Annotated in this window: 114 protein-coding genes (2 of these 114 only partly in view); 46 read left to right on the top strand and 68 right to left on the bottom strand. The window is 71.7% G+C overall.

Annotated features, from left to right (window positions below; all coding sequences use genetic code 11):
* The 3 genes from AB4091_RS08320 to AB4091_RS08310 all read right to left on the bottom strand — a co-directional run.
* On the bottom strand, nt 1-717 hold the 5' portion of the coding sequence (locus tag AB4091_RS08320; RefSeq protein WP_442291261.1) for a penicillin acylase family protein. The gene continues 1,443 nt to the left of window position 1, outside the view; 717 of the gene's 2,160 nt are visible here — the first part of the coding sequence; its start codon is at nt 715-717; its stop codon lies off the left edge, out of view.
* Complete coding sequence (locus AB4091_RS08315) at nt 714-917, bottom strand: hypothetical protein (protein ID WP_442291260.1); 204 nt, start codon at nt 915-917, stop codon at nt 714-716. The genes AB4091_RS08320 and AB4091_RS08315 overlap by 4 nt, the downstream gene beginning before the upstream one ends.
* A 62-nt stretch (nt 918-979) precedes the next feature.
* Nucleotides 980-1,426, bottom strand: coding sequence for a hypothetical protein (locus AB4091_RS08310; protein ID WP_442291259.1), 447 nt, complete (start codon nt 1,424-1,426; stop codon nt 980-982).
* A 51-nt stretch (nt 1,427-1,477) separates the two neighbouring features.
* On the opposite strand from AB4091_RS08310, the gene AB4091_RS08305 reads away from it, so the two are divergent.
* From AB4091_RS08305 to AB4091_RS08295, 3 genes are all read left to right on the top strand, one after another.
* Nucleotides 1,478-1,873, top strand: coding sequence for a DUF2237 family protein (locus tag AB4091_RS08305; RefSeq protein ID WP_442291258.1), 396 nt, complete (start codon nt 1,478-1,480; stop codon nt 1,871-1,873).
* Nucleotide 1,874: 1 nt separating this feature from the next.
* Entirely contained in the window at nt 1,875-2,666 is a 792-nt protein-coding gene (locus tag AB4091_RS08300; RefSeq protein ID WP_442291257.1) for a pentapeptide repeat-containing protein, read from the top strand.
* Between the two features lie 94 nt (nt 2,667-2,760).
* Nucleotides 2,761-3,441 (top strand): hypothetical protein, encoded by a 681-nt coding sequence (locus AB4091_RS08295; RefSeq protein ID WP_442291256.1) that lies wholly within the window; start codon nt 2,761-2,763, stop codon nt 3,439-3,441.
* 3 nt (nt 3,442-3,444) lie between these two features.
* Here the strand turns inward: AB4091_RS08295 and AB4091_RS08290 are convergent, their stop codons facing one another.
* Entirely contained in the window at nt 3,445-4,428 is a 984-nt protein-coding gene (locus AB4091_RS08290; RefSeq protein ID WP_442291255.1) for a DUF389 domain-containing protein, read from the bottom strand.
* Nucleotides 4,429-4,523: 95 nt separating this feature from the next.
* On the opposite strand from AB4091_RS08290, the gene AB4091_RS08285 reads away from it, so the two are divergent.
* From AB4091_RS08285 to AB4091_RS08270, 4 genes are read left to right on the top strand one after another with little or no spacing between them, the layout of a single operon-like run.
* Nucleotides 4,524-4,907, top strand: a complete 384-nt coding sequence (locus AB4091_RS08285) for an ArsR/SmtB family transcription factor (RefSeq protein ID WP_442291254.1) — start codon at nt 4,524-4,526, stop codon at nt 4,905-4,907.
* Entirely contained in the window at nt 4,904-5,827 is a 924-nt protein-coding gene (locus AB4091_RS08280; RefSeq protein ID WP_442291253.1) for a cation diffusion facilitator family transporter, read from the top strand. The genes AB4091_RS08285 and AB4091_RS08280 overlap by 4 nt, the downstream gene beginning before the upstream one ends.
* On the top strand, nt 5,824-6,456 hold the full coding sequence (locus AB4091_RS08275; protein WP_442291252.1) for a cation transporter: 633 nt from the start codon (nt 5,824-5,826) through the stop codon (nt 6,454-6,456). Before AB4091_RS08280 ends, AB4091_RS08275 begins: the two co-directional genes overlap by 4 nt.
* 52 nt (nt 6,457-6,508) lie before the next feature.
* On the top strand, nt 6,509-7,699 hold the full coding sequence (locus tag AB4091_RS08270; protein ID WP_442291251.1) for an MFS transporter: 1,191 nt from the start codon (nt 6,509-6,511) through the stop codon (nt 7,697-7,699).
* Here AB4091_RS08270 and pdxR read toward each other — a convergent pair.
* Entirely contained in the window at nt 7,662-9,119 is a 1,458-nt protein-coding gene (pdxR, locus tag AB4091_RS08265; RefSeq protein ID WP_442291250.1) for a MocR-like pyridoxine biosynthesis transcription factor PdxR, read from the bottom strand. The two genes, AB4091_RS08270 and pdxR, sit on opposite strands and share 38 nt — an antisense overlap.
* A gap of 80 nt (nt 9,120-9,199) precedes the next feature.
* Between pdxR and AB4091_RS08260 the strand changes: the two genes are divergently transcribed.
* Both AB4091_RS08260 and AB4091_RS08255 read left to right on the top strand, forming a co-directional pair.
* Nucleotides 9,200-10,513 (top strand): amino acid permease, encoded by a 1,314-nt coding sequence (locus AB4091_RS08260; RefSeq protein WP_442291249.1) that lies wholly within the window; start codon nt 9,200-9,202, stop codon nt 10,511-10,513.
* A gap of 44 nt (nt 10,514-10,557) precedes the next feature.
* On the top strand, nt 10,558-12,477 hold the full coding sequence (locus AB4091_RS08255; protein ID WP_442291401.1) for an amino acid transporter: 1,920 nt from the start codon (nt 10,558-10,560) through the stop codon (nt 12,475-12,477).
* Between the two features lie 21 nt (nt 12,478-12,498).
* Here AB4091_RS08255 and AB4091_RS08250 read toward each other — a convergent pair whose 3' ends face one another.
* Nucleotides 12,499-13,032, bottom strand: coding sequence for a GNAT family N-acetyltransferase (locus AB4091_RS08250; RefSeq protein WP_442291248.1), 534 nt, complete (start codon nt 13,030-13,032; stop codon nt 12,499-12,501).
* A 126-nt stretch (nt 13,033-13,158) separates the two neighbouring features.
* On the opposite strand from AB4091_RS08250, the gene AB4091_RS08245 reads away from it, so the two are divergent.
* The 3 genes from AB4091_RS08245 (at nt 13,159) to AB4091_RS08235 (ending at nt 16,051) form a co-directional block, all read left to right on the top strand.
* Nucleotides 13,159-14,169, top strand: a complete 1,011-nt coding sequence (locus AB4091_RS08245) for a GTP pyrophosphokinase (RefSeq protein WP_442291247.1) — start codon at nt 13,159-13,161, stop codon at nt 14,167-14,169.
* A 121-nt stretch (nt 14,170-14,290) separates the two neighbouring features.
* A complete protein-coding gene (locus AB4091_RS08240) occupies nt 14,291-14,719 on the top strand; it encodes a YciI family protein (protein WP_442291246.1) in 429 nt (142 codons plus the stop codon).
* Nucleotides 14,720-16,051: a DUF6596 domain-containing protein gene (locus tag AB4091_RS08235; protein WP_442291245.1), complete on the top strand. Its 1,332-nt coding sequence runs from the start codon at nt 14,720-14,722 to the stop codon at nt 16,049-16,051. It begins immediately after the preceding gene.
* Here the strand turns inward: AB4091_RS08235 and AB4091_RS08230 are convergent.
* The gene (locus tag AB4091_RS08230; RefSeq protein ID WP_442291244.1) at nt 16,038-16,580 is read right to left on the bottom strand and encodes a DinB family protein; all 543 of its coding nucleotides are present in this window, start codon (nt 16,578-16,580) and stop codon (nt 16,038-16,040) included. The two genes, AB4091_RS08235 and AB4091_RS08230, sit on opposite strands and share 14 nt — an antisense overlap.
* A gap of 72 nt (nt 16,581-16,652) precedes the next feature.
* Between AB4091_RS08230 and AB4091_RS08225 the strand changes: the two genes are divergently transcribed.
* From AB4091_RS08225 to AB4091_RS08215, 3 genes are read left to right on the top strand one after another with little or no spacing between them, the layout of a single operon-like run.
* Entirely contained in the window at nt 16,653-17,279 is a 627-nt protein-coding gene (locus tag AB4091_RS08225; RefSeq protein ID WP_442291243.1) for a LysE family translocator, read from the top strand.
* Between the two features lie 39 nt (nt 17,280-17,318).
* Nucleotides 17,319-18,752 (top strand): FAD-binding oxidoreductase, encoded by a 1,434-nt coding sequence (locus AB4091_RS08220; RefSeq protein ID WP_442291242.1) that lies wholly within the window; start codon nt 17,319-17,321, stop codon nt 18,750-18,752.
* A complete protein-coding gene (locus AB4091_RS08215) occupies nt 18,749-20,080 on the top strand; it encodes a class I SAM-dependent methyltransferase (RefSeq protein ID WP_442291241.1) in 1,332 nt (443 codons plus the stop codon). Before AB4091_RS08220 ends, AB4091_RS08215 begins: the two co-directional genes overlap by 4 nt.
* Here the strand turns inward: AB4091_RS08215 and AB4091_RS08210 are convergent.
* From AB4091_RS08210 to AB4091_RS08190, 5 genes are all read right to left on the bottom strand, one after another.
* On the bottom strand, nt 20,077-20,628 hold the full coding sequence (locus tag AB4091_RS08210) for a hemerythrin domain-containing protein (protein ID WP_442291240.1): 552 nt from the start codon (nt 20,626-20,628) through the stop codon (nt 20,077-20,079). The genes AB4091_RS08215 and AB4091_RS08210 overlap by 4 nt on opposite strands.
* Before the next feature lie 80 nt (nt 20,629-20,708).
* Complete coding sequence (locus tag AB4091_RS08205; RefSeq protein WP_442291239.1) at nt 20,709-20,969, bottom strand: metal-sensitive transcriptional regulator; 261 nt, start codon at nt 20,967-20,969, stop codon at nt 20,709-20,711.
* A gap of 88 nt (nt 20,970-21,057) precedes the next feature.
* Complete coding sequence (locus AB4091_RS08200; RefSeq protein ID WP_442291238.1) at nt 21,058-21,393, bottom strand: YnfA family protein; 336 nt, start codon at nt 21,391-21,393, stop codon at nt 21,058-21,060.
* On the bottom strand, nt 21,390-21,791 hold the full coding sequence (locus tag AB4091_RS08195; protein WP_442291237.1) for a VOC family protein: 402 nt from the start codon (nt 21,789-21,791) through the stop codon (nt 21,390-21,392). Before AB4091_RS08195 ends, AB4091_RS08200 begins: the two co-directional genes overlap by 4 nt.
* 87 nt (nt 21,792-21,878) lie before the next feature.
* Nucleotides 21,879-22,499, bottom strand: coding sequence for a class I SAM-dependent methyltransferase (locus AB4091_RS08190; protein WP_442291236.1), 621 nt, complete (start codon nt 22,497-22,499; stop codon nt 21,879-21,881).
* 132 nt (nt 22,500-22,631) lie between these two features.
* Here AB4091_RS08190 and AB4091_RS08185 point away from each other — a divergent pair, with 132 nt between their 5' ends.
* Nucleotides 22,632-23,156: a flavodoxin family protein gene (locus AB4091_RS08185; protein ID WP_442291235.1), complete on the top strand. Its 525-nt coding sequence runs from the start codon at nt 22,632-22,634 to the stop codon at nt 23,154-23,156.
* Between the two features lie 19 nt (nt 23,157-23,175).
* On the opposite strand, the gene AB4091_RS08180 is transcribed toward AB4091_RS08185, so the two are convergent.
* The 10 genes from AB4091_RS08180 to AB4091_RS08135 form a co-directional block, all read right to left on the bottom strand.
* Complete coding sequence (locus AB4091_RS08180) at nt 23,176-24,108, bottom strand: alpha/beta fold hydrolase (protein WP_442291234.1); 933 nt, start codon at nt 24,106-24,108, stop codon at nt 23,176-23,178.
* A 41-nt stretch (nt 24,109-24,149) separates the two neighbouring features.
* Nucleotides 24,150-25,424: an RNA polymerase sigma factor gene (locus AB4091_RS08175; RefSeq protein WP_442291233.1), complete on the bottom strand. Its 1,275-nt coding sequence runs from the start codon at nt 25,422-25,424 to the stop codon at nt 24,150-24,152.
* 4 nt (nt 25,425-25,428) lie between these two features.
* The gene (locus tag AB4091_RS08170; RefSeq protein ID WP_442291232.1) at nt 25,429-25,809 is read right to left on the bottom strand and encodes a YciI family protein; all 381 of its coding nucleotides are present in this window, start codon (nt 25,807-25,809) and stop codon (nt 25,429-25,431) included.
* A gap of 132 nt (nt 25,810-25,941) precedes the next feature.
* Nucleotides 25,942-26,313: a VOC family protein gene (locus AB4091_RS08165; RefSeq protein ID WP_442291231.1), complete on the bottom strand. Its 372-nt coding sequence runs from the start codon at nt 26,311-26,313 to the stop codon at nt 25,942-25,944.
* 119 nt (nt 26,314-26,432) lie between these two features.
* Nucleotides 26,433-27,443 carry a sugar phosphate isomerase/epimerase family protein gene (locus tag AB4091_RS08160; protein ID WP_442291400.1) on the bottom strand — a complete coding sequence of 337 codons (1,011 nt, stop codon included), beginning with the start codon at nt 27,441-27,443 and terminating at the stop codon, nt 26,433-26,435.
* 643 nt (nt 27,444-28,086) lie between these two features.
* A complete protein-coding gene (locus AB4091_RS08155) occupies nt 28,087-29,202 on the bottom strand; it encodes a sugar phosphate isomerase/epimerase family protein (RefSeq protein WP_442291230.1) in 1,116 nt (371 codons plus the stop codon).
* A 96-nt stretch (nt 29,203-29,298) separates the two neighbouring features.
* The gene (locus AB4091_RS08150; protein ID WP_442291229.1) at nt 29,299-30,531 is read right to left on the bottom strand and encodes a Gfo/Idh/MocA family protein; all 1,233 of its coding nucleotides are present in this window, start codon (nt 30,529-30,531) and stop codon (nt 29,299-29,301) included.
* 124 nt (nt 30,532-30,655) lie between these two features.
* Nucleotides 30,656-31,717 (bottom strand): substrate-binding domain-containing protein, encoded by a 1,062-nt coding sequence (locus AB4091_RS08145; protein ID WP_442291228.1) that lies wholly within the window; start codon nt 31,715-31,717, stop codon nt 30,656-30,658.
* Nucleotides 31,718-31,832: 115 nt separating this feature from the next.
* A complete protein-coding gene (locus AB4091_RS08140) occupies nt 31,833-32,924 on the bottom strand; it encodes an ABC transporter permease (protein WP_442291227.1) in 1,092 nt (363 codons plus the stop codon).
* Nucleotides 32,921-34,405 carry a sugar ABC transporter ATP-binding protein gene (locus AB4091_RS08135; RefSeq protein WP_442291399.1) on the bottom strand — a complete coding sequence of 495 codons (1,485 nt, stop codon included), beginning with the start codon at nt 34,403-34,405 and terminating at the stop codon, nt 32,921-32,923. The genes AB4091_RS08140 and AB4091_RS08135 overlap by 4 nt, the downstream gene beginning before the upstream one ends.
* Nucleotides 34,406-34,559: 154 nt before the next feature.
* On the opposite strand from AB4091_RS08135, the gene AB4091_RS08130 reads away from it, so the two are divergent.
* Both AB4091_RS08130 and AB4091_RS08125 read left to right on the top strand, forming a co-directional pair.
* Complete coding sequence (locus AB4091_RS08130; protein WP_442291226.1) at nt 34,560-35,768, top strand: ROK family protein; 1,209 nt, start codon at nt 34,560-34,562, stop codon at nt 35,766-35,768.
* Between the two features lie 140 nt (nt 35,769-35,908).
* On the top strand, nt 35,909-36,727 hold the full coding sequence (locus AB4091_RS08125; RefSeq protein ID WP_442291225.1) for an HAD-IIA family hydrolase: 819 nt from the start codon (nt 35,909-35,911) through the stop codon (nt 36,725-36,727).
* Between the two features lie 54 nt (nt 36,728-36,781).
* On the opposite strand, the gene AB4091_RS08120 is transcribed toward AB4091_RS08125, so the two are convergent.
* Both AB4091_RS08120 and AB4091_RS08115 read right to left on the bottom strand, forming a co-directional pair.
* Entirely contained in the window at nt 36,782-38,419 is a 1,638-nt protein-coding gene (locus tag AB4091_RS08120; protein ID WP_442291224.1) for an HAD family acid phosphatase, read from the bottom strand.
* A 253-nt stretch (nt 38,420-38,672) separates the two neighbouring features.
* Nucleotides 38,673-39,176 (bottom strand): J-domain-containing protein, encoded by a 504-nt coding sequence (locus AB4091_RS08115; RefSeq protein WP_442291223.1) that lies wholly within the window; start codon nt 39,174-39,176, stop codon nt 38,673-38,675.
* A 79-nt stretch (nt 39,177-39,255) separates the two neighbouring features.
* On the opposite strand from AB4091_RS08115, the gene AB4091_RS08110 reads away from it, so the two are divergent.
* Complete coding sequence (locus AB4091_RS08110) at nt 39,256-39,651, top strand: hypothetical protein (protein WP_442291222.1); 396 nt, start codon at nt 39,256-39,258, stop codon at nt 39,649-39,651.
* Here the strand turns inward: AB4091_RS08110 and AB4091_RS08105 are convergent.
* The 5 genes from AB4091_RS08105 to AB4091_RS08085 form a co-directional block, all read right to left on the bottom strand.
* The gene (locus AB4091_RS08105) at nt 39,584-40,213 is read right to left on the bottom strand and encodes a DinB family protein (RefSeq protein WP_442291221.1); all 630 of its coding nucleotides are present in this window, start codon (nt 40,211-40,213) and stop codon (nt 39,584-39,586) included. The two genes, AB4091_RS08110 and AB4091_RS08105, sit on opposite strands and share 68 nt — an antisense overlap.
* 32 nt (nt 40,214-40,245) lie before the next feature.
* Nucleotides 40,246-40,512: a hypothetical protein gene (locus AB4091_RS08100; protein WP_442291220.1), complete on the bottom strand. Its 267-nt coding sequence runs from the start codon at nt 40,510-40,512 to the stop codon at nt 40,246-40,248.
* Between the two features lie 58 nt (nt 40,513-40,570).
* Nucleotides 40,571-40,912, bottom strand: a complete 342-nt coding sequence (locus tag AB4091_RS08095) for a GNAT family N-acetyltransferase (RefSeq protein ID WP_442291219.1) — start codon at nt 40,910-40,912, stop codon at nt 40,571-40,573.
* 33 nt (nt 40,913-40,945) lie between these two features.
* Nucleotides 40,946-41,857, bottom strand: a complete 912-nt coding sequence (locus AB4091_RS08090; RefSeq protein WP_442291218.1) for a uracil-DNA glycosylase — start codon at nt 41,855-41,857, stop codon at nt 40,946-40,948.
* 78 nt (nt 41,858-41,935) lie between these two features.
* Entirely contained in the window at nt 41,936-42,472 is a 537-nt protein-coding gene (locus tag AB4091_RS08085; protein WP_442291217.1) for a COG4315 family predicted lipoprotein, read from the bottom strand.
* A 167-nt stretch (nt 42,473-42,639) separates the two neighbouring features.
* Between AB4091_RS08085 and AB4091_RS08080 the strand changes: the two genes are divergently transcribed.
* Complete coding sequence (locus AB4091_RS08080) at nt 42,640-43,128, top strand: sigma-70 family RNA polymerase sigma factor (RefSeq protein ID WP_386053705.1); 489 nt, start codon at nt 42,640-42,642, stop codon at nt 43,126-43,128.
* Nucleotides 43,125-43,814, top strand: a complete 690-nt coding sequence (locus AB4091_RS08075) for a zf-HC2 domain-containing protein (protein ID WP_442291216.1) — start codon at nt 43,125-43,127, stop codon at nt 43,812-43,814. Before AB4091_RS08080 ends, AB4091_RS08075 begins: the two co-directional genes overlap by 4 nt.
* Before the next feature lie 209 nt (nt 43,815-44,023).
* On the opposite strand, the gene AB4091_RS08070 is transcribed toward AB4091_RS08075, so the two are convergent.
* From AB4091_RS08070 to arfA, 6 genes are all read right to left on the bottom strand, one after another.
* A complete protein-coding gene (locus AB4091_RS08070) occupies nt 44,024-45,070 on the bottom strand; it encodes a glycoside hydrolase family 43 protein (protein ID WP_442291215.1) in 1,047 nt (348 codons plus the stop codon).
* Nucleotides 45,067-47,298: a family 43 glycosylhydrolase gene (locus tag AB4091_RS08065; RefSeq protein ID WP_442291214.1), complete on the bottom strand. Its 2,232-nt coding sequence runs from the start codon at nt 47,296-47,298 to the stop codon at nt 45,067-45,069. Before AB4091_RS08065 ends, AB4091_RS08070 begins: the two co-directional genes overlap by 4 nt.
* A gap of 124 nt (nt 47,299-47,422) precedes the next feature.
* Nucleotides 47,423-48,250, bottom strand: a complete 828-nt coding sequence (locus AB4091_RS08060) for a carbohydrate ABC transporter permease (RefSeq protein WP_442291213.1) — start codon at nt 48,248-48,250, stop codon at nt 47,423-47,425.
* Entirely contained in the window at nt 48,247-49,218 is a 972-nt protein-coding gene (locus tag AB4091_RS08055) for a carbohydrate ABC transporter permease (RefSeq protein WP_442291212.1), read from the bottom strand. Before AB4091_RS08055 ends, AB4091_RS08060 begins: the two co-directional genes overlap by 4 nt.
* Before the next feature lie 4 nt (nt 49,219-49,222).
* Entirely contained in the window at nt 49,223-50,608 is a 1,386-nt protein-coding gene (locus AB4091_RS08050; RefSeq protein ID WP_442291211.1) for an ABC transporter substrate-binding protein, read from the bottom strand.
* Entirely contained in the window at nt 50,605-52,140 is a 1,536-nt protein-coding gene (arfA, locus tag AB4091_RS08045; RefSeq protein ID WP_442291210.1) for an arabinosylfuranosidase ArfA, read from the bottom strand. The genes AB4091_RS08050 and arfA overlap by 4 nt, the downstream gene beginning before the upstream one ends.
* 188 nt (nt 52,141-52,328) lie before the next feature.
* Here arfA and AB4091_RS08040 point away from each other — a divergent pair, with 188 nt between their 5' ends.
* Nucleotides 52,329-53,387, top strand: a complete 1,059-nt coding sequence (locus tag AB4091_RS08040) for a LacI family DNA-binding transcriptional regulator (RefSeq protein WP_442291209.1) — start codon at nt 52,329-52,331, stop codon at nt 53,385-53,387.
* A gap of 6 nt (nt 53,388-53,393) precedes the next feature.
* Here AB4091_RS08040 and AB4091_RS08035 read toward each other — a convergent pair whose 3' ends face one another.
* Together AB4091_RS08035 and AB4091_RS08030 are read right to left on the bottom strand one after the other, a co-directional pair.
* Complete coding sequence (locus AB4091_RS08035) at nt 53,394-54,104, bottom strand: class I SAM-dependent methyltransferase (protein WP_442291208.1); 711 nt, start codon at nt 54,102-54,104, stop codon at nt 53,394-53,396.
* Nucleotides 54,101-54,775 (bottom strand): alpha/beta fold hydrolase, encoded by a 675-nt coding sequence (locus AB4091_RS08030; protein WP_442291207.1) that lies wholly within the window; start codon nt 54,773-54,775, stop codon nt 54,101-54,103. Before AB4091_RS08030 ends, AB4091_RS08035 begins: the two co-directional genes overlap by 4 nt.
* 145 nt (nt 54,776-54,920) lie before the next feature.
* On the opposite strand from AB4091_RS08030, the gene AB4091_RS08025 reads away from it, so the two are divergent.
* On the top strand, nt 54,921-55,169 hold the full coding sequence (locus AB4091_RS08025) for a DUF2630 family protein (protein WP_442291206.1): 249 nt from the start codon (nt 54,921-54,923) through the stop codon (nt 55,167-55,169).
* 170 nt (nt 55,170-55,339) lie between these two features.
* On the opposite strand, the gene AB4091_RS08020 is transcribed toward AB4091_RS08025, so the two are convergent.
* The 7 genes from AB4091_RS08020 to AB4091_RS07990 all read right to left on the bottom strand — a co-directional run bounded on the left by AB4091_RS08020 (nt 55,340) and on the right by AB4091_RS07990 (nt 63,934).
* Nucleotides 55,340-57,166, bottom strand: coding sequence for a glycoside hydrolase family 3 protein (locus AB4091_RS08020; RefSeq protein ID WP_442291205.1), 1,827 nt, complete (start codon nt 57,164-57,166; stop codon nt 55,340-55,342).
* Nucleotides 57,167-57,212: 46 nt separating this feature from the next.
* Nucleotides 57,213-58,826 carry a glucoamylase family protein gene (locus AB4091_RS08015; protein WP_442291204.1) on the bottom strand — a complete coding sequence of 538 codons (1,614 nt, stop codon included), beginning with the start codon at nt 58,824-58,826 and terminating at the stop codon, nt 57,213-57,215.
* Between the two features lie 23 nt (nt 58,827-58,849).
* Entirely contained in the window at nt 58,850-59,779 is a 930-nt protein-coding gene (locus tag AB4091_RS08010) for a carbohydrate ABC transporter permease (protein ID WP_442291203.1), read from the bottom strand.
* Between the two features lie 2 nt (nt 59,780-59,781).
* Nucleotides 59,782-60,789: a carbohydrate ABC transporter permease gene (locus AB4091_RS08005; protein WP_442291202.1), complete on the bottom strand. Its 1,008-nt coding sequence runs from the start codon at nt 60,787-60,789 to the stop codon at nt 59,782-59,784.
* A 4-nt stretch (nt 60,790-60,793) separates the two neighbouring features.
* Nucleotides 60,794-62,080: a sugar ABC transporter substrate-binding protein gene (locus AB4091_RS08000; protein ID WP_442291201.1), complete on the bottom strand. Its 1,287-nt coding sequence runs from the start codon at nt 62,078-62,080 to the stop codon at nt 60,794-60,796.
* Between the two features lie 134 nt (nt 62,081-62,214).
* Nucleotides 62,215-63,339 carry a LacI family DNA-binding transcriptional regulator gene (locus AB4091_RS07995; RefSeq protein WP_442291200.1) on the bottom strand — a complete coding sequence of 375 codons (1,125 nt, stop codon included), beginning with the start codon at nt 63,337-63,339 and terminating at the stop codon, nt 62,215-62,217.
* A 256-nt stretch (nt 63,340-63,595) separates the two neighbouring features.
* Nucleotides 63,596-63,934, bottom strand: coding sequence for a VOC family protein (locus AB4091_RS07990; protein ID WP_442291199.1), 339 nt, complete (start codon nt 63,932-63,934; stop codon nt 63,596-63,598).
* A 108-nt stretch (nt 63,935-64,042) separates the two neighbouring features.
* Between AB4091_RS07990 and AB4091_RS07985 the strand changes: the two genes are divergently transcribed.
* Nucleotides 64,043-64,978, top strand: coding sequence for a sigma-70 family RNA polymerase sigma factor (locus tag AB4091_RS07985; protein WP_442291198.1), 936 nt, complete (start codon nt 64,043-64,045; stop codon nt 64,976-64,978).
* Nucleotides 64,979-65,067: 89 nt separating this feature from the next.
* A complete protein-coding gene (locus AB4091_RS07980) occupies nt 65,068-66,102 on the top strand; it encodes a patatin-like phospholipase family protein (RefSeq protein ID WP_442291197.1) in 1,035 nt (344 codons plus the stop codon).
* Between the two features lie 37 nt (nt 66,103-66,139).
* Here the strand turns inward: AB4091_RS07980 and AB4091_RS07975 are convergent, their stop codons facing one another.
* Entirely contained in the window at nt 66,140-66,901 is a 762-nt protein-coding gene (locus AB4091_RS07975; protein ID WP_442291196.1) for a glycoside hydrolase family 16 protein, read from the bottom strand.
* Nucleotides 66,902-67,003: 102 nt separating this feature from the next.
* Here AB4091_RS07975 and AB4091_RS07970 point away from each other — a divergent pair, with 102 nt between their 5' ends.
* Nucleotides 67,004-68,044, top strand: a complete 1,041-nt coding sequence (locus AB4091_RS07970) for a Y-family DNA polymerase (protein WP_442291195.1) — start codon at nt 67,004-67,006, stop codon at nt 68,042-68,044.
* Nucleotides 68,045-68,089: 45 nt separating this feature from the next.
* A complete protein-coding gene (locus AB4091_RS07965; protein WP_442291194.1) occupies nt 68,090-68,956 on the top strand; it encodes an arylamine N-acetyltransferase family protein in 867 nt (288 codons plus the stop codon).
* 9 nt (nt 68,957-68,965) lie between these two features.
* Here the strand turns inward: AB4091_RS07965 and AB4091_RS07960 are convergent, their stop codons facing one another.
* Together AB4091_RS07960 and AB4091_RS07955 are read right to left on the bottom strand one after the other, a co-directional pair.
* Nucleotides 68,966-69,376 carry a VOC family protein gene (locus tag AB4091_RS07960; protein ID WP_442291193.1) on the bottom strand — a complete coding sequence of 137 codons (411 nt, stop codon included), beginning with the start codon at nt 69,374-69,376 and terminating at the stop codon, nt 68,966-68,968.
* Between the two features lie 350 nt (nt 69,377-69,726).
* Entirely contained in the window at nt 69,727-71,235 is a 1,509-nt protein-coding gene (locus AB4091_RS07955) for a DUF222 domain-containing protein (RefSeq protein ID WP_442291192.1), read from the bottom strand.
* A gap of 50 nt (nt 71,236-71,285) precedes the next feature.
* Between AB4091_RS07955 and AB4091_RS07950 the strand changes: the two genes are divergently transcribed.
* Entirely contained in the window at nt 71,286-72,245 is a 960-nt protein-coding gene (locus AB4091_RS07950; protein ID WP_442291191.1) for an IS1595 family transposase, read from the top strand.
* 59 nt (nt 72,246-72,304) lie between these two features.
* Here the strand turns inward: AB4091_RS07950 and AB4091_RS07945 are convergent, their stop codons facing one another.
* Complete coding sequence (locus AB4091_RS07945) at nt 72,305-73,729, bottom strand: esterase/lipase family protein (protein WP_442291190.1); 1,425 nt, start codon at nt 73,727-73,729, stop codon at nt 72,305-72,307.
* Between the two features lie 175 nt (nt 73,730-73,904).
* Here AB4091_RS07945 and AB4091_RS07940 point away from each other — a divergent pair, with 175 nt between their 5' ends.
* A complete protein-coding gene (locus tag AB4091_RS07940) occupies nt 73,905-74,537 on the top strand; it encodes a hemerythrin domain-containing protein (protein ID WP_442291189.1) in 633 nt (210 codons plus the stop codon).
* A 182-nt stretch (nt 74,538-74,719) separates the two neighbouring features.
* Here the strand turns inward: AB4091_RS07940 and AB4091_RS07935 are convergent, their stop codons facing one another.
* The 3 genes from AB4091_RS07935 to AB4091_RS07925 form a co-directional block, all read right to left on the bottom strand.
* Nucleotides 74,720-75,904, bottom strand: coding sequence for a benzoate/H(+) symporter BenE family transporter (locus tag AB4091_RS07935; RefSeq protein WP_442291188.1), 1,185 nt, complete (start codon nt 75,902-75,904; stop codon nt 74,720-74,722).
* A 91-nt stretch (nt 75,905-75,995) separates the two neighbouring features.
* Nucleotides 75,996-76,796, bottom strand: coding sequence for an inositol monophosphatase family protein (locus tag AB4091_RS07930; RefSeq protein ID WP_442291187.1), 801 nt, complete (start codon nt 76,794-76,796; stop codon nt 75,996-75,998).
* A 9-nt stretch (nt 76,797-76,805) separates the two neighbouring features.
* On the bottom strand, nt 76,806-78,428 hold the full coding sequence (locus tag AB4091_RS07925) for a hypothetical protein (RefSeq protein ID WP_442291186.1): 1,623 nt from the start codon (nt 78,426-78,428) through the stop codon (nt 76,806-76,808).
* 555 nt (nt 78,429-78,983) lie between these two features.
* On the opposite strand from AB4091_RS07925, the gene AB4091_RS07920 reads away from it, so the two are divergent.
* From AB4091_RS07920 to AB4091_RS07910, 3 genes are read left to right on the top strand one after another with little or no spacing between them, the layout of a single operon-like run.
* Nucleotides 78,984-80,294, top strand: a complete 1,311-nt coding sequence (locus AB4091_RS07920) for a GNAT family N-acetyltransferase (RefSeq protein WP_442291185.1) — start codon at nt 78,984-78,986, stop codon at nt 80,292-80,294.
* Nucleotides 80,291-80,827 (top strand): SRPBCC domain-containing protein, encoded by a 537-nt coding sequence (locus AB4091_RS07915; protein ID WP_442291184.1) that lies wholly within the window; start codon nt 80,291-80,293, stop codon nt 80,825-80,827. Before AB4091_RS07920 ends, AB4091_RS07915 begins: the two co-directional genes overlap by 4 nt.
* Entirely contained in the window at nt 80,824-81,864 is a 1,041-nt protein-coding gene (locus AB4091_RS07910) for an NAD-dependent epimerase/dehydratase family protein (RefSeq protein ID WP_442291183.1), read from the top strand. Before AB4091_RS07915 ends, AB4091_RS07910 begins: the two co-directional genes overlap by 4 nt.
* A 146-nt stretch (nt 81,865-82,010) precedes the next feature.
* Here the strand turns inward: AB4091_RS07910 and AB4091_RS07905 are convergent, their stop codons facing one another.
* Nucleotides 82,011-82,763, bottom strand: coding sequence for an SDR family NAD(P)-dependent oxidoreductase (locus tag AB4091_RS07905; protein WP_442291182.1), 753 nt, complete (start codon nt 82,761-82,763; stop codon nt 82,011-82,013).
* 330 nt (nt 82,764-83,093) lie between these two features.
* Between AB4091_RS07905 and AB4091_RS07900 the strand changes: the two genes are divergently transcribed.
* Nucleotides 83,094-83,474 carry an antitoxin gene (locus tag AB4091_RS07900; protein WP_442291181.1) on the top strand — a complete coding sequence of 127 codons (381 nt, stop codon included), beginning with the start codon at nt 83,094-83,096 and terminating at the stop codon, nt 83,472-83,474.
* A 124-nt stretch (nt 83,475-83,598) separates the two neighbouring features.
* On the opposite strand, the gene AB4091_RS07895 is transcribed toward AB4091_RS07900, so the two are convergent.
* From AB4091_RS07895 to AB4091_RS07885, 3 genes are read right to left on the bottom strand one after another with little or no spacing between them, the layout of a single operon-like run.
* On the bottom strand, nt 83,599-84,531 hold the full coding sequence (locus AB4091_RS07895; RefSeq protein ID WP_442291180.1) for a DUF4097 family beta strand repeat-containing protein: 933 nt from the start codon (nt 84,529-84,531) through the stop codon (nt 83,599-83,601).
* A gap of 7 nt (nt 84,532-84,538) precedes the next feature.
* On the bottom strand, nt 84,539-85,180 hold the full coding sequence (locus tag AB4091_RS07890) for a response regulator transcription factor (RefSeq protein ID WP_442291179.1): 642 nt from the start codon (nt 85,178-85,180) through the stop codon (nt 84,539-84,541).
* Nucleotides 85,168-86,415: a sensor histidine kinase gene (locus AB4091_RS07885; protein WP_442291178.1), complete on the bottom strand. Its 1,248-nt coding sequence runs from the start codon at nt 86,413-86,415 to the stop codon at nt 85,168-85,170. The genes AB4091_RS07890 and AB4091_RS07885 overlap by 13 nt, the downstream gene beginning before the upstream one ends.
* 277 nt (nt 86,416-86,692) lie before the next feature.
* Here AB4091_RS07885 and AB4091_RS07880 point away from each other — a divergent pair, with 277 nt between their 5' ends.
* The 4 genes from AB4091_RS07880 (at nt 86,693) to AB4091_RS07865 (ending at nt 89,131) form a co-directional block, all read left to right on the top strand.
* Entirely contained in the window at nt 86,693-87,241 is a 549-nt protein-coding gene (locus AB4091_RS07880; protein ID WP_442291177.1) for a DoxX family membrane protein, read from the top strand.
* Nucleotides 87,242-87,373: 132 nt separating this feature from the next.
* Complete coding sequence (locus AB4091_RS07875; RefSeq protein ID WP_442291176.1) at nt 87,374-87,844, top strand: hypothetical protein; 471 nt, start codon at nt 87,374-87,376, stop codon at nt 87,842-87,844.
* Between the two features lie 32 nt (nt 87,845-87,876).
* Nucleotides 87,877-88,587, top strand: coding sequence for a dienelactone hydrolase family protein (locus AB4091_RS07870; protein WP_442291175.1), 711 nt, complete (start codon nt 87,877-87,879; stop codon nt 88,585-88,587).
* A 103-nt stretch (nt 88,588-88,690) separates the two neighbouring features.
* Nucleotides 88,691-89,131 carry a hypothetical protein gene (locus tag AB4091_RS07865; RefSeq protein WP_442291174.1) on the top strand — a complete coding sequence of 147 codons (441 nt, stop codon included), beginning with the start codon at nt 88,691-88,693 and terminating at the stop codon, nt 89,129-89,131.
* Between the two features lie 101 nt (nt 89,132-89,232).
* Here the strand turns inward: AB4091_RS07865 and idi are convergent, their stop codons facing one another.
* From idi to AB4091_RS07845, 4 genes are read right to left on the bottom strand one after another with little or no spacing between them, the layout of a single operon-like run.
* On the bottom strand, nt 89,233-89,847 hold the full coding sequence (idi, locus tag AB4091_RS07860) for an isopentenyl-diphosphate Delta-isomerase (protein WP_442291173.1): 615 nt from the start codon (nt 89,845-89,847) through the stop codon (nt 89,233-89,235).
* The gene (locus AB4091_RS07855; RefSeq protein WP_442291172.1) at nt 89,844-91,034 is read right to left on the bottom strand and encodes an NAD(P)/FAD-dependent oxidoreductase; all 1,191 of its coding nucleotides are present in this window, start codon (nt 91,032-91,034) and stop codon (nt 89,844-89,846) included. Before AB4091_RS07855 ends, idi begins: the two co-directional genes overlap by 4 nt.
* A complete protein-coding gene (locus tag AB4091_RS07850) occupies nt 91,031-91,570 on the bottom strand; it encodes an isoprenylcysteine carboxyl methyltransferase family protein (RefSeq protein ID WP_442291171.1) in 540 nt (179 codons plus the stop codon). Before AB4091_RS07850 ends, AB4091_RS07855 begins: the two co-directional genes overlap by 4 nt.
* Nucleotides 91,571-91,579: 9 nt before the next feature.
* Nucleotides 91,580-92,650 (bottom strand): type III polyketide synthase, encoded by a 1,071-nt coding sequence (locus tag AB4091_RS07845; RefSeq protein ID WP_442291170.1) that lies wholly within the window; start codon nt 92,648-92,650, stop codon nt 91,580-91,582.
* 115 nt (nt 92,651-92,765) lie between these two features.
* Here AB4091_RS07845 and AB4091_RS07840 point away from each other — a divergent pair, with 115 nt between their 5' ends.
* Nucleotides 92,766-93,572: a UbiA family prenyltransferase gene (locus AB4091_RS07840; protein WP_442291169.1), complete on the top strand. Its 807-nt coding sequence runs from the start codon at nt 92,766-92,768 to the stop codon at nt 93,570-93,572.
* A 54-nt stretch (nt 93,573-93,626) separates the two neighbouring features.
* Here AB4091_RS07840 and AB4091_RS07835 read toward each other — a convergent pair whose 3' ends face one another.
* The gene (locus AB4091_RS07835; protein ID WP_442291168.1) at nt 93,627-94,028 is read right to left on the bottom strand and encodes a PPOX class F420-dependent oxidoreductase; all 402 of its coding nucleotides are present in this window, start codon (nt 94,026-94,028) and stop codon (nt 93,627-93,629) included.
* Nucleotides 94,029-94,144: 116 nt separating this feature from the next.
* On the opposite strand from AB4091_RS07835, the gene AB4091_RS07830 reads away from it, so the two are divergent.
* The 6 genes from AB4091_RS07830 (at nt 94,145) to AB4091_RS07805 (ending at nt 100,230) form a co-directional block, all read left to right on the top strand.
* A complete protein-coding gene (locus AB4091_RS07830; protein WP_442291167.1) occupies nt 94,145-96,349 on the top strand; it encodes an ATP-dependent DNA ligase in 2,205 nt (734 codons plus the stop codon).
* Between the two features lie 72 nt (nt 96,350-96,421).
* On the top strand, nt 96,422-96,976 hold the full coding sequence (locus tag AB4091_RS07825) for an RNA polymerase sigma factor (RefSeq protein ID WP_442291166.1): 555 nt from the start codon (nt 96,422-96,424) through the stop codon (nt 96,974-96,976).
* Nucleotides 96,973-97,806 (top strand): hypothetical protein, encoded by an 834-nt coding sequence (locus AB4091_RS07820; protein ID WP_442291165.1) that lies wholly within the window; start codon nt 96,973-96,975, stop codon nt 97,804-97,806. The genes AB4091_RS07825 and AB4091_RS07820 overlap by 4 nt, the downstream gene beginning before the upstream one ends.
* Complete coding sequence (locus AB4091_RS07815) at nt 97,803-98,684, top strand: ATP-binding cassette domain-containing protein (RefSeq protein ID WP_442291164.1); 882 nt, start codon at nt 97,803-97,805, stop codon at nt 98,682-98,684. Before AB4091_RS07820 ends, AB4091_RS07815 begins: the two co-directional genes overlap by 4 nt.
* Entirely contained in the window at nt 98,681-99,619 is a 939-nt protein-coding gene (locus AB4091_RS07810) for a hypothetical protein (RefSeq protein WP_442291163.1), read from the top strand. Before AB4091_RS07815 ends, AB4091_RS07810 begins: the two co-directional genes overlap by 4 nt.
* Nucleotides 99,616-100,230, top strand: a complete 615-nt coding sequence (locus AB4091_RS07805; RefSeq protein WP_442291162.1) for a hypothetical protein — start codon at nt 99,616-99,618, stop codon at nt 100,228-100,230. The genes AB4091_RS07810 and AB4091_RS07805 overlap by 4 nt, the downstream gene beginning before the upstream one ends.
* A 381-nt stretch (nt 100,231-100,611) precedes the next feature.
* Here AB4091_RS07805 and AB4091_RS07800 read toward each other — a convergent pair whose 3' ends face one another.
* The 6 genes from AB4091_RS07800 to AB4091_RS07775 form a co-directional block, all read right to left on the bottom strand.
* A complete protein-coding gene (locus AB4091_RS07800; protein WP_442291161.1) occupies nt 100,612-100,953 on the bottom strand; it encodes a hypothetical protein in 342 nt (113 codons plus the stop codon).
* 125 nt (nt 100,954-101,078) lie between these two features.
* The gene (gene ptsP, locus AB4091_RS07795; RefSeq protein ID WP_442291160.1) at nt 101,079-102,773 is read right to left on the bottom strand and encodes a phosphoenolpyruvate--protein phosphotransferase; all 1,695 of its coding nucleotides are present in this window, start codon (nt 102,771-102,773) and stop codon (nt 101,079-101,081) included.
* A gap of 15 nt (nt 102,774-102,788) precedes the next feature.
* The gene (locus AB4091_RS07790) at nt 102,789-103,058 is read right to left on the bottom strand and encodes an HPr family phosphocarrier protein (protein ID WP_442291159.1); all 270 of its coding nucleotides are present in this window, start codon (nt 103,056-103,058) and stop codon (nt 102,789-102,791) included.
* A gap of 134 nt (nt 103,059-103,192) precedes the next feature.
* Nucleotides 103,193-105,298 carry a PTS fructose transporter subunit IIABC gene (locus AB4091_RS07785; protein ID WP_442291158.1) on the bottom strand — a complete coding sequence of 702 codons (2,106 nt, stop codon included), beginning with the start codon at nt 105,296-105,298 and terminating at the stop codon, nt 103,193-103,195.
* A 66-nt stretch (nt 105,299-105,364) separates the two neighbouring features.
* A complete protein-coding gene (gene pfkB / locus AB4091_RS07780; RefSeq protein WP_442291157.1) occupies nt 105,365-106,318 on the bottom strand; it encodes a 1-phosphofructokinase in 954 nt (317 codons plus the stop codon).
* Complete coding sequence (locus tag AB4091_RS07775; RefSeq protein ID WP_442291156.1) at nt 106,315-107,076, bottom strand: DeoR/GlpR family DNA-binding transcription regulator; 762 nt, start codon at nt 107,074-107,076, stop codon at nt 106,315-106,317. The genes pfkB and AB4091_RS07775 overlap by 4 nt, the downstream gene beginning before the upstream one ends.
* 243 nt (nt 107,077-107,319) lie before the next feature.
* On the opposite strand from AB4091_RS07775, the gene AB4091_RS07770 reads away from it, so the two are divergent.
* Both AB4091_RS07770 and AB4091_RS07765 read left to right on the top strand, forming a co-directional pair.
* Nucleotides 107,320-108,261, top strand: a complete 942-nt coding sequence (locus AB4091_RS07770; RefSeq protein ID WP_442291155.1) for an alpha/beta hydrolase — start codon at nt 107,320-107,322, stop codon at nt 108,259-108,261.
* On the top strand, nt 108,258-108,443 hold the full coding sequence (locus AB4091_RS07765) for a hypothetical protein (RefSeq protein WP_442291154.1): 186 nt from the start codon (nt 108,258-108,260) through the stop codon (nt 108,441-108,443). Before AB4091_RS07770 ends, AB4091_RS07765 begins: the two co-directional genes overlap by 4 nt.
* A 33-nt stretch (nt 108,444-108,476) precedes the next feature.
* Here the strand turns inward: AB4091_RS07765 and AB4091_RS07760 are convergent, their stop codons facing one another.
* Nucleotides 108,477-110,111 (bottom strand): DUF4389 domain-containing protein, encoded by a 1,635-nt coding sequence (locus AB4091_RS07760; RefSeq protein WP_442291153.1) that lies wholly within the window; start codon nt 110,109-110,111, stop codon nt 108,477-108,479.
* Nucleotides 110,112-110,288: 177 nt separating this feature from the next.
* Nucleotides 110,289-110,613, bottom strand: the 3' portion of a protein-coding gene (locus AB4091_RS07755; RefSeq protein ID WP_442291152.1) for a hypothetical protein. It continues 179 nt past the right edge of the window; the window shows 325 of its 504 coding nt (coding positions 180-504); its start codon lies beyond the right edge, outside the window; its stop codon occupies nt 110,289-110,291.

Here is a 110,613-nt window from a genome sequence, read left to right as displayed (position 1 = left end):
GGTGTGCGCGAAGTGCTGCACGCCGGGCACGCCCGGGAAGGTGAAGCCGACGACGTCGAACTCGGGGCAGGCGAGCCCCACCTGCTGGTAACACCCGGGCAGCTCGATGGTGCGGTGCGGGTCGCCGGCGACCAGCGGCAGCCCCGAGGCGGTCTGCGCACCACCGATGACCCACGCGTTGCTGCCCGAGCGGTCGATGCCCTCGGCGTGGAGCAGGGGCAGCACGTCCTCACCGAGCCGGTCGGCGACGTGGCCGTTGAAGAGCTTGGCGGGGAAGGTGCCGAAGAGCAGGTGGATGCCCCAGAAGATGCCGAGCGGCGTCCACGGGGCCCACGGGCGCGGCGCGGCGGCATACGCCTCGAGCCCGAGCGCCTCGACCTCGGGCGTGCCCGTGAGCCCTTCGGCGAGGGCGTCGTCCACCCCGCCGACGTATGCCGTCAGCCAGGCCTGCGTCTCGGCGTCGAGCCGGTCGAAGCAGCGCCGCACGGTGTCCTCGAGCCGGACCTGGCGGGCGAAGCGGTCCCAGGGGACGCCGTCGGCGCCGACGTACTCTGCCGTGCGACCCTCCATGCGCCACCGGTGGTGCTCGACCTGCCAGCCGCGGTCGAGCGCGGTGACCCGGCCCTGGAGGCGCGCCAGCTCCATGACGTCGCCGGCCCGCAGGTGCGGGACGCCGAGAGCGTCGCGCCGCAGTCCGGGGTCGGGCTGACCGGTCACGTGGCCCCCCGGATGCGTCCCCAGCCGTGCCACCGCTCGACGTCGACGAGGGCCGTGACGCGGGCCCGGTCACGGACCCGGTACTGCTGACCCGTGTAGTGCGTCGCGATGCGGTCGATGTCGACGAGGTCGCGGTCGTCGTAGAGCTCGACGATGCGCCCCTGGAGGCTGACGTGCGTGATCCAGTTCTCGGGGTCCATGGCGCTGAGGCTCACCCGGGGGTCGGTCCTCAGCCACTCGAGGCGCGTTCGGGCAGATCCCGTCACCGGTCACCCGACGGCTTGCCCTGGATCTCGCGGAAGAAGGCGTCGGAGACGCGGCGGAACTGGTGCAGCGTCAAGGTGATGGGGTCGCCCGCGCGCAGGCCGAGCACCGTGCGGTCGGGGTCGAGCGTCAGCTCGGGTTCGGCCATCACCGTCCCGCCGTTCTCGACCAGTGACCGGGCGAGCACCCGCACCTCGTGCAGGGCCTTGCCGGCCTGACCCTCGGACGAGCTGAGCCGGTGGATGAAGTAGCCCTCGAGGACGATGACCATGTTGTTGAAGTACTCGTACTCGAGCGACTCGAGGGCTCCCTCGAGCGCCGAGACGTCGGCGTCGCCGTGGTCGCGGGCCGCTTGCGCCACTTCGCGGAACATCGCCACCTGCGACTCGACCCGCGAGCGGCAGGCGTCGAGGTAGTCGGGCTCGTACTCCTTCGTCCCCAGCATGGGTTCAGCGTAGCGAGCGAGAGCCCCCGTCCCGGCGACTAGGTTTGGCCCATGGCAGCGCGTGAGCGGAACGTGCTCGGCGGTGAGCTCGAGCCGTGTGGCACCGACCCCGTGACCGGCTTCTACCGCACCGGCTACTGCACCACCGGCCCCGAGGACCGCGGCAGCCACACGATCTGCGTCGTCGTCACCCCCGAGTTCCTCGCGCACCAGCGCAGCGTCGGCAACGACCTCGTCACCCCGCGCCCCGAGTGGCGCTTCCCGGGCCTGACACCCGGCGACACGTGGTGCATCGTCGCGGTCCGGTGGTTGCAGGCGCACCAGGACGGCGCGGGAGCGCCGGTCGTCATGGCCGCCACGCACGAGCGCGCGCTCGAGGTCGTGCCGCTGCAGCTGCTCCAGTCGTATGCGGCCGACGTCCCGGACGACCCCAGCTCCCTTCTCTGACATGGCCGCTCCCGCCCTGCCGCGTCTCGAGGCGGAGTGCTCGCAGTGCTTCGGCCTCTGCTGCGTCGCCCTGCCGTTCGCCCGCTCGGCCGACTTCCCCGTCGACAAGGCGGGTGGCGACCCGTGCCGCAACCTGCTCGCCGACCACCGGTGCGGCATCCACGACCGGCTCCTCGAGGGTGGCTGGCGTGGCTGCGTGACCTTCGACTGCTTCGGCGCGGGTCAGCAGGTCTCGCAGGTGACCTTCGGTGGGATCTCGTGGCGCGAGGCGCCCGCCACCGCCCCGACGATGTATGCCGTCCTGCCCGTCATGCGACAGCTGCACGAGATGCTCGCCCACCTCCTCGAGGCTGCGGATCTGGAGCCCGATCCGGCCACGGCCGCCGGGCTGGCCGACCTCGTCGACGAGGTGGGAGCCGCCACGGCGGCAGACCCCGACACGCTCCTCGCGCTCGACCTCGTCGCGCTGCGCTCGCGGGTCGGCGACCTGCTCCGGCTCGTGAGCGCGACCGCGCGCGAACGACATCGGCGGCGTGCCGGCATACGCGGGCAGTCTCGGCAGGCGCGTCGGATCCGGGCCGGTGCCGACCTGGTGGGCGCCGACCTGCAGGGGCTCGACCTCCGCGCGGCGGACCTGCGCGGCGCCCTGCTCATCGCCGCCGACCTCCGGGGAGCCGACCTGCGATGGGCCGACCTGCTCGGCGCGGACCTGCGCGACGCCGACCTGCGCGGCGCGGTCGTCGACGGCGCGCTCTTCGTCACCCGTCCGCAGCTCGCGGCGGCGCGTACCTGACTGGGCGATTGGCGCATTCGCTCGCGCGGGGACGGCCGAGAGCCCACAATCGACCCACAGTCACCAACCGTCCCGTCGAGCACCGGAGTCCACCGTGCGCCGAGCCAAGGCCGCAGCTGCCGTCGCGCTGCCGGCTGCCGTCGCCCTGGGACTGACCGTCGTCCTGGCCGCCTGCACCGCGGGCACGCCGGCCGTCGAGCTCAGCCAGGTGGCCGGTTCTGGCGTGACGGGAACACCGGTGCCGACCGAGACCGTCACGGTCACCGAGATCGACACGCGCACAGTCACGGCGACCGCGACGCTCGTGCAGACGACGACGGCCACCGTCGTCGTCACGCCGACGGTCACCGTGACGGCGCTGCCCCGGCCGAGCCTGACGACGAGCACCGTCTTCAACCGCACCACGGCGCTCGCTGACTATGCCAACCTCGTCAACGACGTCCGCGTGCTCGACCGAATTCCGTTGTCGGGCAACGCCGCCGCGGTGGAGCTCGACGCCATGACGCAGCACCTGGCGAGGCTCGGCGCCAACGGCCCACCCCCGGGGCTCGACGCCCCCAGCTACTACGGACGGCTGCTGTCGCTGGGGCTCTTCGCTCAAGCGGGCGCGGACGAGGCTGCGGCAGGATCACCCGTGGCGACGAGCCGGTATGCCGTCGTCCGACAGGAGACCGGTGTGCTGCTCTCCCTCGTGAACGGGGCACTCTCGACGACGTTCACCCTGCCGCCACCCGTGCCGCGACCCACGACACCGACTCCGACACCGACTCCGTGATCGTCACAGCCGAGGCGGCGGCGGCTCGGCATGGACGTGTCGGCTCAGGCGCGAGTGAGACCGGGGCGCGGGCACCCGCGACCAGATCGCGCGCTGCAGGGCGAGGGTGAGCCAGCCCGCGAGCGCCATCCCGATGATGTTGACGACGAGCTGCAGCCCGCTGCCCCGCACCTCGCCCCAGGCGCCGAAGGCAAGGCCGAGGGCGACGTTGCCGGCGGCCGGGATGGTCGTCACCGAGATGAAGACCCCGCTGAGGCCGGTGACCCTCGCCGACGTCAGCGACAGCACGCCGGCAGCCGCGGCGAGCACGGCGACGACGAACGACCACTTGTCCGGCGAGTAGATGAACGCCGTCGCGGGCCGGTCGCCGGTGATGTCCTGGAGGGTGACCCAGCCCAGCGCCCTGCCGACGAGTGCCGCCAGGCAGGTGACCGCGATCGCGACGGCGAAGCCGACGGCCAGCGCCCTCGCAGCGACGGCCAGCAACAGGGGGCGCCGACGCACCAGCGCGACGCCGAGCGCCGCGATGGCCCCGAACTCCGGCCCGAGCACCATCGCGCCGATGACGAGGATCTGGGTGTCGAGCACGATGGCGATTCCGGCGATGAGGGTCGCGAGCGACATGAAGGAGAGGAAGGTCCAGTTCAGCTCGCTCTCCTCGTAGGAGCGCTGGGCGACCTCCGCCCACACGACGGCGTCGGCGCTGCTGCCGGGCGTCTCCTCGTCGGCCTCGAAGCCCGCCCTCGAGACCCAGGTGCTCACCGGCTCGAGCTGCAGGGTGCCCCCCTCGTGGACGCCGAGGTCTCGCAGGCTCTCGACGATGGCGTTGGCGCCCTCGCGGGAGACGTCAGCCTGCACGACGTCTCCGACGGGGCGCAGCGCCGCTCCTCTCAGGACCGACAGCGTGCTCACCGCCGAGGAGTCGGCGAGCAGCTGGGTCACCGGCTCGGTGAGCTCGCTCGGGATGGTCGCGGTCAGTCGGAGCATGCGCGTCAGTCTGCCGCCGGCGTGGCACGTTTGACAGGACGGCGGGAACGACACGACAGTGACATCTGAACATCCGATCAGATGAAGTGGGGACCATGAGCACCGTCACCGGCCTCGACGCCTGCGCCACCCCGTGCGTGCACCCCGAGAAGGTGGCTCTGGCCACCGACAACGCCCCCGGAGCCGACGAGCTGGCCCGAGTGACCAGCGTCTTCAAGCTGCTCGGCGACCCCACGCGGGCCCGGATGCTCTACGCCCTCCTCGAGGCGGGCGAGCTGTGCGTGTGCGACCTGGCAGCGGCCACCGGCACGGCGGAGACGACGGTCTCGCAGGCCCTGCGGCTGCTGCGCGCGTCGGGCGTCGTCACCGGGCGCCGAGAGGGCCGCAACATCTACTACCGCCTCAGCGACGCCCACGTCCGCCTGCTGCTCGACGTCACGCGTGAGCACGCCCTCCACGACGGGGACCCCCGGTCGTGAGCCACAACCACGGGGGTCACGGGGGTCACGGCGGTCACGGCGCGCATGCCGGTGGCCGGCACCGGTGGCGGCTCGCCGTCGCGTTCGGCCTCGTCGGCGCCTTCTTCGTCGTCGAGCTCGTGACCGGTCTCGTCTCCGGGTCGCTGGCCCTGCTCTCCGACGCCGGCCACATGGCGGCCGACGTCGTGACGCTGGGCGCTGCCCTCGTCGCCACCCGCATCGCGACGCGGGCCGACACGACCGGGCGGCGCACCTTCGGCTCCTACCGCGCCGAGGTCTTCGCGTCGGGCCTGGCCGTGCTGCTCATGCTCGGCGTCGCCGTCTACATCGTCGTCGAGGCCCTGGGCCGCATCGGGTCGCCCGCGTCCGTCGCGTCGGGCACGATGCTCGTCGTCGGCTCCCTCGGCCTGGTCGTCAACGTCATCTCCCTGCTGCTGCTGCGCGGCGGCGCCGCAGAGAGCCTCAACGTCAAGGGCGCCTACCTCGAGGTCGTCGCCGACACGGTCGGCTCGGTCGGCGTCATCGTCGCCGCGGTCCTGGTCGGGGCCACCGGGAGCGCCTGGTGGGACACCGCCGTCGCCCTCGCCATCGCCGTCTTCGTCGCCGTGCGCGCGGTCGGGCTCGCGCGCGAGGTCGTCGCCGTGCTGGGGCAGCACGCCCCGTCCGGCATGGAGCCCACGGAAGTGCTGCGGGCACTCGGCGAGGTGCCCGGAGTCACGGAGGTGCACGATCTCCACGTCTGGACCCTGACCTCCGGGATGGACGTCGCCACCGCACACCTCGTCACGTCGCGGCCGGAGGCCGGCCCGGATGTCCTCGAGGCCGCGAGCCGGATGCTGCGCGAGCGCTTCCACGTCGCGCACGCGACCCTGCAGATCGAGACCACCGACCGCACCCAGTGCCAGGGAGCCGACTGGTGAGCACCCCGTCGCTGCCGGTCTTCTCGCTGCTGCCGCCCTCGCGGCGAGCCGCTCTCGTGCGCCGCGCCCGTCTGCTCGCCGGGGCGTCGGTCGCCTACAACGTCGTCGAGGCCGTCGTCGCCATCGCGTCGGGCCGCGTGGCCGACTCGACCGCGCTCGTCGGGTTCGGGCTCGACTCGACGGGCGAGGTGATGAGCGGCCTCGTGATCCTCTGGCAGTTCGGCCGCCCCGTCCCCGAGGAGCGTGAGCACCTGGCTCGCCGCCTCATCGCCGTCTCGTTCTTCGCGCTCGCGGCCTACGTGGCCTTCGAGTCGGTGCGGGCCCTCGTGAACCGCGACCAGCCCGACACCTCCGTCGCCGGCATCGTCCTGGCCTGCCTCTCCCTCGCGGTCATGCCGCTCCTCTCGCACTGGCAACGTCGCACCGGGCGCGAGCTCGGGTCGGGCGCCGTCGTCGCCGACGGCACCCAGACGCTGCTCTGCACCTACCTCTCGGCCGTGCTCCTCGCCGGCCTGCTCGCCAACGCCCTGCTGGGCTGGTGGTGGCTCGACGCGATCGCCGCCCTCGTCATCGCCGGCGTCGCCGTGCGCGAGGGGCGCTCGAACTGGCGCGGCGACGCGTGCTGCTGAGCCGCGTACCACCTCTTGACGCCGTGTGCTCCGACCGACAAGGTGACCATCCGTGACCCTCCGGACCGAGTCCTCCCCCCTGCTCCGCGCGCGCCTCGCCGCCGGCACCGCCTTCTTCGTGCAGGGCCTGCTCTTCATCTCGCTGACGACGCGACTGCCGCAGATCCAGGAGAAGTGGGACCTCGACGAGCTCGCCGTGAGCGGCCTGCTGCTCATGGTCGTGCTGCTCGCCGGCGTCGGGTCCGTCGTGGCCGAGGTCGTGGCGGGGCGCTCGTCGAGCGCGGTCGTCGTGCGGGTGGGGCTCGTCGCCGCGGCCGCAGGCTTCGTGGTGCTGCTGCTCGCGCCGTCGTTCTGGGTGTTCGTCGGCGGCCTCGCGGTCTACGGGCTCGCACTCGGTCTCGTCGACGCCTCCTCGAACATGCAGGCAGTCACGGTCGAGCACCTCTACCGGCGCCCGATCCTGCCGTCGTTCCACGCGTTCTGGACCGCGGGCGGCATCCTCGGCACGGTCGTCACGCTCGTGACGGTGAAGGTCGACCTCGGTCCGGGTCTGCTGCCCCTGCTCGTCTTCCCGCTCGTCGCGCTCGCGGCACCGTTCGTCCGCCGCGACCAGCTCGCCCAGTCGGATGCGGCGGTCGACGTGCCGTGGCGACGCATCGCGCTGCTCGGCCTCGCGATGGTGCTCTTCTACATGGTCGACACGGCGGCGACGACGTGGGGCCCGGTCTACCTCAAGGGCGCTCTCGACGCCCCGAGCGGCCTCACCGTGCTCGCGACGCTGCCCTACCTCGTCGCGACCCTGCTGGCCCGCGCGGTCGGCGACGGGCTCGTCGACCGGCACGGCGCCGTGTGGCTGCTGCGCGGCAGCGGTGTCGTGGCCGCGGTCGCGCTGGCCGTCATCGTCTTCGCGCCGACCTGGCTCGTGGCCGTCGTCGGCTTCACGATCCTGGGTGGCGCCGTCGCGACGATCGCACCGCTCAGCTTCTCGGCAGCCGGCGCGATCGCCGGTGGCGAGGACGACACGGCCGGCGAGCGCATCGACCGCACCGACCAGGTCGTGGCGCGCTTCAACCAGTTCAACTACGTCGGCGCGCTGCTCGGCGCCGTGCTCACCGGCGCGGTGGGCTCCGACAACCTGCGCCTGGGCTTCGCCGTGCCGATGGTGCTCATCCTGGGCATCATCCCGCTGGCGTCGCAGTTCGCGATCATCCGCCGGCGCGCGGCCGCGGCCGAGACACCCTGAGCACGTCCCCCAGCAAGGCGAGCGCGGGAGCGACCTGCTCCTCGCGTATGCCGCCGACGCCGAACGCGAGCCCGTGGCGGGGCGGTTGCTCCAGGTGTCTCGGCGAGAGGGGCTCGACGAAGACGCCTGCAGCGAGAGCCTCGTCGGCGATCGCGACATCGTCGAGGCGGCCGTCGCGCAGGAAGGTGCAGACGTGCAGCCCTGCCGCGGACGGCACGACCTCGAGCCAGTCGTCGAGGCCGGCGAGGCCGTGCAGCAGCTCCTCGCGTCGCGCCCGGTAGACCTTCGTGGCCCGCTTCACGTGTGCGGCGTGGTGGCCCTCCGCGAGGAAGTCGGCGAGAGCCCGCTGCGTCACGGCGTCGCCGTCCCACATCGTCACCCGCTTCGCCTCGCGCAGCGCCGCGGTGAGAGACGCGGGTGCGACGGCGTAGCCCACGCGGAGTCCGGGCAGCAGTGACTTCGAGAACGACCCGACATAGACCACCCGTCCGTCGCGGTCGAGGCTCTGGAGGGGTTCCAGGGGGCGGTCGGCGAACCGGAACTCGCTGTCGTAGTCGTCCTCGACGACCACCGCGTCGCGCCGGACCGCCCACTCCAGCAGGGCGATCCGCCGCGCGCGCGACATGGCCACGCCGGTCGGGTGCTGGTGCGACGGGGTGACGTAGACGAGTCGCGCAGCCGTGGGCAGCGCGTCGACGACGATGCCCTCGCCGTCGACGGACACCCCACGAACGGTGGCGCGGTGGGTCGCGAAGAGGCGCGCGGCGGCCGTGTAGCCGGGGTCCTCCACCGCAACCACGTCTCCCGGCTCGAGGAGCACGCGGGCGACGAGGTCGAGGGCCTGCTGGGCCCCTGCGGTCGCCACCACGTCGTCGGCGGACGCGGCCACGGAACGCGACACTCCGGCATAGCGCGCGATCTCGGCCTCGAGGCGGCTGGCGCCGCGCTCGTCGTACGTGTCGGGCGCGAGCCGTCCGCGTCGCAGCGTGCCGCTGACGATGCGGCGCCAGGTCGCGAGGGGAAAGAGGGTGCCGTCGGGCACGCCCACGGAGAAGTCGTGGGTCGCCTCACCCGGCACGAGTGACGGGACGGACGGCGAGCGCCACAGGACAGTCGGGGTGACGGCACCCGGACGCGTACGCCGTCGGCCCGACCCGCCCGACGACCCAGCGGGTGGCACGCAGCCGGCCGCGACGAAGGTCCCGGCGCCGCGCCGGCTCTCCAGCAGCTCCTCGGCGAGGAGGCGGTCGTACGCGGAGGTGACCGTGCCCCGCGACACGCGAAGGCTGGCTGCGAGCTCACGGGTGGCCGGCACCCGGTCGCCGCCGGCGAGCCGGCCGTCGAGCACCGCCTCGCGCAGCTGCGCGTAGATCTGGGCGGTGAGGTCGCCGGCGCCGGTGAGGCTGACGTGGAAGTCCACGCGGCCAGCCTAGAGTGGCCCAAACCACTGGGCAAGAAGTGGACCTTCAGACTGGTCCACTCGCGCGGGAGTCTTGACGCATGACCGCATCCGTCCGATCCTCGAGCCGGACCTCGACCCGGACCCGGCGCCCCGCGAGCGCCGCCGGCCTGACCGTCGCCCAGGGCGCCGCCCTGTCGGTGGGCGCCGTCCTCGGCACGGGCGTCATCACGCTCCCCGCCCTCGCAGCCGAGGTCGCAGGCCCGGCGTCACTCGTCGCGTGGGCGGCCCTGGTGCTGCTGTCGATCCCGCTGGCCAGCACGTTCGCGGCCCTGGGCGCCCGCCACCCGGACGGTGGCGGCGTGTCCACCTACGTGCGACGGGCGTTCGGTGAGCGCGCGGCCGGGGCAGTGGGCTGGTGCTTCTACTTCGCCGTGCCGGTCGGTGCGCCTCCGGCCTCGATGATGGCCGGCGGCTACGTGGCCGACGTGGTCGGTGGAGGCCGCGTCACCACCGTCGCGGTCGGCTGCGCCCTCATCGTCGGCACGGCCCTGATGAACCTCGGCGGTCTCCGCTTCTCCGGCCGCGTGCAGCTGGGCCTCGCGACCGCGCTCGCCCTGCTCATGACCGCCACGATGGCCTTCGCCCTTCCCCACGGCAGCGCTGAGTCCCTGACCCCCTTCGCCCCGAACGGCTGGGGCGCGGTCGGCACCGCGGCCGCCGTCCTCGTCTGGGGCTTCGCCGGCTGGGAGGCGGTCGCGTCCCTCGCCGGCGACTACCGCGACCCCGCACGCGACGTGCCCAGGGCGACGACGATCGCCGTCGTCGTGGTCGGCGTGCTCTACCTCGGCCTCGCGACGACGAGCGTGCTCGTGCTCGGCCCCGCGACCGGCCGCAGCCAGGCGCCCCTGTCGGACCTCATGGCGATCGCGCTCGGCGAACAGGCACGCGTGGTCACCGCCGTCGTCGCAGTGCTGCTGACGGTCGGCGCCATGAACGCGTACTTCGCGGGTGGCTCGCGTCTCGGCGCAGCGCTCGCCCGTGACGGGGCCCTGCCGGGGTGGCTGGCGAAAGGCGACGGTGCCGGCGAGGTGCCCCGGCGCAGCATCATGGTGATCACGGTCCTGTCGATGCTGTCGGTGGCTGCGTCGGTCGCCCTCGACCTCGGGCTGACACCCCTCATGCTGCTGGCCACCGGCTGCTTCACGTTGGTCTACGTCCTCGGCACCGGTGCCGCACTGCGCCTGCTCCCGCGCGGCACCGCCGGCTGGTGGACGGCGCTCATCGCGTTCGCCTCCGTCGTCGCCCTCCTGCTCGTCAACGGGGCGCACGCGCTCTGGGCGCTCGGCCTCGTCGCCCTCTCGCTCGCCTACCAGCGCTTCGGCCGCCCGGGGGTTCCCAGCACTGCCCCCTAGACTTCGGCGCCGTGACGACGCAGCGCGCTGAGCGCACGCCCCTGATGCGGTGGTTCCTGGACGCCGAGGAGGCCGACCCCGGCGGCTACTACGAGCGGGAGTCCGAGGCTCAGCAGCAGCACCACGTCCAGCCCTGGTGGCGGGTCATGTGCCTGACCGGCGTCGACTACTTCTCGACGCTCGGCTACCAGCCGGGCATCGCCGCACTCGCCGCCGGCGCCCTGTCACCGGTCGCGACGCTCGTGCTCGTGCTGATCACGCTCTTCGGCGCCCTGCCGATGTATCGCCGCGTCGCCGCGGAGAGCCCGCACGGCGACGGCAGCCTCTCGATGCTCGAGCGCCTCCTCGCGTACTGGCCGAGCAAGATCCTCGTGCTGTGCCTGCTGGGCTTCGTGGCGACCGGCTTCATCATCACGATCACCCTGTCCGCTGCCGACGCGAGCGCGCACGTCATCCAGAACCCGTACCTCAAGCCTGCCCTCACCGGGCACCAGGTCGGCGTGACGCTGGCCCTGCTCGTGCTGCTCGCGGCCATCTTCCTCAAAGGCTTCAAGGAGGCAATCGGCCTCGCCGTCGTGCTCGTCGTCGCCTACCTCGGCCTCAGCGCGGTCGTGCTGGTCCGGGGCATCATCGAGATCGGCGCGCACCCGACGGCCTTCGGCGACTGGATCGACGCGATGACCGCAGCGCACTCCGCCCCGTTCGGCATCATCGGCGCCGCCCTGCTCGTGTTCCCGGCTCTCGCCCTCGGCCTCTCCGGCTTCGAGACCGGCGTCGTCGTCATGCCCCTCGTGAGAGGCGATGCCGGCGACACGGCCGAGCAGCCCGTGGGGCGCATCCGCAACGCCCGCAAGCTGCTGACGACGGCCGCCCTCATCATGAGCGTGCTCCTCATCGGGTCGTCGCTCGTCACGACGCTGCTCATCCCGCACGCGCAGTTCGAGCCCGGCGGGCAGGCGAACGGACGGGCCCTGGCCTACCTCGCGCACGAGCTGCTCGGTGAGGGCTTCGGCACCGTCTACGACGCGTCGACGATCGGCATCCTCTGGTTCGCGGGCGCCTCGGCCATGGCAGGGCTGCTCAACATCGTGCCGCGATACCTCCCTCGCTACGGCATGGCACCCGACTGGGCCCGGTCGACCCGGCCCCTCGTGCTCGTGCTGTCGTTCATCGCCGCAGTGGTGACGCTGGCCTTCCGAGCCAACGTCGACGAGCAGGCGGGGGCGTACGCGACCGGCGTGCTCGCGCTGATGACGTCGGCGGCGATCGCGGTCTTCCTCACCGAGCTGCGCCGGGGCCACCGCGGTGCCGCCGGGTTCTTCGCCGTCGTGAGCGCGATCTTCGTCTACACGATCACGATCACCATCGAGCAGCGCCCCGAGGGCCTCGTCATCGCCCTCGTCTTCATCGCGCTCATCGTGGTCATCAGCGTCTGGTCGCGCATCGTGCGCTCGACCGAGCTGCGGGTGCAGCGCGTCGTCTACGACGACGGGGCGAAGGCGATCCTCGACGACGCGGCGCTCGGCCCGCAGCCACTGCGGTTCATCGCCAACAAGATCAATGCCGGCGACCGCGAGGAGTACCGCGCGAAGTCGCTCGATGTCCGGATGCACAACCACCTCAACGCCCGCCAGGGTGCGATCTTCCTCGAGGTGGAGATCAGCGACGCGAGCGACTTCGCCACGACCGTGCACGTCAGCTCGGCCGTCGTCGGTGGCCACTACATCCTCCGGGCCACGGGGCCGTCGGTGCCGAACGTGCTCGCTGCCGTGCTGCTCGACGTGCGCGACCGCGTGAGCAAGCCGCCGCACGTCTACTTCGAGTGGAGCGAGAAGGCGCCCGGCCAGAACGTGCTGCGCTTCCTGCTGGCCGGCGAGGGCGACATCCCGCCGCTCACGCACGAGATCATCCGCCGCGCCGAACCGGACGCGGCCCGGCGCCCGCAGGTGCACGTCGGCGGCTGAGCAGGCTGCCCAAGCGGTGCCTCAGCCGCGCTGTGCCCACCGGTCGGGAGTGGTGCGGTAGACCCGTGACCCGCCCTCGTACCACTTCTCCATGACGCCCAGGTCGTCGAGCCCGAGGCGGCCGCACACGGCCTGGCTCGGCGCGTTGGTGGTGTGGGTGATCGCGTAGATCTCGGGAAGGCCGGCGTCGAAGCCGTGCGAGATCACGGCCGATGCGGCTTCGGTGGCGTAGCCGTGGCCCCACGAGTCGGGGTGCAGGTGCCAGCCGACCTCGACCTCGCCGTCGTCGGCGTTCGGCAGCGTCAACAGGATGACCGAGCCGGCGACGACCCCCGTCTCGCGAACCTCGACCGCCCAGAAGCCGAGCGGTGGGGCTTCGCTTCGCTGCTGGTACCGGTCGATGCGCTCGTGCGCCTCGTCGAGGTCCTTCATGAGCACCGGCTCGCCGTCGCCGAGCCACTTCACGACCTCGATGCGGCTCTGGATGTCGAGCAACCGGTCGGCCTCGTCATGGGTCCAGGGGCGGATGCGCAGGCGGGCCGTCTCGAGGTGCATGCCGCCACGCTCGCACCACGGCGGCCGCCGAGTCCACGCCTTTCCCCGCGGTCCCACGGCAGAGACCTGTGGTGGCACCGCGAGCACAGGTCACCGCCGGAGCTGCCGGCACGGCAGGATGGCCGCATGTCCGACAGCGAGGTGGCACCGAAGTCCGGCGACGACGTGGCGGGGGCGTACGCCGCGGTCCGTCCGGACGTCGAGGCCGCCACCGCCCTCTTCGTCGAGATGGTGCGGGCACTGCTCGACGAGGCTGGCATCAACTACCTGACCGTGAGCGGCCGCACCAAGAGCGTGGCCTCGTTCGCGTCGAAGGCCGAGCGCCGCCGCGACGGTCAGCTGCTCTACCCCGACCCCCTCACCGACATCACCGACCAGGTCGGCGTTCGGGTCATCACCTACGTGCACGACGACGTCGCCGCCGTGGCCGAGCTGCTCGCCGAGGAGCTGGCCGTCCTCGACGACCGCGACATGGGCCTCGAGACCGCGCGCTCGGGTCGCTTCGGCTATGCCAGCCGGCACCTGCTCGTCGCGGTCGACGCGAGCCGCACGATCCCCGCCGCCTACGAGGGCCTGCGCCGCCGCAGCGCGTCCGTGCAGATCCGCACGGTGCTCCAGCACGCCTGGGCCGAGTTCGAGCACGACATCCGCTACAAGGGCACGGTGCCCGAGGAGCACGCCCACGACCTCGACCGTCGCTTCACGCTGGCAGCCGGTCTCATCGAGCTCGCCGACCGCGAGTTCTCGGCCATCCGCGACCGCCTCCAGATGGCGCTGCCCGCCACCCCGCCCGACGCCGCCGTCCAGGACCCCCGCATCAGCTCGCAGGACCTCGCGAAGTTCCTCGCGACGAAGTACGCCGACGCCGGCTGGTCGCGCACCGACCACTACGCGTGGGTGTCGGGCCTGCTGCTCGAGCTCGACATCACCTCGGTCGACCACCTGGCCGACGTGATCTCGCACGTCGACGGCACCGACCTCATCAGCCGGATGGGCTACAAGTACCCACCCGGCGCGGTGCGTCGGCTCGACGACGCCCTGCTCGCGACCTTCGGCCGGCGCTACCTCGACCTCGAGGGCAACGCGCACCGACGCGCTTCCCTGGAGGGCCGCCTCGAGAAGCTCGCCGGCAGCTGAGAAACCGGATCCCACGCCGTGTCGATTCCCGCGGGCCGAGTTCGTCAGGATGATGTGGCGAGGGTCGCCGCAGCGCAGAGCACATCGCACTCCGCGCACCTGAGCAGAGAAGGAGCCGGCCATGGCCGAGACGTACGCATACCTGATCCACGAGGGCGACTGGGACTCCGACGCATGGCTGAACGGTGCCCCGCCCGCTGATGGTGGACCCGCGGGCAAGGACCCGAACGCGTCGATGACGGACGAGATGAACGCGAGCTTCCCCGAGCACGAGGCATTCCAGAAGGCCGTCGTCGAGCTCGGCGCCCGCCTCGTCGGCGGCAGCGCGCTCCAGAACACCCGCCACGGCGGCACCGTCACCCCGGGCGCCGGTGACCGCAAGGTCGAGGACGCCGTCTACACGGACGGGCCGTTCACCGACACCTCCGAGGTCATCACCGGCTTCTACCTCGTCGAGACCGATGACGAGGACACCGCTCGCCGCATCGCGGCCCTGGTGCCCACCGGTGGCCGCATCGAGTGGCGCAAGGTCTTCCCGACGGGGATGTGAGTGCCTCTCGGGACGGGTGAGTTCGAGGAGGCGTGGCCGCGCATCGTGCGCGCCCTCGCCTCCTTCACCGGGAGCCTCGACGATGCCGAGGAGTACGCCGCCGAGGCCGTCGCCCGCGCCGCCGCGCACGACCGCGCCGGCGGGGCCGGCATCGAGTCGTACGCCGCCTGGTGCACCTCGGTCGCGAAGCGCGCCTGGCTCGACGACGCCCGTCGCCGCGCGGTGGAGCGCCGGCTCGCGCCCGAGCTCGCCCGCCCTGAGGCCGATCCCGTCTCGAACCCCGGCACCGACCGCACCGCCATGGATGCCGATGACCTGTCCGTCCACGTTCGCGAGGGGCTCGACGACCGCCTCGCCCTCCTCTTCGTCGCCTGCGACGAAGCCATCTCGCCGGCCTCGCGGATGGTGCTCGCCCTCCGTGTGGTCTGCGGCCTCACCGTGCCGGAGATCGCCGGTCACCTCGGGATCCAGGAGACCGCCGCAGCCGCCCGCCTCACCCGGGCCAAGCGCGCCCTGTCGGAGGCCCGTGGCGCGTTCCACGTGCCCGAGGCCGCCGAACGCGAACGCCGCCTGCCCGTCGTGATCGCCTGCGTGTCAGCCATGTTCACGGTCGCACATCGCACGGTGCTCGACCCGGCGGACGCCCTCGCCGACACCGGACGCCAGGCGCTCTCGATCGCGGACGCCCTCGTCGCGGCCTACCCCGACGACACCGAGGTGCACGGCCTCCGTGCCGTCATCCGGCTCGGGCTGGCCCGACGCCCGGCGCGCGTTGCGGCCGACGGCACCGGTCTCGCGCTCGACGAGGTCGACCGACGCCGTTGGGACGTCGGGCTGCTGGCGGCGGGCCTGGACGACGCGACGTTCGCGGCCGCTGGCGAGGGGCGGTTCGCCATCGAGGCGGCCATCGCCGGGCTGCACTCGAGCGCGCGGACGTTCGAGCTCACCGACTGGACGCGCATCGTCCGGCTCTACGGCGCCCTGGAGCAGCGTTGGCCCTCGCCCTCGGTCCGGGTCGCGCGGCTCGTCGCCACGGCCCAGGCCCTGCTCGCCGCCACGACCTCCACGACCCCCACGACCCCCACGACCTCCACTGGGCAGCCCACCCAGATCCCGGATGCCCTGGCCGAGGTGGAGCGGGAGCTCACGTCCCTCGAGACGGGCGCTCCGGCATACGCGAGCCGGGACGCCTCCCTCGCCCTCGCGGACCTCGAGTGGCGCACCGGGCGGCGGGAGCACGCTGCCGCGCGCTACCGCGACCTCGCCGAGGTCGTCGCCGTCGAGCCGCTCCGGCGGTTCTGCCTCCGGCGGGCCGGCCTCACTCCCCCGTGACGCCGTCGACGTTCTCGCGCAGGAAGTCCGCGTGGCCGTTGTGGCGGGCGTACTCCTCGATCATGTGCAGCAGGATCCAGCGCAGGGTGAACTGCTGGTTCTCCTTGCGGTCCAGCTTCGCCGAGCGGAAGTCGAGCCCACCCTCGGCGAGCGCCGCGTCGATGTCGCGGCGGGCCTGCTCGACCGACTCGTCCATGATCCGGCGCAGCTCCTCGGGGCTGTCCGTCGCGGCCGACGTCATCTCCCAGTCGCGGTCGGCGTCCCAGTCGGCGCCCGCCCACGGCTCGGGCATCGGCCGTCCGAGCAGCACCTCGCCGAACCAGCTCGCCTCGTTGAGCGCGACGTGCTTGAGCAGGGCCCCGAGGGTGAGCGTCGAGGGCGCGAGGCGCTGGTCCAGCTGCTCCGCCGTCAGTCCCTCGGCCTTCATCCGGAGCGTGTCGCGGTGGTAGTCGAGGAACGCGACGAGGGTGGTCGCCTCGTCGGCGGCGAGCGGTGGGTCGGTGCGCTGGATGTTCGAGGGCGTCGTCATGACGACCGACGCTAGTGTCCGACGGCTGGAAAACGCCTGCCCTTTACGCCCGGGCGGGCGCACACTGGGCGGGTGCCGACGTCGAGTCAGTGGGTCGCGTTCCTCATCGCGTCGATCCTCTTCATCCAGGTTCCGGGCCCCAGCCTGCTCTTCACCATCGGTCGTGCCCTCACGGTCGGCCGGCGCGAGGCGCTGCTCTCGGTGGTCGGCAACGCCATCGGCGTCACGACCCAGGCGGTGCTCGTCGCGGTGGGGCTCGGCGCCGTCGTGGCCGCGAGCGTCACGGCCTACACCGTCGTCAAGGTGGCCGGTGCGGCATACGTCATCTGGCTCGGCGTGCAGGCGATCCGCAACCGCCACGAGGCTCGCGAGGCCCTCGAGAAGCAGGTCTCGGGCAAGCGGGGGCACGCCCTGCGCATCGGCATGGTCGTGGGGCTCACCAACCCCAAGACGATCCTCTTCTTCGTCGCCTTCCTGCCGCAGTTCACGAACGCCGCCGCCGGGCACGTCGCCGTGCAGATGGCCGTGCTCGGCGCGGTCTTCGGCGTCCTCGCCGTGTGCAGCGACAGCGTGTGGGCGCTGCTCGCGGCCCGCGCGCGGGAGTGGTTCGCCCGTGAGCCGGCCCGGCTCGACAAGCTCGGCGCCACCGGCGGCGTCATGATGGTCGGCCTCGGCGCGACCCTGCTTGCCACCGAGTAATCCCCACCATCGGCCAGCCGTGTCTGTTTGACTTGGACCGTGGCAGCCCCTCAGGTCACGACGATCGGTGAGGACCCGTCGACGCGGGCCCGCGACCACGAACGCGCGATCGCCGACGTCCAGCGGGCGTATGCCGCCCTCCCGCCCGACCGGCCGGTGCGCCTGGCGAAGCGCACCTCCAACCTCTTCCGGGTGCGCAGCGACACCGGAGCGCCGGGCCTCGACCTGTCCGCGCTCAGCGGGGTCGTGGACGTGCGTCCCGGCGTCGACGGCGGGCCGGCGACTGCCCGCGTCGGCGGCGTGACGACGTACGAGCAGCTGGTCGACGAGCTGCTGCCGCACGGCTACGTGCCGCTCGTCGTGCCCCAGCTGCGCACCATCACGATCGGCGGTGCCGTCACCGGGCTCGGCATCGAGGCGGCGTCGTTCCGCAACGGTCTCCCCCACGAGTCGGTGCTGGAGATGCGTGTGCTCACTGGTGCGGGCAAGGTCGTCACCGCGACCCCCGACGGGGAGCACGCCGACCTCTTCCGCACCTTCCCCAACTCCTACGGCTCGCTCGGCTACGCCCTCGACCTCGTGATCGAGCTCGAGCCGGCGAGGCCCTACGTCGCCCTGCGTCACGAGCGCTTCGGCTCGGTCGGCGAGCTCGTCGACGCGGTCGATGCCGTCATGGCGTCGCACACGTGGGACGGCGACCGCGTCGACTTCGTCGACGGCGTCGTCTTCGGACCGACCGAGGCCTATCTGACGTTCGGGCGCTGGACCGACCACGTCGAGGGCCAGGCGCGGCCGAGCGACTACACCGGGGAGCACGTCTTCTACCGCTCGATCCAGCAGCGGCGCACCGACGTGCTCACGGCTCACGACTACCTCTGGCGTTGGGACACCGACTGGTTCTGGTGCAGCCGCGCGTTCGGCGCCCAGAACCCGACGATCCGGCGGCTGTGGCCCCGTCACCTGCTCCGCAGCGACGTCTACTGGAAGATCGTCGCCTTCGAGAACCGGCACGGCGTCATGGCGCGCGTCGACCGGCTGCGCGGCCAGCCCGAGCGCGAGCGCGTCGTGCAGGACGTCGAGATCCCGCTCGACCGCACGGCCGAGTTCGTCGACTGGTTCCTGCGCGAGGTCCCCATCGATCCGGTGTGGCTGTGCCCGATCCAGCTGCGCCAGCGCGGCACCGGGACCCCCTGGCCGCTCTACCCGATGGCGCGCGACGAACGCTACGTCAACGTCGGCTTCTGGTCGTCGGTGGCGATCGAGCCCGACGCCGCCGAGGGCGACGTCAACCGGCACATCGAGGCCGAGGTGACCCGGCTCGGCGGCCACAAGTCCCTCTACTCCGACGCGTACTACGACGAGGCCACCTTCGGGCGGCTCTACGGCGGCAACGCGTACGCCCCCGTGAAGAAGAAGTACGACCCGCGTGGACGACTCCCCACGCTCTACGAGAAGGCGGTGCAGTCTCGATGACCCTGACCGTTGGACAGGCCTTCGATCTCGTGTTCGGCTCCGACGCCCCCGTGCGCCTCGTCGCCTGGGACGGCTCGAGCGGCGGCAGCCCCGGCGGGCTCGTCATGCGGATGACGAACCCCGACGGGCTCAACCACTTCCTCACGGGCGGCTCCGAGCTCGGCCTGGCTCGCGCGTACCTGCTCGGTGACCTCGAGATCGAGGGCATCGACGAGGCCGACCCCTACGACGTGCTGCGGCTCGTCAGCGACAACCTCACGCCGCGACGCCAGAGCGTGCGCGAGGCAGCCGAGCTGGCCCGGTTCGTCGCCCACCACCGGCCCCGCGCTCCGCGGCTGCCGCGCGAGGAGACGCCGAGCCAGCTGCACCGCATGGCGCAGGGTCTGCGGCACGCCAAGCGCCGCGACGCGGCCGCCATCAGCCACCACTACGACGTGTCGAACGCGTTCTACGAGCGGGTGCTCGGCCCGTCGATGACCTACACGTGCGCCTGCTTCCCGACCGAGAACGCCTCGCTCGAGGAGGCCCAGGAGTACAAGTACGACCTCGTCGCGCAGAAGCTCGGGCTGGAGCCCGGCATGCGCCTGCTCGACGTCGGCTGTGGGTGGGGAGGCATGGTGCGTCACGCCGTGAAGCACTACGGCGTCACCGCTCTCGGCGTCACCCTGTCCAAGCAGCAGGCCGGCTGGGCGCAGGCCGCGATCGAGGCCGACGGCATCGGTGACCGGGCGGAGGTACGGCACGGCGACTACCGCGACGTCACCGAACGCGGCTTCGACGCCATCAGTTCGATCGGCCTCACCGAGCACATCGGCGTCGGCAACTACCCCGCATACTTCCGGTTCCTGCGCGAGCGGCTGCGCGACGAGGGGCGGCTGCTCAACCACTGCATCACGCGGCCCGACAACAAGCACGACGGGCTCCCGTCGCGGGGCTTCATCAACCGCTACGTCTTCCCCGACGGCGAGCTCACCGGCAGCGGCCACATCGTGCGCGTCATGGAGGACGAGGGCTTCGAGGTGCGCCACCACGAGAACCTCCGCGAGCACTACGCCCGCACCTGCGCCGCGTGGAACGCGAACCTCGCCAAGCACTGGGACGACTGCGTCGAGCTGGCCGGTCTCGGCACGGCGCGCGTCTGGGGCCTCTACCTCGCCGGATCGCGACTCGGCTTCGAGCGCAACGGGATCCAGCTGCACCAGGTGCTCGCGTCACGCACGAGCGCGGAGGGCGTCTCGGGATTCCCGCTGCGACCCCGCGTCGAGCCGAGCGACGCAGGTCGGGCTGGTCAGGCTGGTCAGGCCAGCCGGGCTGGTCAGCGCACCTAGCCCTGGCCGCCGAGGTCGACGTCGTAGGCCTCGTAAACGAGGTCGCCGCCCTTCTGCCGGTGGCGCACGAGGCGGCCCATCAGCACGGTGAGCTCCTCGCGGAAGACCGGCAGGTCGGCCACCGTGCCGCCGTGCTCGAGCACGGCGAGGTAGCCGTGGATCGCGTCGCGGAGGTCTTGGTGCTCGGCGAGCAGCCGGTTGACGCGGCCGGCGAGCCGCGGGGCGTTGTGCCGGGCCCTGTCATAGATGCCGCCCGGGCTCTCGGTGAGGGCGACGTGGTCGTCGAAGTCGTGCGCCAGCTCGGCCAGCGCGGCTCGCACGCGCTCGCGGAACATCCCGCCGCGGGCGATCGGGGCCTCGAGGGCGAGGTCGACGGCAGCCACCGACTCGCGCAGCTCGGAACGGTGCTGGCGCACGCGCTCGAGGTGTCGTGCGAGGTCGGCCGACGCCATCAGGTGCGACAGCTCCTCGGCGGTCGCAGGGACATGGGCGTCCGGACCGGCCTCCTCGACGAGGGGCGGGCTCGGGGCGTTCCGCTGCAGGTTCATGTCGCCACCTCCGTGTCCACCATGGTGCCCCCGGGTGCCCGGTTCGTCCAGACCTGGAGGCGCTCCGCGGGCCGTCGAGGTCAGGCGAGGGAGAGGAAGAGCTTCTCCATCTTCGCGACGTCCATCTGCGCGCCTTCGGGGTCGGCCAGGCACTCGCGAAGGCCGGACGCGATGACCGCGAAACCTGCGCGGTCGAGAGCTCTGGAGACGGCCGCCAGCTGCGTGACGACGTCGGCGCAGTCGCGTCCCTCCTCGAGCATCCGGACGATGCCGCCGATCTGCCCGCGGGCGCGGTTGAGGCGGCGGATGACGGACTGCATCTCGTCGAGGTCGAGCTCCACGGCATACTCCTAATGGCCCTCGGCGACGCTCCCGATCATACCGGGGGCCGTATGCCGTCCGCCACGTTCTCGGGGGCGCATGACCCCGTCAGCCCGAGCGCGGCGCGTACATGATGACCGCGACGCCGACGAGGCACACCAGGGCCCCGGCGACGTCCCAGCGGTCGGGCCGGAAGCCGTCGGCGACCATGCCCCAGGCGAGCGAGCCGACGATGAACACCCCGCCGTACGCCGCGAGGATGCGCCCGAAGTTGGCGTCGGGCTGGAGCGTGGCGACGAAGCCGTAGACGCCGAGCGCCACGACGCCGGCGCCGGCCCACAGCCAGCCCCTGTGCTCGCGCACGCCCTGCCAGATGAGCCAGGCGCCGCCGATCTCGGCGAGCGCGGCCAGCACGAACAGGACGATGGAGCGCGTCACCGTCACGGGATGTCCCCGGCCGCCCGACGCTCGCCGTCGCTGCGCAGGATGCAGAACTCATTGCCCTCGGGGTCCGCCATGACGACCCAGCCACGACCGTCGTCGGTGCGGCAGTCCTGGTCGATGGTGGCGCCGAGCCCGAGCACGCGCTCGACCTCCTCGTCGCGCGGACGGTCGGTGGGGCGCAGGTCGAGGTGCACGCGGTTGCGCACCACCTTGGAGTCGTCGACCTCGATGAGGAGCAGTCGGTGCGAGCCGTCGGGCGAGAAGATCATGCACTCGTGATGGCCCGGCTCATTCGGGTCGTCGGGGTCCTCGTGGTAGCCGAGCAGGTCGGCCCACCAGACCGACTGGGCGTAGGCGTCGAGGGCGTTGATGGTCGTGTGCGAGAGGGCGAGGGCCATGTCGCCCATCCTGCCGGGACCCCGGTCCGCACGACCACCAGGACCGGGCCGGCGCACGCGTAACGCCGGTCGACGGATGAGCTCTGCCTACGCCTCCCGACGGAGCACGACGACGGTGTCGAGCGCGACCCGCTCGCCCTCCTCGGTCTCCACGGGGCGCTCGCGGATGCCCGACTGCTCCACGGTGACCGGCAACCCCTCCGCGGCGTCGAGCACCTCGTCGGGGTCGTAGAGCACAGCGCGGTCGCTCGGCCCGCCCCAGCCCTCGGCGAGGTTGCGCCCCGCATGACCCACGACGACCACCCGTCCGCCGGGACGCACGGCGGTGACCGCGCCACGCAGGGCCCCGCGCCACTCGTCGGCGGGCAGCTGGAGGTAGCTGAGCAGGCCGAGGTCGTAGGAGCCGGGGTCGCCCGGCGCCGGGAGCGTCGCGTCGCCCACCATCGGGGTCAGGCGGCCGACATCGGCGCCGAGCCGGTCGGCGGCCAGCGATCGCATCCGGTCGACGGCCACGGACGAGTAGTCGAGCGCCACCACGGACCACCCCTGCTCCACCATCCAGATCGCGTTGCGCCCCTCCCCCGCCGCCAGGTCGAGGCCATGACCGGGCGTCAGCGGCCCGACGATCTCGGCGACGAAACGGTTCGGCTCGACCGACCACACGAGGTCGTGCGCGGCGTACCGCTCGTCCCATGCCTTGGCGTCCACGACGTCTCCCTCCAGCTGATCGGCCACCTGGCGGCGACCGCGAATCCCATTGTCGCGCGGCGCGTCTCGTTCGTCACGATCCCCGGACACCACCTGCGCCCCGGCGTAGCGTGGATGGCGGAAGGGGTGTGCATGATGAACGTCCTCATCGTCCACGAGTCCATGTTCGGCAACACCCGGGAGATCGCGGCCGCCATCGCCGCTGGGTTGCGGCGGGGCAGACATCCAGGCGACGACGGCGTGAGGCTCGTGCACGTCGACGACGCGCCCGCCACCATCGACGACGACGTCGACCTGCTCCTCGTGGGAGGCCCCACCCACGCCTTCGGCATGACCCGACCGCAGACGAGGCAGGACGCCACGACCAAGGGCGGGACGCCGTCGCGCGCCGGTGTGCGCGAGTGGATCGAGTCCCTGACGCCGCGGACGAACCTTCCCGTCGTCACCTTCGACACCCGCGTGCACGTGCGGATGCTGCCCGGCTCGGCGGCGCGCGCCGCAGCGAAGGCCTTGCGGCACAAGGGCTTCGAGCGGGCGGAACAGGGTGAGACGTTCTGGGTGGAGGGCACGCCCGGACCCGTCGTCTCGGGCGAGGTCGAGCGGGCCGAACGCTGGGGCGCCGAGCTCGCAGCGCGCGTCTCGCACGGCGTCTCGTGACGCGCCTCGCAACAGCCCGCTAGAGCGAGGCGAGCCACGGCTCGAGGTGACCGAGGACCTCCTCGGGCGCCTCGAGCTGTGGCGTGTGCCCGATCCCCTCGAGGTATGCCGTCTGCCACGCCGGGTTCAGCCGCGCGGTGCGCTGGGCGGCCCCGACCGGCACGAGCCGGTCGCGGGTGCCGTGCACGAGGAGCACGGGCTGCGGCACGCCGGCGATGAGGGCGTCGTAGCGCCGGGGACGGCGCAGCATCGCGAGGATCGAGCGCGCCGCCCCGAGGAACTCCGACTCGGAGATGCCGTGCTCGCGGCGCCAGGTGACCAGGCGCACCCCGGCGTCGACGACGTCGGGGTCGGCCCGGGTCGGGTCGGCGAAGCAGAGGTTGACGGTGCCGAGCACCCGCTCGCGGTCGGTGTAACGGGTGTTGATGCGCCTGACGAAGCGTTCGCCGACGTGCGGCACGGCGTACAGCCCGAAGGTGAGGGCCACCTGCGGGTCGGGGCGCAGGCCCGGCGTCGGCAGCGACGGGTCGACGAGGGCGAGGCCGGCCACCTGCGCGGGGCGTCGCTCGGCGAGCAGCAGCGAGACCATGCCGCCCATCGAGTTGCCGACGAGCACGACCGGGCGCCCGAGCACCTCGTGGGCGAACCGGCTGAGCACGGCCGCGTTGTGCTGGACCGTCGTGGCTCGGCCCTCGGCCGGGCTCAGCCCGAACCCGGGCAGGTCGAGCGCCACGACACGTCGGGCGCGTGCCAGCGTCGGCGCGATGCCCACCCAGTTGAGGTGGGAGCCGCCGAGACCGTGCACGAGGACGACGGGCGGCCCGCCCGCGGCCTCGCCGTCCGGACCACCGAAGTCGACCCAGTGGACGGGCCCGTCGAGGTCGAGCGTGTGGCTGCGGCCACCCCAGGGAGCGGCGAGACCGAGGGGTGCCGTGTCCGGCAACGTCGTCATGACCGCACGGTAACCCGTGCCGGCGACGGCGGGCGCCCCGATCACCTGACGCCGAGGGCGTGCTCCTTCGCCGCGGAGGCCCGCGAGCGCAGGTGCCTGGCCTCCGGCGCGTTGACGCTGAGCTCGGCGGCCCGCGTCCACTCGACCGCGGCGTCGTGCCAACGACCCAGCCGGCCGAGCAGCTCGGCCCGCACGACGTGGAAGGGCGTGTAGCCGTCCAGAGGAAGACGGTCGACGTCCGCGAGGGCCGTCTCCGGGCCGTCCACCTCGGCGACGGCGACGACACGGTTGAGGCGCACGACGTCGGTGGGTGCGAGGCGCAGCAGGTGGTCGTAGAGCCGGACGACCTGCGCCCAGTCCGTGTCGGTCGCGTTGGCGGCGTCGCTGTGCACGGCGTTGACGGCGGCCTGCAGCTGGTAGGGCCCGGGCGCGTTCCGCCGCAGGCACCGGCGCACGAGGTCGCGGCCCTCCTCGAGCATGGCCGCGTCCCATAGAGAGCGGTCCTGGTCGGCGAGCAGCACGAGGTCGCCGGCGGCGTCGGTGCGCGCCGGACGGCGGGCCTCGGTGAGCAGCATCAGGGCGAGCAGGCCCATCGCCTCCGGCTCGTCGGGCATCAGCTCGACGAGCACGCGGCCGAGCCGGATCGCCTCGGCCGACAGGTCGGGACGCCCGAGGTCGTCGCCGGACGTCGCCGTGTGCCCCTCGTTGAAGACGAGGTAGATGACCGCGAGCACGCCCACGAGTCGGCCAGGCAGGTCCGCGTCACGCGGCACCCGGTAGGGGATGCCGGTGTCGCGGATCTTCTTCTTGGCGCGCACGACCCGCTGCGCCATCGTCGCCTCGGGCACGAGGAAGGCGTGGGCGATCTCGGGAGTCGAGAGACCACCGAGGAGGCGGAGCGTCAGGGCCACGCGCGCCTCGGGCGACAGCGCCGGGTGGCAGCAGGTGAAGACGAGCCGCAGGCGTTCGTCCTTCACGGGCCCCTCCTCACGGGGTTCGGGCGCAGCATGCACGACGAGGGCCTCCTCGTGCCGCGCCTCGCGCGTCGACTCGCGCCGCAGGCGGTCGACCGCCCGGTTGCGCGCGGTCGTGATGATCCAGCCGGCGGGACTGGGCGGCATACCGTCTCGGGGCCATCGCTCGACCGCCACGGCGAACGCGTCCTGCACCGCGTCCTCGGCCAGGTCGATGTCGCCGAGCGTGCGGATGAGCACGGACACCGCGCGCCCGTGCTCCGCACGGAAGACGCGCGCGATGTCCGCACCCGTGACGGCGCCCTGGTCACGCTGGTCGCCCTGCTCGCCCCGATCGGCCATCACGTCAGCGGTCGGTCGGCTTCTGGCCGGCGTCGTCCTGGTCGACGAAGGGACGCACCTCGACGGGCAGCCCCGTGGCGCCTGCGATCCGCTCGGCCCACCGGAGCACCGCGTCGTAGTCGTCGGACCGCACGATCGTGAAGCCGCCGAGGTGCTCCTTGGCCTCGGCGAAGGGGCCGTCGGTGAGCACGGCGTCGGCGACCGGGTCGCTCTTGCGGATCGTCGTGGCGCTCGCCTGGTCGCCGAGGCCACCGGCGAACACCCAGCCGCCGGCCGCTCGGATGTCGTCGTTGACGACCTCGAGGTCGGCCATGACGCGGCTGAGGTCGAGGTCCTCGGGCGGCGGGCCGTCGGGCGAGAACAGGCTGATCAGGTAGGTCTTCATCGTCGTCTCCTCCTGCCGGTGTCGCGCCGGCCGGTCGTGGTGGCTCCTGGAGGCGGCACCCTTCGTGCACCTCCACCGTCTACACGAACGCCACCGGGGCAGATCGACCGGACGGCTGAAAAAAGCGTCCGCTCAGGTGCGCGGGCGCTGCTCGACGAGGCCGACGAGGTTGCCCTCGGAGTCGACGACGAAGGCCATCCACTCGTCGGTGCCGGCGGGGCCGAGCGTGTCGTCGTCGTGGGCGAAGATGACGTGCGGCTCGCTGCGCACCTCGACCCCGGCGCCGCGCAGCCGCTCGACCGTCGCGTCGATGTCGTCGACGCCGAGGTAGACGAGGGCGCTCGGCGCGCCGACGTCGAGCAGGAGGCGGACGCCGCCGACGTCGAAGAAGACGAGCCCCGGCGGGTCGTAGGTGGCCAGGGGCTCGGCGCCGAGCAGGACGGCGTAGAAGGCGGAGGCGCGGCCGAGGTCCTCGGCCCGCTGGGCGATCTGGACGAGTGCCATGCCCCGACGGTAGACGCCCCCTGTGTCGGTTGGGCACTTTGCCGAGGGAGCGGGGCCGTTCGGGCTCCACGAACGACGGCAAAGCGCCCACCCGACGGAGCGTTGAGGCTCGGCTGGGGTCAGTCCTTGCTGCTGCTGAAAGCCGCGTCGAAGGCAGCCTCTGGCTTGTCGAAGTTCAGCGCGCGGACGAAGTCGAGGGCGCCCGGGGCGCCGACGAGACGGTCCATGCCGGCGTCCTCCCACTCGATGGAGATCGGACCGTCGTAGCCGATCGCGTTGAGGGTGCGGAAGCAGTCCTCCCACGGCACGTCACCGTGGCCGGTCGACACGAAGTCCCAGCCGCGGCGCGGGTCGCCCCACGGCAGGTGCGAGCCGAGACGACCGTTGCGGCCGTTGCCGATCCGCTTGCGGGTGTCCTTGCAGTCGACGTGGTAGATCCGGTCCTTGAAGTCCCAGATGAACGCGGCCGGGTCGAGGTCCTGCCACACCATGTGGCTCGGGTCCCAGTTGAGCCCGAAGGCCTCGCGGTGGCCGATCGCCTCGAGAGTGGCGACGGTGCTCCAGTAGTCGTACGCGATCTCGCTGGGGTGCACCTCGTGCGCGAACTTCACGCCGACCTCGTCGAAGACGTCGAGGATCGGGTTCCAGCGGTCTGCGAAGTCGGCGTACCCGGCCTGGATGACGTCGTCGCCCACGGGCGGGAACATCGCGACGTACTTCCAGACGGCCGAGCCGGTGAACCCGATGACGGTGTCGACGCCGAGCTTCGCGGCGGCGCGGGCGGTGTCGGCCATCCGCTCGGCCGCGCGCTTGCGCACGCCCTCGGGGTCGCCGTCGCCCCACACCGACGCGGGCAGGATGTCCTGGTGGCGCTGGTCGATCGGGTCGTCGCACACGGCCTGGCCGACGAGGTGGTTGGAGATGGCCCACACCTCGAGGCCGTGCCGCTCGAGGATCTCGCGGCGGCCCTCGATGTAGCCGTCCTCCGTGAGGGCGCGGTCGACCTCGAAGTGGTCGCCCCAGCAGGCGATCTCGAGGCCGTCGTAGCCCCACTCGCCGGCGAGGCGGCACACCTCCTCGAAGGGCAGGTCGGCCCACTGTCCGGTGAAGAGCGTGATCGGTCGAGCCATCGTGGATCTCCTTGCTGCGGAAGTGAGTTGCTGCTGTGAGGTGCTTGCTGGGTGTGCTGCTGCGGTGCTGGTCCAGCGGGCCGTGGTGCTGGTGCCGACAACGGCTCCAGCGGCCTCGAGCACGAGGTCGTGGACGTCCGCTGCCGTCACCGTCTCACGGCGCAGGGCGCTGTCGGAGGCGATGACGACCGGCCCGTCAATGGGGTCGGCGGGCAGCCGTCGATGGCTTCCCCGGTCGAGCACCTGGTCGACGCCGGGTGTGGCGGTGAGGAGCGCGCGCACCTCGTCGAGCCGGTCGGCGTCTCGCACGTAGACGTGCGCGACCTGGTGGTCGGCGACGGCGAAGGCCTGCGATGCCCACGGGTCGAGGTATTCCATGCCGTCCGGTGCGTGCACCTCGAGCAACCCACGGCGCCGAGCGCCGTGCAGGCGAGGACGGTTGCCGCAGTTGTGGCAACCAGCCTCCTCACCCTGGATGGGGAAGTAGCATTCATCGGTACGTCCTTCTTGACAGAGACGGGCGAAGCCGGGACCCGGGGATCGCGCCGCTGCAACGGCATCTGCGCTCCCCGGGGCCCGGTGTTCTTCCGGGTATGCCGTCCGCCGGCGTGTGGCGGTCGACGTGCGTTCCGGGGGTGGCGGGTCAGCCGCGCAGCGCGGCCATCCCGTCGTAGCTGACCTTCGAGAGCTCCATCGACTGGTTCGGAGCGGTGGTCGCGTTGCCCGGTGCGGTGTCCATCTCCCACATCGGGTTGTGCGAGCCCTTGGCGCCGACGCGGCGCAGGAACGTCGAGTAGTCGATGTCGCCCTGGCCGAAGGGGGCCATGACGTAGCCGTTGGCCTGCGTCGTGTCGATCTTGCCGTCCTTGGCGTGGAAGAGCGGGAAGCGCTTCGTCCGGGCGGCGACGACCGCTGCGGGGTCGAAGATGGAGGTCACGACCGAGCCGTCCGGGGCGGTGTAGGTCGTGTGCTTGTACTGCGCGACGTGGGCCCAGTAGATGTCCATCTCGAGGTAGACGTGCTTCGGGTCGGTGTTGGCGAGGAAGTGCTCGAGACGGCGCACGCCGGACGACCGGGTCGGCCGCCCGGTCGCGTCGAGCGGCCCGCTGTCGAGCAGGAAGCTGTAGGCGATGTCGTGGTTGTGCGTGTAGAGCTTGAGCCCGTGGCGCGAGGCCCGCTCGCCGTAGAAGTCCCACCGTGCTGCGGCGGCCTCCCAGTCGGCGACGTAGGCGCTGCTCGTCGGGTCGCTGCCCGTGCCGATGTGGCCCATGCCGAGGATGTTGGCGATCTCGCAGGCCGTGTCGAACGCCGCGATGTTGGCGTCCGTGATGGTCGACGGGACGGAGCCGTGGTTGCCCTCGGCCTGCAGGCCGAGGTCGTCGAGCCACGAGCGGAGCAGGGTGGCGCCCGCGACGTTGTTGAGGTTCGCGCCGCCCTCCGCGTTGGCGTTCTGGGTGAGGCCGGCGAACTCGATCTGGCGGTAGCCGATCGAGGAGAGCTCGGTCAGGACCTCCTTGAATCCGGAGGCGTACGGCGAGGTCAGCGGGTTGCGGCTGACGGCGTCGCGCACGGTGTAGAGGATGATGCCGCGGCGTGGTGCCGGGATGAGGACGCCGTTGGCGCCGGGTGCGGCCTGGGCGGCGGCTGCGCCCGTCATGGCGACGGCGGCCGCCATGCCGGTCGTGGCCGCGAAGAACTGGCGACGGTTGAGACCGAGCTTGGTGACGAGCTTGAGCGGGTTGACGTCGTTGTCGTGCATGTGAGCGTGCTCCTTCAGGGGTGACAGAGACGGATCGAGCGGGTGAGACTGAATCTCCTTGTCTGACAGCCGGAGTGGGTGGATTCCTCTACCCGCTCAGGACGGTGCCGGGGCCGAGACGCGGGCCCCGTCGACCGGGGTCCAGGACCCCGACCGCTCCGCGCTCGCCTCGACGGCCGACAGGATCCGCTGCACCTGGAGCCCGTCGGAGAAGGAAGGACGAGGGTCGGCGCCCTCGGCGATGGCGGTCAGCAGGTCGACCGCCTGGTGGGTGAAGCCGTGCTCGTAGCCGAGCACGTGGCCGGGGGGCCACCAGGCCGCCACGTAGGGGTGGCTCGCCTCGGTGACGAGCACCCGGGTGAAGCCGGCGTCGCGGCCGGACGTGTGGCCGTCGAAGACGTGCAGGACGTTCATGTCCTCGAAGTCGAAGGCGATCGAGCCCTCGGTTCCGTTGACCTCCAAGCGGATCGCGTTCTTGCGGCCGTTGGCGAAGCGGGTCGCCTCGAAGGTCGCGAGGGCGCCGCCACTGAGACGTGAGACGAGCACCGCGGCGTCGTCCACGGTGACGGGACCCGTCGTCGCAGCGCCGTTCGAGGCCGCCGTCGCGGTGATGCCCCCGGTGCCGGTCGTCGCGGGGTCGGCCACCGGCCGCTCGCGCACGAAGGTCTCGGTGAGCGCGGAGACGCCGGTCAACGTCTCGCCCGTGACGAACTGGGCGAGGTCGACGATGTGGGCGCCGACGTCGCCGAGGGCACCCGAGCCGGCGCGCTCCTTCTGCAGCCGCCAGGTGAGCGGCGACTGGGCGTCGACGAGCCAGTCCTGCAGGTAGGCGCCACGGACGTGGAGGATGCGGCCGAGCCGTCCCTCCGCGACGAGCTGGCGCGCGTACGCGATGGCCGGGACCCGGCGGTAGGTGAAGCCGACCATCGAACGGATCCCCCGCTCGCGGGCCGCCTCGGCGGCCCGGACCATGGCCTCGGCCTCGTCGACTGAGTTGGCGAGCGGCTTCTCGCAGAGCACGTGCTTGCCGGCCTCGAGCGCGGCGACGGCGATCTCGGCGTGGGTATCACCGGGCGTGCAGATGTCGATGATGTCGATGTCGTCGCGCTCGAGCAGGCGGCGCCAGTCGGTCTCCACCCCGGCCCAGCCGAAGCGGTCCGCGGTGTCGCGGGCCGCGGCCTCGTTGCGTCCCGCGACAGCGACGAGCCGTGGGGTGGCCGGCGCGTCGAAGTAGCTGCGTACGTTGCGCCAGGCCTGGGAGTGGGCGCGGCCCATGAAGGCGTAGCCGATCATCCCGACCCCGAGGGTGGGCGTGCTGGGTGTGCTCATTGACGTCCTCGCATCTGAACGTGGTGGGTGCGGCTGGGGCGGCTGGCCGCCCTGGCAGGCGCCCGCGCTGGGCCTGTGGCCGTGGCGTGTGGCCGTGGCGTGTGGCAGCGCGGGCGCCGGCCGGTCAGGACTCGAAGCCGAGCGGGAGGTACTGGTCGACGTTGGTCTTGGTCACGACCGGGGCGTTGAGCACGATGCGGCGCGGCACCTCGACCTGGACGAGGTCGCCGATGCCCTTGCCCTGCGCGATGAGGCGCGCGAGCTTGATGCCGTCAGCCGCCTGCGTCGGCGGGTAGAGGACGGTCGCCTCCATCTTCCCTTCCTTGATCCAGCGCATCGCGTTGGCCGAGCCGGCCCCACCGATGAACGCCATCTCGTGGCGGTTCGCCTGGTCGAGGGCGGCCATGACGCCGACACCCTGGTCGTCGTCGTGGTTCCACAGGATGTCGATCTTCGGCGCGGCCTGCATCAGGTTCGCGGCCTGGCGGTTGCCCGACTCGACGGTGAACTCGGCCGCGACGCGGTTGTCGACGGTCTGGCCGCACGCCTTGAGCGCGTCGGCGAAGCCCTTGCTGCGATCCTGGGTGAGCGGGAGCGAGTCGATGCCGGCGATCTCGGCGATGACCGGGTTGCTGAGACTCTTGTCCTTGACGACCTTGCACGCGTAGGTGCCGGCCGAGACGCCCATGCCGTAGTTGTCGCCGAGGATCGTCGCGCGGGCGGCGAAGGGGCTGGAGAACTCGCGGTCGACGTTGATGACGGGGATGCCTGCGTTCATGGCCTTCGTCGCCACCTCGGTGAGGGCGGCGCCGTCGGTGGGCAGCAGCACGATCGCGTCGACCTTGTCGTTGATGAACGTCTCGATCTGGCTGATCTGCAGGCTCGCGTCGTTGGTGCCCTCGGCGGCCTTGAGCTCGACGTCGGTGTGCTTCTTCGCCTCGGCCAGCGCCGAGCTGTTGATGGCGGCGAGCCAGCCGTGATCGGCCGCGGGCCCCGAGAAGCCGATGGTGACCTTCTTCCCCGGCGCGTCGTTGTCGCTCGCGGCCGCGCCTCCGGCCTGCTGCGTGGAGGCGGCGGGAGTGGTGACCGGGTCGTTGCTGGTGCACCCCGCGGCGACGAGGGCCGTGCTGAGGGTGATCGCCAGGACGGCGACGCGCTTGGTCGAACGGGACAGGGATGCGGACACGCTGACTCCTAGATGAGCGAAGTGGGGCGGTGCTGGTGAGTGCTGCTGGTGAGTGCTGCTGTGCGAGTGCTGCTGTGCGGGTGGTGCCGTGGTGCTGGTGGTGGTGCGTTCGGTGCTACGTCGACCTCGTGCGCGAGACCCGCTGCTGGAGCAGCACGGCGGCGACGATGATCGCCCCCTTCGCGACGGCCTGGGTGGACGTGTCGAGGTTGTTGAGCGTGAAGACGTTGCTCAGCGTCGTGAAGATGAGGACGCCGAGGACCGTGCCGACGACCGTGCCGCGGCCGCCGGAGAGCAGGGTGCCGCCGATGACGACGGCAGCGATCGCGTCGAGCTCGTAGAGCTGGCCGTGGGTCGAGGTGCCGGTCGTCGTGCGGGCCATGAGCATGACCGCCGCGATGCCGCAAGCGACGCCGACGAGGACGTAGAGGTACATCGTCTGGCGCTGGACGCGGATGCCGGCGAGCCTCGCGGCCTCCGGGTTGCCGCCGACGGCCAGGGTGCGCCGGCCGAAGGTCGTGCGGTTGAGCAGGACCCAGCCGGCCACGGCGACGACCGCGAAGACGATGACGAGGACGGGGACGCCGAGCACGCTGCCGCCGAAGAAATCGATGAAGCCGCGGTCCCTGACGATCTGGGTGCGCCTCTTGGCGATCAGCTCGGCGAGCCCGCGCGCCGCGGCGAGCATCGCGAGGGTGACGATGAACGGCGCTATGCGGCCGTACGCCACGAGCACCCCGTTGACGAGACCACACGCGGCGCCGACGGCGACCGCCGCGATGACCATGACGATCCAGTGGTAGTTCTCGGCCATGGTCTGGGTGGCGACGGTCGTGGCCCAGACGGAGGAGAGCGCGACGATCGCGCCGACGGACAGGTCGATGCCGCCGCCGGAGATGACGAAGGTCATGCCGACGCTGACGACGCCGATCGTGGCTCCGAAACGCAGGATCGTCAGGGCATTGTCGGGGCTGGCGAAGCGGTCGCCGGCGGTGATGATGCCGACGACGACGAGGAGCAGCAGGGCGAGGACGAGACCGGCGCTGCGGCCTGCCGGCCCGCTGAGGAAGGCGGCCAGACCGCCGCTCCGGTGCGCGGCCGCGACTCCGCCGACGGGTGGCCCGCTCGCCGCGGCTGCTGATCGCGACCCCACTGGCTCGACCGGCTCCGCGGCGGCCTGGTCGGTCTTCGTGACGTCGGCGCTCATGCCGCGTCTCCCTTCAGGATGATGTCGAGGACGGCGTGCTCGTCGAGCTCGTCGGCCGGACCCTCGTGACGGACGGTGCGGTCGGCGAGGACGAGCACCCGGTTGGCGAGCCCGAGCACCTCGGGGATCTCGCTGGAGACGACGACGACGGCGACGCCCTCGTCGGTGAGGCGGCGGATGAGGCCGTAGATCTCGGATCGGGCCCCCACGTCCACGCCTCGCGTGGGCTCGTCGAGGAGCAGCACGCGACAGCCACGGAGCAGCCAGCGGGCGAGGACGACCTTCTGCTGGTTGCCTCCCGAGAGCGTGCGCGACTCGCGGTGCACGCCTCGCGGGCGCACGTCGAGTGACTCGAGCAGCTTCTCGGCCTCGGCGACCTCGGCCGACCCGTCGAGCAGGCCACCCCGGGAGAAGCGCGGCAGCGTGGCCAGGGTGATGTTGGAGGCGAGGGAGGCGCCGAGCACGAGTGCCTGGCTCTTGCGCTCCTCGGGGCACAGCCCGATGCCGGCCGCGACCGCGGCGGCCACCGAACCCGTCCGCACGGCCTTTCCGTCGACGCGCACGGTCCCTCCGGTGGCCTTGCGTGCACCGAAGATGGTCTCGACGATCTCGGAGCGCCCCGATCCGACGAGCCCGGCGAGCCCGACGACCTCACCCGGTCGCACGTCGAAAGACACGGCCGCGAACTCCCCTGCGCGCGTGAGTCCCTCGACACGGAGCACCGGCTCGGCGTCGACGTCGAACTCGGGCTTGGGCGGGAAGACGTACTCGATGGAACGGCCGGTCATGAGCCGGATCAGCTCCTGCGTCGGCGTCGTCTTGGCATCGAGGCCGGTGGCGACGGTGCGCCCGTCCTTGAGCACCGTGACGCGGTCGCCGATCTGGCGGATCTCCTCGAGCCGGTGCGAGATGTAGACGACGGCGACGCCTTGGGCGGTGACCTCGGCGATGACGCGGAAGAGCTGGTCGACCTCGCCGGCGTCGAGCACGGCCGACGGCTCGTCCATGACGATGAGCCGCGCGTCGCGCGAGAGGGCGCGGGCCATGCTGACGATCTGGCAGGCGGCGGCCGAGAGGGTGCCGACCTCGACGGACGGCGAGATCTCCGGGTGGCCCAGGCGGGCGAGCAGGGCGGCGGCCTCGCGACGGGCGGCGGTGCGCTCCGAGAAGCCGAACCGGGTGGGCTCGTGGCCGAGGAAGATGTTCTCGGCGACGGTGAGTCCCTCGACGAGGTCGAGCTCCTGGTACATCGTCGCGACGCCGAGATCCATGGCCGCCTGCGGGTGGTGCAGGGAGACCTCCTCGCCGAGCCACTCGAGCGTACCCTCGTCGGACTGGTGCACCCCGGCGAGCACCTTGATGAGGGTGCTCTTGCCGGCGCCGTTCTGGCCGAGCAGGCAGTGCACCTCGCCGGGCAGGACGTCGAGGTCGACACCCCCGAGCGCCACGACCCCGGGAAAACGCTTGACCACGTGGGTCATTCGCAGCAGCGGTGCGTCGGCTCCATCTCGCCGTCGAGATTCCATGCGTCACACCGTGACCCACTTTTGTCGGTCCGTCAAGCAAAAGATTTGGTTGTGGACACGCAAAGTCGAGAAGGTGGCATACGTAAGTTGCTTGTGCTTGACTTCGTGGATGCGTTCCGAGCCAGCGTCGTCGACGTATGCCGTGACCGGCGCCGTCAGCGGTGCGGGCGAGCTGCTGCAGCTGCTCCGCGACGAGACGCCGCGCACCCGCGCCGAGCTCGCCAAGCTCACCGGACTCGCCCGGTCGACCGTCGGCGCGCGCGTCGACGCCCTCCTCGCGACCGGACTGCTCGCCCCGATCGGCGAGGCCGCCAGCACCGGTGGGCGGCCTCCGGTGCGCTTCGCCTTCAACCCCGAGGCCCGGGTCGTCGTGGGCGCGGACATCGGCGCGACCCACGGCCGGATCGCCCTCACCGACCTCAGCGGCAGGCCGATCTGCGAGATCGGCGAGTCGCTCGACATCACCGACGGCCCGGCCGTCGTGCTCGACTGGCTCGTCGCGACCGCCCACCGCCTGCTGGAGGAGGCCGGCCGGCAGCCCCGCGAGCTCATCGGCATCGGCATCGGCGTCCCGGGCCCGGTCGAGCACTCGAGCGGCCGCCCGATGCGACCGCCGATCATGCCCGGCTGGGACGGCTACGACGTGCCGGCCCACGTGCGACGGGACTTCGACGTGCCCGTCCTCGTCGACAACGACGTCAACATCATGGCCCTCGGTGAGCACGCGATGGCGCACCCGCACGTCGAGCACCTGCTCTTCGTCAAGGTCGCGACCGGCATCGGCGCCGGCATCATCAGCGGTGGTCGGCTGCACCGTGGGGCCGTCGGCGCCGCCGGCGACCTCGGCCACGTCGCCGCCCCGCACGCGCCCGACGTGCTCTGCTCCTGCGGCAACGTCGGCTGCCTCGAGGCGGTGGCAAGCGGACCCGCAATCTCCAAGGCCCTCAAGGAGATCGACATCGTCGCCGAGTCGAACCGCGACATCGTCGACCTCGTGCGCGCGGGCAACATCCCGGCGGCTCTCGCCGTACGTCAGGCCGGGCGCACCATCGGCGAGGTGCTCGCGACGTGCGTCAGCCTGCTCAACCCGCAGGTCATCGTCATCGGCGGCTCGCTCGTCCAGGCCGGCGAGAGCCTCATCGCCGGGGTGCGCGAAGTCGTCTACGGCCGCTCCCTCCCGCTCGCGACCGGGGTCCTGCAGATCGTCGCCGCCACCACCGGTGTCCAGGCCGGCGTCATCGGGGCCGCCACGATGGTCATCCAGCACGCCCTCACGGCCGACCGCGTCGACCTCGCGATCGCCCAGTCCGCGAGCTGAGTTCTCGGCTCGCTGCGCTCGCAGGTCCGGCGCTCCGTTGCGTCCCGCCTTCCCTCCTCGGCTGGCTCGCTGCGCTCGCTTCGCTCGTCGGTCCATACGGGACGCGCGCCGGACCCGGCTCCGCCACCACAATGGTGGACATGACTGATCACCGGCCCGTCGAGACCTGGCTCACCGACATGGACGGCGTCCTCGTCCACGAGGAGGACGCGATCCCCGGCGCCTCCGACTTCGTCGAGGCGCTCAAGGCCTCCGGCAAGCGCTTCCTCGTGCTCACCAACAACTCCATCTTCACGCCACGTGACCTGCGGGCGCGCCTGCTGACGAGCGGGATCGACGTCCCGGAGGAGGCGATCTGGACCTCCGCCCTCGCGACCGCGCAGTTCCTCGCCGACCAGCGACCGGGCGGCACCGCACACGTCGTCGGCGAGGCCGGCCTCGTGACGGCGATGCACGACGTCGGCTACGTCATGACCGACCGCAACCCCGACTACGTCGTCCTCGGCGAGACGCGCACCTACTCGTTCGAGTCGATCACCCGCGCCATCCGCCTCATCGACAACGGGGCCCGCTTCATCGCGACCAACCCCGACCCGAGCGGGCCGAGCCCGGCCGGGAAGCTCCCGGCCACGGGGTCTGTCGCCGCCCTGATCAGCACCGCGACCGGCCGACAGCCCTACTACATCGGCAAGCCGAACCCGCTCATGATGCGCAGCGCCCTCAACCGGCTCGACGCGCACTCCGAGACGACGATCATGGTCGGCGACCGCATGGACACCGACATCATCTCGGGCCTCGAGGCCGGGCTGCGCAGCGTCCTCGTGCTCACCGGCTCGACGTCACGTGAGCAGATCGAGCACTTCCCCTACCGGCCCACCCGGGTCGTGGACTCCGTCGCGGACCTCGTCCGCTTCGTCGGCCACGAGCCGACGGGGGCCGAGAGCGCCGAAAGCGCCTGACGGCATACGGGGCGTATGCCGTCAGGCGCCTTGGGTGAGTCGTGGTGAGTCGGCTCAGGGCAGGTAGTAGGTCGGGTTCGGCAGCTTGACCGCGCGGTCGGCACTGCCGCCGATGAGGTCGCTGAACTGGTCGCCGAGGTTGGCGACGACGTCGTAGCCGAGGTCCCGCTCGATGTGCGCGCGGGTCGTCGACTTGTACTCGATCGTCGTGCACGACGGGTAGGCCTTGCAGTGGCCCTGCATGTAGGCCGGCGGGGTCTCGGAGCTCTTCCACTTGGTGAAGTAGAGGTCGTTCGTGAACTGCGGGTAGCCCTGCTCGTGCAGGTTCGCGATCGTCGCGGCCCTCTGGCCGGTGTTGCGACCCGTCAGGCCGATGACGGTGCAGCCGGAGTCGGCGACCGCCTTGACGAGAGAAGGCATTCCGGGGGTCGCCGGGAAGAGCTTGTTCTGCACCCAGAAGTCCTGACGGGTCGGGTTGAAGACGAACTTCATGTCCGCGACCTCCATGTCGTAGGTCCACAGGGTCGTGTCGTCGGCGTCGAAGACGACGGCCGGCTTCGTGCCCTTGCGGACGCCCTGGCGGCACTCGCTCGCGAGGCGCTGGGTGTTGCGCCGCTCGAGCGCGGCGAGCTCCGAGATGTAGGGCGAGCTCGTCTTGTCGGCGATGCCGGTGCCCGGGTCGCCGTAGTAGGTGGCGATCGTCTTCTTCACCGAGTCGATGTTGGGGATGCCCTCCCCGCTCACGGTGAGGCCGCTCGAGCCGTCGGGCTTCATCGTGAAGTGGGTCCGCGGAGCGAGGCGGGGCTCGCGCAGGCCCGGCAGGTCGGGCGAGGGCAGGTAGTAGGTTGGGTTCGGCAGCTTGACAGCGGCGTCGGCGAACCCGCCCTGCAGGTCGCTCCACTGGTCGCCGACGTTGAGCACGATGTCGTAGCCGAGGTCCTGCTCGATGTGCTTGCGGGTGCCGGCCTTGTACTCGACCGTCGTGCACTTGGCCGTGGCGCACGTGATGTAGGCGGGCGGCGTCGAGCCGGCCCACTTGGTGAAGTACGTGTCGGGGGTGAAGGCGTTGTAGCCGACGTCCTTGAGGTTGCCGATCGTCGCATCCTTCTGGGCGGCGCCTCGGCCGGTCAGACCGAAGACCGTGAAGCCCATCGCCTGCGCGTCGTTGACGAGGGAGACCATCGATGGCGTGGCCGGGAAGAGCTTGTTCTGCACCCAGTAGTCCTGGCGGGTGGGGTCGAAGACGAACTTCATGTCGCCGACCTCCATGTCGTAGGTCCACAGCGTCGTGTCGTCGGCGTCGAAGACGAGAGCCGGCTTCTTGCCGTGCGCGACGGCGGCCTCGTACTTCGCGTGCAGGCCCGCGCGGATGCGCCCGGTGAGCCGCTGCATCTCGGAGATGTAGGGCGAGGCCGTGCGGTTGGCGAGACCGGTGCCGGGGTCGCCGTAGTAGGCGGCGATCGTCTTCTTGACCGAGTCGATGTTGGGGATGCCGGCACCCCCCTCGGTGGCGCCGCTCGAGCCGTCGGGCGCCATGACGAACTCGGTGCGCGGGGTCAGGGTCTGGTCGTGACGGCCGCCGGAGTCTCCGTGGGCCAGGGCCGGGGCAGCGCTGCCGACGACGAGCGAGCCGACGATCGAGCCGCCTGCTGCGAGGGCGAGGCCCGCGATGCGGGGGGTGGGACGCCTCATGGGTCACCTCTGGGTGATTCGGGTGCGGGGTGGGCCGCTCGACCGTAGTGCGGCGACCCAGCCCGTGGGGGTTTGGGGCAGAGCCGGTCTCCCATTCCCATGCAACTGGCATGACCTTCACAGACTTCGTTCAGGAAAGCCCATCGCCAAGTGGGCACTCGACCCAGAGATCCAGTCGAGTGCTCAGTTCCCGACACGCATCTCCGTCGGAAAGTGGGCACTCGACTCACAGGCTCAGTCGAGTGCTCAGTTCTCAGCCTCGATGGAACAGGCGCGCCCACCACGAGGGACGGGTCTGGGGGGTGGCTGCGTGTGCCGCCTCACGGTCGGCGCGGGCGCGCCGCTGCTCCGCCTCACGCTCCTCCCGGAGCGGACGCCAGCGCTCGACCATCTCGTCGACGTCGAGCGTCTTCGCCAGCAGCGGCGGCAGGTTGCCGACCGCAGGCCGCAGCCGGTCGGCCAGGACGCGCTTGTTGTAGTCCTCGACGATCTCGCGCACCTGCGCCTCGGTGCGCACGTCGACGAGCGACTCGGGATAGCCGGCGGCCTCCTTGCGCAAGGCGAGGGCCCCGGGCAGCGCGCCGCCGAGGTCGAGCTTCTCGCGCTGGGCGAACCGCTTGACCCACCAGTCCGGGTCGTCCGAGTCGCTGAGGTCGAGCGGCTTGCCGGCGCCCGGCAGGTTGTCGAAGTCGCCACGCTCCTGCGCCTCGCGGATCTGCTTCTCCACGGCGCTCTCCCAGTACGGCTGGCCGGCCATGCACCCACGCTAACCGAGGCGGCACACCCGAGTACGCGTGCGCAGGCGCGAGCGTCCAGCCCGGCCGCATCCTGTCCCCATGACGTCGCCCGCGAGCCACCCCGCGCCGGAGGCCGCGCTGTCCCTCCCGTGGTGGTGCGTCGCCTACTCGATCCTGACGACCGCGGCGCTCGCTCTGCTCGCCTGGGGACTCGTGCTCCTCCAGGCCATCGGCTACGGCGTGAGCCACACGCTCGACCTCGGCCCGGTCGACGCACCGGACGCCGACCGCTATGGCGCCGCCCTGGCCGTGGCGGTCGCCGTGAACATCGGGGGCTCCGTGGCGCTGTCGCAGCTCTGGAGGCGCCGCGGTGAGCCGACCCTGACGCCGGCCGTGGCAGCCGTTCCCGTGGTGCTCGCCGCCGGCGTCACCGCGACGGTGGCGATGCTGGCCGTCCTCGGTATCGCGCCGAGCGACCTCCTCGACCTCCTCTGAGCCCGTCGGGCGCCTGAGCCTCGGCGCCGGCGTCGTCGGGGGTCTCACCCGTGGTCCCGTCGCGCAGCTCGCGCCACAGGTCGAGGTGGCCGGCGTGCCGGGCGTACTCCTGGAGGAGGTGGAGCAGCACCCACTGCAGCTGGGGCGCGGACCCCGGATCGGTGAAGCGGCCGCCGACGGCGGCGTGGTCGGTCAACGCGTGCGCTTCGGCGACCCTGCGGGTCTCGGCTCCCGCACGCCGCAGGCGGGACGCCAGCTCGGGCACGCCGAGCCCGGGAGACACCCAGCCCGCATCGGGATCGGGGCCGGCCGCGTCGCGCCACGGGTCGGGCAGGGGGCGGGCCTCGAAGCCCCAGACCATCCACCGACGCTCGACGTCCGCCAGGTGGTTCAGCAAGCCGGCCGCGGTCCAGCCCGACGGCACGACGCTGGCCTGCAGGTCGTCCGCGTCGAGGGCCGTGACCTTGGCGACGACCACGGAGCGGTAGTAGTCGAGGTAGTCGAGCAGCAGGCCGCGGAGGTCGGCCGTGCTCGCGGGCTCGGGAAACGGGGTCGTTGACATCCGGGCATCATCGTCGACCCGACCGCCGACCACTAGGGCCGAGAGCGCCGGCGAGCCCGGACGACGGCGATCACGATGCACACGACGAGACCGGCGAGCAACAGCACCGGCGCGGCGAACATCGCGAGAAGCACCACGGCGTCAGCCGGCGGCGGCGTGCAGCCGAAGCCGATGCCGCTGCACTGACCGCCGGGGTTGGTCGTCGGGAGGGAGAAGTGCAGCCCGACCACCAGCAGCAGGGGCAGGCCCCACAGCACACCCAGCGCGACGGCATACGGGCGGAAGGGGTGCCGGCTCATGGGGCCACCCTCGGTCGCGACACCACCGACCGGCAACGGCACGCGTACTCAGCGCGTTTCACAGCTCCTTGCGCAAGTGCACGTCGGAGGCATCCGGTGTGGGCACGCCCTCCCACCGGAAGATCTCGCGGTAGCCCTGCTTCTCGTAGAAGCCCGGCGCCTGGAAGGTGAACGACGTGACGAAGACGTGGGTGCAGCCGCGCGCCCGCGCCTCGGCCTCGAACTCGGCGAGCAGCCGCTCCCCCAGCCCGTGGCCGCGGGTGTCCTCCCGCACCCACGTCATGCCGACGACGGTCGCGGCGGCGTTGACGACGTCGAGCTCGTCGGAGAGTCGCTGGTCGAGCTCGGCGTCGGCCTCACCGACCACCGACCGGTACGCGTCGGGCTGGGTCTGGGGCATGACGGGCGATCCTGCCACGCCGGACCACACGCCTCAGAGCCGGGCGATCACCTCGTCGAGCATCGCCTCGGTGAGCTTTCCGGTGAAGGTGTTCTGCTGGCTCACGTGGTAGCTGCCGACGAGCCGCACGGGCCGCCCGGCCCCGACGACGAGCACCACCTGCGCCCCGTGACCGAAGCGGGGCTTGGGCACCGGCACCGCCCAGCCGCGCCGGCGTGCGGCGCCGAGCGCGGCGTCCCACGCGATGGATCCCAGCGCCAGCATCGAACGCAGCCTCGGCTCCGACAGCTCGAGGTCGCGGTCGAGCCAGGGCGCGCAGGTCGCCTTCTCCTCGGTCGTCGGCTTGTTCGCCGGTGGCGCGCACCGCACCGTCGCGACGATGCGCAGGCCGGTCAGCGTGAGCCCGTCTCCCGACGACACCGACGTCGGCTGGCTCGCGTAGCCGGCGCGGTGCAGGGCGGCATACAGCCAGTCGCCAGAGCGGTCGCCGGTGAACATGCGCCCGGTCCGGTTGGTGCCGTTCGCCGCCGGCGCCAGCCCGACGACGAGCACCTCGGCGTCGGGGTCGCCGAACGACGGGCCCGGGCGCCCCCAGTAGGGCTGGTCGGCGAACGAGGCCCGGCGGCCGCTGACGGCGACGGACTCTCGCCAGTCCACCAGACGCGGGCAGGCGCGGCACACGCTGATGCGCGCGTCGAGCTCGCGTATGCCGTCCGCCTGCCTCGCGAGGCGCACCACCTGTGCCGCGGTGGCCGCGACAGGCGTGTCCCGCGTCGCCGGGTCACCGGGCCAGCCGGTGCCCGGCGGCACGGGTGAGCGGAAGAGCCCACCCGTGACCGGGTGCTGCGCCGGGTTCGGGAGGGAGTCCGGCAGGGAATCCGGCAGGGAGTCCGGCAGGGAGTCCGGCAGGAAGTCAGGCAGGGAGTCCGGCAGGTCCGCGCTCATGCGCCAACGGTAGGCGCGTCTGTGGATGTCAGGGTCTGTCAGGGCTTCAGTGCCTCAGTGCTTCAGGGCCTCAGGGCTTCAGGGCTTGGTCTTGATCGGCGTGCCCTTCGGGTCGAGCACCCACCACACGCCCTTGACGGCCTGGCCGCTGACGTCGCCGGCCTTGGTGTCCTTGAACCAGTAGTAGAGGGGCCACCCGTCGAGGGTGAGCTGCTTCTTGCCGTCGGCGGTGTCGATCGAGGCGACCTTGCCCGTGACGCCGGTGAGGGTGGGCGCCGAGGCACCCATCATGGCCTTGGGCCAGGCGACGAGGCACTGGCCCTCGCAGGAGCTCTTCGCGCCGCCCTTGGTGTCCTTGTCGAACATGTAGAGGGTCATCCCCGCGCTGTCGGTGACGATCGTGCCCAGCGCCGAGCTGGCGGTCTTGAGCTCCGTCACGTCGGCGTGGACCACGGCGGGCGGTGCGCTCGTCGACGCGGCGGACGAGGACGACGACCCCGCAGCGGACGACGATGCCGCGGGGCTCGGTGTGGGAGTCGACGAGCCGCAGGCCGCCGAGAGAAGAAGGACCGTGCCGGCGAGGGCCGCGGTGCTGAAGGATCGGGCTCGCATCATGTCTACCTCCTCGAGGGGGACGCCGGTCGTGACGTCCGAACGCAGAAACGTCAGTTCTCGTGAGACGGTTCACATGGAGGCCACGTGAACGGTTCACGGTGTCCGGACGTCCTTGGATGAGGCAGGCCACAGGACCCCGTGAGCGCTGCGAGAGGAGGTGGGGTGACGTGCCGCTCGACGAGGACGCGGTGGCGGAGATCTACCGCGAGCACGGCCCGATGCTTCGCCGCGTCGTCTGGCGGGCGACGAGCGACGCGAACCGTGTCGAGGACATCGTGCAGGAGGTCATCCTCCGGGTGTGGAAGCAGGCACCCGAGGCCGACAACCTGCGCGCCTACCTCATCACCACCGCCCGGCACCTCATCGTCGACCAGCACCGCGCCGCGGGACGTCGCCCGCAGGAGGCCACCCTGACCGAGATCGCCGAGCGCGACTCGGCCCTCGACCAGGCGCTCGACCAGGTGCTCGTCGAGGAGGCCCTCGGCCGGTTGCAGGACAACCACCGCGACGTCGTACGGTGCCTCTACTACCAACGGCTGTCCGTCGCCGAGGCGTCCGTCCGGCTCGGCGTGCCGGAGGGCACGGTCAAGTCCCGGGCCTACTACGCCGTGCGCAACCTGCGCGTCATCCTCGACGAGATGGGAGTGACGAGATGACCACCGGATCGGACGACCTGCACGTGCTGCTCGGCGCGTACGTGCTCGGTGGCCTGTCCGACGACGACCACCGCGCCTACAGCGAGCACCTGCGCAGCTGCACCCAGTGCCAGGCGGAGCTCGGTCAGGTCTCCGGCCTGCCGCGGCTGCTCGACCTCGCGGGTCCCGAAGGTGGACTGCATCTCGTCAAGACCCCACCCGGAGCTCCGATCCCGCTCATGAAGGAGCCCGACGACGAGCGGGTGTCCACCCTGCTCACCGAGGTCGGCAAGCGCCGCCGTCGGCGCCGCACGCTCGCCTCGGTGCTGGGCGCGGCGGCCGCGGTCGCCCTCTTCGCCGGCGGCGCCTGGCTGGGCCCGTCGATGCTGCAGGCCAGCACGCCGGAACCGCCGACGACCCACGTCACTGCCTCCGCGCCGGGCAGCGCCGCCTCGGTCGACGTCGCCCTCGTGACCCGCGGCTGGGGCACCCAGCTCGACCTCGAGTGCTCGGGGCTGCCCGCCAACAGCCCGCTCACGCTGTGGGTCGTCGACAACTACGGCAAGGAGTACGCCGCCGCCTCGTGGCGCGCGGGCGGCTCGGGCTACACGAAGCTCACCGGTGCGACGTCGGTGCCCACCTACGAGATCAAGTCCGTCGAGGTGCGCACCAGCATGGGGAAGGTGGTGGCAGCTGCCCGCACCTGACGCTGTCGCGCGGGCACGCTTGAGGGCCCGGCTCGCGACTGATCAGGTCTGCGACTCCGGGCCCTGAGTGGCGGTTAACGTACCTCAACGGGCCAGCCGCCCAAGCGATTCGGGTTGGTGCGGGGCCTTTCCCCCCGGCCCCGCACCCATCCCCTGACACTCAGAGACACGAGCGCCGGGGTTGATACACCCGCAACACCCCAAACCGGTCAGAGCGACGCAGGCAGTTTCGAGCTGGGTGGCGTCACACTGACCTTGCGCCCGTCGAAGGTGACCTCACTGAGCCACATCGTGCGCCCGGGCACGTCGGAGCCGATCGCGGCCGGGTCCCAGGCGTGATAGACCATCAGCACCCGCCCGTCCTTCTCGGCGAGGGCACAGTGGCCAGGGCCGGCGGCGACGTCGGTGCTGGTCAGCACCGGTGCGGGGTCCTTGGTGAACGGCCCGGTCGGCGACGTCGCCGTCGCGTGACCGACGGCGTACTTGTCGCTGCCGTAGTCGTTGGCCGAGTAGAAGAGGTGGAAGACTCCGTCACGCTCCCAGACGAAGGGCGCCTCGACGAGGTTGCCCTCCCACGGAAGGGTCTGTCGCAGCAGGCGTTTCGGGTCACCTTCGAGGCGAAGGCCGTCGGGTGACAGCCGCTGCACCGAGATCCACGTGTCGACACCGACGGCGTTGCCGTCGTTCTTCCAGTAGAGGTATGCCGTGCCGTCCTGCGCGACGAACGGCGAGGCGTCGATCGAGCCACCCTGGTCCCGCTCGCAGACCAGGGGCTTGCTGCTCGTGTCGCGGTAGGGGCCCTTGGGGTCGTCCGCGACCGCGAGGCCGATGCACTGGATGGCCGGGTCGGGCGCCATCGTGGTGTAGTACATGACCCACTTCGTGCCGAAGCGGTGGGCCTCCGGAGCCCACACCTTGCCGGGAGTGCTCCACGACGCAACCTGTGGCAGGGCGTCGCTGCCCTGCGTCCACGTCGCGAGGTCGTCGCTCAGGAGGGTCTGGACGTTCATCCCGTTGCCGTTCGTGCCGATCGCGACCCAAGCGTCGCCGTCGGGCAGGATCTGCGGGTCGGGGAAGTTGCTCGGCCAGACGGGGTTCGTCGGGGCCGGAGCGGCCTGCGTGGCGGGGGTGGCAGGGGTGGTCACGGTGCCTCCGGAGGGGGTCTGGGGCCCGCCCCCGCAGCCGGCGACGAGCACGGCTGCAAGGCCGAGGGCCAGGGCAGTGAGGGCAGTCGGGGCAGTGCGGGTGCGGCTCATCCTGCCGCCGGGTCGGCCGGCCAGGTGGAGGCGTAGAACCGCAGGTGGTCGATCTCGGCCGTGGCGGCCGGACTGGCGCCACCGTGGGCGACGAGGCCGATGCGCGGGTCGGTGCCGGCGCGGAAGGTCCACGTCGCACCCCACGTCCAGTGCACGCCGTCACGGCTCGTTCCGGCGCGATAGAGGTGCTCGCCGGCGGCGTTGCGGTGGTGGGCGAGGCGCAGCCACACCGTCGGCGCGGCCGTGCCGATGACGGCTCCGCCGTAGCTCGTCGGCCCGGTCGGGCTCTTCGGGTCGGCAGCCGTCTCACGGCCGAACTCGGTCTGGCGCGTGTTCCAGATCGCGACCTTCGAGAGCCGGGCGAAGTCGTCGTCGTTCTCGTAGGCGACGAGGCCCACCTGCTGGTAGTTGCGGACCGTCTCGACGCCGAGGTCGAGGGTCGTCTTGGCCTCGGCGATCCAGTCGCCGTCACCCGGGGTGTCGTGGAGCAGGACGCTCGCGGTGTTGCCGCCGCCGACGAGGTCGGTGCCCTCGACGGGCCAGCGCAGGCTGCCCTCGGAGACGGTGACGGACGGGTTGCGTCGCACCCAGGTGAAGCCGGAGAGGCTGGGGTCGTCGAACTCCTCGGACTGGAGCAGGGCGCCGGCCTGCGGCACCGGAGCGAGTGCAGGCGCGTCGGCTGCGGCCGGGTTGACCACGACGTTGTCGACGAGGGCCTTGCTGCTGCTGAGGCGCACCGGGGCTGCGGCGGGCCTGGCGTCGCCGGTCACCGTCGCACGCGCCACGACGTCGGCTAGGTCGCTCTCGGTGACCTCGGCGGTCAGTCCATCGGCCGTGGCCTCGACGGTCAGGGTGCGCCATGCTGCGACGGGCAGCGGCGGCAGTGTCGTCGTGGACGAGCGGACCGTGCCGTCGCGGTCGACTTGGGCGGTCAGGCGCGAGCCCTTGGGGTCGAGCGTGACCTTGATCGAGGGGTCGCGGCCGACCAGCACGCGCAGCGGCTCGGTGCCGCGGTGGTCGAGACGGACGTGGAGGGGGCCGGAGGGGGCGGAGGCGGTCGTCGAGGCGGTGCCGTGCACGAGCGCCGTGGCACCGGTGACGGGGTCGGCCGGCCCGGAGGCCAGGCCCCTGAAGCCGCTCGCCGACGGGTCGGTGGGCGTGATGCCGAGGCCTGACGCGAGGGTGGGCGCCGGCTGCGGCGTGTCGGACGGGCCGGCACCGGCACGGGTGCGCGGCCAGCCGTCGACCCAGTCCAGACGGTCGAGCAGCATCGGCCGGCGGTTGATCCCGAAGGTCGTCGTCAGCCACGGGTTGGTGCGGTCGATGGCGTGGTAGGCGAGGAACTCCCGACCCTCGGCGTCCGTGACCACCGCGTGGTGGCCGGCGCCGACGAAGCGGTTGCCGTTCTGCGTCAGCACCGTCGTGCCGCCGACACGCGAGGTCAGCAGCGGTGTGCCCTCGGCGTCGACGAACGGGCCGAGCGGTGAGCGAGACCGGCCGGCGAAGACGGAGTAGCCCGTCGTGGGGCCGGCGCAGCAGTTCGCCGCCGAGCCCATGAGGTAGTAGAAGTCGCCGTGGCGCACGACGTAGGAGCCCTCGTAGCGGTTGTCGATCGCGACCTGCGTCGCCGCGCCCACCGGGGTGAGCCCGTCCGCCGCCATCTTCGTCGCCCAGAGCCCGCCGAAGTAGCTGCCGTAGTAGAGGTAGCGCTGGCCGTCGACGTCGGTGAAGCCCGCCGGGTCGAAGGTCCAGAGGAACCCGCCACCAGACGCCGGCCGGGGTGGGACGGCAGGCGCGGGGGCGGGGGTCCAGGGGCCCGACGGTGACGGTGCCGTCGCGGCGCCGATCGCCGAGTCGTCACCGGGATTGAGCGTCGTGTCGGTGACCGTGTAATAGAGGACGTAACGCCCTGCGACGTAACGGATGTCCGGCGCCCACAGGCCGGCGGTCGGGGTGGCCCACGCGGGCCGGTTGGCGGCCGTGAACACCGTGCCGAGGTACTCCCAGCTCGACCAGTCCCTCGTTCGTGCCATGTGCATGGCACCCGGAGCATCCCCGGCCTTGAGCGGGTCGGAGGTGGCGTAGGCGTACCACCAGCCGTCGCGCCCCCGGATGACCGACGGGTCGGCGAAGGTGTCGGAGAACGAGTCGGAGACGGCATTGGCGTATGCCGTGTCGGCGGGCCGCGAGGCAACGCCGGCGGCCTTTGGGGCTGAGGAAGACGGCATACGCGACCCGAAGGCCGGAGCTGCTGTGGTCAAGCCAACGGCGGCGAGCACCGCTGCGACACAGGCGGTTCCGCGCGTCAGCGCGCGTGACCTTGGGGAGGCGGGTGGACGCATGACGGACTCCTCAGCCCTTGACGCCGCTGCTGGCGACGCCCTCGATGACGTAGCGCTGCACGAAGACGTAGAGCGCGAGGACGGGGATAGCGGCCAGCATCGCGCCGGCCATGACGACGGGGTAGTCGATCGTGTAGGCGCCCTGGAGACGGCTGAGTCCCGCTGGCAGCGTGAGGCGCTCGGGTGAGAAGAGCACATAGATCGGCCAGATGAAGTCGTTCCAGTTCGCGAGGAAGCTGAGCACTCCGAGCGTGACCAGCGCTGGTCTGGCGTTGGGCAGCACGATCGACCACCAGGTGCGGAACGGGCCGGCACCGTCGAGGGTCGCACTCTCCTCGAGCTCCTTCGGCAGTCCCATGAAGAACTGCCGCATGAAGAAGACACCGAAGGCGCCCGCTGCCCCGGGAACGACCAGGGCCCAGATCTGGTCGAGCCAGCCGAGCTTGTCGAGCAGCAGGAAGTTCGGCATGAGGAAGATGAAGCCGGGCACGAAGAGGGTGAGGATGATGACGGTGAAGATCGCCTTCTTGAACCGGAACTCCATGCGGGCCAAGGCATAGCCGGCGAGGGAGCAGACGACGAGGACGAGCGCGGCGTGCATCGTCGCCGCCATCATCGAGTTGAGGAACCACCGCAGCACCGGGCTCGCGGCGTCCTGGAAGAAGAGCACGTCGAAAGCGCGCAGGCTCGGCTGGGACGGGAAGTAGGTCGGTGGCACGGTGCGCGACTCGCTCTGCGACTTGAACGCAGTGAGCAGCACGAGCAGGAGCGGGCCGATGAAGACGAGGCTGAGCACGCCCATGCCCAGCCAGAAGAGGGGACCGTTGCGACGCTTCACGACTTCTTCTCCCTCAGCAGCCAGAAGTTGAGCAGTGAGATGAGGGCGAGGAAGAGCGCGAGCACGTAGCTCATCGCCGACGCCTGGCCCATGCGGTACTGCGAGAGGCCCAGGTCGGTGATCTCCATGATCGCCGTGCGCGTCGAGTCGCCCGGGCCACCCTTGGTGATGAGGTAGCTCTGACCGAACATGTTGGCGCTCGACAGGACGGTCGTCACCACGATGAAGATCAGCACCGGTCGCAGGCCGGGGATCGTGATGTAGCGCAGCTTCTGCCACGCGGTGGCCCCGTCGAGGTCTGCCGCCTCGTAGTGCTCGGCCGGGATGTCGCCGAGGCCGGCGAGGTAGATGACGGCGTTGAAGCCGACGGTCCACCAGATCGTGACGGCGGCCAGGGAGATCCACGCCCACGGCTGCGCGGTCGTCCACGCGGTGTTGTCCGGCAGACCCAGGGACCCGAGCAGGCCGTTGACCATGCCGAAGGACGGGTCGAGCAGGTAGCGCCACATCAGGCCGACGACGGCGACCCCGAGGACGAACGGCGCGAAGAACACGGCCCGGAAGAAGGTGCGCCCCGGGAACCGGCGGTTCAGCAGGATGGCGAGCAGCAGGGGCAGCGTCACCAGGAACGGCACGCTGATGACCACGAAGATGGCGGTCGCCTTCATGCCGTTCCAGAACGGCTCGAACTGCGGCGAGCCGCTGTCGAGCAGGTCTGCGTAGTTCTGGCCGCCCACGAAGGGCTTGTTGGGCAGCAGGAAGTCCCAGTCGTGCAGGGAGATCCAGATGCCGAGCACCCCGGGCACCGCCACGAAGGTGATGAAGAGGATCAGGAACGGGGCGAGGAAGAGGTAGGGAGTCCAGCGCGAGCCGTGGATGCCGGATCGTGCTCCGCGAGAGCGCCGCGCACCCGGCGTGGGCGGCGCTCCCGCAGAGGGTCGGGTCGGCTGTGCCGTCGTCACAGCCATGGTGTCAGCCGCCGTACTTCTTGGCGTTGGCCTCGAGGATCTTGGTGGCGCGACCGGCGGCGTCGGACAGCACCGTCTTGGGGTCCTGTCCGCCGAGCACGGCCGCGTTCAGGGCCTTCTCGAACTCAGGCATGGCGTCGCCGAGGCCCGCGACGGCCGGCGGGAAGTGCAGGTCGTTGATCTGCGTCGCCAGCGTGGCCTGGTCCTTGAGGGCCTTGAACTCCGGCGACTCGCGCACCGAGTTGCGGGCGGGCACCTGGCCGCCCTTGGCCCACTCGATGCTCTTCGTGCTGATCCAGTTGAGGAAGACGCGCGCGGCCGTCTGCTTGTTCTGGTCGGGGGTGCGCATGGTCGGCAGGACGAACTGGTGCGAGCCCGCCCACGCCGCCTTCGTGCCGCCGATGTTGGGCAGCGGCGCGACGCCCCACTTGAGGTCGGTCTTCTCCTTGAGGGTGTTGATCGTCCAGATGCCGTTCCAGTTGAAGGCGGTCTTGCCGTTCTGGAGGGCGACGATGTCGGCGTCCTGGGCGATCTTGGCCGCGGAGTAGCCCTTGGTCACGAGGTCCTGGAACCACGTCAGCGCCTTGACGCCGGCGTCGTCGGCCCACAGCACCTGCTTGGCGTCCTCGGAGAAGAGGTTGCCGCCGAACTGCCAGATCAGCGACTGGACCGACATGCTGCCGGTGAACGGGAAGGGGGTCGCCCAGTGCCCCTGGATGCCCTTGCCCTTCATGGACTCCAGGGCGGCCATGTACTCGTCGTTCGTCATCGGCGGCTTCTCGGGGTCGAGGCCGCCCTTCTCCATGACGTCCTTGTTGTAGAAGAAGCCGAGCGGGTGCACGTCGAGCGGGATGGAGTAGCGCTTGCCGTTGTAGACACCGGCCTTCCACGGCACCGGCGCGAAGTCCTTCTCGTCGAGCTTGAGGGCGGTCGCCACGTCGTCAAGCGGCTGGATGACGTTGCGGGCGGCGTTCGTGGCGACCGAGTCGACGTGCATGATGCCGATGTCGGGACCCTTGCCGGCGGTGACCGCGGCCGGCAGCTTGGCGTAGTAGTCCGCCCACTGCATCGTGTTCATGCTGACCGCGATGTTGGGGTGCTCGGAGTTGAACTGGTCGACGAGGCGCTTCATGAAGGGCCCGTCACCACCGGTGAAGCCGTTCCAGAACTGCAGCGCGACCTTGGGACCGGAGTAGCCGGTGGCTCCGCCACCTGCCGACACGGCCGGGGCCTGCCCTGGGACGGCGCCCGAGCCGGAGCCGCACGCGCTCAGGCCGGCGATGCCGGCGAGGCCGAGGGCTCCCGACAGGATGGTCCGTCGGGACAGCGGGGAGAGCTGCGAGAGCGTGGAGATCGGCGGCTGGGGTCGGGGCGAGGTGAAGTTCGTCATTGAACGGTCCCTTCGGTGAGTCGGATGCAGTGCCAGGAGGTGGGCGGCAGGGTTGCCGTGAGGGCGGTGCCGTCGGTGCCGTCGACCGCCGCGTCCCCCGCGCACGGGGTCACTCGGTCGGGGTGTTCCTCGGTGTTGGTGGCCGAGGTGTCGTCGTCGTGCACCTGGAGGTGCTCGACGAGGGCGTATGCCGTGGGGGCGCCCCCCACGGCCGCCGCGACGTCGAGCGCGAGCTCGGCCGTCTCGGTGCGGCTTCGGTTGACCACGAAGACGGCGAGGTCGCCGGTTTCAGGGTCGTGGGTCGCGGTGACGACGAGCTGGTCGACGGGCCCGAAGGCCTTGGTCTCCACCGTGTCGCAGGCGATGGCTGGGCGCAGCACGGTGCCACGGGCATACCGCGCCGTGAGCGCAAAGGGGTGGAAGATCGTCTGCTTCCACGAGGCACCACCGGGGCGGGTGGCGATGGGCGCGATGACGTTGACGAGCTGCGCCTGGCACGCCATGGACACCCGGTCGGTGTGCTGCAGCAGCGTGATGAGCAGGCTGCCGACGACCACGGCGTCGGTGACGTCGTAGACGTCCTCGATGAGCTCGGGGGCCTCGCGGATGGCGAGCGAGCTCTCACCGTGGAAGCGGTCCTGGAACCACACGTTCCACTCGTCGAAGGAGACCATGATCCGCTTGTCGGAGCCCTTGACGGCAGCGACGTGGTCGGCCGTCGCGACGACGGACTCGATGAAGCGGTGCATGTCCTCGCCGCTCGCGAGAAACGAGTCGACGTCGCCGTCGACCGGCTCGTAGTAGGCGTGGGCCGAGATGTGGTCGACGAGGTCGAAGCACCGCTCGAGGACGACGCGCTCCCACGTGCCAAAGGTCGGCATACCGCGGTTGGACGAACCGCACGCGACGAGCTCGAGCGTGTCGTCGACGCGGAGCATGGCGCGGGCGGCCTCCTCGGCGACCCGGGCGTACTCCTCGGCGGTCTTGTGACCCATCTGCCAGGGGCCGTCCATCTCGTTGCCGAGGCACCAGACCCGTACGTCGTGCGGCTCGACGTGCCCGTTCTTGGCGCGGCGGTCGGGCCAGCTCGTGCCGGTCTCGCCGTTGCAGTAGAGCAGCAGGTCGATGGCCTCCTGCACGCCGCGGGTGCCGAGGTTGACGGCCATCATCGGCTCGACGCCGACACCGCGGGCCCAGTCGACGAAGTCGTCGGTGCCGACCTGGTTGGTCTCGACCGAGCGCCAGGCGAGGTCGAGCTGGGTGGGCCGGTCGGCCTTGGGGCCGACGCCGTCCTCCCACCGGTAGTTGGAGACGAAGTTGCCGCCCGGGTAGCGCACCGTGGTCACGCCGAGCTCGCGCACGAGGGCGGCCACGTCGGTGCGGAAGCCCAGCTCGTCGGCGTCGGGGTGACCGGGCTCGTAGATGCCGGTGTAGACGCACCGGCCCATGTGCTCGACGAAGGACCCGAAGGTCCTCGGGCGCACCGGACCCACCGTGAAGGCGGGGTCCAGCCGCACTGTCGCTCGTCCCATCGGTCCTCCTCGACCGTCGGCGTGGGGTCGTTCTTTCAACGGTTACCCACTTTCGTGTGGCCTGAAAATTACAACGGTTACCGAAATCTGTCCACAGATGGTCCGAGTTGATCCGGACGAGCGGTCGCGGGCGCTAACCTGTTCCTCGGTCGGGGCTTCACCCGGCGCGCGCACGGAGGGAGGCCGGGGTGGCTGCACGGCTTCGCGACGTGGCCGAACGTGCCGGCGTCAGCGTGAAGACGGCCTCCAACGTGCTCAACCACCACCCCCACGTCAAGGCGAGCACCCGCGAACGGGTCGAGGCCGCCATGGCCGAGCTGCACTACCGCCCCAACCTGTCGGCGCGCAGCCTCAAGCACGGCCGGGCGGGCTTCCTCGCCCTGGCGGTGCCCGCGATGGACTCCCCCTACTTCGCCGAGCTCGCTGCGCGCATCACCGAGGAGGCCGCCGCCCTCGGCTTCATCGTCCTGCTCGACGTGACCGGCGGCGACGCCGACGCCGAGCGGGTCGTGCTCGAGGGCATGCGCTCGCACGTCATCGACGGTGTCATCTTCTCGCCGCTGGCCCTCTCGGCCGACGAGATCAGCCGTAGGGCCGACAGCCTGCCGATGGTGCTCCTCGGCGAGCGTCCCGTGCCGACGGGCTTCGACCACGTCGCGGTCGACTCGGTCGCGGCATCCCGCGCGGCCACCGAACACCTTGTCGCACAAGGCCGCCGACGCATCGCAGCGATCGGACGCGAGACGATGAAGGGCACGGCCTCCGAGCGCCTGCGCGGCTACAAGCAGGCGCTGCGGGCGGCGAGCATCACCTACGACAAGCACCTCGTGGTCGACGTACCGCACTTCGAGCGCGCCGACGGGCACGCCGCGATGACGCACCTGCTCGAGCTGCCCGAGCCGCCCGACGCAGTCTTCTGCTTCAACGACCTCATGGCGATCGGAGCCATCCGGGCGTGCGTCGAGGCGGGGGTGCGGGTGCCCGACGACGTCGCCGTCGTCGGCTTCGACGACATCGCCGAGACGCGCTACTCCAACCCCACCGTCACGACGATCTCGCCCGACCTCACCGGCCTCGCCCGGGCAGCGCTCGAAAGGCTCTCGCAACGCATTAACGGCTACGCCGGCGCCGCCGAGGAGATCCCCGTGGCCTGGACGCTCGAGGCACGCGAGACGACCCTCGGGGTGCCGCGCCGTCGGCGGCGCAGACCCGCCGCGTCCTCCCTCGAGACGCCCCGCAAGGCCTAGCCGCTCCTACGCGCGGCGGCGGGCGCGGACCACGACGTCGTGCAGGGGGGTCCCGCGGCCCGACGTGCGGGTGTGCTCCGAGGCCGTCTGCACCTCCCACTCGGCCGGGTCGAGCCGCGCCGTGATGTCGGCCAGCGTCACGGTCGCGTGCTCCGGCGGCTGCTCGTCGTCTGCCCGCACGTGACCGTGCCCGTGCCCAGGCCCGTGCCCAGGCCCGTGCCCGTGCCCATGTCCCTCGTCGTTCCCGGCGCCGCCGCCGTGGCTGCCGGACTGGTGCAGGTGGCCCACGACGAGCAGGGAGCCGCCGGGCGCGACCCACGCGGCGATCCGGTCGTAGAGGTCGAGCTGCGGGATCGTCGGGTGGGCGTAGCTCGTCGTCACGAGGTGGAACTGCCGGCCAGGCTTCCACGTCGTGAGGTCGGCACCGACCCACTCGACCCGGGCGTCGCCGCCGCCGGCCCGCTCGTGGGCGACCGCCCGCACCAGCGCCTCAGCAGAGATGTCGACGGCTGTGACTTCCCAGCCGTGCGCGGCCAGCCAGCGCGCCTCGCCGCCCTCGCCGCAGCCTGCGTCGAGCGCCGTCCCCGGGCTCAGCGCGCCGGCCTCGCGGACGAGGTGCGGGTTCGCCGGAGCGGCCGCCTCCCCCGGCGGCCCTTCCTCCCAGTGCCGCTCCCAGTACTCGCGGTCGAACTCACTGCTGCCCTCGGCGCCACTCATCGCGCCACCCCGAGGAGGTATGCCGTGAGCTCCCGCGGGCGCGACAGCGCGGCCAGGTGCCCGCCCGGCACGAGGTCGAGGTCGACGCCGAGCCGCTCCCGGGCGACGCGTCGCTGGAGGGCCACCGGGAAGAAGCGGTCGTCCTCCCCCGCCACGGCGTGGACGGGCACGTCCGGCCAGCTCTCGAAGTCGCAGGGGGTCTCGAACGCCCGGTCGACCTCCGGTCGTTGGTGCGCCTCACCCGACGCCGCGACGGCCGGGTCGACGTCGTGGAGGAAGTACGCGTCGAGGTCGATCTCCTCGGGATAGCCGCCCTCGCGCGCCGCTTCGACGCGCGCTGCCTCCGAGCCAACGGCGTCCCACCACTCGCCCGCGGTCTCCCCGGGCAACGGCACCATCGCATTGAGCAGCACGATCGCCGCGACGGGGCGTTGCGCCGCCACGAGCGGCACGGTGAAGCCGCCCATCGACTGCCCGACGAGCACCACGTCGGCACGGCCGGCGACCGCCGCGACGACGCGGGCGGCATACTCGGGCAGCCCCTCGTCGGCGTCGTCGCCGGGCAGGTCCACGGCCACGGCCTCGTGGCCGGCCTGCTCGAGCAGCGGCACGACGCGGTGCCAGTACCAGGCGGCGCCGCCGGCGCCGGGGACGAGGGCGTAGGTGGTCACCGCCCTCACGCTAGCCCTCGACGGCACCAGCGAACGCACCATCGAACGGACCATCAAACGCACCATCGAACGCACCTCCGACCGGACCGTCGACGTTGCCCGCTGCACCCTCGACTCAGGCCCGGCTGCGTGCGAAGGTGGCGACATGGCTGACGACGTCTCCATCCAGCACCACATCAAGTCGCTCATCGACGAGGAGCACGAGCTGCGGTCCGCGCTGCAGACCGGCTCGATCAGCGTCGACGACGAGCACGCCCGGCTGCGCAGTCTCGAGGTCGAGCTCGACCAGTGCTGGGACCTGCTGCGCCAGCGCCGCGCCAAGCGCGAGTTCGGCGACGACCCCGACACCGCCGAGGTGCGCTCCGAGCGCACCGTCGAGGGCTACACCGGCTGAGGCACTCGGGCACGGCCGCGACGCAGGGCAGGCACGACGAGGCCCCGGCCGCGGTGGGTTGCGGCCGGGGCTCGCCGGGCACTCGGGTGCGAGGGGGTCACACCCTGGGGGGACGTGAGTGCCTGCCTTGGGTCCTCCCTGGTCTTGGAGCGCCGTCGCGGAAAGCCGTCTCAGATGGTCAGTCCGTACCCAAACGGGAGCAATGGGTCGTCGTAGCCGGGCACGTCCTCGCCGTGGGCCCGCACCTGGTCCATCGACCGGGGCAGGTCGAAGGGCAGCCGTCCGACCGGGGGGATCGTGCCGGTGACGGCGTCGAGGAGGGCGTCGTCGCAGCTGCCGAAGCTTCCGACGACTGCCGACGCGACGCGCAGCAACGGCGTCACGACCGCCGGCCGGTCGAGCACGACGTCGACGACGAGCGGGCACACCGCCGCGATGCGCTCGAGCCGCGCGACGAGCCCGGGCGGGAAGTCGAGCGAGCCCTGGTGGAACCACGACTCGAGGAAGAGGTCGGAGCGCGGGTCGAACGGCGCTGTCAGGCGCACCACGGCGACGTCGGCGTCCTCGGGCCGCTCGACGAGCTTGCCGTGCTTGACGACCGACTCGGGTGACACCCGCTCCGCGTAGATGCGCAGTCCCTGCTCGAGCGGCAGCCGGCCGCCATCGTTGTGCAGCACGGTCACCGAGCGAGCCTGCGCGGCGTAGCCCTCGTCACGGAAGTCCTGTCGCCCAACGGTTCTGGCTGCCGCCTCCTCGTCGACGTACGGGTCGTCGAACAGGCCGAGCCGGAACTTGACGGCGAGGATGCGCCGCGCGGACTCGTCGACACGGGCCTCGGTGACCCTGCCCTGCGACACGAGGTCGAGCAGGGTCTCGACGCACTCCTCGCCACCGAACTGGTCGGCGCCGGCCTCGAGGATCAGCTCCATGCGACCGTGCGGGTCGAGGTGCTCGACGCCCCACGCGCGGGCCGGTAGCACCTGGTCCCCGACATGGTTGTCGTTGACGAGCTCCCAGTCGGTGACGACGACTCCGTCGTAGCCGAGCTTCTCGCGCAGCAGGCCGGTCACGACCTGCTTGTTGTAGCCGAAGCCGATCGGCTCGATGGGCTCCCCGTCGACCTCGAGGTCGATCGGCATGCCGTAGTAGGGCATGATCCCAGCCGTGCCGGCCGCGATGATCGGCGGGAACGGCTTGAGGTGCTCGTCGAACCGCCCACCGGGATAGACCTGCTCGCGGCCGTAGGGGAAGTGGGCGTCCTCGCCGTCCTTCTGCGGTCCGCCACCGGGGAAGTGCTTGCTCGTGCACGCGACACTGCCCGGCCCGAGCGAGTCCCCTTGGAAACCCTCGAGGTAGGCGACACCGAGCTCGGTCACGAGGTCGGGGTCCTGGCCGAACGTGCCTGCCTGCCGGGCCCAGCGGGGCTCGGTCGCGAGGTCGAGCGTCGGGTGCAGCGCCGCGCGGATGCCCACGGCGGCATACTCCTGGCGCGCGATGTCGGCGAACCGGCGTACGGCCTCGGCGTCGCGCAGCGCCGCGAGCCCGAGCGGCTCGGGCCACTGCGAGAACGCCCCCGCCGAGAAGGACACGCCGACGTTCTCGATGAACGCGTGCCGCGGGTCGGTCGACACCGTCACGGGTATGCCGTGTGGCGTGCGCTCGGCCAGCGCCTGCAGCGCGTTGCTCCACCGGGCCGCCATCCGAGGGTCGTCGAGCGCGTGCACGTTGAAGTGGCTCAGGTGCTTCTCGAGCACGACGGTGCTCGTCGGCGACTTGCTGATGTTTCCGGGCTGCTCGAGCACGGAGCCGTCGGCGCCGGCCTCGATGACCGTCTGGAACATCAGGCCGACCTTCTCCTCGAGGGAGAGCCGACCGAGCAGGTCCTCGACCCGCGACTCGACGTCGAGCCGCGGGTCCTCGTAGGGGTCCATCCGGCCGTTGCCGTTGAGGTCGCGGTACTGGACCCCGTCGTCCGTGGTGCGTAGCTCGGGGCGCACGGGTGCCGCCTTTCGTCGGTGGGTCTGTCGTCCTGGGTCGGCCGGGTCAGGCGACCGGGCTCGCGCCGAACTCCTCGATGCCGATGACCGGCTGCAGCGCGTTCCGGACCGCCGGCGTCGAGAAGGCGCGGCGGATCACGTTGTCGCCCAACACGTTCCCGGCGGCGCCCATGATCATCGCCTGGTCGAGCGAGAGGTAGCGACGGGCCACCGTGCCGGACTTCACGGCGATGGCGTCGAAGAAGCCACCCCGGCCGTACGAGTCGAAGTCGGCCTGGATGCCGGCGAGGTTGGCGAAGGCCTCACCCGGCTCGTGCTGCATGGCGAGGAACGACGCGTGCGGTGTGACGACGCCGTCGCCGTACGTCGGGTTCGGGTTCGTCGCCGCACGACAGGTGCCGAAGCCGGGGTCGTAGTTCGTGCTCTCCTGGTCGGACATGTAGCCGGTCGGGTTCAGACCGAGCGCGTCGACGCCGTACTCGCGGTAGCCGCCGGCGGGGTTGCTCGACGGGCTGAAGCCCCAGTAGCCGTATCCGGCCTCGATGAGGCCGTGCTCGCGCTGGGCGCGGACGTGGAGGACGTGGTTGCGACCCCACGACTTCGGCGCCCAGGCGGCCTCGTCGACGAAGACGTCGGGCATGAGCTCCTCGAACATCGAGCCGCCCCAGCCGGGCACGACGTGCATGCCGCGGTAGGTGTAGGCGCCCTCGTAGACGTCGATGCCGTAGTACCTGCGGTTGTCGCCGACCGGCTGCATCTCGTGCCACGACCAGTCGCACGTGGCCGGGAAGGTGCGCCACATCGCGAAGTACTGCTTGGGCGGGATCCGGCCCGTGATGATGCCGAGGTAGCTGGTGATGCGCGTCTCCGACACGGTGGTGTCGTAGTGGTGGGTGGTCAGCCAGACGGGGGCGCCCCCGATGTGGGTGCCCTGGTAGGTGCCCCCGGGCCGGCCGTCCTCGTAGGGGTAGAAGCCGCCGTGGATGAGGCCACCGCTGCGCACCTGGTGGGCCGGGTCGCTGTTGTCGTTGTAGAACGCGTCCCAGCGCATGCGGTCGAAGATGCGCTTCGCCCAGGGCCGCGCCGCCGGGTCGGAGTGCTGCACGACGAGGAGTGCGGCGCCGAGCCAGCCGTTGTCGACGCTCGAGCAGAACGGGACGACCTTGTCGCCGGAGTCGGGCCAGGTGCGCAGCGTCTGCGCCGTGGCCTCGTCGTACCAGTTGAAGTACATGCCGCTGGGCGTGTGGTGCTCCATCCGCTCGACCGTCTTGAGCGTGCGGATCAGCCGGGCCGACGCCTCGCCGCGGGTGATCAGGCCGAGCTCGCGAGCGACGACGGTCGACCACAGGTAGCCACCGATGTTCGTCGGCGACGTGTAGCCGGAGCGGTCACCGGCGGCGAGCGACTCGGGGATGTTGTCGGCGGGCAGGCCGGTCTTCGGGTCGGTCATGGCGACGAGGCTGCGCCACGTGTCGGCGGCCCACGTGTGCACGCGGCCCTTGTCGAGGACGAGCGTAGGGGCGCTGCGGACGAAGGCGGGAGCCGTCGCCGCCCGTGCAGTGGGGCTGGGGGCGAGGGCGAAGGCGGCGACCGAGGCCGCCCCGCCCACGAGCAACGAGCGGCGGCTCGGTGCGGGAGTCTGCTTGGAGGTGTGCTGCATGGCGTGTGCTCCGTTCACTGGGGTCACTTGAGACCGGTCGTGGCGATGCCCTCGATGAAGCGCTTCTGGAAGATGAGGAAGACCACGAGGATCGGGACGATGACGACCGTCGCTCCGGCGAGGAGCAGGCCGTAGTTCGTGCTGTTCTGGCCGGTGGAGTAGAGCGCGAGGGCCACGGGGAGGGTGTAGCGCTCCTCGGACTGAGCCACGACGAGCGGCCACAGGAAGTTGTTCCAGCTGCCGAGGAAGGTCAGGATGCCGAGCGTCGCCAGGGCCGGTCCGCAGAGCGGCAGGATGATCTTCCAGAAGATCTTCAGCTCACCCGCACCGTCGACGCGGCCGGCATCGAGCAGGTCCTTGGGCAGCCCGAGGATGAACTGGCGCATGAGGAACACGCCGAAGGGGCTGACCAGGAACGGCAGGAAGAGGCCGGGCAGCGAGTCGATGAGCCCGGCGTTCGCGACGAGCACGAAGAGGGGCACGAACGTGACGACGCCGGGGATCATGAGCGTGGTCATGACGGCCGTGAAGATGAACTTCTTGCCCTTGAAGTCGAGCATCGCCAGCGCATAACCGAGCATCGAGCAGAAGACGAGGTTGCCGGCGGTCACGACGACCGCGACGACGATCGAGTTGGTGAAGAACTGCCCGAAGTTCAGCTTGTCGAACAGCTGCGTGTAGTTGTCGAGCGAGGCGCTCTCGGGCAGCCAGGTCGGGGGCACCTGCCGGAGCTCACCCTCGCCCTTGAAGCTGCCGAGCACCATCCAGACGAACGGTGCGACGACGGCGAGCAGGGCGACGGTCAGGACCAGGTAGAGCCACCAGCGCCCGCCCTGGCTCGAGCCGACCATGCCGGAGCGGGGCTTGCCCGCGCGGCCCCCGGAGCGAGCCGGACCGGGCTGACCGGGCTGACCGGGCTTGCCGACAGGACGTGGTGCGGTGTCGACGGACATGGTCAGGTCCTCTCTCGGAGCAGCCGGAACTGCAGCGCGGTGACGATGGCGATGACGACGAAGATGAGGTAGCTCATGGCCGACGCCAGGCCGTAGTTGCCGAAGCCGAACTGCTGGTACGTGTAGTAGGACACCGTCATGGTGCTGTTGAGCGGGCCGCCCTTGGTCATCACGAAGGGCTCCTCGAAGACCTGCAGGTAGCCGATCGAGGTGGTGACCATGACGAAGAGCAGGGTCGGGCGCAGCAGCGGCAGGGTGACGTGTCGGAAGCGCTGCCAGGCGTTGGCGCCGTCGATGGCGGCAGCCTCGTGCAGCTCGGCAGGCACGGCCTGCAGGCCGGCGAGGAAGATGATCATCGCGGTTCCGAAGTTGCGCCACGCGGCCATCATGATGAGCGCGGGCATCGACCAGTTCGGGTCGCCGAGCCAGTTGGGACCGCTGATGCCGACCCAGCCGAGGACGGTGTTGATGAGGCCGCCCGGCTCCTGCAGGAGGAAGCGCCAGACGACGGCGACCGCGACGATCGAGGTGATGACCGGCATGTAGAAGCCGAGCCGGAAGATCGCGCGGAACCGCGTGATCCCCTTGTCGAGCGCGAGGGCAGCAGTGAGGGCGAGGACGAGCGTCAGGGGCACACCGACGAGCACGAAGTACGCGGTGTTGGCGGCGGCTTTGCGGAAGATCGGGTCGGACAGCGCCTTGGTGAAGTTGTCGAGTCCGATGATGTTGACCGAGAAGGGCTTTCGCAGGTCGCGCGCCTTCGTGTCGGTGATGCTCATGAAGAGCGACTGGGCCACCGGCCACGCCGTGAAGGCGAGGAAGAGCAGGCAGAAGGGGATCGCGAGGATCCACGCCGCCCGGCCCTCCCGGCCCCGGGCCGTTCCCCGGCGCCGGGAGCCTCCGTCGCCCACCCCCCGGGGCGACCTGTCGTCAGGTCGCCCCGGGGCTGCGGCCGGAGCTGGCGTCACGGGTCCGGTGGGGGACCCGGTCGTGCCGGTCTGGGCGGTCATGCGATCACATGCCCGTGCCGATGGAGTCGGCCTGCTGCTGCGCGGACTTCAGGCCGGTCGCCGGGTCCTCACCGCTCTTGGTGACCTTCTCCATCTCGGTGTCGAGCGCCTTGACGGCCTGCTCCCACGTCGCGAACGACGGCGGGGCCTTGGCGGTCTCGAGCTGCTTGCCGAAGACGGCGAGCTTCTTGTCGGACGCGAGGGCCGGGTCCTGCCAGGCGCTCTTGACCGACGGGAGGTCGGTCGAGAGGGTGTACCACTTCGACTGGACCTTGGGGTCGGCGAGCCAGTTGACGAACTTCCAGGACGTGTCGCGGTTCTTCGTGTTCTTGAAGACGACGAAGTTCGAGCCGCCGACGAACGACGAGGAACCTGCCGAGCCGGCCGGGATCGGGGCCACGTTGTACTTGTCCTTGAAGCCGGGGCCACCGACCTTCTCTACCGACGACATCATCCACGGACCGGAGATGAACATCGGGACCGTGCCCTTGGCGAAGTCCGGCTCGGTCGTGGGGGTCGCCGGGGCGGCCTTGTCGGAGATGCCGTCGGTGAAGAACGACTGGTAGTACTGCGCCGCCTTGAGGATCTGCGGGCTGTCGAAGTTGTACGCCTTGCCGCCGTCCTTGGTCAGGTCGGCGCCGTCGGACCAGGCGAACGGCATGAGGGTCTGCCAGGACCCCTCGCCGCCGGCCTGCAGTCCGATGCCCCACTTGGCGCCGGCCTTGGTCTGCATGGCCTTGGCCATGTCCTTGAGGCCCTGCCAGTCGGTGGGGGCGGCGTCGAAGCCGGCCTTCTTGGCGAGGTCGGTGCGGTAGAAGAGCACGCGGGTCTCGACGTACCAGGGGATGCCGTAGGAGGTGCCGTTCACCTCGGTGGTCTTCTGGGCGCCCTCGAAGAAGGAGGACTTGTCGATCTGCGCCGGCGTGGGGTCGAGCGCGTCGCTCGCGGCGAACTCACCCATCCACGTGGTGCCGACCATCGCGACGTCCGGCGTCTTGCCGGCGGCGATCGCGGCCGTGAACTTGTCGTGGGCGGCGCTCCAGGGGATCGCCGTCACCTTGACCTTGACGCCGGGGTTGGCCGTCTCGAAGTCCTTGGTGAGCTTCGGGAGGTTGTCACCCTCGGCGCCCATGGCCCAGACGGTGATCTCGCCGGTGGCCTTGCCGGAGCTGACGGCGGCACCTGTCTGCGCAGCGCCGGAGCCGCCGTTCGCGCCGTCGCGACCGCAGGCGGTCACGGTGAGGGCGGCGGCCGTCATGCACGCGACCGTGATGGCTGTGGTGCGTCTCATCGGTGTCTCACTTCCTTGTGTGCTCTTCGAGACGAGCGGGGGTTTCAGGGGGGTGGAGGTCGTGGTACGAGGGGTGTTCGGGGGTGGGTGGAGGGCGGGGTGCGCCCGGTGGGCCGGGCGGTGGGCGTATGCCGTCAGGTCGCGCGGGTGGGTGGGGTCGCACGAGGCTGGGCCGCACAGCCGCAGGAGCCTCGGATGATCACCTGGGTCGGGAGGACGCGCGGCGCGGCGAGCAGCTCGGCCCCGTGGACCCGTTGGTGAAGACGTTCGGCCGCGAGCTCCCCGAGCTCGCGGACGGGTTGGCGCACGGTGGTCATACCCGGGCGCACGTAGCGGGACGTCATGACGTCGTCCCAGCCGACCACCGCGATGTCGCCGGGCACGTCGCGGCCGGCGTCCTGCAGGTGGCTCATGATCGACAGGGCGAGCTCGTCGTTGGCGCACACGAGCGCGTCGGCGGTGATGTCGCCGGAGAGGATGCGCTCGGCGACGGCCTCGCCCTCACCCTCGCGGAAGGGGACGCGTACGGGCTCGGCGGGCTCGAGGCCTGCGGCCCGGAGGGCTGCGACGAAGCCGGCGTGGCGGTCGTGGATGTCAGGGGCGCCGTCGGGGTCACCGACGAAGACGAGGCTGCGGCGGCCGTGGCCGAGCACGTGCTCGGTGAGCTTCTGGGCGCTGTGGGCGTTCTCGGCGCCAACGCTCTCGATGCCCTCCTGGGGCGAGCCGGCGATGATGACGACGGGCTTCTTGCCGTGCAGGGCCTTGGCGACGGCCGGCGGCATGGCGGCCGAACCGAGCACCGCGATGGCGTCGACGTGGGTCGCCAGCTGGCGCACCGCGCGGGCGATGTCGGCCTTGCCGTCGGTGAGCAGGAGCGTGACGCTCTGGCCGAGCTCGGCGGCGCGGGACTCGAAACCCATGAGCAGCTCGGAGTAGTAGGGACCCGTGAGCTCGGGTAGTACGAGGCCGTGCGCCTCGTGGTGCCGGACGGCGAGACTGCGGGCGGCGCCGAGCGGCACGTAGTCGAGCTCGTCGACGGCGTCGAGCACCTTCTGCGTCGTCTTGGCCGACACGGTGCCCGCCCCTTGGAGCACGCGCGAGACGGTGGCGATGGACACCCCGGCCCGCTCGGCGACCGAGTAGATCGTGGCTCCCGGGTGGTGCGCCGCGCTGGGCGCTGATGGGGCGGATGGGGCGGAGTGGCCGGAGACGGCGGGCGTGGAGGTCGCGTCCGGGTTCTGCTTGCGTGCCGTTGCCACTGGTCCCACCTCTCGCATCTCATCGTTGAGCCGTTCGCGCCCTGTAAGCGCTTACATCTGCCTTTCCATACTGCACAGGTCCGCGGGCCGGCGCAAGGCCCACGAACCGCATCGACACCGGGCGCGGGATCGGAAGAGAGCCGGGCGGCATACGCAAGCGGCGTGAATTTGCTTGTGGCACAGGCTGTTTCAGAACATCAGAGCGCCCGGCTCGCCGCGACACGCGCGGGAACCGGACGCCCGGAAAGTGGACGAATCAGTCCTGCATGAGGCCGATCATGTTGCCGTCGGCGTCGGCCAGCGAGGCCGTTCGGCGGCCACCGCCGACATCGGTGGGCTGCTGCGTCACCGTCGCTCCGGCATCGACGAGGGCGGTGATCCTCGCCTCGAGGTCGTCGACCGACCAGAACGGCGTGGCGCCCTTGATGCCCTTGCGGTGGCCGTTGGGGTCGAGGGCGAGCTCCTGGCCGTCGACGTTGTAGCCGACGTAGTAGGGCTGGTCGGTGTGCGGCTCGACCCCGAGGAGGGCGGTGAAGACCCGCTTGGCGGCGTCGAGGTCGGCAACGGGGTAGATGAGGGTGTTCACGGCGGACATGGGTCTCTCCTTGCTCCTGTTTTCCTGGGTTGCACAAGCGTGGTGTCACATCGGGTGACTCCGGCTCGTCAGTGCTATGACGGACCACGAGACGAGGATGTGACAGGGATGGACGACGAGAACCTCACGCGAGAGCAGTGGCTGGCCCGCGACTTCGAGCAGCACCGGCCGCGGCTGCGCGCCGTGGCCCAGCGGGTGCTCGGGTCGTCGGCCGACGCCGACGACGCCGTGCAGGAGGCCTGGCTGCGCCTGCGCCGCAGCGACACGAGCGATGTCGCGAACCTCGGCGGCTGGCTCACCACCGTCGTCGGCCGGATCAGCCTCGACATGCTGCGGTCGCGCGCCTCCCGCCGCGAGGACAGCTGGGATGCAGGCCTCGTCGAGCTGACCGAGAGCGAACGAGCCGCTCACCCCAACGCGCGCACCCCCGACCCGGCGTACGAGGCCGAGCTCGCCGACAGCGTCGGCGTCGCGCTGCTCGTCGTGCTCGACACGCTCGGTCCCGCCGAGCGTCTCGCCTTCGTGCTGCACGACCTCTTCGGTATGCCGTTCGAGCAGATCGCCGACATCATCGACCGCTCCCCCGCCGCCACCCGCCAGCTCGCGAGCCGGGCCCGTCGCCGGGTGCGCGCCGCCGATGCCGAGGCGGAGGCCGAGAACGCCGGCGCGGGCGGCGGTGCCGAGGGCCAGCGGCAGCGCGCCGTCGTCAGCGCCTTCCTGCACGCTGCCCGCGGCGGCGACCTCGCCACCCTGCTCGAGCTGCTCGACCCCGACGTCGTGCTCACGTCCGATGCCGCCTCCGCCGCGATGGGCTCGCCCGACCGGCTCATCGGGCCCGAGGCCGTGGCGGGTCGGTTCAACGGCGGGGCCCAGTCCGCGCGGCTCGCGGCCTTCGACGGCGGCATCGGTCTGGTATGGGCGCTGCGCGGCAAGCCGAAGGTGGCCTTCCGGTTCACCGTCACCGACGGACTCGTCACCGCCATCGACATGCTCGGCGACGAGGCCTGGCTCGAGTCGCTGGAGATCTACTACCTGCGCGACTGAGCTCGAGCGACTGGTGGACGACTGGCGCGGACGGCTGGCCTGGACGACTGCGTGGATGACGGACGAGGGCCCGCCGTAGGGTCGGTGTCGTGGCAGACCGTATGCGTGCAGCAGTCGTCCTCGGGTCGGGCGGCGCCCGCGGCTACGCCCACATCGGCGCCCTGGAGGTTCTGGGCGAGCGCGGTTTCGACGTCGTCTCGATCGCGGGCACGTCGATGGGCGCGCTCGTGGGAGGCGTGGCGGCGGCGGGCAAGCTCGAGGCGTACACCGAGTGGGCGCGAAGCCTCACCCAGCGCGAGGTGTGGCGGCTGCTCGACCTGACCCTCACGTCCGGCGGAGGGGCGATCCGGGCCGAGCGCATCATCGCCAAGGTCGGCGAGATCCTCGACGGGGCGACCATCGAGAAGCTGCCGATCCCCTACACGGCGGTCGCGACCGACATCAACGCGCGGCGCGAGGTGTGGTTCCAGCGCGGACCGGTCGAGCACGCGATCCGGGCCTCGATCGCCATCCCGGGCGTCATCACCCCGGCTGTGATCAACGGACGGGTGCTCGTCGACGGTGGCCTCATCAACCCGATCCCCATCGAGCCGACCGCAGCGGCCTCGGTGGACGTGACCATCGCGGTGTCGCTGTCGGGCATGCGGTCGGTCGCCGGGGCAGCGCCCGTCAAGGAGTCGTCCGCGCCGGCGCCGCGCGAGGAGTGGACGAGCCGTCTGCGGCGCAGCGCGGCGGAGGTGCTCGAGTCGGAGCGGTTCCGGGGGATCACGAGCCGGCTCGGCGGGCACGCTCGGGACTCGGACGGCGCCGTGGGCCCGGCCGACGGCGCAGGGGGTCCGTCCGACAGGGCCACCCTCGCCGACGCGACGCTCGTCGTGCCGCAGACCCCCAGCGAGGCGTTCGTGCTCGGCCAGGCCGACGTCGGGCTCGTCGACCTGCTCAACATGTCCTTCGACACCATGAGCGCGCTCATCTCCCGCTACCGGATGGCGAGCAACCCGCCCGACGTGCTCGTCACCGTGCCATCCAACGCCGTGAGCACTCTCGACTTCCACCGCGCCGCCGAGATGATCGAGCTCGGCCGCCAGCTGACGACCGAAGCCCTCGACCACGCCGGTTACTGAGGGCCGACCGGAGGGCGAACCCCCCCGCCCCCGAGGACTACGCGTAGCCGCGCACCCAGTCGACGACGAGCTCCGGCACGAGGTCGGCGTCGTCACCCAGTGACTTCTCGGGGAAGTCGAAGGTCGCGAGCATGAGCTGCAGCGGGTAGCCGGGCGGTCGCGGGCATGACCGCACGAGAGTGCCGTCGACGTGGAAGTCTGCGCGGTCGCGGTCCCACCGGACGGCATACGTGTGCCAGTCGGCGAGGTCGTTCGGCAGGCGCGGGGCCTCGAAGTCCTCGCTCACCGCCGGGTCGCGGAACGGGTGCAGGCCCATGCCGACGGCGGTCGAGACGCCCGGCTCGACCGCGTCGCCGAACATCTCGGTCACGCAGATCTCCGCCGACTCCTCGGGCGTCCTTTCGAAGCCGACCATCCACAGCGCGACCATCGAGCGGGGCGAGACGACGGCTCGGGCACGCAGCTCGACCCAGCCGCCGTCGGGCAGCCAGCCCCGGTGCTCGGGCTGCTCCTCCCGGACGGTCTGGCCGTCGCGGAACGGCTGCTGGCCCAGGGTGCTGCCGACCGGGCCCGACCAGCTGCCGGACTGGATGCCCGAGACGCGGATCGGCGGCAGGTGGTCACCCTCGCACCAGACCGGGTGGTCGACGGGGACCCGCAGGTGCAGGCACGAGTCGCGCACGTCGTAGGCGGCCCTGGTCTCGGCGCGCGAGCTCCAGGCAGGCAGGTAGTGCGGCACCCACGTCGCGAGGTCGAGGTCGGCCGTCGAAGTGGTCCTCGAAGTGAAGCACGCGGTCATCGGCCATGCCGACATCCTCGCGCGAACGGCCGGCGAGCCCCAAGGCTTCTCGCCGTCCAGATGCACGTCTGCACTGTCGGCGGCAGCCGCGAGAGTGGAGGGGTGATCCTCCACGCCGACGCCGATGCGTTCTTCGCGTCCGTCGAGCAGCGCGACGACCCGCGGCTGCGCGGCCGACCGATGGTCGTCGCGCACGAGGTCGTCGCGTGCCCGTCCTACGAGGCACGCGCGCTCGGCATCCACGCCGGTATGCCGCTGCGCCAGGTCCGGCGACGCTGGCCCGACGTGCTCGTCACCGACTACCGTTCCGAGGCCTATGAGGAGGCCTCGGCCCTGCTCTTCGACCTCTTCCGCCGGTTCACGCCACTCGTCGAGCCCGGATCAATGGAGGAGGCCTTCCTCGACGTCACCGGCCGCGACCGTGGTGACGTGAGCGGCATGGCCCACGCGTTGCGAGCCGCCGCACGAGCCGAGGTCGGCCTCCCTGTGTCGGTGGGCGCGGGCCGCACGAAGCTCATGGCCAAACTCGCGAGCAGGCGCGCCAAGCCTGACGGCGTGGTCGTCGTCGACGCCGAGCTCGAGGCCCGGGTGCGCCCGCGGCTGCGGCTCGACGACCTGTGGGGCGTGGGGCCGACGACCTACGAGAAGCTCCACGCCGCAGGGCTCTTCGTCGTCTCAGACCTGCACGGGCTCTCGGAGGACGACCTCAAGGGGATCGTCACCACCGCCATGGCGCGCCGCCTCGTGGCGATCGCCCGCGGCACCGACGACGCGACGATCCGGCTGCCGGGCCCGCGACGATCGGTGAGCGCCAGCCGGTCGCTGCCGTCCACGCGTACGCGTTCGAAGGTCGTCGCGGTGCTCGACGAGTGCGTCGGTCGCGCGGTCGCACGGGTGGCCGGCCTCGACGACCCGCCTCGCCGGCCCGGTCGCCTCGAGGTTCTCGTCCGCTACGACGACGGCACGCAGGTGCTCGAGCGCGGGCCGCTCGAGGTGCCGACCCTGGACGCCGACACCCTGCGCGGCGCGGCCGCCGAGCTGCTCGACCGCACGGGCTACGAGTGGGACGGGCGCGGAGTGACGATGGTCGGGGTGACCCTGCCGCTCCCTGCCCCTGCCATCACCGCCGACGCCGGCCCTTGACCTCAAGGGGGCTCGAGGTCGCAGCATGTGGAGGTGACCGCACCCATGACAACGGAAGCCCTCACCGCCGAGGAGGCCGCGGCATACCTACGCCGCCTCGGCGTGCCGGCACCTGAGGCTCCGACCCTTGCCGCGCTGGCGTCGTTGCACCGGGCCCACCTGCTGACGGTTCCGTTCGAGAACCTCGACATCGGGCTCGGGCGCCCGATCCGCCTCGACCGAACCTCGCTCGTGACCAAGATCGTCGACCAGCGCCGTGGCGGCTACTGCTACGAGCTCAACGGGATCTTCGCCCTGCTGCTTCGCCGGCTGGGGTATGCCGTCGACCTCGTCTCGGCGCGCGTGGCGAGGGCCGACGGCGGCCTCACCGACGAGTACGACCATCTGGCCCTCGTGGTCTCCTCACCCGACCTCTCGTCACCGAACCTCCCCTCGCCTGACCTCTCCTCACCTGACCTCTCCTCACCTGACCTCCCCTCACCTGACCGCTCCGAGACGATGCTGGCCGACGTCGGATTCGGCGAGGGCTTCGTCGAGCCACTCCCCTTGGTCGATGGCTTCGAGCGGCGCGAACGCGGCCTGTCCGTCGGTCTGGCGCGGCGCGGTGAGCTCTGGGTCTCGCGCGAGCGCCGGGACGGCGAGGACTGGCGCGGCCGGTTCGTCTTCACGACGACGCCACATCCGCTCGATGACTTCGCCGAGCGGAACGAGTGGCAGCAGAGCTCGCCCGACAGCCACTTCACCCGCGCGCGCCTCGCGTCGATACTCACCCCCACGGGACGGGTCACGCTCAGCAGCAACCGGCTCATCACGAGCACGCACGGCCGCCGCGACGAGATCGAGCTGGAAGACGAGGCCGCGGTGCTGGCCGCGCTCGCCCGTCACTTCGGGATCGTGCTTCCCGGTGCCTGAGTGGAGGGGTCAGTCCCAGGCGCCCTGGGTCGGACGGCACAGGCAGAACGGGTGCCCTGCAGGGTCGGCGTAGACGCGGAAGCCGCGGTCGGGCTTGGGCCGAGGCGGCTCCACGGGGTCGAGCGCCACCCCACCGAGCTCGAGCACCCGCTCGTGGGCGGCGGCGATGTCGATGACGACGAAGTCGAGGTGCGCCTGCTGGTGCCCGCGCGGCCAGTCGGGTGACTCGTGGTTGGGGGCGAGCTGGGTGGCGATGCGCGGACCGTCCCAGAGCACGTTGAACCAGTCGCCGTCGGGGTCGGCCTCAACTCGGCCGCCGAGCAGGTCGGCGTAGAACTGGGCGACGCCGGCCGCGTCGGCGCAGTCGAGGGCCACGCAGTCCCAACCGATCTTCGAGGCGGTGTTGTCAGAAGTGGTCATGCCCTCCACTGAACCAGCGCGCAGTGACAGTGGCTTCGCCCCCTTGGAGGCAGACCCCGCGCTGGGCTGGCAGACCTGTCCCACGGGCGGCGACCCGCGGCCGCGCTGGCAGACCTGTCCCACGAGTGGCAACCCGCGGCCGCGCTGGCAGACCTGTCCCACGAGTGGCAACCCGCGGCCGGGCTGGCAGACCTGTCCCACGGGCGGCAACCCGCGGCCGGGCTGGCAGACCTGTTCCCAGGGTGGCAACCCGCGGCGGGACTGGCATACCTGCGTCGAGGGCTCGCCGTCGAGGAGGCGTCCACGCCTCGCTCCGGTCCCCTTCGCCCCGCCCTTCCGTCGAAGACGGGTCAGCATCGTCGATGCTCTTCGGGGACGTGCCAGATGGCCTGGTCGGGCAGGACCGTCGCGGTCAGCCCGAGCTGGTGGACGATCGTGTGGTGGCGCCCGCACAACAGCGCCCCGTTGCACAGGTCGGTCGCGCCGCCGTGCAGCCAGTGCACGACGTGATGGGCCTCGCACCACTGAGGCGGCACGGTGCAACCTGGATAGCTGCACCCGTGATCACGCTGTGCCAGCGCCAGTCGCTGTGCAGGAGTGAAGTAGCGGTCGGTGCGGCCGATGTCGAGGACCTGGGACGGCCCGCCAAGAACCGTGGGGAGGATCTCCGCCTCGCACGCGACCCGCCGCACCGTCGACGCCGACAGCACCTCGTCGTTGTCGGCCAACCCGGCACCGCGGAGTCGGTCGAGTAGCGCGTCGAGCGACATCGTCACCACCAGCTTCGTGCGCGGCGTCCGTGTCACGCCCTGCGGCGCCGCGACCGCTCGCTGGATCAGCTCGAGCGCAGCGTCTGCACGACGGGTTGCGGGAGATCTCGGGTCGACCGACCGCCGCGCGTCAGCATCGGCCCCCGCACCGACATCCGCATCGGAACGAGCACCAGCACCGGCACCGGGACCGGGACCGGCACCCGCACCGGCCCGGGCACCGGCACCATTCTCGGAGCCGGGCGGCCGCGAGGGCCATCCGGTCCAGTCGAGATCAGGCCGTGGCCGGGCAAGCGCGTCGACCGCTGCGTCGAGGATCGCGGACCCCTCTGGGTCGAGACGCCAGAGGTACTCCGTCATCCCGGCGCACCGACCGACCTTGGTGAGCGACCGGGCCGCGCGCAGGCGCTGCGCCTCGTCATCGACCTGCTCCGGCGGACGCAGGCTCGCCCGACCATGGGCAGCCAGGCGACGCAGCTCTCGCACTCCGAGCTGGGGAGCGGCCTCGACCATGGCGTCGACGACCTGCTCGACCTGGACCGGGTCGGCGAAAGTGATGACGTCGCCACGGAACCGCACGATGACGGCTGCCTGGTCGACCGACACCGAACCGTCTCGAACGCGACCGACCAGACCTGTCCATCGCGGGTCGTTCATTGCCGCACCGACCGCGGTCAGCGCGGCCGACGCCCCGTCCGCCAGGCCCGGCGCGTGCCCCGCAATCCAGTCGTTGCGGGACAGACCCGCCGCCTCCGGAAGCCCTCGCGAGCTCACCTCCGCAGCCAGCACCGCGGACAGGCTGTGGGCCATCTCGCGGACCGCCTGCGCCTGCTCGATCGCGTCACCCAGGCCGGCCTCGGGCATCGTCCAGACCGGCGTGTTGCGCGCGATGAGGCGCAGCTCGGCGGCCATCGCCGAGAGCCGGGCCGCGAGCCCGGGCAGGTCACGCAGGGCCGCCAGCTCCAGGACGTCCGCCGCCGCCGGCGGCACCGAGTCGGATGCCGGACCAGGAACACCCACCGCCCCAGTGGCGACGCCGCAGGCCGCAGCATCTCCTGCGCGTCGCTCGAGCACGGCCACCGTCGTCATGGTTCGATCATATGTTCTGCATATCTGCTTGGGTGAAGTAGCATCTGTGGATGACCGCGAATCCGGTTCGGGGCGTGGATTATCCGGCGACGTACCAGCAGCTGCTCGAGTGGTTCCCGGACAACCAGTCGTGCCTGGAGTACCTAGCGGCGTTGCGGTGGCCGGACGGGTTCGTGTGCCCGAGGTGCGAGGCGCGGGAGTTCTGGCGCACCGGGGCCGGGTTGTGGATGTGTCGGTCATGTAGCCGGCGCACGTCGGTGACGGCCGGGACGATCTTCGACCGGACCCGGACGCCGCTGTCGACCTGGTTCGCCGCGATCTGGTTCCTGACCTCGCAGAAGAACGGCATGTCGGCGCTCGGGCTGCAACGGGTGCTCGGGTTCGGCTCCTATGAGACCGCGTGGGCGTGGATGCACAAGCTGCGCCGCGCGATGGTCCGTCCCGAGCGGGACAAGCTGTCCGGGATCGTGGAACTCGACGAGACCATGATCGGCGGTGTCAGCGCCGGCAAGTTCGGCAACTCCAGCGACAAGGTCGCGGTCATGATCGCCATAGAACACAACGAAACCCGGCGCCTGGGCCGGGTCCGGCTCGCCGTCGCCGACCGGCCCGCCACCGCCCAGCTGGTCGACTTCGCCACCACCGTGATCGAGCCCGGCTCCACCATCCGCACCGACGGCGCGCGCACCCTGCGCCGGCTCGCCGACCTCGGCTACACTCACGAGTTCACCCTGGGCTACTCCGCCCCGGACAAGGCCAGCGTCCTGCCGGGCGTGCACCTGGTCGCCTCGCTGCTCAAGCGCTGGCTCATCGGCACCCTGCACTTCCGCGTCGAGGAGCAGCACCTGCCGTACTACCTCGACGAGTACACGTTCCGGTTCAACCGCCGCAACGCCAAGTCACGCGGCCTGCTCTTCTATCGGCTGCTCGAGCAGGCCGTCGACACTGACCCCCACCCGCTCAAGGATCTGCTCAAGCCATCAGAAACCGGCATACCGGACTTCACCTAAGCAGATATGCAGATCATATGTTCGACCGCCGACAGACCGCCCCGCTCGTCCACACCCTCTCAGCGCGGCGGCTGAGGCCAGACGAGGGTGGTGGACGTGACGGGTCGCACCGTCGAGCCCTCCTCGGCACCCTCGACCACGACCGTGTGCGTGCCGGCCGGCAGATCTGTGAACGTCGCGATGCCGTGGCCCTTGCGCACGGTCGGCTCGACCCTGCCCAGCACCTTTCCCTTGGCGCTGCGCACCGAGACGGCCACCGCCTTGCGTGGTGGCTCGTCACCACCCACCTCCGACTCGAGGTCGAAGCCGACCTTCAGCGCCTGCCCTGTCGTGATGAGGTCGGGCACGGTCGCCCGCACCGACGTGTCCCTGAGCTCGTCGCGCCTCCGCACCGGCTGCGCCGTGAGGATCTCCTGGATCTGGTCGAGGACGAACTGGTTGCACTGGAGGTTGGTGTGCTGCTCGGGCACCCGCACGGCGAGGTTGGTGTCGAGCGACTCCCCCAGACCGACCGCGCCGGTGAGCGACACGGTGCCGTCCCCGTAGTCGTTCTCGCTGCCGAACGTCTGCGACGTGAACGCGTTGCCGTCGCGCAACGTCACCGTCGTCTGGCTGGGCTGCCGCACCCCCACGACCATGTGCGTCATCGTGCGGCTGGCGGCCCGCGCCGTCTCGGCCACCTGCAGGTCGGTGTGGAAGGCCATCGCGTCGGCGACCATCGCGGTGCTGACGTTCGGCACGGAGACCTCCGTCGTCTTCGCCCACCCGTCCCCGTCGGCGATGCACGCGTACTCCGGCAGCAGCTGGAAGAGCGACGGCATGCTCCGTGAGAACGCCGTCAGGTCGAGCGAAAGCGGTCCGATCCCCTTCTTCACGCCGTTGACGAGCTGTTCCAGGGCGTCGGTCGCGCCTCGCCACGGCGTGCCCAGGGTGATCAGCTTGCGCGTGACCTCCGCACCCCCGCACTTCTCGATGTACCAGCGGGCGACCAGACCACCCATGGAATGGCAGATGAAGACGACCTTCGCGTCGGCGTACGCCCCGCCCTGCGCGCGCAGCCTCTCGAGGGCAGGCTCGACGACCGACTTCAACCGCACCCCGTTGTAGCGGTTCGACAGACGCCAGTCGTACGCGTAGGCGATGAGGGAGGGCGCCCGGCCGGCACCGTCGCGTGAGTAACCTTGCGCCTCAAGCGCTTTGACGAGAACGTCGTATCCACGGATCGGCGTCCAGATGCCCGGCAGCACGTGCACGTCGGGCATGAGGGCGACCGGCTCGACGCCGTCACCGGGGTGCGCGTCGCCGATGCCTTCGGGCAGCACCTTCCCGAGGATCGAGGTGCCACCGGTCAGCAGCTTCCACACTGCCCCGGCGCTCGGCGCCCAGATGAGGTTCGCACTCGCGGGCGAGCCGTCGTCTCCCCTGACTCCGAGGGTGCTGCCCGTGATGCCCGGCAGCACCACCACGAGGTCGTTGCTCGTCATGCGACCCACCATCCGTCCGTTCCGGTGACCTGTCGGTGAACTCTCCCGACAAACGGTGGCACCGACCGCCGGCGGTGATACGCGAAACGGGCAGTCCGATCACGCCCAGCGGGTATGAAGTGAGCGCAGCAGCAGAGTGGATCCGGCATGCCCCGGACGACAGAGAGGCCACCCCGTGGACATCACCGACGTCATCCTCCGCCAGCACGACGAGCAGCGTCGCATGTTCGCGATGCTCGAGGAGTGGCCTCGCGACGACCACGAGGGCCTGGCGGCCGTCTGGAAGCGACTCGAGATCCTGCTCGAGGTGCACGCCGAGGCCGAGGAGAAGTACTTCTACCCCGAGCTGCTCCGGCTCGGCACGGGAGGCGCCGACGCCGAGTCCGTCGACGAGGAGGTGGAGGACGCCGTCAAGGACCACAACGAGATCCGCCAGGCCGTGCGGAAGGTCGGGCGCTGCCGCACCGGCTCCGATGCGTGGTGGCGAGCGGTCGTCGACGCGAACGTGCACAACAGCGACCACATGGGCGAGGAGGAGCGACAGGACCTCGCCGACTTCCGGCAGCAGGCGACGCTCGAGCTGCGGCACGAGATCGCGGTGCAGTTCGTCCGCCACGAGGCGCTGCGCTGGTCCGACGGCATCACGCCGAAGGACAAGGACCCGAAGGCGTACGTCAGTGGCGCGAAGTCGTCGAAGGCGTCGGCCACCGCCAAGAAGGCTGCCCGCGAGGCGAAGAAGGCCGCGACCACCGGCCGCGCACGGGCCGCCCGCTCGAAGAAGTCGTCGGCCGAAGCCGCGGAGGAGTGACCCCACACCGACTGTCTTCGCACGTCACCCAGTCCTGCCGACCCGCCACATCGAGTGCTCACTTTCCGACACTTGGGTTCACGCAAGTGAGCACTCGACCGGGTTCCGTGCGTCGGGAACTGCGCACTCGACGGGGGCGGTGCGTCGGGAACTGAGCACTCGACGTGGAGGTGGGGCGAGGGTCAGGTTCGGAAGTGGCGGCGCCTGCGCTCGACGCGGAGGGCGGCCAGGACGACGATGCCGGCGACCAGGCCCCAGAAGGCGGCGCCGACCCCGGCGACGGTCACTCCGGACGCCGCGACGACGAGCGTCACCGCGCCGGCCTCGCGCGTAGGGGCGTCGGCAAGCGCCGCGGCGGCTGATGCCGCGAAGGTGCCGAGCAGCGCGAGTCCCGCGATGGTCTCTATGAGGCCCTCGGGTGCGGATCGTGCTGCGGCCGTGACGAGTCCGGCCAACGGACCGAACGCAAGGTAGGTGAACCCGCACGCGACACCGGCGACCCAGCGTCGGCTCCTGTCCGGGTGTGCCTCGGGTCCGGCAGCCAGCGCGGCCGAGATCGCGGCGAGGTTGATGGCGTGCGCTCCGCCGACGGCGCCGACCGCTGTCGCGCCACCGGTGTAGAGCAGCGGCGCGCGCATGCCGGGCCGGAAGCCGAACGACGCGAGGACCGCCATGCCCGGGATGTTCTGGCTCGTCATCGTCACGACGAAGAGGGGCAGTGCGATGGCGACGAGAGCCGTGGCGTCGAACGTCGGTGCGACCGGGACGACTGCGGGGACCGCTGTCGTCAGGTCGAGCCGGCCGAACACTCCCTGGACGCCCATGACCACGATCGCTGCGACGAGGGCCCCGATGACCGCCCAGCGCCGGGCGAACGCCACGAGCACCAGCCACGTGACCATGACGGGTGCGATCGCAGCGGGCGAGGCGACGACCGCGCGCAACGGCGCGACGCAGAGGGTCAGCAGCACCCCGGCGAGCATCGCGCTCGCCAGCCCGGTCGGGATCGCCTCGACGAGACGCTCGAGCGGCCGCACCAGGCCGCACATGGCGATGAGCACGCCGCACACGACGAAAGCGCCGACCGCAGTGGGGAACCCGCCCGCTGGCACCGTGGCTGCCGCAAGCAGAGCTGCGCCCGGCGTCGACCACGCCATCGTGATCGGCATGCGCAGCCGCCACGAGAAGAGCACGCAGCCGAGGCCCATCGTCACGCAGAGGACCAGCAGTCCCGAGGCCGCCTGCTCGGCGCTCGCACCCACTGCCTGCAGACCGGTCAGCACGACCGCGAACGAGCTCGTGAAGCCGACCAGTCCGCAGACGACGCCGGCCAGCACGACGTGGGCCGTCGATCCCGTCGACCCCATCGACCCCATCGACCCGTTCGAACTCCGCGTGGCAGCCGAGCCGCTCGCACCCACGGAGCCGCTCGACGCTGCGGGAGACGTCACCGCCGGCTCAGTGGAGGTGGTCGCTCGACGCGAGCGCACGGCATACGTCCTCGAAGGCCGTAGGGCTCCCGGCGGCCACGAGTCCCGGGGGCGTGAGGTCGCGAGGCGAGTACGCCTGTCCTGCAGTGGTGCCCAGCATCCCGCCGGCCTCGGAGAGCAGCAGCGATCCGGGCACGTGGTCCCAGGGCGACGCCTTCGCATAGACGATGTAGTCGGCCTCGCCCTCGACGAGCTTGGGGTAGTCGATGCCGCACGACACCCACGTCAGCGTCATCGGCTCGAGGCCGTCCAGCGCCCTGCCGATCCACTTGCGACGGGACGTGCGCCCACGCAGGCCACCCTCGGGGGGCGTCGGCACCGTGAGGCGCCGCGACCCGTCGGCGTCGTGCCGCCAGGTTCCGGCACCGCGCTCGGCGACGAACGCGAGCTCGTGCTGCGGCTGCCAGATCCAGGCCCGCACGGCCTCACCGCGCACCGTCTCGCTGACCATGACCGCGTGGTCCTTCGAGCCGTGGACGAAGTTCTTCGTGCCGTCGACGGGGTCGACGGTGAAGGCGTGCTCGGCGGCGGCATACCGGTGGATCAGGTCTTGGTCGCCGGCGAACGTCTCCTCGCCGAGGATGGTCGCATCGGGGTAGGCCGCGGTCAGGGCGGCGTTGATGAGCACCTCGGCCTCGCGGTCGGCGTCGGTGACGAGGTCGCCGGGGCGCTTCTCGTGGACCTCGCCCGCGGCGAGCGCCCGGAACCGGGGGTTGATGACCTCGTCGGCCACGTCCTTCAGGAGGCTCAGCACCTCGTCCGTCTGCACGACCCCAACCTAGCGACCCGAGGCCGGGTCACCGACGAGCAGCCCATCGGCGGCGAGGGGGCGCAGGTGGTCGGGAACGGCGAGCCACCAGCCGAGCACCCCGCGGGCGATCTCGGCCATCGTCAGCGGGTCGTCCCCCGGCACGGGCAGGGCGTCCTGCAGCGCCGTGAGCAGGTCGTGCCGACCCCGCATCCCGAGCACGTAGACCAGGCCCCGGAGCAGCTCGGTGTCGTCGGAGCCGACCTGGGCGCTGCCCGTGGCGATCACCTCCGCGGCGCGCCGCGCGAACGACGTCTCGCGCTCGTCGCGCCTACGGGTGGCCGGCTCGACGGTGTTGCCCACGACGTATGCCGCCTGCATCGCCACCGAGCAGGGCGTGGTCGGCGACAGCGCCACCCGCTCGAACATGTCGAGGTCCTCGGGCTGGCCGACCCACGTCAGCACGCTCACCGACTCGTGCGCCGCCACGAGGTCACCCCGGTCCACCGCAGCGCTGAACGCGGCCGCGTGCACCCGCCCGATGATGCGGCTCTGCGGTGACAGCATGAGGATGGCGAGGGCGTTGTCGCGATCCTCCTCGTTCGTCTGGCCGAGCGCGGTCTGCAGCAGGCCGGCGAGCACCGGCTCGCCGGCGGCGGCGCGGCCCTCCCCCGCCTCGAGCACGGCCCGGATGCGCTTCTGCGCCTCGCGCACCGCCTGCGCCGACATGGCACGACCGTCGCGGATGATCGACGCCGCCGCCCGACGGTCCTCGGCGGTGAGCACGTTCGCGAGGCGCTGGCTCGCCGGGCCCAGGGCGCGCACGAGGTTCGCGGCGCCCCGGTGGACGAGGTAGGAGTGATCGGGGTCGCGCAGGTGCTGCACCGCGAGGCGCACCGCCTCGCGGCGCAGGTCCACGTCGAGCCGCGTGCCACGCACCAGGGTGGTCATCACGCTGAGGCAGCCCCGCAGCGCGCTCGAGCTCGTCGGGTCGCGCAGCTGGTCGAGCATGACCGACAGAGCCTGCGGGTCTCGCGTGTACTGCAGCAGGATGAGGGTGTCGTTGTAGAACTGCGCGTCGGGCCGCGCGACCGCCTCTGCCGCAAGGCGAGCCACCACCCCACCGCTGCGCGGATGCCCCGCCAGGCGCGCGAGCGCCTCGGTGCGCTGGGCGTACTCGAGGTAGAGGCAGAGACCGACCTCCTCGAGGAGACGGCGGAAGAGCGCCTCCCAGTCGGCCGAGCGGACCATCGCGTGCGGCATACGGCCGAGGTGGTCGGAGAGCCGGTCCCAGTCGAGGCCGGTCATGCGGTCGTCACCGAGCGCGCGCTCGAGCAGCTCGAGGGTGCCTCCGACATCGGGGTCGCCGCGTGGCGGGAGGGCCGCCGCCGGCCGGATCGGGTCGTGCGAACGGGCGAAGAGGTCGATCGCCGAGAGCAGCTGACCCTCGGGCAGCTCGAGCACCGACTCGTAGCGACGCACGAGGGCACGGGTCACGTCGACGCCGCCGCCCTCCCATCGGCCCACCTGCGCCCGGTGCACCGGGGTGGCACGCCCGGCGCCCTGCGCGAACCCGGCCGCGCTGCGCAGCGCGGGGTCGTTCGCGTGCAGCCGGGCGTTGCGCAGCACCCACCGGATCTCGTCGGTCAGCACGTTGCCCACTTACCCGGGGCCGGAGCGACCAACGCCCAGACCTGAGCCACGACCAGAGCCCCGACCGTTGCGTCGGGCAGTTTTCCACGCAACGTCGCCCACCTGCGCCACGAGCCCTTCGTAAGGTGGCCCTCGAGCCGGATGCTCCGGGACGGGAGTCGCGATCTGGGGGGGACTCCCGTCCCACCGGCGGCAGAGCCGTCGCGTGGGGCAGGGCCGTCGCAGCGGGCATCGCCGTCGGGGACCTCGATCCGAGCCGGCCGAGCCAGCCGAGCCCTCAGCACCGTGCGGGCCCACGTCGCCCCTGTATGCCGTCCCACCACGACCCCCTCGCGCATCCCGGAGCCCCCGCTCCGACCCCTTGAACCCCTGCAACGTTGCGCTGGTCGGGACATCCCGCAACGGGTGAGGGATATCTCGTTCCATTGGGTACGGTAAGCCTCGGTACGCAGCCTGTGGAGGGGAAGCGCGCCTTTTGGGCCGGGAGCCAGCATGCTGGCTCCCGGCCTTTCACGTCCGGGGACGGCCCGACGAGCCGCTGTGAGGGGCAGGACAATGCCGATGACGAGGGCGTATGCCGGCTGGCAGGCTGACGCCGTGACCGCCGCGACCCAGCCCACCTCGCCCAGCCCGTCCGACCCGTCCGACCCGTCCAGCCCGACCGACCCGCCCGATCCGTCCGGCGGCGCGCTGGTGCCCGTCCTCACCGACGGCGTCGTGACCCTGCGCCCGCACTCCCTCGACGACGCCGACGCGATCGTCGAGCAGAGCAGCGACCCCGAGAGCGTGCGCTGGACCACCGTCCCGCGGCCCTACTCCCGCGACGACGCCGTCTGGTACGTCAATCGCAACCTCGAGGACTGGACCGACCCCACCGCGGCACGGCACTGGGCGATCGAGTGGACAGACAGCCTGGGTCGAGTGCGCTTCGGCGGCAGCATCGACCTGCGTCCGGGTGCCGCTGCGTCGGTGGGCGAGGTCGGCTTCGGCCTGCACCCGGCTGCCCGGGGCCACGGCATCATGTCGCGCGCCGTGCGACTCGTCGTGGAGCACGCGTTCTCGACCCCCGTCTGGGGCGTGCCGGTGACCCGGCTGCACTGGCGCGCCGTCGTCGGCAACTGGGGCTCGCGCCGCGTCGCGTGGGCCGCCGGCTTCACCTTCCACGGCACGATCCCCGAGAGCCACCCCGACCCGATGGGCGGCACGACAGCGCTCGACACCTGGACCGCCAGCATCACCCCGGGCGACCCCCGATCGGCTGGCACCGCGTGGCTGGCCGCGGCAACGATCGAGGGCGAACGCGTACGACTTCGCCCGTGGCGCCTCGACGACGTCGACGCCATCGAGCCGCGCGACGACCCCAGCCACTGGATGCCCGCTCGCTCGATCCTGCGTCCCGACACCTTCGCGACGTGGGTGCACAACCGGCAGGAGCGGATGGCCGAGGGCACGGGCATCGACTGGTGCGTCGCGGACCTCGAGACCGACCGCGCCCTGGGCAGCGTCACCGTCTTCAGCCGCGGCGGCCCCATCACCGACACCGCCGAGCTGGGCTACCAGTTCTTCCCGAGCGCTCGCGGGCGCGGCGCCGCGAAGGAGGCTGCGCACCTGGCCGCCGGCCACGCGCTCGCCTCGACCGCCGAGGGCGGGCTGGGTGTGCGCCGCCTCGTCGCCGAGACCGCCGCCGACAACGAGGCCAGCAACGCCGTGCTCCGTTCGGTGGGCTTCGTCGAGTTCGGGCGCGAGCACGCCGTCGACCGGCTCGCCGACGGCAGCTGGGGCGACGGCCTGCACTGGGAGCTCGTGCCCGGAGCCCTGGACGGCCCGGCACCCACCGCACCCGCGGCCTCGGACGGCACCCCGTGAGGCTGGCCCACGCGCAGGACCTCGACGCCCCGATCGACGCCGTGTGGGCCCACTTCATGGACCTCAAGCGCATCGGCCGCTGCTTCCCCGGCGCCAAGGTGACGAAGGTCGACGGCGACGACTTCGTCGGCGAGATCCGCGCCAAGCTCGGCCCGTTGTCGATGTACTTCGACGGCACCGGCTCGATGACCGAGCACGACGAGCACTCCCGGCACGCCCGGCTGGTCGCGTCCGGGCACGAGCGCCACGGACTCGGCAAGGCCACCATCGACATCACGCTCACCCTCGAGCCGCTCGGGGACGACCGCACGCACGCGCGGCTCGCCACCGACCTCGTCTTCCTCGGCTTCCCGATGGACTTCGGCACCGGCCTCGTCCAGCGCGCCTCCGACCCGCTCATCGAGCGGTTCCTCACGTGCATGGCGGTCACCGACCGGCTTCCGGCCGACGAGGACGAGGACGACATCGGCGCGCTCGACCTCGTCCGCTCGGCCGGCGACCTCCTCGGCTCGTTCCGCCGCAAGCGTCGATGAAGGTCGCCGTCGTCGGCGCGAGCGGCTACGTCGGCTCGCGGCTCGTGCCCGAGCTGCTCAGACGCGGCCACGACGTCGTGGCGACGCGGCACCGCAGCGCCGACACGGCATACCCGTGGAGCGGCGACGTGGAGTGGCGGCGCGTCGACGTGCAGGACGAGGACGCCGTCATCGCGGCTCTCGACGGTGTAGACACCGTCTGCTACCTCGTGCACGGCCTGGACGACGACGACTTCATGGAGCGCGACCGCAAGGCCGCCGACAACGTCGCGTATGCCGTCGGCGTCGTCGGCGCCACACGCCTCGTCTACTTCTCGGGCATCGTGCCCGACCTGCCCGACGACGAGCTGTCCGACCACCTGCTGTCGCGGCTCGAGGTCGAGGAGGTGCTGGCGACCGCCGACTGCCCGGTGCTGACGCTGCGCGCGTCGATGGTCATCGGGGCCGGCTCGACGAGCTTCGAGGTGATGCGCCAGATGTCGCACCGCCTCGGCGTCGTGCAGACGGTGCCCGCGTGGATGGCCGGCTCGGTCATCCAACCGGTCGCCGTGGCCGACGCCGTGTGGTTCCTGGCCGAGGCGCTCGAGCGACCCGACGTCACCGGCCACCTCGACGTCGTCGGGCCCGACCGGCTCAGCTACGTCTCGCTCCTGCGCACGTATGCCGCCGAGGCCCGCCTGCTGCGCGTGCAGCTGCCCGTGTGGCTGGCGCCGGTCGAGACCGTCGCGCGCGTCGCCGGCTCGCTCGTCGACGTGCCGAGCGGCACCGTGCAGTCGCTCATCCCGAGCCTCGGCCACGACATGGTGGGCGAGCTCGACGCCGCCGACGTGCTCGGTGAGCCGGGCGGCGCCGACGGGGGCCGTCTCGGCGTTGCCGAGGCGATCCGGAGGTCACTGGCGACGGAACGGGCCGGCGACGGCGACCCCGACGGGGCGGCCCTGGACGGCGACCCGCAGGCACCGTCGGCGGGCGACCCGTCGTGGTCGAGGCACCGGTCGGTGCTCGACTGGGTGTGGTCGACCGCCCGCGGACGATAGACGTCGGCGCCCGTCACGCGTCGGGAACTGCGCACTCGACTCACACCACCACGCGAGCCACACCACCACTCGAGTGCGCAGTTTCCGACACGGCGGTCTCAACTCGAGTGCGCACTTTCCGACACTCGAGTGCGCAGTTACCGACGTCACCGGGCGATGTATCCGCCGTCGATGTAGAGCTCGAGGCCGGTGACGAACGCGGCGTCGTCGCTGACGAGGTACGCCACGCCAGCCGCGATCTCGGAGGGACGCCCGAGCCGGCCCATCGGCGTGAGGTCGATCATGACCTGCTCGTACGGCGTGCCCCTCGTCGGATCCAGGATGGGTGTGTCGATGAAGCCGGGGTGGATCGAGTTGACGCGCACGCCTTCGGGCGCCCAGTGGAGGGCCACGTTCTTCGTCAGGGTGCGGACCGCGCCCTTGGCCGCGTGGTAGGCCGGCGACGTGCCGAACCCGCCGCTCGTGCCGAAGATCGAGCTGATGTTGACGACGGCGCCGTGGCCTGAGGCCTTGAGGTGCGGGGCGGCGGTCTTCATGCCGAGGAAGACCCCTGTCTGGTCGATCGAGATGGTGCGCTCCCAGTCGGCGAGGCTCGTCTCCTCGATCGGCAGCAGGTCACCGAGCCCGGCGTTGTTGACGAGGATGTCGAGCGAGCCGAACTCGTCGACGGCCTTGGCGACGGCGGCCGCCCAGTCCTCCTCGCTCGTCACGTCGTGCCGGAGGAAGTCGACCCGGGCTCCCGTGGCCCGCAGCTCCTCGGTCGTCGTCGCACCCAGCGTCTCGTTGACGTCGGTCAGCAGCACCGCCGCGCCCTCCTCTGCCAGCCGCTGCGCCGTCGCCTTGCCGATGCCGCTCGCGGCACCGGTCACGAGCGCCACTCGTCCGTCGAGCCGGTTCATGATGATCACTCCAGTTCACTTGTGGGACAGGCACACTGCCTGCCCTCCCAGTGTCCGCCGAGGGGACCCGCGGCACAGCCGTCCCGCCGGACGGGTGACCCGACGTGACGAAGCAGACAGCGACGCGAACGGGCTTTCCGGACACACTGGACGCAGAGCCGTGATCGCCGCCCGACCGCCCCGAACGACACCTGGACCGGCGCCTCCACTCAGGGTGGGTCGGGGTCGGAATCCGGGTCGACCCCGGTTGCGTGGAAGGCCCCACGGGTATGACTGTGGAGGCAGTGAGCCCGGCGCACCGTCGGGCCAGTGCGAGATGAGGAGACACCGATGTCGTTCGGTGAGCAGCTGAAGCACAAGGCGGACGAGGTCCACCTGCAGGAGAAGGCGAAGGACTTCGGCGACGCCGTGGTCCAGATGGCCAAGGCCGCCGTGTCGGCCGCGGCCGGCTACGCCCAGGAGAACCGAGACAAGGTCGACGGGGCGCTCGACAAGGCCTCGATGAAGATCGACGAGAAGACCGGCGGCAAGCACGCCGACACCGTGACCAAGGTTCGCGCCTCGGTCGACAAGGGCATCGACAAGCTCGTCGAGCACCACGACACGACGACGGCCACCACCCCCACCCCGGCCCCGTCCGTGCCCGACGACAAGCACAGTGCCTTCGACGACCCCAACGAGGGCGACTCCCCAGCCGGCAACCCCACCTGAGCCGGCGAACCCCAGGAGCCGCGTGTCACCGCACCCCCCTCGGTGACACGCGGCTTCGGCGTCTCCAGCCCCCGAGGATCCGCGGCCCCAGGCAGTCGGGCAGCCGGCCCTCAGCCCGGGTCGCTCAGCGGTAGTCCACCGAGATGTCGCCCGATCCGGTCCTGACCTGCATCGACGACGAGCTCGCCGGGTCGGTCGCGACATTGACGTCCTCGCTGCCCGAGCCGGCGTCGAGGCTCAGCGCGTACCTGGCGTCCTGGGGGACCTGGACCGAGACGTCGCCCGACCCGGTCTGCACGTCGACGGAGGGCGCCACCGCCCCCAGCTCGAGAGCGATGTCTCCACTGCCGGCATACGCGGTGACCTCCCGGGCCCGCAGGCCCGTCGTGTCGATGTCGCCGGAGCCCGTCTTGAGGACCGCGCTGCCGAACGAACCGGTGACGGAGACGTCACCCGAACCGTTCTCGACCGTGACGTCGGAGGCGTCCGGAACGGTGACGACGTAGTCGACGCCGCACCAGCCGAAGATGCCGCCGCAGTCGGACCCGAGCTCGAGCGTCGAGCCGTTGAGGCGCTCCGACACGGTCGGCTGCGACGACCCCGGGCCCCAGGTGAGGTGCCTCGTGACCTGGATGCGCCCGGCGGTGCCGCCGCTGACGACCGTGACGTCGTCGGCGCCGCCGAGGATGGTGAGGCCCCCGGCAGGCATCGCGTATGCCGCCTGCTGGGTGCCGTCGCGCCACAGCCCGCCGGTGAGGGAGTCCCACGACAGCGCCCCGAAGACGCTCGCGAGCAGGAGCGTCGCGCCGAGGCCGGCCACGAGCCAGGGGGCCCTGACCGGGGCCGGCGGGCGTGCGGGGGCGTGCGGTGCGGGCTCGGTCTCCCTGACGGTGGGAGCGGCCTCGGCCTGCTGCGTGCCGGCCCCCAACGTCGGCCGGAGCCAAGGATCGCCGAAGGCGTCGCCGTGGATGCGGTCGTCCGGAACAGGGGTCCCGGCCGGGGCCGTGGGTCGCGCCCCGGTCGGCTGGGCGCCGTGGGTGGGCTTCTGGTCGCTCATGGTGGTCCTATTCCGAGAGGTAGTGCAGGACGGCGAGGACGCGGCGGTGGTCACCGGCCGTCGTCGGCATGTCGAGCTTGGTGAAGATGGCGTTGACGTGCTTGGCGATCGCGCTCTCGCTCACGTGCAGAGCCCGCGCGATGCCGGTGTTCGAGCGACCCTCGGCCATGAGCGAGAGGGTCTCGCGCTCCCGGTCGGTGAGCCGGTGGAGCGGGCTCTTGTCGCGTCTCAGCAGCAGCTGGGCGACGACCTCGGGGTCGAGGGCGGTGCCGCCGTCGGCGATGCGACGCAGTGACTCGACGAAGTCGTCGACGTCGGCGACACGGTCCTTGAGGAGGTAGCCGACGGCAGACGTCGTGCTCGCGAGCAGGTCTGCGGCATAACGCTCCTCGACGTACTGGCTGAGAATGAGCAGCGCCACGTCCGGCCACTGGGCGCGGATGACGAGGGCGGCGCGCAGCCCTTCGTCGGTGTGGGTCGGCGGCATCCGCACGTCGAGGAGGGCGAGGTCAGGACGGTGCCGTTCGACGGCGACGAGAGCCTCTTCCGCGTCTCCGACTGCCTCGACGACCTCGATGCCGTTGGCGGCGAGCAGGCGGGTCAGCCCGTCTCGCAACAGGATCGAGTCCTCGGCGATCACGACGCGCACGGCAGCTCCGCCCTGAGCATGGTGGGTCCCCCTTCGGGGCTGGTGACGGTGAGCGTGCCGTCTACGGCGGCGACGCGGTGGGTCAGACCGGTCAGTCCCGTGCCGGCACCAACGGTCGCGCCGCCGTGGCCGTTGTCGCTCACCTCTACGACGAGTCGCTGCCGGTCGGAGGTGACGCGGACTGCGGCCGAGGTGGCTCCCGAGTGCCTGGCCACGTTGGTCAGCGCCTCGGAGACGACGAAGTACGCGATGGCTTCGAGCGTGCGGGACGGACGCACGGCGAGCAGCACGTGCAGACTCGTCGGCACGGGCGACCTGGCGACGATGCCCGACAGGGCCGCGTCGAGGCCGCGCTCGTCGAGGACGGCCGGGTGCAGTCCGCGCACGAAACCGCGCAGCTCGGCGAGCGCCTGCTTCGCCTCGTCGTGCGCGTCCTCGATCGCGCGGCGGGTCTCCGGCGGCGCGTCGGGTGCGAGGGTCGAGCGGGCCATGCCCAGGTTGAGGGCGAGCGAGGTGAGCCGCTGCTGCGCACCGTCGTGGAGGTCGCGCTCGATGCGGCGACGCTCGGCGTCCGCGGCGTCGATGACGCCCGCGCGGGTCTGCTCGAGAGCGGTGACGCGTGGGCTCAGCTGCTCGCCCCGCGTCTCGCCGAGCATGGGCCGCATGATGGCGACGTCGAGCGCGGCTGCCCACCGCGCGACGCGCGGGGCCAGCACGACGCAGCCGACACCGAAGGCCGTCGCGAACCAGATCCGGCCCACGCCCTGCAGCACGCCACCGGGCTGTGCCGCCACGTCAGGCCCGATCCGCGCCCACAGCGGCGACGAGGCGAGCACGAGACCGCCGCCCCAGCAGAACGCGACGAGAGCCGCGGAGAGTCCGAGCACGACAGGCGCGACGACGCCGTTGTAGGCCAGCTGACGCCACGTGGTCGCGCGACCGAGCCTCGCGATCCAGCCCCGCCAGTCGGGCTCGGCCGGCGCGACGGGCGGGTCGACGACGACGCCGAGCAGGGCCTCGGCCCGCGCTCGGTGCCAGCGGCTCAGCCCTTCTGACGCCGCCAGGAGCAGACCCCCGAAGGCGACCCCGACCACCACGACGAGCAGCCCGGTCGCGAGACCGGCCAGCGTCCACAGCAGCGGCGACGCGAGCGTCGCGACGAGTCCACCGAGCACGACGTATGCCGTCTGGCGGGGAGCGAGCCTGCGCTCGGTCCGGGAGGGGTTCGTGGTCACGGGTCCACGGTAGGGCGGGCGGGCCGGCGACGACCATGACCTGTGCCCCAGACGCACCCTGCAGAAAAGTACAGGCGGAGGGCACTGTGGCTGACGCAGTGACAACGAATACCGTTTGTTGTCAAGCGAATTGATGAAACGGCTAGCACGCGCCCGATTTGCCCGTGAAGGTGGCTGTTTCGTCTAGGTAGTTGCACTCAACCTCGGCGCGAGGGGTATCGCAGCACCCCCCTCCTCCTTCTGACGTCCGAACAACGACTTCCAAGGAGAGACCACCATGTCGCAGCTCGTCGTCGATGGCCCCGGACGTTCCGGAGCCCGTGCACCGCTCAGCTCCCGCCTCGCCGGCGGCCGCACCATCCTGACGGCCAAGGCCACGGCCGCGGTCGACCGACTCCAGGCGTTCCTCGTCGCCTACAGTCTCCACGCCCTGCGGATCAGCCTCGGCCTGATCTTCCTCGGCTTCGGGGTGCTGAAGTTCTTCCCCGGCCTCAGCCCCGCCGAGGCCATCGCGTCGGCCACGATCGACCGGCTGACGTTCGGCCTCGTGTCGGGTCACAACGCGGTCCTGCTCACGGCCGTCACCGAGACCGTCATCGGCCTGACGCTCGTCACCGGCAAGTTCCTCCGCGTCGGCGTCGTCATCCTGGGCAGCGCGCTGATCGGCATCATGTCGCCGCTCGCGCTCTTCACGGCCGAGCTGTTCCCGCACGGCCCGACGCTCATGGGCCAGTACGTCCTCAAGGACATCGTGCTGGCTGCGTCCGCCCTCGTCGTCGCGGCCTACGCCCTCGGCGCCCGTCTCGGCTCCGGCTCGGACGACTGACCGGCGCGAGGTGCCCACCCGGCGGCGGCTGCCACCGGGTGGGCATCTCGCCCATCCCGCACGTCACGCCCTGCTGCAGACGGCCGCTACCCGAACGTCCAAGAACCGTTGACCCTGAACGAGGAGCCCGCCATGACTGCACTGCCCGCCGTTCCCGCCCGGCCGTTCCCGGGCGCCATCCACCTGACGCGCCTCGTCGACGCGCCCGCCGACCACCGCCGTCGTTTCGGGCTGGGCGAGGGGCGACGCGTCCACCGCTTCCCCGCCGCGACGTTCCTCGACCGGTCGGTCGCCCGCGAGGAGCTCGCGATCGCCCGTGACGCCCTGACGGCGTCCGACCGCGCCGCGTCACGCCGCCTGGCCGGTCTCGGTGCGGCCGCCGCGCTGCTGCTCGCCGGTCTCGTCGGACTGCTCGCGACGGGGCACGGCACCGGGCCGGGGCTCACCGGTTCGTCGGCCCTCTGGGGCGCAGGTGCAGGCCTGGCACTTTCGGTCACGGGTCTCGTCGCCGTGCTCCGCCAGCACCAGCGCGAGCACGACGCCCTCACCGAGCGAGTGCACCTGTACGAGGCGCGACTCGAGCAGATCCGCGCGGTCCGCTGAGACGGCCCCAGGCGGCATACATACTTGGCCGCATGGACGATGCCGTGACCATCCCGACCGACGCGGGCGACATGCCCGCCCACCTGTGGTTGCCGCCGACCGGTCAAGGGCCAGGCATCGTCGTGCTCCAGGAGATCTTCGGCGTCAGCGACTACATCCAGCGCCGTGCGGCGCAGCTGGCCGAACTCGGCTACGTCGTCGTCGCGCCCGAGATCTTCTGGCGCCTCGGCGTCACGTCACCGGTCGTGGGCGACGACGTGCTCCAGCAGGGCATGGGCCTCGTGCAGCGCTTGGACTGGCCGGCGGCCGTCACGGACGCCACCGCGACCGTCGAGTGGCTGCGCAACCGCGACGAGGTCACCGGCGGCGTCGGCGCCGTGGGGTTCTGCTTCGGCGGCGGCCTCGGCTTCAACGTCGCGGCCCACCTGGAGTCCGAGGGCTCGGCGCCGCTCGACGCGCTCGTCAGCTACTACGGCTCCGCCCTCCCGGGACTGCACGACGTCATGACCGTGACCGCGCCGAGCCTGCACCACTTCGGCCTGTCCGACTCGTTCGTCGACACCGACACGGTGCGGCGCATCGAGGCGTCGCTGACCCAGCAGCCCGACACGGTCGTCGAGACGTATGCCGGCGCCGACCACGCGTTCGACAACGACGACATGCCCTGGCACGACGCCGGCGCGTCGACGCTGGCGTGGGCCCGCACCGAGGACTTCCTGCGCGAACGGCTTCCCGTCGCCTGAGACGGCACCCTTCCGCCGCTGCTGCCGGGCCCCGATCGGGTATGGCTCGAAAGGCGCCCTGAAGCGGCGCCCTGCAAGCGCCGGTCGCGAGCGAGGAGGCACGGTGAGCGCACCCGACGACGGCTCCCATGCCCGCACGCTCGAAAGCCGTATCTCCGACGCGACCCCCGGGGACGCCCGTCGGTACGCGTTCGGCGTGGCTCGCCTCGCGTGCTCGATCTCGGGCCTGCGAGACGCGCTCGCTCTCGAGGTGGCCCTCGGCGGCCTCGAGCGCTATCCCGAGATCGACGAGCTCGTGCAGCTGTGGACCCTCGAACGACGGCTCGACGCCGCGTGCGCCGCGCAGCTCGGCGGTGACCCGATCGACCACCCTCCCGAGGAGCTGCTGCTCCACCCGGCGTGCCAGGAGGCCCGAGCCGTGTCGGCCGTCATCGCGGCGCTGCTGCCCGACGCCTTCGTGGCCGCGCGTGGGGCCACGCGCGAGGCCCGCGCCGCCGGATGCCGCCAGGCCGACATCGACTCCACGGCCTCCGAGCTGCTCTGACCCCGTCGGGAACTGCACACTCGACCAGATCCACGTCGGGACGTGAGCACTCGACCAGAGCCTGCCGTCGAGTGCTCACTTTCGTACGCCCTCGGCGGGGTTCAGCGTGGGAGTGCCGCCGGGAGGTCCGCCGGGTCGGCCTCCGGCCAGTGCGCCGGGTCGGGGCCGAGGGAGTCGAGCTCGGCCACCTGTTCCCGGCACCACGTCGACACCGAGCGGGCGCCGGACAGCACGTCACCCGCGAACACCGTCCAGGGCACCCAGGTGGTCGCCTCCACCTCGGAGGCGTCGGGGCGCGGGGCGGGTCCGGTTCCGGCGACACGGCCGACGAGGACCGGGCACAGCTCGTGCTCGACGATGCCGTCCTGCTGGGCGCGGTAGGAGAAGCGCGGCAGCACGAGGCGGAGGTCCGCCACGGCCAGTCCGAGCTCATCGGCGACGCGACGGCACACGGCGTCGTTCAGTGCCTCGCCGGGCGCGGGGTGACCGCACGCCGAGTTGGTCCACACGCCGGGGAAGGTCGCCTTGTCGAGCGCGCGCCGCGTCACGAGCAGAGAGCCCGCGTCGTCGAAGAGGTAGGCCGAGAAGGCGAGGTGCAGGGGTGTTTCGGCGTGGTGGACGCTCGACTTCGGCGCGGTCCCGATGGCCTCGCCGTCGGGCGACACGAGCACCACGAGCTCCTCGAACGGCCCGCGGCGGGAGGCGTCTGCGGTCACCGGCCCGGCCTCGCGAGCTCGTTGACGGCGCCACGGAAGACCGGCGGCAAGGCAGCAGCGGCCGGCACGAGCAGCCGCCGGCCCCAGGACGGGCGGGTCACCTGCACGAGAGTGTGGGTGAGCAGCGCGTAGCGTCGGGTCGCGGCCCGCCACGCGCGTTCGTACGCGTCGGGGTCTTCGGCGGCGATCGCCGAGACGGCCGCGCGGGCGTGGGCCAGGCCGAGCGAGATCCCCTCGCCGGTGAGGGCGTCGACGTAGCCGCTCGCGTCACCGGCCAGCAGCACGCGACCCGAGACCCGGCGGCTCGTCCGCTGCCGCAGCGGGCCGGCGCCACGGACGGACGTCATGACCGGGGCGTCGCCGAGGCGCTCGCGCAGCTGCGGGAAGTCGGCGAGGCTGTCGTCCAAGGGCCCCCGCTGCCTGCTCAGCACCGCGACGCCGACGAGGTCGTCGGCGACGGGCGTCACGTAGGCCTCCGCGTGCCGGCTCCAGTGGACCTCGACGTGGTCGTCCCACGGACGTATGCCGTAGTGCTGGCGCAGTCCGTAGCGCCCCGGTCGGCGCCGGCCGTCGTCCACCCCAGGGCTCCCGGCGCTCCGGTCGCCGGCGTCGGTGCGACCCTTGCCACCAGCCTCGCCGGCGCGAGCCTCGCGGGTGCGCCGGTCGCGGTCGAGGCCAAGGGAGCGACGGGTCGGCGAGTGAAGCCCGTCCGCCGCGATGACCCACGTCGCCAAGATGGTGGGCGTGGGGCCGCCGGAGTCCTCGGTGCGCACCAGGACGGCGTGCTCGTCCTGGGTCAGACCGCACGCCGCGAGCGGGAGCACCTCGACGCCCGCCACGTCGACGGCGCCGCGAAGCGCGTCGTGCAGCACGGTGCGGCGCACCCCCCGGCCGAGACCGCCACTGAAGTCTGCTTCGGCGACGCGGCCACGGGCGAGGTAGCGGATGCCGCGGAGATCGTGTCCGGGCGGATCCACGCCGAGGTCTGCCAGCGCCTGCAGGCCGCCGGGCATGAGGCCCTCGCCGCACGCCTTGTCGATGGTGCCGACCCGGGGCTCGAGCACGACCGGGGTCAGACCGGCTCGGGCAGCATACGCAGCAGCGGCGAGGCCGACGGGCCCGCCGCCGATGACGACGACGTCGACGTGCCGGTCGGCCTCCGGGTGAGACGACCGTGCGCCCGTCATGCGGACGCTCTTGCAGGAGAAGCGGTCTCGCGCAGTGCATCGTTCTCGACGCGGATACGGACCGTCAGCAGCACTGCGTTGGCGACGGTGAAGACGAGCGCGGTGACCCACGCCGTGTGCACGAGTGGCAGGGCGAGGCCCTCGACGACCACCGCGACGTAGTTGGGGTGGGGCAGCAACCGGTAGGGCCCGCGACGCACGAGCGCCAGGCCGGGCACGACGATGACGCGGGTGTTCCACTGGTGGCCGAGCGTCGTGATGCACCACCAGCGCAGCGCCTGGCTGGCGACGACGAGGGCGAGCATGACCCAGCCGAGCGCCGGAACGAAGGAGCGGTCCGCGCCCCACACCTCCGCGACCGCGCCGACCAGCAGGCCGGTGTGCAGCACCACCATGAGCGGGTAGTGCGACTGGCCGCGCTCGACACCGCCGCGCGAGAAGGCCCACGCCGCATGGCGTTTCGACACGACGAGTTCGGCGAGGCGCTCGAGCCCGACCAGGAGCACGAGGCCCGTGAAGAGCCACTGGGACGTCATCGCGGTCCTTCAGCCGGCCGCTCGGAGGAGCACGAGCTCGAGGCAGAAGCCCGGTCCCATCGCCATGAGCACGCCCCACGACCCGGGCTCGGGCGTGTGGTCGGCGAGGGTGTCGGCAAGGACGTGGAGCACGGACGCGGAGCTGAGGTTGCCGATGCGGTCGAGGGAGCGCCACGTCACTCCGAGCGCCTCGCGCTCGACCTCGAGGGCCTCCTGCATTGCCTCGAGCACCTTGGGGCCGCCCGGGTGGGCGACCCACCAGCCGATGTCGGCGCGCGTGAGGCCCTGGTCGGCGAGGAATCGGTCGACGTCGTCGCGCACGTTCTCGCGCACGAGGTCGGGCACCTCGGCACCGAGGACGATGCGCAGCCCGGTCGCGCCGACGTCCCAGCCCATCGCACGCTCGGTGTCGGGGTAGAGCCGGCTGCGGGTGGCGACGACGTGCGGCTGGTCGGCGGCGAGGTCGGGCGCGCGGTTGGCGCCGACCATGACGACGGCGGCGGCCCCGTCGCCGAAGAGGCCGCTCGCGACGAGGTTGGCCGTCGACGTGTCGTCGCGCTGCACGGTGAGGCTGCACAGCTCGACGGAGAGCAGCACGGCGACGTCGTCGGGATGCCCGACGAGGTGGTCGTGGACCCGCGCGACGCCGGCGGCCCCCGCCACGCAGCCGAGCCCCACGAGCGGGATGCGCTTCACGTCGTCGCGCAGGCCGATCTCGCCGGCGACCCGGGCCTCGATGGACGGGACGGCGAGGCCGGTGATCGTGGTCGAGACGATGAGGTCGACGTCGCGCGGCGTGAGGCCGGCCGCGGCGAGCGCCTTGCTGACGGCGTGCGAGCCGAGCTCGGTGCCGACCCGGATGAACTCGTCGTTGGCCTGGCCGAAGTCGGCGAGCTGCCAGTAGCGCTCGAGCGGCAGCGCGAGGTGTCGCTGGCTGACGCCGGCGTTGGCGTGGAACCGCTCGAGGACGGCACGGTCGCTGCCGGTCGACCCGAGCACGTCGGCGAAGGCCGCGGTGATCTCGGCCTGCGTGTAGGTGTGGTCGGGCAGGACGCCTCGGACAGCCGCAAGGTGGCTCACGTCGCCAGCCTAGGCCGCGCCGTTCCCGGCGCCACGGCAGGTTGGACAGTGCGGGGTTCTGCTGCGCGGAGTGGTCACCACTGGGTCACCTACCCGACGCGCCTAGGCTCACCCCGTGGCCACCACCCGGGTTGTGCGAGGGCTGGCGCTCGCGTGCCACCCGGGCCCGACGCTCGCGGTGACCGTGCTGACCGCGCTGCTCGCCTGGTCGGCGGGGCACCCGCCCGGACGAGCGGCCCTCGTGACGGCGGCGGTGCTCACCGGACAGCTCTCCATCGGCTGGTCCAACGACCTCGTCGACGCCCGCCGCGACCGCGCCGTCGGCCGAGTCGACAAGCCCGTGGCAACGGGCCTGGTCTCTGAGCGGGTCGTGCGCGTCGCGTGCGGGATCGCCCTCGTGGCCTGCATCGCACTCTCCCTCGCCTGCGGCCTCGCGTCGGGCCTCGTGCACCTGCTGCTCGGGGTGGCCTCGGGCTGGGCCTACAACCTGTGGTTCAAGCGGACCGTGCTCTCCCCGCTCCCGTATGCACTCGCCTTCGGTGCGCTCCCTGCTGTCGTCACGCTCGCCCGGCCGACGCCCGCCCTCCCGGCCGCATGGGTGGTCGCGACGGGCGCGCTGCTCGGGGTGGGTGCACACCTGCTCAACGCGCTGCCCGATCTTGCCGACGACGAGGTGACCGGCGTCCGGGCCCTCCCCCACCTGGTGGGTGCGCGGGTCGTGAGGTGGCTCGCACCCGTGGTGCTGCTGGCTGGGACGGTCGTGGCGGCATACGGCCCGGGGATGGACGCGGCCGGCTGGCTGCTGCTGTGCGTGTGCGGCGTGCTGGCCGGCGTCGCGGTGCTGGCGCGCGGTCGGCTGCCGTTCGTGGCAGCGGTGCTCATCGCGCTCGCCAACGTCGTGGCACTCGTCGCGCGCAGCTGAGGGCTGCGTCGGGGTGGGCGTCGGTCAGGTGGGCGCCGGTCAGGTGGTCGTCGGTCAGGTGGTCGGCGTGATGCGCAGCACGACGCGGTTGCTGTTGCCGCGCCGCAGCACCCACTCGATGGCCATGAAGATGCGGAACTCCGCGCCGTACTTGCGCAGCAGCCTGCGGTTGACGGCCTCGGACGCGGCGCTGTCACGGATGATCTCGCTCGTGCCCTCGACGACCGGCGACCCGGGGTCGACGTTGCCGCGGCGGTCGCACGGCTGAAGGGTGACGTTCGGGTTGTTCCGGATGCGCTTGAGCTTGCCCGCGCCCTCGGGCGTGCTGACGATGGCACCACCGGCGTCGGGCAGTACCCAGACCGGCGTGGCGACCGGCTCGCCGGAGCGGCGATATGTCGTCAGCAGCACGAAGCGTTCGCCGCCGAGGTTGTGCAGGGTGGGGGCCTGGGTCATGGGTGGGTCGTACCCGATCGCACGCTCTCGCCGTACACGACCGACTGGATCACCTGGTGAACCAAATGCAGAGCCGCGCGGACCCTGCCGTCGGTGCGCGTGGCTACGATCGGCGAGTGAGCGCCAAGCCCGCCGTCGTCGAAGCGCCGAGTCCTGCCGACCCGTCGGGGGTGCGGGAGGTGCGGGAGGTGCGCGTCTCGAGCCCCGACCGGGTGCTGTGGCCGGCAGAGGGGATGGCCGACGGCAAGCCGGTCACGAAGCTCGACATGGCGCAGTACCTCGTCGCCGTGGCCGACCCGATGCTACGGGCGCTCGGCGACCGGCCGGTGACGCTGCAGCGCTTTCCGGAGGGCATCGAGGGCGAGGAGTTCTTCTCGAAGAACCCGCCCAAGGGTCTGCCCGACTGGGTGCGCACCGTGATGTGCACCTATCCGTCGGGTCGCAAGCACCCGCAGCTCGTCATCGACGAGATCGCGAGCGCCGTGTGGGCGGCGCAGATGAACACCATCACCTTCCACCCGTGGCCGGTCCGCACGGCGGACGTGAACAACCCCGACGAGCTGCGCATCGACCTCGACCCGCAGCCGGGCCGCGGGTTCACGGATGCGGTCGAGGCGGCATACGCCCTGAGGGAGGTGATGGCCGAGATCGGCCTCACCGCCTGGGCGAAGACGTCGGGCAACCGCGGCGTGCACGTCTACGCCCGCGTGGTCCCGACGCACGAGTTCCTCGACGTGCGTCACGGCGTCATCGGCATCGCGCGCGAGCTCGAGCGACGGCTGCCCGACCTCGTCACGACGTCGTGGTGGAAGGAGGAGCGGGGCGAACGCATCTTCGTCGACTTCAACCAGGCCTGCCGCGACCGCACCATCGCCTCCGCCTACTCGCCGCGCCCCCTGCCGGGCGCGCCCGTGTCGACGCCGGTGACGTGGGACGAGCTGCGCGACATCGACCCGAAGTCGCTCACCGTCCGCACGGTTCCGGGACTCGTGGCCGAGCGCGGTGACGCGTGGGAGGGCATCGAGGACACGATCGGCGACGTGGGCGCGGCAATCGCACTGTGGGACAAGGACGTCCATGAGCGCGGCCTCGGCGAGCTCAACTTCCCGCCGGACTACCCGAAGATGCCCGGCGAGCCGCCCCGGGTGCAGCCGAGCAAGCGTCGTCAGGACAAGCCCGACGCCGAGTACATGGCGCCCAAGGCCGAGCGCGACGCGGAGATGCGTGACGTGTGGGGACCGGTCGTGCCGCCCGTCCCGCCGATGCTCGCCAAGCCGGTCAAGGACTTCTCCGCGGTCAAGGCCGAGGTGCTCTACGAGCCGAAGTGGGACGGCTTCCGCTCGATCATCTTCCGCTCCGGCGACCTCGTCGAGATCGGGTCGCGCAACGAGAAGCCGATGACCCGCTACTTCCCCGACGTCGTCGAGGCCGTGCTCGCGAACTTTCCCGACAGGGCCGTCATCGACGGCGAGATCATCCTCGTGTCACCGGAGTCCGGCGACCGCCTCGACTTCGACCTGCTCCAGCAGCGCATCCACCCGGCCGCCTCGCGGGTCAAGAAGCTCGCGGCCGAGACGCCCGCGTCGTTCGTGGCCTTCGACCTGCTCTCGCTCGACGGCGTCTCCTACCTGGACAAGCCGTTCTCCGAGCGCCGGGCCGCGCTCGAGAAGGCTCTTGCCAAGGCCGGGGCCCCGATCCACCTCACGGCCGCGACCCGTGACCAGGACGAGGCGAAGGGCTGGTTCACCCAGTTCGAAGGGGCGGGGCTCGACGGCGTCATCGCCAAGCCGGTCGACGTGCTCTACGAGCCCGACAAGCGGCTGATGTTCAAGCTCAAGCACGAGCGCACGGCCGACTGCGTCGTCGCCGGCTATCGGGTGCACAAGAGTGGACCCGACGCGATCGGCTCCCTCCTGCTCGGCCTCTACGACGCCGACGGCCAGCTCGCGTCGATCGGCGTGATCGGCGCGTTCCCGATGGCGCGGCGCAAGGAGCTCTTCGAGGAGCTGCAGCCCCTCATCGCAGAGTGGGACGAGCACCCTTGGAACTGGGCCGCTCCCGCGGAGGAGAGTGGCGGCGTACGCACTCCCCGCTCGTCCGAGTACTCCCGCTGGAACAGCCAGAAAGACCTCTCGTTCGTGCCACTGCGGCCCGAGCGGGTCGTCGAGGTGCGCTACGACCACATGGAGGGCACGCGCTTTCGGCACACAGCGCAGTTCGTGCGCTGGCGCGAGGACCGCACGCCCGAGTCGTGCACGTTCGACCAGCTCGATGAGCCGGTCAGCTACGACCTCGCCGACGTCCTCTCCGCCGGGGCCTGACCCGAGAGCCGCACGAGCAGAGCCCCTCCCGATCCGAGAACCGATCGGCCCCCTCAGGTCGACAGTAGAGATGTGGCACAGTCTGTCGTCCCGAACGACCAGGCCCTCCTCGAGGCCCTGGCTGGTGGCGACGTCGGCGCCCTGCGCGAGCTCTACGCCCGACACGCCCCGTGGCTCTCGGTTCGGCTCATGCGACGGTGCAACGACCGTGAAGTCACCTCTGACGTGCTCCAGGACACGTTCGTCGCCGTGTGGCAGGGCGCGCAGCGCTACCGCGGGAACGGGGAGGTCGGCGCCTGGATCTGGGGCATCGCGGTCCGACGGCTCGTCAGCCGTCTGAGGGCACGTCGCGACGTCGTGCTCCTGCGCGACCCCGCCGCGTCTGCCGTGCCGGCGCCGGCGCTCGAGGACGAGCTGCTCTCGGGGGTGGAGTACGGCGAGCTGGGCCGGGCCCTGGCACAGCTGTCGCCCGAGCTGAGAGCGGTGCTGCAGGCCACCGTCCTCGACGGCCTGACGACACGGGAAGCCGGCCGGCTGCTCGGGATCCCCCAGAACACCGTCAAGACGCGGGTGCACCGGGCCAAGGCCCGGCTGCGGCAGAGCCTCGTGGAAGGAGAACAGTCATGAGCACGCACGCGCTCCCCGCCGACCTGCGGGCCTGGGTGCTCGGCGAGGCCGACGGGATCGTCTCCCTCTCGGTCGAGCAGCACGTCCAACACTGCTCGCAGTGCCAGCGGACGGTTGCCGTCAGCGTCAGCCACGTGCCGAGCGACGAGGTTCCCGACCTGGACGACGTGTGGAGCTCGGTGCTCGACCGGGTCGAGATGCCACACGTCTCGTTGCTCGAGAGGCTCCTCTCACGCATTGGACTCCCGCCCGCCGAGGCGATGCTCGTCTCGGCGGCCCCCGCCCTGCGCGGTCCGTGGCTGTGCGCGGTCGCCCTGGCGGTGTCCTTCGCCGTCGGCGGCACGGTCTCGGCCCACACCGGCAGCTCGGGGGTGTTCCTCCTGCTCGCCCCGCTCGTCCCGGTCGTGGGCGTGGCCGTCGCCTTCGGCCCCGATGCGGGTGCCGTCCTGGAGCAGGAGAGCGCCGCCCCGTACCCCCTCGTACGCCTCATCCTCCTGCGCACAGCGGCCGTGCTGCTCGCGGCCCTCCCGGTTGTCGTCGTCGGACAGTTGCTCTTTCCCCGCCACGTCGCATGGTCGTGGCTGCTGCCGGCCCTCGGGTTCACGGCGACGGTCCTCGGGCTGTCGCCGTGGTTCGGCCCCTGGCGCCCGGCCCTTGCGGTGAGCGCTGCCTGGGTGCTCGCCACGAGCACGGCGGCCCGGTTCGCCACGGTCTCGGCCGTGCTCGCTCCCCACTTCCTGCTCCTCTACGCCGTCCTGATGCTCGTCGGGCCCGTCGTCCTCGTCGCTCGGGCCCGGCGACTCGGCACCATCGGAAGGATCTCGTCATGAACTCGACCGTGAGACTGACCGGCGTCACCAAGCGGTATCGCGGGGTGGCTGCCCTTGACGGCGTCGACCTCGGCCTCGACCCCGGCATCACCGGTCTTCTCGGCCCCAATGGCGCCGGCAAGACCACGATGCTCCGAGTCATGGCCACCGTGCTCCGCCCGGACGACGGGGACGTGCAGCTGCTCGGGCACGACCCGACAGACCCGCGGGCCCGCACGGAGATCCGCCGCCGACTCGGCTACCAGCCACAGGAGCTCGGCTTCCCGCGCGGCTTCTCGGCCTTCGCCTTCGTCAACTACATGGCAGTGCTCAAGGAATGGACACAGCGCGACGCGCGAACGACCGAGGTCCGGCGGGCCCTCGACCTCGTGGGGCTCGGTGACGTCGCGACCAAACGGATCAGCCGGCTCTCCGGCGGGCAACGCCGACGCGTGGCGCTGGCCCAGGCCCTCCTCGGCTCGCCCGACCTCCTCGTGCTCGACGAACCGACGACCGGACTCGACCCCGAACAACGCGCGTCGCTGCGCGGCGTGCTCGCCGACATCGCCGCCAGCTCCACGATGGTCATCTCCACGCACCAGACCGAGGATGTGGCCGCGCTCTGCAGTCGAGTCGTCGTCCTCGATGCCGGGCGGGTCCACTTCGACGGCTCCGTGCCCGACCTCGTCGCCCTGGCAGCCGGAAAGGTCTGGCTGGCGCCCGCGCCCGACCCGACATCGCTGGCGTCGTGGCGCATGGCGTCCGGGCGGCACCGCAACGTCGGTGAGCACGTGCCGCCCGGTGCGGAGCTCGTCGAGCCCAGCCTCGAGGACGCGTACCTGCTCCTGCGCGGCACCCGCGACCGTAGCGCCGGCGCGTCTACGGAGGTGGCGTCATGACCAGCACGACCCGGACCGCGAGCCGCCTGTCGGTCTCACCACGGACGGCGCGACCCGCGGCGCGCGAGCTGGCCCGCCTCGAGATGATGCGCCTGGCCCGTCACCCGGTGCTGCTCGCCGGGGTCGTCTTCGGTGCGGTCACCACGGTGACCACCGTGGGTGACGCGAAGGACAGCGGGCACCTCGACACACTGGGCATGCCAGTGACCGCCCTGACGGTCGGCCTGCCGGCCATGGTCGCGGCTCACCTGCTCGCCCGCTCCTTCGAACGCACGGACGAGCTGGTGGAGACGGTACCCACGAGCTCGACCGCCAGGACCTCGGCGCTGTGCGCGACGGCGCTCGTTCCCGCCGTGATGGCCTCCGCCTGGCTCGTCGGCTTCGGGGCGGCGCAGCGCTGGCTCTGGTCGACTCCCGAGTGGATGTACGGGACGCTCTCGCACGGGGACGTCTGGGCTGTCGTCATCGGCCACACGGTCGTTGCGGCCGCGGGAGGTACGCTCCTCGGCGTGGCCGCCGGCCGCTGGTGGCACTTCCGCGGCTCGTCCGTCGCCCTGCTGCTCGCGGTGGCTGTCTGGACCTTGGGGATCATGGCTGTCTTCAGCCCCGAGGGCACGCCGCCGACGTGGTTCCGCTGGGTACGCATGTTCACGCCGGTGAACCAGTTCACCGGCGCCGCGCCGGACACCTACGCCAGTGACACCGGCACCGGCTCACCCTGGTGGTACCTCGTCTGGCTGCTCACGTTGTGCGCGCTCGCGGCACTCGTCGCCCTGCTCAAGGGTTCTGTCGGACGAGCTCGACGCCGACTGCTCCAGCTCGGCGCGGTCACCCTCGCGGTGTCGGCGCTGGCGTACGGGCTCGCGGCCTCCGGTGGCAACGGCCAGGTCGTACGAACGTTCCCCGACGGTCACAGCACCGTGCTGGTGCCATGACGCCGTCAACGCCGGCGATCGGCCTCCTCGCCGCGGTGCCCTGGCGACCCGTCGCTGGTCTCGCCGCGACCGGCCTCGCGCTGCTGCTCGCTGCAACCGTCTGGGCGGCCGCGCCCATCGCGGACCTGGCCACGCGCGTCGGCCTCGTCGCCCTTGCCGCTTCCGCGGCGCACGTGCTCGACGAAGCCGCGGCCGAGGCGGTGGCTGCCACGCCGACGAGCCTCCGTACCCGCACCATGACCCGCAGCGCCTGCGCTGCAGTCGCGCTCACTCTGGGGGTTTCGGGACTCGGCGCCGTGGCCCTGGCGAGCGACGGCCCGGACCGGCCCGCAGTGGCGGTCCAGCTGGCGGGTAGTGGTCTCGTCGCCCTGGCTCTGGCCGCACTGCTGAGACGGCGGCTGCACGAGCCCGGCGACCTGGCAGCCGCTGGGGTGACCACGGCGGTCCTCGTCCTCTCGCTCGCAGGTCCACTCGACCGCTGGGTCGTGCTGTTCCCGACGCGGGTCGGCGAAGGCTGGGCAGCATCGGTGGCTGCCTGGTCACTCATCGCCCTGGCTTGCGCGGTGGTGCTGGTCCAGGCGACCCGCGACCCCTTCGACCGTCAGGCCTGAGGCGGGGTGCCGGCCGGACGCCGCTCGTGGGGCGGCGGCGTGCCGGCCGGTGACGGGGGGTGTGCCGCCGGAGCGTGGCGTCCCGGCGGCACATCCCCCTGAGTCCGGTGCCGAATGGCGGCTTGGACGTTGCGGTCCCTACCGATGGGAGCGGACGGCTCCGGACGCAACGAGTGTGCGGCGGCGCGTGCGGCCGCCGCCGAGGCATCGACCAAACCTTGGCGAGGTCTTTAACTTGCTGCCGGAAAGGTCCGACATGTCGGACAGCCGGACCAACCTACGTGTCACGGTGTGGACCTGCCCGCGGGCGAGGGTCGGGCGCCGCCGGAGCCGCGCCGGGCGCCGCCGGAGCCGCGCCGGGCCGCCTCGGAGGCGTGGAGATCAGTGGCGCGCCGACCGAGGGTGACGGTCGTGGTGGCGGTCGGCGGCCTCGCGCAGCTGGGAGACCACCTTGCCCTCGGCGTCCTGGAGCGCCGCCTTGGTGTCAAGGAGATCGGAGATGCCGATGACCGTGGGCAGCCCACTGACGTGGACCTCGATCGAGGTGCGCATGCCGGGCTGGCCGCGGCCCTTGACCCGTAGCCCGATGTGGACCATCGCCGGGTCGAAGCGACCCAGCTGGTGGAACAGCTGGGTCAGGGTGCGCTCGATGAACGGGAGGTCGTCCTCGTGGTAGCCGTCCTCGAGGCGGACGCGGTTCATGAAGAGGCTGGGCGTGCTCATGGCGAGCTCCTTTGCCGGGTGGACGCCGGGACCGGCTTCCACTCTCATCCTAGTGAACGGCGTTGCGGCGCAAGGGATCGAAAGCAGTGGCGCCAGTCACGCCCCAACGTCAGATCACGACGGCGTCAGAGCAGGTCGGTGAGCTCGCCCCTGGCGCCCTCACGCACGGCGTGCAGGGCGTCGACAGCGGTGCGCGAGTCGCGGGCGGTCGCGGCGAGCGCCTGGCACTCTGCGACGGAGTGCAGCGACAGGGCGAGGCGCACGACCGGCACCTTGCTCGGCGCCATCGACAGCGAGGTCACGCCGAGACCGACGAGCACGAGGGCCAACAGAGGATCGCCCGCGGACTCGCCGCAGACCCCGATCGGGCGGTCGACCTTCGCGGCACCTTCACAGGCCGCGCCGACGACGTCGAGCACGGCCGGCTGCCACGGGTCGAGCAGGTCGGAGAGCGCGCCCTGCATGCGGTCGGCAGCCATCGTGTACTGCGCCAGGTCGTTGGTGCCGAGCGACCCGAAGTCGACCTCGCCGAGCACGTCCTTGGCGCGCAGCGCCGCGCCGGGCACCTCGATCATGACGCCCGCCTTGGGCAGTCCGTTCTCGCGCACGCGGCGGGCGAACCACGCCGCCTCCTCGGCTGTGGCGACCATCGGCGCCATGACGCGTACGTCGGCGCCGGTCTCGCGGGCGGCGACGGCGAGCGCCTCGAGCTGGGCGTCGAGCAGGTCGGGGCGCTCGGCCGACAGGCGCAAGCCGCGGCGGCCCAGGGCCGGGTTCTCCTCGGGCCCGAGGTCGGCGAACTTCAGCGGTTTGTCGGCTCCGGCGTCGAGGGTGCGCACGACGACGCGGCGACCCTCGAACGGCGCGAAGACGCCGCGATAGATCTCGGTCTGCTCCTCGACGGTCGGCGCCTTGGTGGCCGACAGGTAGACGAACTCGGTGCGGAAGAGGCCGACACCCTCGAGGTCCTGCGCCCCGGCCTCGACGGCGTCGTCGACGCCGCCGATGTTCGCGAGCAGGGCGACCGGCGCGCCGTCGGAGGTGCGCCCCGGGCCGGAGAGCTGCGACAGCGCCTCCTTGCGTCGAGCGGCGCGCTCACGCTGGGCGGTCACGAGCTCCATGTCGGGAGCGATGCTGACCTCGCCCGAGTCGCCGTCGAGCGCAACGGGGGTGCCGGGCGCGATCGAGGTCGCGTGGGGCACCTGCACGACGGCGGGGATGCCCATCTGGGCGGCGAGGATCGCGGTGTGGCTGGTGCGACCGCCGGCCTCGGTGATGATGCCGACGACGAGCGACCGGTCGAGCGTCGCCGTCTCGGCCGGCGCGAGGTCCTCCGCGACGATGACGCTCGGCTCGGAGAAGGCGGGAACGCCGGGCGCCGGGACGCCGAGCACCGCTGCCACTGCACGGGATCCGACGTCGCGCAGGTCGGCCACCCGCTCGGCGAAGTAGCCGCCGAGCGCCTCGAACTGGGCGGCATACGTCTCGATGGCGTTGGCGATGGAGCTCGCCCGGCCGTGGCCGGCGGCGAGCTCCTTCGTCGCAGCCTTCACGAGGCCCTTGTCGCGGGCGATGAGGGCCGTCGCCTTGAGGATCTGCTGGGCTGTGTCGTCGACCCGGGTGGCCCGTTCCTCGAGCGAGACCGCGACCGACTCGAACGCCGCCTTCACGTCGGCGAGCGCTGCCTCCTGGTCGTCGACGGCCGGCTCGTGCGCCGGCGGCCGGACCGGTGGCGCGACCTGCACCACCGGCCCGTATGCCGTGCCCGGGCTGACGCCGATGCCCTGCCTGGTCTCGCTGGTGGTGTCCGAGTCGGCCATGACGGCTACTCCGTCCTACTCGGCGTCGAGGTCGCGTGAGAGCAGCTCGACGAGCGAGTCGAGCGTCTCGTCGGCGCCGTCGCCCTCGGCCGTCAGGACGACCTCCTCGCCGTGCTTGGCCCCCAGGGCCATGACGCCGAGGATGCTCGTCGCGTCGACGGGGTCCTCCCCCGGCTTGGCGATCTCGACGTCGAGGCCGGAGGCGCTCGCGGCCTCGACGAAGAGCGCGGCCGGACGGGCGTGCAGGCCCACCGAGGAGGCGATGGTGACGGTACGGGTTGCCATGTGGCGTGCTCCTTCATTGATGACAGGCTGGGTGACAGGAGTCGTGCGGGGCGGTCGAGTGGTCGAGTGGTCGAGCGGTCGAGCGGTCGAGCAGCCGTGACCCAGGTCAGCCAGTGACCTGGGTCACGTCCTGTTCAGACCGTAGCGGTCGCGTCGATCTCGGCGAGGTTCGTCTCCCGCGACTTCAGGGTGACGACGATGCCGGTCATGACGAGCACACCGGCCGCGAGGGCGACGAGGAAGAGCAGGAAGTTGCCGATGAGGGGCAGCACCCAGATGCCTCCGTGCGGGGCCCGCAGCGTCGTGCCGAAGAGCATCGCGAGCGCTCCGGTGACGGCCGAGCCGACGACCGAGCTGGCGATGATGCGCACCGGGTCGGCCGCGGCGAACGGGATCGCGCCTTCCGAGATGAACGAGAAGCCGAGCAGCCAGGCCGCCTTGCCGTTCTCACGCTCCGGCTCGGAGAAGAGGTGCGGGCGGATCGTGGTGGCGAGCGCCATGGAGAGCGGGGCGACCATGCCGGCAGCCATGACGGCGGCCATGATCTTCAGCTGTGGGGCGTCGGTGGACGCACCCGCGGCTGCCAGACCCGTGGTGGCGAACGCGTACGCGACCTTGTTGACCGGGCCACCGAGGTCGAAGCCCATCATCGCGCCGAGGATGATGCCGAGGATGATCGAGCTGGCGCCCGTCATGCCCGTCAGCCAGCTGTTGAGGCCGTCGGTGATGCCCTTGATCGGGCGGCCGAGCACCGTGATGAACAGGCCGATCGTGATGAGCGAGCTGAGCAGCGGGATGACGACGACCGGCATGACACCGCGTACGCCCTTGGCGACGTTCCAGCCCGACACCCAGCGGGCGACGAAGCCGCCGAGCAGGCCCGTGACGAGGCCGCCGAGGAAGCCCGCACCCATGGTGGAGGCCACGGCGCCGCCGACGATGCCGGGCACCAGGCCCGGGCGGTCGGCGATGGCGAAGGCGATGAAGCCGGACAGGATCGGCACGAGGAAGCCGAACGAAGCGCCGCCGATCACGAAGAGCAGCGCGGCCCACGACGTGAGGCTGAACGGGTTGAAGTTCTGGGCGATGTTGAACTGCCCCTCGGCGGTGAGGCCGTACTTCACGATCTGGATGGCACCGTCCTGGCCGAGCGCGATCTGGGCGAGCATGAACGACAGGGCGATGAGGATGCCGCCCGCTGCGACGAACGGGATCATGTAGGAGACACCGGTCATCAGCCACTGGCGCACCTTGGTGGCGGTGCTGGCGCCCTCCTCGACCTTCGAGACGAGGCCACCCGACGAGCCGGCTGAGGCAGCCGCGGCGGCAGCCGCCTCGCGCTTGCTCGGGTCGGCGTCCCACTCGGCGACGAGCCGCTCGGCCTGGAGCACGAGCGCCGGGCCGTCGGAGATGCCCTTCTTGACCCCGACGTCGACGAGCGGCTTGCCGGCGAAGCGGCCGGCGTCCTTGACGGGCAGGTCATGGGCGAAGATCACGGCGTCGGCCGCGGCGATCTGGGCCGCGCTCAGCGGCTTGGACCCCGCCGAGCCCTGGGTCTCGACGAGCATCGTGTGGCCGGCGGCCTTCGCTGCGTTCTCGAGGCCCTCGGCCGCCATGTAGGTGTGGGCGATACCGGTCGGGCACGAGGTGACGCCGACGAGGTTGAGCGTGCGGCCACCGGGCGCCTCGGCCGTGGCGACGGAACCGGAGGCGGCCGCACCGGTGCGGCCACTGGCGCCGGCAGACGCTGCAGCTGCAGTCGGGGTGGCTGCACCGGCCGGCTGGTCGAGCTCGACCTCGGCGCTGACGATGCGCACGACCTCGGCCTCGCTGGTGGCCGCGGCGAGGGCGGCCTTGAAGTCCTTCTTCATCAACGCACGGGCGAGCTTGGGCAGCATCTGCATGTGCGCGTCGCCGCCGCCCTCGGGGGCCGCGATCAGGAAGACGAGCGTGGCCGGGCCGTCCTTGGCGCCCCAGTCGATGCCACCCCCTTCACCCGTCGCGCGGCCGAAGACGAGCGACGGCTCGGTGATCGCCGTGCTGCGGGCGTGCGGGATGCCGATGCCGCCGGGCAGGCCGGTGGCCATGGTCTCCTCGCGCTTGCGCACGTCGTCGAGGAAGGTGTCGAGGTCGGTGCACCGGCCGGACGCGACGAGGCGCTCGGCGAGCCTCCGCGTCGCCTCGTGGCGATCGGCACCTGTGAGGTCGAGGACGACCTGCTCTTCGGTGATGAGGGACATGGGGGTTCCTTTCGGAGGATCGGGACGATCGGTGTTCGGCGTCTGTGTTTCCGCTGGCTGGCCGCGTCAGGTGAGGACACCCAGGACACGGTCGAGGTCGGGCTCGTGGGTCAGCTCCGCGCGTATGCCGTCGAGGTCTTCCGGGGTCGGCACGCGGCTCCCGGGGAGGGTGACCGCCGCGGCGCCCCACCTCACCCCGGTCATCAGGGCGTCCGCCGGGGCAAGCCCGGTGGACAGGCCGTGGAGCAGGCCGGCGAGCATGCAGTCGCCGGCGCCCACGGTGGACAGGGGGGCGGTGATCGTGGCCCGGGCGTGCGCCGAGGCTCCGTCGGTCACCAGCAGGGCGCCGTCGCCGCCGAGGCTGACGGCGACGACCTCGATGCCGCCGGCCACGAGCTCGCGGGCGGCGTCACGCACGTGGCCCAGGGTGGGCAGGTCGTGGTCGACGAGCTCGGCGAGCTCCTCGTGGTTCGGCTTGATGAGGTGCGGCTTGGCCGCGACCGCCGCCGCGAACGGGGCGCCGGACGAGTCGATGGCGATGCGGCCCCCGCGCCCGCGCACCCGGGCGACGAGGACGGCATACAGGTCGGCGGGAGCGCCGGGCGGGAGGCTGCCGCAGGCGACGACCCAGGCGGCGCCCGCGCTGCGCTCGAGGGTGGTCTCGACGAGCGCCTCGACCTCGGCCGGCGACAGGTCGGGGCCGGGCTCGTTGAGCTTCGTCGTCGTGCCGTCGGGCTCGAGGACGCTGATGTTCATGCGGACGGTGCCAGTCACGGGCACGGAGGCGTGGGCGACACCGGCGGTGTCGAGGAGGTCCTCGAGGAGGTGCCCCTCGGGTCCGCCGATCGGGAGCACGGCGGTGGTGTCGGCACCCTGGGCGGCGAGCGCGCGGGAGACGTTGACGCCCTTGCCTCCCGGGTCGATGCGGCCACCGCTGCTGCGGTGTACCTCGCCGCGGTGGAGCGCGTCGATGAAGACGGCGCGGTCGATGCTGGGGTTGGGCGTGAGCGTGACGATCATGCGGTCACCACTTCCGGTCCGGCCGCACGGATCTCGGCGGCGACGTCGTCGTCGAGGTCGGTGTCGGTGATGACGAGGTCGATCTCGGACAGCTGGGCGAACCGGTGCAGGTGGTCGTCACCGGCCTTGCTCGAGTCGGTGAGGACGATGCAGCGGCGTGCGGCACGCACCATGGCGCGCTTGACGAGGGACTCGGACTGGTCGGGCGTCGTGAGTCCGCGGGCGACGGAGATGCCGTTGGTGCCGACGAGGGCGAGGTCGACGGTGACATCGGCGAGCGGGCTGATGGCCCAGTCGCCGACGGCCGCGCCGGTGGTGCCGCGCACCCGGCCGCCGAGGAGGTAGAGGTTGATGCCGGGGTGCGTCGACAGGACGCTCGCGGCGGCGAGGCTGTTGGTGAGCACCGTGAGGTCGATGTCGGGCGGGAGCATCTCGGCGACGGCGAGGGAGGTGGACCCGGCGTCGAGGATGATGCTGCCGCCGCTGGGCAGCTCGTCGAGGGCGCGGGCCGCGATGCGGCGCTTGACGTCGGCGAGGCGGCCGGAGCGGGTGGCGAGCGACGGCTCGACCTCGAGGCGCTCGACAGGGATCGCCCCGCCGTGGACCCGGCGCAGCGACCCGCGGCGCTCGAGGGCGGTGAGGTCACGGCGGACGGTCTCGGCGGCGACGCCCAGGGAGTCGGCGAGAGCGGTGACCTCGACGCGGCCGGCACGACGTGCCTCGGCGATGATGCGCTGCTGCCGCTCCGCTGCGTACACCCGGACTCCCTCGTCCTGTCGTTCCTGGCTGGTCGTTGCTGGCCGGTCGTTCTTGGCTGGTCGTTCGCGCCCCACCTCGGGGCCGTTGCTCTAGGAAACCACCGGCTCGGTTCGATGTAAAGAGATTCGGGCACCCGTTTTTGTGGGAATCGCTCCGCAAACGGACACACGTGCCCGAACCGGGCAGCCCGACCGGCGGCCGGTCACGGACGCAGCCCGGCCCTGCGGCATACAGTTCGGCTCATGCAGAGCAGCACGTTCACGCTGACGACCCCCGACGGCACCGAGGTCTTCGTCAACCGGTGGCTCCCCGACGGCCCGGCCAAGGCGGTCGTGCAGATCGCGCACGGGCTCGCCGAGCACTCGAGCCGCTACGCCCGCTTCGCGCAGCGCCTCACCGACCACGGGTATGCCGTCTACGGCTCCGACCACCGCGGCCACGGGCAGACGTCGGGCGAGTCGTCCGGCAAGCGGGGCTTCTTCAACGAGAAGGACGGCTGGCAGACCGTCGTGGACGACCTGCACGCCGTCACCGACAAGGCGCGCGAGGAGCAGCCGGGGCTGCCTGTCTTCCTCCTCGGCCACAGCATGGGCTCGTTCATCTCCCGCGGGTATGCCGCCCAGTACGGTTCCGAGCTCGCCGGCCTCGTGCTGTCGGGCACCGCCGGCGGCGCGGGCGCCCTGGGCAAGGTGGGCGTCTTCCTCGCGGCCACCCAGGCCCGACTGCGCGGCCACGCCCACACGAGTGGCCTCATGAACACCCTGACGTTCGGGCAGTACAACTCGGCGTTCAAGCCGGTCCGCACCCAGTTCGACTGGCTGTCAAGGGATCCTGACGAGGTGGACAAGTACGTCAACGACCCCGACTGCGGGTTCGTCTTCAGCGCAGGCGGATTCGCCGACCTGCTGCGCGGTCTCGAGACCGTCAACGGCGACAGGTCTGCGTCGCGCATCCCCAAGAGCCTGCCCGTCCACATTGTCTCCGGCGACAAGGACCCCGTCGGCGCGAACGGCAAGGGCGTGCGCACGGTGGCCGACCAGCTGCGTCGGCTCGGTGTGCAGGACGTGACCGTGAAGCTCTGGCCGGAGGCGCGGCACGAGATCCTCAACGAGACCAACCGCGACGAGGTGGAGGCCGAGCTGCTCGAGTGGCTCGACGCCCACCTCGTCACCGCACGCTCATGACCAGGCCGGTGCGCGTCATCATCGGCGTGGTGCTTCTGGCGATGGGTGCGCTGTGGACCCTGCAGGGACTCGGCTACGTCGGCGGCAGCGGCATGTCGGGCCACGTCATCTGGGCCGTGATCGGCCCGATCGTGGCGGTCGCCGGGCTGGGCTTGGCCCTCTCCCGCCCGCGCAGGCAGTAGGACCGCCCCGTCGGAAACTGAGCACTCGACGGGTCAGATCGTGAACTGGGGTGGCGGCTCGGCCCGCTCGGCCCCGACCGACGGCGGCGGAGGCGGCGGGGGCGGAGGCAATGGGGTCTCGGCGCCACCCTCGTCGAGCTGGAACGGCGGGTACACATCGGTCATCAGGGCGGCATACGCGGCGACGCGGTAGACCCAGCGGTTGAGACCGATGACGAGGTCGAACAGCGCCCGCGGGTAGCGGTCGGCGAAGAGGAGCGACAGCCCCGCCACGAGCACGAGCAGGCTGAGCAGGCCCCACCCGAACGACTCGAGGTGCGCCCCACCGTCACGGGCCCGGTTCCACGCCCAGCCGCCACCGACGATCAGCCCCACGATGATGTAGTGCGGGATCGCGAGCAGCCACCACTTGACGAGCACCAGCCCGCGCGAGAGCCGCTCCGGGTAGGCGATGTCGAGCGTCGCCGGGTAGTCGGGCTCGAGACCCAGGCTGAACGGCGGGTAGCGGTCGGTGGCAAAGGCGCCGTTGGCGTAGTACGACACGCGCCAGGACCACCGAAGCACCCCGACGTTGAAGTCGAACAGGCCCCGCGGGTACTGCCCCGTCACGAGGATCGCGAAGAACGCGATGACCGACACGACCCAGAACGCGCACCAGAGGAACGCCAGCACGAAGAGGTGCGGGATGACGAGCAGCCACTTGAGCAGCCACAGCCACCGGGACAGGGGCTCGTCCAGTCTCGCGTCGAGCCGGACCGGGCTCACGGCGCGGGAGGTCGCGCCCCACGTGTGCGGTGCGGGCGAGCTGCCGTCACCGACGACGTATGCCGTCGACCCCGGTGAGGGCGGGGGCGCTCCGTTCCCGGGTGCCCCGGGTGCAACAGGTGCGCCGGGTGTCGCGTACGCGGACTGCGCCGGGTAGGTCGCGTACGTCGGGTAGCCACTGCCGTCGCTCGGGTAGCTGTCGCCACGCGATGCTCCGGTTCCGCGGATGATGAGGGCGACGGCGAGACCGGTCAGGACGAGGCCGACACCGATCATGACGAGGGCGAGCGGGATGAGGAAGCCGGCGCGCACCCCCATGCTGGCCGCGACGTCGACGCCGGGGCTGCCGTCGGCGTTCATGACCACGATGGCCCAGTGACCGTCGGTGACGCGCCAGGTCAGCGCCTGCGTCCCGGTGCCGTCGGCCGTGGCGGCCCAGAAGGTCTGGCCCGACGGCGGGGCCACGGTCGAGCCACCGGGGCTGGTGCGCAGCACCGCGGCTCGCTCGCCGCGCGAGAACGGGTCGGTGATGTCGACGATCTCGTCGTGGGCCACCCCGGAGAGGTAGGTGGCGACGCGGCGGGAGTCACCGATGCCGATGAAGACGGCCCGGCCCGCCGTCGCGGGTGTCGCCGTCAGGCGCACCTCGACGTCGAGCCGGTCGAACACCCAGTTCGGCACGTCTGGGCCGGTCTGCACGGCGACGTCCTCGGCGGTGATCGCCGCGGTCGGGCTGCGCAGGCTCGGCAGCGAGCCGGACAGGTAGCCGGCGGTGTCCCGGCCCACGGCATACGTGATGCCGAGGCCCGCGCCCCCGAGGAGCAGGCCGAGACCGGGAAGGAGAAGGAGGCAGCCGATCACGAGGGCCACCAGGTGGGGGCGGGTGGGGTGCGAAGCGCGCACGGGTGGGGGGCTGCTGGTTCCGGACATGCTCCAGCGACCTGTCTCGGCGAAAAGGCCGTGTCGTCCTGCGCCGGGGCGACGCGGACGGCTGTGTCGGCGTCCTGGACTTCCCCGGTCCTTCGACGCTACGCCGTTCTGATGAGTTTGCTTGCAATCATGGGATTTTCGTGGTTGGACTCACGTCCTATTTCGCCCACCCCGGACGAGTCGGACCAACGCGACCAGGATCGACATGCCGGTGCCGACGAGACCGACCACGAGCAGCACGCGAACGACCGTCTCCCAGGCGCTTCCCTGCAGGTCGAACGGGAAGACCTGCCAGATCCGCACCATGGCAGCGGTGCCGACGGCGCCGATGGCGAGGTCGCCGAGGGCCTTGAGCCGCGGCGGGTGCCACACGGTGAGCACGAGGTTGACGACGATGCCGACGACGAGCGAGGCGTTGACCAGGCCCAGCACGAGCGGCATCCGGTCGGTGAGGAACGGCACCACCTCCCAGCCG

Origin of the sequence: Terrabacter sp. 2RAF25 (assembly GCF_052115265.1) — a bacterium.
In the GTDB taxonomy this organism is placed as follows: domain Bacteria; phylum Actinomycetota; class Actinomycetes; order Actinomycetales; family Dermatophilaceae; genus Terrabacter.
The sequence above is the reverse complement of the archived record's forward strand: the minus strand, read 5'-3'. Positions and strand labels throughout refer to the sequence as shown.

Bases quoted from the DNA above. Each gene is read 5' to 3' on its own strand.
- AB4091_RS08315 (WP_442291260.1), bottom strand. From the start codon at position 917: ATGGACCCCGAGAACTGGATCACGCACGTCAGCCTCCAGGGGCGCATC.
- AB4091_RS08310 (WP_442291259.1), bottom strand. From the start codon at position 1,426: ATGCTGGGGACGAAGGAGTACGAGCCCGACTACCTCGACGCCTGCCGC.
- AB4091_RS08305 (WP_442291258.1), top strand. From the start codon at position 1,478: ATGGCAGCGCGTGAGCGGAACGTGCTCGGCGGTGAGCTCGAGCCGTGT.
- AB4091_RS08300 (WP_442291257.1), top strand. From the start codon at position 1,875: ATGGCCGCTCCCGCCCTGCCGCGTCTCGAGGCGGAGTGCTCGCAGTGC.
- AB4091_RS08290 (WP_442291255.1), bottom strand. From the start codon at position 4,428: ATGCTCCGACTGACCGCGACCATCCCGAGCGAGCTCACCGAGCCGGTG.
- AB4091_RS08285 (WP_442291254.1), top strand. From the start codon at position 4,524: ATGAGCACCGTCACCGGCCTCGACGCCTGCGCCACCCCGTGCGTGCAC.
- AB4091_RS08260 (WP_442291249.1), top strand. From the start codon at position 9,200: ATGACCGCATCCGTCCGATCCTCGAGCCGGACCTCGACCCGGACCCGG.
- AB4091_RS08255 (WP_442291401.1), top strand. From the start codon at position 10,558: ATGCGGTGGTTCCTGGACGCCGAGGAGGCCGACCCCGGCGGCTACTAC.
- AB4091_RS08250 (WP_442291248.1), bottom strand. From the start codon at position 13,032: ATGCACCTCGAGACGGCCCGCCTGCGCATCCGCCCCTGGACCCATGAC.
- AB4091_RS08245 (WP_442291247.1), top strand. From the start codon at position 13,159: ATGTCCGACAGCGAGGTGGCACCGAAGTCCGGCGACGACGTGGCGGGG.
- AB4091_RS08240 (WP_442291246.1), top strand. From the start codon at position 14,291: ATGGCCGAGACGTACGCATACCTGATCCACGAGGGCGACTGGGACTCC.
- AB4091_RS08230 (WP_442291244.1), bottom strand. From the start codon at position 16,580: ATGACGACGCCCTCGAACATCCAGCGCACCGACCCACCGCTCGCCGCC.
- AB4091_RS08215 (WP_442291241.1), top strand. From the start codon at position 18,749: ATGACCCTGACCGTTGGACAGGCCTTCGATCTCGTGTTCGGCTCCGAC.
- AB4091_RS08210 (WP_442291240.1), bottom strand. From the start codon at position 20,628: ATGAACCTGCAGCGGAACGCCCCGAGCCCGCCCCTCGTCGAGGAGGCC.
- AB4091_RS08195 (WP_442291237.1), bottom strand. From the start codon at position 21,791: ATGGCCCTCGCCCTCTCGCACACGACCATCAACGCCCTCGACGCCTAC.
- AB4091_RS08185 (WP_442291235.1), top strand. From the start codon at position 22,632: ATGATGAACGTCCTCATCGTCCACGAGTCCATGTTCGGCAACACCCGG.
- AB4091_RS08180 (WP_442291234.1), bottom strand. From the start codon at position 24,108: ATGACGACGTTGCCGGACACGGCACCCCTCGGTCTCGCCGCTCCCTGG.
- AB4091_RS08175 (WP_442291233.1), bottom strand. From the start codon at position 25,424: ATGGCCGATCGGGGCGAGCAGGGCGACCAGCGTGACCAGGGCGCCGTC.
- AB4091_RS08170 (WP_442291232.1), bottom strand. From the start codon at position 25,809: ATGAAGACCTACCTGATCAGCCTGTTCTCGCCCGACGGCCCGCCGCCC.
- AB4091_RS08165 (WP_442291231.1), bottom strand. From the start codon at position 26,313: ATGGCACTCGTCCAGATCGCCCAGCGGGCCGAGGACCTCGGCCGCGCC.
- AB4091_RS08160 (WP_442291400.1), bottom strand. From the start codon at position 27,443: ATGGCTCGACCGATCACGCTCTTCACCGGACAGTGGGCCGACCTGCCC.
- AB4091_RS08155 (WP_442291230.1), bottom strand. From the start codon at position 29,202: ATGCACGACAACGACGTCAACCCGCTCAAGCTCGTCACCAAGCTCGGT.
- AB4091_RS08150 (WP_442291229.1), bottom strand. From the start codon at position 30,531: ATGAGCACACCCAGCACGCCCACCCTCGGGGTCGGGATGATCGGCTAC.
- AB4091_RS08140 (WP_442291227.1), bottom strand. From the start codon at position 32,924: ATGAGCGCCGACGTCACGAAGACCGACCAGGCCGCCGCGGAGCCGGTC.
- AB4091_RS08135 (WP_442291399.1), bottom strand. From the start codon at position 34,405: ATGACCCACGTGGTCAAGCGTTTTCCCGGGGTCGTGGCGCTCGGGGGT.
- AB4091_RS08130 (WP_442291226.1), top strand. From the start codon at position 34,560: ATGCGTTCCGAGCCAGCGTCGTCGACGTATGCCGTGACCGGCGCCGTC.
- AB4091_RS08125 (WP_442291225.1), top strand. From the start codon at position 35,909: ATGACTGATCACCGGCCCGTCGAGACCTGGCTCACCGACATGGACGGC.
- AB4091_RS08120 (WP_442291224.1), bottom strand. From the start codon at position 38,419: ATGAGGCGTCCCACCCCCCGCATCGCGGGCCTCGCCCTCGCAGCAGGC.
- AB4091_RS08115 (WP_442291223.1), bottom strand. From the start codon at position 39,176: ATGGCCGGCCAGCCGTACTGGGAGAGCGCCGTGGAGAAGCAGATCCGC.
- AB4091_RS08110 (WP_442291222.1), top strand. From the start codon at position 39,256: ATGACGTCGCCCGCGAGCCACCCCGCGCCGGAGGCCGCGCTGTCCCTC.
- AB4091_RS08105 (WP_442291221.1), bottom strand. From the start codon at position 40,213: ATGTCAACGACCCCGTTTCCCGAGCCCGCGAGCACGGCCGACCTCCGC.
- AB4091_RS08100 (WP_442291220.1), bottom strand. From the start codon at position 40,512: ATGAGCCGGCACCCCTTCCGCCCGTATGCCGTCGCGCTGGGTGTGCTG.
- AB4091_RS08095 (WP_442291219.1), bottom strand. From the start codon at position 40,912: ATGCCCCAGACCCAGCCCGACGCGTACCGGTCGGTGGTCGGTGAGGCC.
- AB4091_RS08090 (WP_442291218.1), bottom strand. From the start codon at position 41,857: ATGAGCGCGGACCTGCCGGACTCCCTGCCTGACTTCCTGCCGGACTCC.
- AB4091_RS08085 (WP_442291217.1), bottom strand. From the start codon at position 42,472: ATGATGCGAGCCCGATCCTTCAGCACCGCGGCCCTCGCCGGCACGGTC.
- AB4091_RS08075 (WP_442291216.1), top strand. From the start codon at position 43,125: ATGACCACCGGATCGGACGACCTGCACGTGCTGCTCGGCGCGTACGTG.
- AB4091_RS08070 (WP_442291215.1), bottom strand. From the start codon at position 45,070: ATGAGCCGCACCCGCACTGCCCCGACTGCCCTCACTGCCCTGGCCCTC.
- AB4091_RS08065 (WP_442291214.1), bottom strand. From the start codon at position 47,298: ATGCCGTCTTCCTCAGCCCCAAAGGCCGCCGGCGTTGCCTCGCGGCCC.
- AB4091_RS08055 (WP_442291212.1), bottom strand. From the start codon at position 49,218: ATGGCTGTGACGACGGCACAGCCGACCCGACCCTCTGCGGGAGCGCCG.
- AB4091_RS08050 (WP_442291211.1), bottom strand. From the start codon at position 50,608: ATGACGAACTTCACCTCGCCCCGACCCCAGCCGCCGATCTCCACGCTC.
- arfA (WP_442291210.1), bottom strand. From the start codon at position 52,140: ATGGGACGAGCGACAGTGCGGCTGGACCCCGCCTTCACGGTGGGTCCG.
- AB4091_RS08035 (WP_442291208.1), bottom strand. From the start codon at position 54,104: ATGAGTGGCGCCGAGGGCAGCAGTGAGTTCGACCGCGAGTACTGGGAG.
- AB4091_RS08025 (WP_442291206.1), top strand. From the start codon at position 54,921: ATGGCTGACGACGTCTCCATCCAGCACCACATCAAGTCGCTCATCGAC.
- AB4091_RS08015 (WP_442291204.1), bottom strand. From the start codon at position 58,826: ATGCAGCACACCTCCAAGCAGACTCCCGCACCGAGCCGCCGCTCGTTG.
- AB4091_RS08010 (WP_442291203.1), bottom strand. From the start codon at position 59,779: ATGTCCGTCGACACCGCACCACGTCCTGTCGGCAAGCCCGGTCAGCCC.
- AB4091_RS08005 (WP_442291202.1), bottom strand. From the start codon at position 60,789: ATGACCGCCCAGACCGGCACGACCGGGTCCCCCACCGGACCCGTGACG.
- AB4091_RS08000 (WP_442291201.1), bottom strand. From the start codon at position 62,080: ATGAGACGCACCACAGCCATCACGGTCGCGTGCATGACGGCCGCCGCC.
- AB4091_RS07990 (WP_442291199.1), bottom strand. From the start codon at position 63,934: ATGTCCGCCGTGAACACCCTCATCTACCCCGTTGCCGACCTCGACGCC.
- AB4091_RS07985 (WP_442291198.1), top strand. From the start codon at position 64,043: ATGGACGACGAGAACCTCACGCGAGAGCAGTGGCTGGCCCGCGACTTC.
- AB4091_RS07975 (WP_442291196.1), bottom strand. From the start codon at position 66,901: ATGACCGCGTGCTTCACTTCGAGGACCACTTCGACGGCCGACCTCGAC.
- AB4091_RS07965 (WP_442291194.1), top strand. From the start codon at position 68,090: ATGACAACGGAAGCCCTCACCGCCGAGGAGGCCGCGGCATACCTACGC.
- AB4091_RS07960 (WP_442291193.1), bottom strand. From the start codon at position 69,376: ATGACCACTTCTGACAACACCGCCTCGAAGATCGGTTGGGACTGCGTG.
- AB4091_RS07955 (WP_442291192.1), bottom strand. From the start codon at position 71,235: ATGACGACGGTGGCCGTGCTCGAGCGACGCGCAGGAGATGCTGCGGCC.
- AB4091_RS07950 (WP_442291191.1), top strand. From the start codon at position 71,286: ATGACCGCGAATCCGGTTCGGGGCGTGGATTATCCGGCGACGTACCAG.
- AB4091_RS07945 (WP_442291190.1), bottom strand. From the start codon at position 73,729: ATGACGAGCAACGACCTCGTGGTGGTGCTGCCGGGCATCACGGGCAGC.
- AB4091_RS07935 (WP_442291188.1), bottom strand. From the start codon at position 75,904: ATGGGGTCGACGGGATCGACGGCCCACGTCGTGCTGGCCGGCGTCGTC.
- AB4091_RS07920 (WP_442291185.1), top strand. From the start codon at position 78,984: ATGCCGATGACGAGGGCGTATGCCGGCTGGCAGGCTGACGCCGTGACC.
- AB4091_RS07910 (WP_442291183.1), top strand. From the start codon at position 80,824: ATGAAGGTCGCCGTCGTCGGCGCGAGCGGCTACGTCGGCTCGCGGCTC.
- AB4091_RS07905 (WP_442291182.1), bottom strand. From the start codon at position 82,763: ATGAACCGGCTCGACGGACGAGTGGCGCTCGTGACCGGTGCCGCGAGC.
- AB4091_RS07900 (WP_442291181.1), top strand. From the start codon at position 83,094: ATGTCGTTCGGTGAGCAGCTGAAGCACAAGGCGGACGAGGTCCACCTG.
- AB4091_RS07895 (WP_442291180.1), bottom strand. From the start codon at position 84,531: ATGAGCGACCAGAAGCCCACCCACGGCGCCCAGCCGACCGGGGCGCGA.
- AB4091_RS07880 (WP_442291177.1), top strand. From the start codon at position 86,693: ATGTCGCAGCTCGTCGTCGATGGCCCCGGACGTTCCGGAGCCCGTGCA.
- AB4091_RS07875 (WP_442291176.1), top strand. From the start codon at position 87,374: ATGACTGCACTGCCCGCCGTTCCCGCCCGGCCGTTCCCGGGCGCCATC.
- AB4091_RS07870 (WP_442291175.1), top strand. From the start codon at position 87,877: ATGGACGATGCCGTGACCATCCCGACCGACGCGGGCGACATGCCCGCC.
- AB4091_RS07855 (WP_442291172.1), bottom strand. From the start codon at position 91,034: ATGACGGGCGCACGGTCGTCTCACCCGGAGGCCGACCGGCACGTCGAC.
- AB4091_RS07850 (WP_442291171.1), bottom strand. From the start codon at position 91,570: ATGACGTCCCAGTGGCTCTTCACGGGCCTCGTGCTCCTGGTCGGGCTC.
- AB4091_RS07835 (WP_442291168.1), bottom strand. From the start codon at position 94,028: ATGACCCAGGCCCCCACCCTGCACAACCTCGGCGGCGAACGCTTCGTG.
- AB4091_RS07820 (WP_442291165.1), top strand. From the start codon at position 96,973: ATGAGCACGCACGCGCTCCCCGCCGACCTGCGGGCCTGGGTGCTCGGC.
- AB4091_RS07815 (WP_442291164.1), top strand. From the start codon at position 97,803: ATGAACTCGACCGTGAGACTGACCGGCGTCACCAAGCGGTATCGCGGG.
- AB4091_RS07810 (WP_442291163.1), top strand. From the start codon at position 98,681: ATGACCAGCACGACCCGGACCGCGAGCCGCCTGTCGGTCTCACCACGG.
- AB4091_RS07805 (WP_442291162.1), top strand. From the start codon at position 99,616: ATGACGCCGTCAACGCCGGCGATCGGCCTCCTCGCCGCGGTGCCCTGG.
- AB4091_RS07800 (WP_442291161.1), bottom strand. From the start codon at position 100,953: ATGAGCACGCCCAGCCTCTTCATGAACCGCGTCCGCCTCGAGGACGGC.
- ptsP (WP_442291160.1), bottom strand. From the start codon at position 102,773: ATGGCCGACTCGGACACCACCAGCGAGACCAGGCAGGGCATCGGCGTC.
- AB4091_RS07790 (WP_442291159.1), bottom strand. From the start codon at position 103,058: ATGGCAACCCGTACCGTCACCATCGCCTCCTCGGTGGGCCTGCACGCC.
- AB4091_RS07785 (WP_442291158.1), bottom strand. From the start codon at position 105,298: ATGTCCCTCATCACCGAAGAGCAGGTCGTCCTCGACCTCACAGGTGCC.
- pfkB (WP_442291157.1), bottom strand. From the start codon at position 106,318: ATGATCGTCACGCTCACGCCCAACCCCAGCATCGACCGCGCCGTCTTC.
- AB4091_RS07770 (WP_442291155.1), top strand. From the start codon at position 107,320: ATGCAGAGCAGCACGTTCACGCTGACGACCCCCGACGGCACCGAGGTC.
- AB4091_RS07765 (WP_442291154.1), top strand. From the start codon at position 108,258: ATGACCAGGCCGGTGCGCGTCATCATCGGCGTGGTGCTTCTGGCGATG.